This window comes from Paenibacillus motobuensis (genome assembly GCF_039521865.1).
GTDB lineage: Bacteria > Bacillota > Bacilli > Paenibacillales > Paenibacillaceae > Fontibacillus > Fontibacillus motobuensis.
Genome location: NZ_BAAACX010000004.1, coordinates 173,014 through 288,356, shown reverse-complemented (window position 1 = coordinate 288,356; position 115,343 = coordinate 173,014). Strand labels below are relative to the sequence as shown.

The following is a 115,343-nucleotide window of genomic DNA, read 5'->3' as shown; positions in this document are numbered from 1 at the left end:
GGTGACTTTTCAGAGGATGGCGGATATGAGGCGTTCAAGAGACTGCGGAGTCAGCGAGAGGATTTCACCGCAGTATTTGCTGCCAATGATGAGATGGCGCTTGGCGTATATAAGGCCTGTGCCGAGATGGGTATATCGATCCCTGAGCAATTGGCAGTCGTAGGCGTAGACAATATTCGTCTGACGAACTATGTTGTGCCGAGAATCAGCTCGATGGAGCAGCCTCTATACATGATGGGGTCGGTGCTGGCTGAGAAATTAATTGATCAGATTAATGACAACAGGTTGGCCGATCAGAGACTTTTTGTGTTGAATGCAGAGTTGGTTGTTAAGGAATCATCACTTAGGAAAATATCGAATTAATTTTTGGACGCTATCCTTCATAAAAGGTACATAAAGATGAAGCTATCTCAACTCGGGGATGGCTTCATTTTTTTACATATTCAAATTAAAAATGGGGCTTGCCTATATTTTTATATATGACATACTATTTATTGATTATTCGGTTAATGTTGTGTATTATATATTTATCTCTTGGGAATACATATCCGAATAACTGCTATTGGGATATATATACTACGATAAGAGTGTCATATTAGGTAATGTTAGCATTCGGAAATGGAGGGAACCTGTGATTGAACTGACATCTCGTCAATTAGAAATAATCGATATCGTGAAGAAGAGGGCTCCGATCACCGGTGAACAAATAGCGGAGAGCCTGAATCTGAGCAGGCCGACGATTCGAAGCGACCTCTCCATTCTAGTCATGCTTGAATATATCGATGCGAAACCGAAGGTAGGGTATTTCCCCGGTAAGAAGGCTGTGGCCCGGCTATCAGGAGGGTATTTACTGAAGGAGACCAAGGTCAAGGATATCCAGAGTAATCCGATTATTATCCGTGAGGCTACGACAATTCAAGATGCTGTTGTGACCCTGTTCCTGCAGGATGTGGGCACTCTTATGATCTGTGATGCTGACGGCAAGTTAGCCGGAGTTGCGTCACGCAAGGATTTTCTTAAGGTTACGTTAGGAAATCCTGCTGCGGCATCGATGCCTGTAAGCATGGTAATGACCAGACAGTCCAAGGTAGTCACAGTGTCTCCTGAGGACTCGGTGCTCGATGCGGCGCATAAGATGATTTTCTATGAAGTGGATAGCTTACCTGTTGTCGTTCAGAGTGAGAAGGGGCAGGAAGGTACAGGACCTGACTTAGTGGGTAGATTGACCAAAGCCTCAATCATTAAATGTATATTAGAAGTAGAAGCCAATGGATAATGGGTGAGACCGGGGGGAAGAAGGAGAATGGAGCAAGCTTCGCATTATGTTACGATTGTCTCTGATTCAATCGGGGATACGGCGGATGCCGTCGTTCAGGCTGTAATACATCAGTTCCAGAATCAGCGCGTTACCATTCGCCGTTACGGCAATGTAAGAAGCGAGGATGAACTGCGGAAGCTGATGGAGGAGACGGCCCCGCTTAACGGATTCGTCGCTTATACTCTTGTTCAACCCGAGCTGAGGGAGATGATTCGGGAAGAAGCTGTCCGCCTGGACCTGAGGATCGTCGATATTATGGGGCCGATGATGCAGGCATTTATCGATACCTTTGATGATTCGCCGCAGGAGCGGCCAGGTCTGTTGCATCAGCTTGATGATAAGTATTTTCGCAGAATGGAGGCGATCGAATTTACGGTCGCCTGTGATGATGGACGTGATCTTGGAGCGATGCTGAAGGCGGATATCGTGCTGCTTGGGATGTCACGGACTTCGAAGACGCCACTCAGTATTTTTCTGGCTCATCGGGGCAAGAAAGTGGTTAATTATGCGGTTGTTCCGGAAGTTGGACCACCGCAGGAACTGCTTAGTCTTCCTTCTAATCGGGTGATCGGATTGACGATGAAGCCGGAGTATATGCTGAAGATCCGTTCCGAGCGGCTCAAGATGCTGGGGCTGCCTGAGGGCTCCCAATACGCTAGTCTTGAGCGGATTCGCGAAGAGACAGAATATGCGATGGCACTGTACGCCAAGCTAGGCTGCCCGGTCATTGACATGACGAACAAGGCAATTGAAGAGACCGCTGGAATTATTATGGGTCACATTCCGGATTCACCGGAAGATTAATAGGGAATTAACAGAAGGAATCATATTAAATCGTTATTAACTGGGGGGAAATCAAATGGAACGGGAATTAGCTTTGGAGATCGTACGTGTAACTGAAATGGGGGCTCTATCCTCCGCGTGCTTCATCGGTAGAGGCGATAAGAATGCTGCTGATCAGGCTGCTACCACAGCTATTCGTTCCATGTTCGATTCCGTATCGATTGACGGGACGGTGGTCATCGGTGAAGGTGAGATGGATGATGCACCTATGCTCTATATCGGCGAGAAGGTAGGGAACAAGCAAGGACCTTCCGTAGATGTGGCGGTTGATCCGCTGGAGGGGACCGAGGTTGTCGCCCGCGGTCTGGAGAATGCACAATCTGTTATCGCGATCGCGGATAGAGGGAGCCTTCTGCACGCTCCTGACATTTATATGGAGAAGCTGGCTTGTGGTCCGCAGTTGGCCGGCAAGCTAAGTCTTGAAGATCCAGTAGATGTTACCTTGCAGAAAGCCAGCCAGATTACGGGCAAGGCAATATCCGAGCTTAAGATTATGGTGCTCGACCGTGAACGTCATCAAGGATTGATCAACAGTCTGCGTCAAGCGGGCGTACGCGTGAAGCTGCTCGATCATGGCGATATAGCCGGAGCGATAGCTACTGCGCTGCCTGACAATGAAGTGGATCTGTACATGGGCTCCGGCGGTGCGCCCGAAGGGGTGCTGGCCGCTGCAGCTCTCAAATGTCTTGGTGGGGAGATGCAGGGCCGACTCCTGCCGCAGGGGCCGTTTGAGCTGCAGCGTTGTCATATGATGGGGCTTGACGATCCGCTGCGGGTCCTGCACATGGAGGATATGGTCGGTACTGGCGATGTGATCTTCGCGGCAACCGGCGTAAGTACCGGTGAATTTCTGACTGGGGTACGATTTATCGGCAATGATCGGGCCGAGACTCATTCGGTTATTATGCGGGCGCAGAGTCGTACGATCCGGTATATCCGTAGCATTCATTACCTGCCAAGCAAGGGCATTGATTTGGGTGTGGGCTTCAGACATGCTGAAGCCATGTAGCAACAAGCGGCCGATTCCGGCCGAAGTATCTTTTCCAATGTAATTGTTATTTTGTTTTAAACTCCGTTTATTTGCGGAGGAGCTTGACTGCTTCTAGTCAGGTTCCTCCGATTTTTTTTGTATAGCACGAAATTTATCTAAAAGTTGAAGTATGTGATTTAGTTTATTTGTACAATAAGATGGAACATATTATAATTAGAATGGTTTTCAGTATGCAGATGGACCGTGTTAGATCTATCAACGTTGTGGAGGCAGGCCATTGATTGAACTTGAGCAGGACCGTAACCAGTTCCCGCGCGAGCCGTTAAGGCTAATGAGCCGGGTGTATAAGTTTATACTTCCGGATGTTCGTAAGGAATTGGAAGGTTGGAGGAAGGTCGCAGGGGAGATTCCTGATCCAGAGCTGAGAAAGCAGGCGCTGGCCAGCATTCAGACAAAGGAATTTCATTGTCAGGGTGGGGCAGTATATGCAGCGGCGAATTTGCCGAAACGACATATTTTAATTCCATTGATTGTTGCTTTTCAAACGATCAGCGATTATTTAGATAATTTATGTGATCGAAGTACTTCAATGAATGCTGACGATTTTCGTTTATTGCATCAAAGCATGCTGGACGCAGTGAATCCGGAGACTGAGCTTGAAGATTATTATGCTTTGCGTGAAGAGAAGGATGATCGGGGGTATTTGCACCAGCTTGTCCAGACTTGCCGGGACAATATCGCTTTACTGCCGGGATATTATGCGGCTAAGCCCTATATTCAGGATCTCGTCGGACTGTATACCGATCTTCAGGTTTACAAGCATATTAAGCCGAGTCTTCGTGAAGATGCCCTTATCCAGTGGTGGGATCAACACAAGGAACGTACCCCTCATTTACAGTGGAACGAATTCGCTGCAGCCACTGGCTCGACATTAGGGGTATTTATGCTTTTTCTGGCAGCGAGTAACGAGGAGTTAGATCGAGGCAGCGCCGAGACAATTCGCGATGCTTACTTCCCGCATGTTTGTGGTCTACATATTATGCTTGATTATTTGATTGATCAGGAGGAAGATGAGATTGGCGGGGATCTGAATTTCTGCAGTTACTATGACAGCAAGGAAATAATGCTGGAGCGGATAGCTTACATTGTAGAGGGTGCTCGCCATGACATTAAGAAGCTTCCTGCATCGTCATTTCATCGAATGATTATCGAAGGATTGCTGGCGCTGTATTTATCAGATCCTAAGGTAAGCCAGCAGCAGGAAATCTATGATGTTTCTAAGCGTTTGATGAAAAGGAGCCCACTGATGAGGCTGTTCTTCTTCGCCAATAGTAAGTGGATCCGCAAACGCCTGTAATTTACGCATTAGAGAGGTTATTTAAAGTTTTATTAATTATTAGGAGGAAATCATCATGTCAGCAGTTAAAAAAATCGCAGTCCTAACCAGTGGTGGAGATTCCCAGGGCATGAACGCAGCAGTACGCGCCGTTGTACGCAGTGGATTGTATTATGGCTTGGAGGTATTCGGAGTTCAAAGAGGGTATCAAGGCCTCTTGAATAATGATATTTTCTCCATGGACATTCGCAGCGTCGGTGATATCATTCAACGCGGTGGCACCATTCTTCAATCGGCGCGCTGTCTGGAATTCAGAACGCCTGAAGGTCAACAGAAGGGTGCGCAAATTTTACGCGATCGCGGAATCGACGGCCTGGTCGTTATCGGCGGCGACGGCTCCTATCAAGGTGCTGAGAAGCTGAGCAAGCTGGGTATTAAGACGATGGGCTTGCCAGGTACGATTGATAATGATATTTCGTTCACCGACTATACCATCGGTTTTGATACTGCGGTAGGGATTGTCGTTGATGCTGTCAACAAACTGCGTGACACGATGTCTTCCCATGAACGTGCTTCGGTAGTTGAAGTTATGGGTCGTCATTCTGGCGACATCGCTCTCTATTCCGGTCTGGCTTCTGGCGCTGAGACGATTCTCGTTCCTGAAGTACCGTTCGACTTGAACGAAGTAGCTGACCGTATGAGACAGAACTTTGACAATGGCAAGAGACATAGCATCGTTATCGTTGCTGAAGGAGTGGGCAAAGGCGAAGAAGTGGTTGAAGCGATCAAGAAACGCCAGCCATCCTTGGAGCCACGAGCAACAGTGCTTGGACATATTCAACGTGGCGGATGCCCGACTCCATTCGACCGCAACCTGGCGAGCAGACTTGGTGATTTCGCTGTACGCAGCCTGATTGCTGGCGAATCGAACAAGGCCTGCGGCATGATCGGCGGCGAGATGGTATTGACTGACATTGAGAAAGTTGTAGCGACCAAGAAGCCGTTTGACATGAAAATGTACGAATTGGCTTCCCGCTTGTCTCAATAAGCTCCAAAATTTACTTCTATAATTGAGGCCTCTGAGGTATTCAACTATAAAAAAACACGAGGTTCCGTATAAGGAATCTCGTGTTTTTGATTATTTCCGCTTCTAGCGAAACTGACAATCGTTATTCGGGGCAAGGAGGACTATAAAAAAATCTAACGAAACAGGATATCGTTATTTAGCAAAATTTGCAGAGGTAGGCTGTTGTTTCGCCTAAATAACGATATGGAGTTTCGTTAGAGTTAAACGAGCCCCATTTTCGCGTAAATAGCGTGTCATAGTTTCGTTAGAGTTAGAAAATGGAAATCGACCGCCAGCTCGGATCATTTCATCTAGTTTTCCTAAGTTGCTAAAAAATCCGCTGCTACTTGCGCAGTAGAAGTAAACCTATTCAGGCTTTTTCCGTAGAAAGCTTATCGATTGCTGCCAGAATATCCTCGGTAGAGGGAAGGCCCTTCTCCGCGAAGGCGATTCTGCCTTCCAGGTTGATGACGAATACGGTTCGCTGCTGGGTCAGGAAGCCGAGCGACTTGCCTACTCCATAGAGACGGCGGATGGCCCCGCCTTCGTCCACAACCAGCGGGAAGCGGTAGCCTTGCCTGGCAGCAAATTTCTCGTGGCTGTCCTTGGAGGCGGGATTCACACCTAGTACAGCGGCTCCTCTCTCGGCATATTCTGACTCGGCATCACGTACAGCACAGAGCTGCTTCGTACATCCCGGTGTCTCGTCCATCGGATAGAAAATAAGTACAATTGGCTTCTGTCCAAGCAAATCTGTAAGATCGATGCTGCCTTGTGTACTGTCTGCCTGGAAGAGAGGGGCTTGTTCACCCGGTTTCAGCATAGAGAACACTCCTTCATGATCCATGTGATTGTTCAACCTGTATCATTCGTTGTGCAATTTTTCGCTGTACGACATAGAGACGGTGAAGCAGAAGCACAGCAGCGGCAGCAAGTCCAGAGATCAGTCCGATCCAGTAGCCGTATGGACCGAGAGTTGTATATTTGGCCAGAACGATTCCAAGCGGCAAACCGATGATCCAATAGGCTAGCAGACTAATCCAGAATGCCGGATTCACATCTTTATAACCGCGCAATGCGCCTTGAGTAGGTGTGGCAATGGCGTCGGAAATCTGGAAGAATATAGCGTAGACTAGAAAATGAGTAATCAATGTAATAACAGCCTTATCACTGGAGTACAGCCCTGCGACACCGTTGCGGAACAGCATCAGCAGCATAGCGGTGATGAGCGATAATCCAATCGCGGTGCTGATCCCGATGACAGCGTATTGTTTGGCATCCTTGAGCCGGGCCGCCCCCGTCTCGAATCCGACCAAGATGGTAAGCGCCAGACAAATACTCAACGGAAGCATATACAAGGTAGAAGCAAAGTTGTTGGCCGCTTGATGGGCGGCGATCGTCAACGTATCGAAGCGACTCATTAATAATGTAACCGCCGCAAATACCGCTGTCTCAAAAAACATCGAGAAGCCAATCGGTACGCCGAGCTTCATCAGTTCCTTCCACTTCTCCAGTGAAATACGGTGCAGCTTGCCGAATACTCGGTACGAAGCGAACGGCTGAGCCTTATGCGCGATCCAAAGAGCGATCAGGAAGATGCACCAATAAGTAAAGGCCGAGGCAATGCCTGAACCGATCCCGCCCAATCGCGGAAAACCGAGCCTTCCAAAGATGAGCAAGTATCCAGCTCCGATATTCAAGGGCAGGGAGATCAGGGATATAACCATGGACACACGGGTTTGTCCCAAAGCATCAATAAATGAACGAATGACAATGTATCCAAATAAGGGCAATATACCGGTTGATATCGAAACGAGATAATAGAATGCGACATGATGTACTTTGGGCTCTAATCCCATTTTATTCAAAATAGGAGAAATTAGAAATCCCCCAGCAATGAGCACAACGATTCCGACCGCAATTGCGAGCCACAAGGCTTGCATGACATTGTAGCCAACCTTGTCCGGTTTGCCTCCCCCGATGAGCTGAGATACGATCGGAGTGATCCCCATCAGCACGCCGCTTAAGCCGGTCTGGACTGGAACCCAGAGACTTGCGCCGATGGCGGTTCCCGCCAAGTCGGCGGGACTGGCATGGCCGGACATAATCGTGTCGAAGAAGGTCATTAATGACATCGTAATCTGCGTAACTAGAATCGGGATAAGAATATGCAGAAACTGCATGTATTTTTGCTTTAAAGTATAAGTTTCCTTCATTCTCAAGACCCCATTTCATGGCAGCAAGCAATAAGTAAGGTAGTAAATCTTATATGTGTTGAATGCGCAAAAAACCGTTTCCTCTGCTATCAAGCAAAAGAAACGGCTTGGTGATGCAGTTACATTTCATTCTAATGAAGAAATGCTGAATTTTGATGCTCACATATGCTGTACTGGATAATCTCCATCGCATCTTCCGGTTCCAAAATGGTCAGACCATCGCGGAGGATGATCATGGAGTTAAGCTCCTTTTGATCCAAGAAAGGCAGCATATCCGGAAACCATTTTCTAACAATTTGTGCCAGTTTTACCGTTTCCATTTCCACTTCAATCACCCTTTCCTCCTAGAATCATTCTAATTACGAATCATTCAAAATCGGAAAAGCACGAGCTTATGAAATCAGGTAAAGCGAAGGCAGAAAAATTTATGAGATTATCTAAGGAACCGTTTGTCATTATTATAGCACATTGCTGCAAAATTGGAACGGCGTGAGCAATAGACCTGTGTCTGTTCAGCGTCTGCGGAAGGAGCCCATTACGCCTGTCGTTTCTACAATATTGACGAAGGCGGCAGGATCGGTCTGTTTAATGATTTCTTTTAATTCAGTAAGCTCGTACATGGTCGTAACGGTCATAAGCATATCTTTCTCTTTATGGGAAAATGCTCCTTCGGTCTTAATCTTTGTTACCCCTCGCGGACGAGCCAGAAGCTGCTTCAATAGCTCCTCGGTCTTATCGGTTACGATGAACAGAGTAACTTTATTATGGCTAACATGAATCATATCTAGTACTTTGCCGGTTAGATAAATGGACACCATCGAGGCAAGGGCCAAATTCCAGTTGCCGTTCAGGTAACCCATCGCCAGAATCACGATACCGTTCAAGAAGACGAGGATCGTTCCGACTGGGAAATCACGGTAACGGGTAACGGCTGAGCCGATAATGTCGAAGCCGCCGGAGGAACCGCCAACACGGAAGGAAATACCGCTGCCGAAACCGACGAGCACGCCGCCAAAGACGGCCGAGAGCAGCGTATCGGAAGCCAGAGCTCTCTCTGGAATGAGCGCCATCATCAGCGTAACTCCGGCAACGGACAGGATGCTTAGACCGATAAACCGTCTGCCCAGCAGAAATAACCCGAGGATTAGCAGCGGGACATTGTAGGCCAGATACATTGTACTTATGCTAAATGGCGTGAAGTACCCTGTCAGCATAGCCAGTCCAGATACCCCTCCGCTCAGAAGATGTTGGGGAACGAGGAACAGATTGAAGCCTGAGGCAATGAATGCCGCCCCGATCAAGATGATGACACAGTTCCTAATTTCCTTTAACACTAAAAATCCTCCTCTAATAATAAGTAGTATACCAACCTGCATTCTACTGGTATTTATGAAATGATTTATGCTATAATGTTTGAGATATTCTTGAGTAGGGATCTCTTTCCACTTTGATGGTCCATATATTCGGTGAAATGGCCAGTAGAATTCAGGTTGATTTGTCGTCAGATGCTTATTTTGATCCAGAGCTTATGTAACTTTTTCGGGCTGACTGGACAGTCTATAAACAGATTAAACGCTACTTAAGAATACAGTTAAGAAGGTGGAATGTCCACTATATAGAAGGAGTTTGAGGACAATTTGAACACATTTTCAGAATTTGGCCTAGAGCCTAAAGTATTACAAGCTATAACGGAGCTTGGATTTGAGGAAGCGACCCCGATTCAAGCTAAATCGATCCCGATTGCGATGACCGGTAGAGACATGATCGGACAAGCTCAAACAGGGACAGGAAAGACCGCAGCCTTTGGTTTGCCGCTTATCAATAAAATCTCGAAAGATGAAGAGCATATCGTAGCTCTCATTATGACACCTACCCGTGAATTAGCCATCCAGGTTGCAGAGGAAATTGGCAAGCTCGCTCGCTTCAAGGGAACTCGTTCCTTGGCAATTTATGGCGGACAGGATATTGTTCGTCAGATCCGTGCGCTGAAGAAGAAGCCGCAGATCATTATCGGTACCCCAGGACGTTTGTTGGACCATATCAATCGTAAGACGATTAAGCTCGACGATGTACAGACTGTTGTACTGGATGAAGCCGATGAAATGCTCGATATGGGCTTCATGGAAGATATCCAATCGATTCTGAAGCTTGTCCCCGAAGAACGTCAGACGATGTTATTTTCCGCGACTATGCCAACAAATATCCAGAAACTGGCACAGCAATTTTTGAAAAATCCTGAGCATGTATCTGTTATCCCTAAACAGGTAAGCGCCCCGCTTATTGATCAAGCCTATATTGAGGTTAATGAACGTCAGAAATTTGATGCTCTTTCCCGTTTACTCGATATGGAATCCCCTGAGCTTGCGATTGTATTCGGACGTACTAAGCGTCGTGTTGACGAGTTGTCTGAAGCTTTGCAAAAACGGGGTTACTCTGCAGACGGCCTACATGGCGACTTGTCTCAGAATCAACGCGACAATGTCATGCGTAAATTCCGTGACGGAAGCATCGACGTGCTCGTTGCTACCGACGTGGCTGCTCGTGGCCTGGACGTATCCGGCGTAACGCATGTTGTCAATTTTGACTTGCCGCAGGATCCGGAGAGCTATGTACACCGTATTGGCCGGACCGGCCGTGCGGGTAAAGAAGGGACAGCTTGGTCCTTCGTAACTCCACGGGAGATTGACCATCTCCACTTCATCGAGCGGATTACTCGTCATAAGATTACCCGCAAGCCATTGCCTACTCTTGCAGAAGCAATTGAAGGTAAGCAACGGATTGCAGCTGAGCGAATCCTTGAGATTGTAGAAGAAGGAGAACTTAGAGAATATAAAGGCATTGCGATTCAATTGCTGGAGCAATACGACTCTGTCAATTTGCTTGCTGCAGCATTCAAGCTGATTACCGGTGAGAAGAATGATAAGACGTCCATCGAATTGACTCCGGAAGAGCCGATTCGTGTGAAGCGTCGTAATCCTGACATCCGTTCCAGCGGACGTAAGCCTTCCGGTTACGGTAACCGTGGTGGTTACCGCCGCGACAACCGTGAGGGCGGCAATCGCGGTGGCTACAAGGGCGGTTACAACAAGGAAGGCGGACGCGATTCCTATCGCGGTAGTTCATCCGATCGCAAGCCGCGTTCTAATTACAATAACGGCGAACGCAGACCAAAGAATGGTGGCAGCTTCTCCGATAAGTAATTTTAGTTAACGAATCGTTTGGAATAGCAAAAGAAGACGAAGGAAATCTTCGTCTTCTTTTGCTGTTATAATTAATACAAAAAGGTCCGGCTTACAATCACGAGCAGAATGAACAATACTAAAATCGTACCTGTAGATGTCCATCCACCACCGCAACTACCGCAGCTTCCGCAACTACCGAATCCACCAACAACACCAGACATGGAATAACCTCCTTTTATGAATTAGAAGATGTTCAGGCCTAAGCTTTGAAAGTTACGGTATATCTTATGCTGGGTGGATGAACTAGTCTAGACTTCTACCTAGGTATGAACAAAATAGGCGCTGGATAGTCGGCCATGAATCATGTATAGTTATAACTATAGACAGATTCTGTTACTGATGGAGGGAGATTTTTTTTGGAAACCAAAGGTTTAATGGGTGGATTATACAAGATTACAGAGTGGATTATGCGAATTGCCGGCAGTAATTTATATTGGGTGGTATGTTCTTCGCCGATTCTATTGCTCCTAGTTCTGGGGCTTAACTACGTTGCTTCGACAAACATGCCTATACCCTTTGAAATTTACATGCCCATGGCGGTTTTGGCACCGTTTACACTATTTCCTGCAACTGCGGCTTTATTCTCGGTGACACGGAAATGGGTGATGGGCGAGACTGATCTTGGCATTACTAAACTGTTTTTTAGAAGTTACAAGGATAATTACAAGCAAAGTATGCTGGGGGGCATCTTCTACACGCTCCTGATCGTTATCATGTATGTTGACTACGAAGTGTACATGAAGCAATTTAAGAATATGCAGATTCTTGGCATCGTTATGCTTGTATTACTATTTTTCATCTTGTTGTCCTTATTTAATTTCTTCTCCTTAGTAGCTCATTTTCATATGAAAGTTAAAATGTTAATTAAGAATGCTATTTTGCTTACGGTTCTCAGACCTTTCCGCACACTGTCCACGTTCCTTACTGCAGTGGTGATTGGGTTCATTACCTTGAAGTTCACCTGGCTGATTCCTTTTGGCTTTGCCACATTGATTGCTTGGATGGCTTACTTCAACTTTAACATCGCCTACACGAAAGTGCAGGAGAAGGTAGAGAGACTTCGTCAGGTGGAGGAAGAAGGAACAGAACAGGCCGATGGTGAAGCGGGTGAGGATGCTGAATCGGTGGTTGCTGAGTTGACTGAAGGAGAGGACAAAGAGAAGAACTGATCCTTTTTTCCTCGGACAAGCTGATCTATCGATTTGCTAATAATGTCAAGTTTACAATTGAATTAAGAAGTTCTATAATGTTAATACGTCCTGCGATGTACGTTTCGGTTAATTGTTGTTTTGAACCAATGACAAAGTCTCGGGAGACTCATATTACGCCGCAGCTGAAAGGCCCTATCCAGCGGATTAGGGGACTTCAAAAGCGTCGTTGCGGTCACCCACCTGCTAAGGCAGGTTCGAGACACGATAATCGGACGGCATAGGCGGGTCTTGCATATTTGTATGCGGCACTTTGAAGGATTTTTTGTGAAAAAGAGTCCTCAAGGTGCCTTTTTTATTTGTCTTCTTCCCGGATTCGACTTTGTTTGTTCTTCAATCGATGTTACACTATAATATAAATTATACTTACTATTTCTTGCCGCTATTATGAAGGAGGAAGAGCAGGTTGTCGCTAAAAAGAACATTAGTCGGGATTTTTCGCAGCTACGAAGGTACAAGTGATCGTGCGAAGACACCTGAATTAAAGACGAGATATTATCAATTATCCAGGGAAAATGCCTGGGAAGAAATAAGCTCAACTTTGAAGAAAATTCCCGGATATAAAGTGCTGCATGAGGTCCCTAACGTAGGGGAGATTACGCTGGAGAAGCGCACCAAATTCGGACGGGTTATGGATATTACCGTATCTATTGTATCCACGGGGCCTGTCCGTACAGCTGTCGACGTCTATTCTGCAACCCGAGGTTCGATGGGGGATCTGGGGGCGAACTACCGCAATGTTCTTCATTTGTTCGCCGTACTGGACAAGAAGCTGGCTGCCTATAAAGTAACAGCGTAATTGACGGAACAGGGGGCAAAAAAAGCGAGCAGGGAGGTTTTCCTCCTTACTCGCTTTTCTTGTCATTACATGTATGCTCCCTGAGGGTTAAGCAAGGAGCTTCTTCACAGCCGCGATCGGCTCTTCATAGTTCGGATGCTCGCCCATTTCGTTAAGTACTTGAACATAGCGGATCGTGTTATCCTTGTCGAGAACGAAGACAGCACGATGGTCGAGTGCGAATTCCTTGATCAGCACGCCGTAAGCTTTACCGAAGGAATTGTCTTTGTAGTCAGACAGGGTTACTACACGATCTACTCCTGCAGCTCCGCACCAGCGGGCTTGCGCAAACGGAAGGTCAGCGCTGACGGTAAGAATGATTACATCTTCGCCAAGCTCAGCGGCTTCTTGGTTGAAGCGTCTTGTTTGGGCGTCGCATACGCCTGTATCCAGGGAGGGTACGACACTGATCAGCTTGATTTTGCCGTCGTAGTCGGCAAGGGTGGCTTCTTCAAGCAGGTTTTTATTTAACCGGAAATCGGGAGCCTTATCCCCGACCTTAAGTTCAGGTCCAATCAAAGTAATGGGGTTGCCTTTAAATGTAGCTACGTTAGTACGTTCTTGTGTCATTTGTCTTCTCCTCCTATTAATTAGATAATGTTTCTAATTTTAATTATAATCGTTTTAAAAAGAGATTGTCCAACTTATAAAAATAAAGGGTAGAGTACAAGGAGGAAACGATATGATCTTTATACGATACGAAGATTGGAGAAGTTATCTGCGCTATTATCCGGTTACGAGTTTGCTTCTAGCCGCTAATATCGTGATGTTTATCGTCGAGTTGCTTAATGGCGGATCGACGAATGGATACACTCTACTCAGTCTCGGTGCTGTAACCAATGTTCCGCCGTTCGATACCGAATGGTGGAGATTGTTCGCGTCCATGTTCCTGCATTTAGGTGTAATGCATTTGGTGTCAAACTGCTTCGCAATTCTCGTCTTCGCCCCACCACTGGAGCGATTGATGGGGCATTTTAAGTATTTAATGCTCTATATTTTCAGTGGAGTCATTGGCAATATCATCAGCTTAGCGGTGTATCACCGCTCATCAGGCTTACATCTGTCTGTCGGAGCTTCTGGGGCTGTTTATGGAGTCTATGGTGCGTTTTTATTCATTGCCTTGCTGCAGCGCAACCTGATGGATGAGAGCTCCCGCAAGACGTTGTACAGTTTGCTTATGGTCGGGGTCGTCTATTCACTAGTCGTTACGCAGATTAACTGGGTGGCTCACTTCGGCGGCTTGCTTGGCGGCTTCGTATTGTACGCTATTCTCAGCAGATTCATAAAGAATCATTGAACCAATAGAAAGTACATGGTAAATTAAAGAAGTACTGATCTATAGGTGACTTAGTTAACAGATTAAGCGTTAACATTTTGTTCTGACACCCCATAGAACTATAGTCCGGTACAACCAATGGTCCTGATTTCAAAGGATATCGAACAGATTGAAATGGAGCGATCAGATTCTGTGGAATTAAGACAACTGCAGTATTTTGTAAAAGTGGCGAAAAAGGAGCATGTCACGCAAGCGGCTGAGGAGCTACATGTGGCGCAGTCGGCGGTAAGCAGACAGATTCACCAGCTGGAGCAAGAGCTGGGCGTCAACTTGTTCATGCAGAAGGGCAGGAACCTGCATCTCACGGCGGTAGGCCAATTGTTCTGCAGTAGGGTAGAGACGATTCTGAAGGATTTAGAGCGGGCGGTCATGGAAGTTCATGAGCTTCTTGATCCGGAGTTGGGCGAGATCCGTCTTGGATTTCCGAACAGTCTCGGAATTCATTTCATACCTAGCATCGTCTCGGAATTTCGTAAATTGTATCCTAATGTTAAATTCCGCTTCAGACAAGGAACTTATCCTACATTAATCCGCGACGTGGTCTCCGGAGAGGTTGACCTGGCCTTCATCTCTCCATTTCCGGAGAATCATGATCAGGTGGTTGGAAATATTGTATTGACCGAGGAATTGGTGGCGATTCTACCACCCGGACATCTTTTAGCTGGGGAACAGAGCATAACATTGAACCAACTGAAGGATGATAATTTTATTCTATTTGGAAACGGTTACTCTCTGCGGCCTATCGTATGGCATGCTTGTCTGGAAGCAGGCTTCACACCGAAGGTAGCGTTCGAGGGAGAAGAGACAGATACGATCCGCGGTCTTGTTGCCGCAGGGATGGGAGTAAGCTTGCTGCCGGAAATGGCGTTATATCAGAGCTTCTTGTTGCAGCCGAGCCGCGTACGCATCTCTCATCCGAAGGTGACGAGGACAATTGGCTTGATTCATCGGACAGATGAGAAGCTCCCGTTGGTCGCGCAATCATTCAGAGCGTTCCTGCTTGAGTATTTTGGGCTTCAAATTGATACTCCGCCGAGTCAATGACTCGGAGGGTACTAGCTTAACGGTCAATGAAAAAATGCACCTCCTTATCAGGGGGTGCATTTTGGATTATATGGAGCTATTGCCGCTGGGTCCAACTCAGACAGCATTAGTCGCGATTGCTTGTAAAGATCAAAATATAGCGAAGCAATTCAAGCACAGAGATTAGGGCGGCTGCGACATAAGTCAGTGCAGCGGCGTTCAGGACGTTAGCGACTCCACGCTCTTCTTCGTTAGTGACGAAGCCTTGGGTCAGCATAATCTTGCGTGCTCGGTTGCTGGCATTGAATTCGACAGGCAATGTAACCAGCTGGAACAATACCGCTGCCGAGAAGAAGATAATACCAAGGCCGATCAGATTAAATGCTCCAAATAGGAATCCTGCCAAGAGCAGGAACGGTGCTACCCCGGATGCGAAGTTCACAAACGGGAACATGCGATGGCGCAGCACGAGCATAGGGTAAGCTTCTTTATGCTGAATGGCATGACCCACTTCGTGGCAGGCAACCGATACTGCTGAGATCGAATTCTCGTAGTATACCGGTTCGGATAGGCGTACGACCTTATGAATCGGATCATAGTGGTCAGTCAACGCTCCGCGCACCGGCTCAATCGGAATATCATACAGTCCGTTAGCATCCAGCATGCGTCTTGCCGCATCGTGCCCGGTTAATCCGTACATATTCGGCACCTGTGAGTATTTATTGAACGTACCTTTTACCCGGAATTGGGCCCATAAGGAGAGGCCGAAGGCGAGCAAAATAGGAATTAGCATGACGTTAGAATACATTAATCATTCCTCCAAAGTTTGTAGATATTAGATTGTGTCCGATTAAAGGAAAGGATTCTGCTAGTTCTAATTAAAAAGGGTTGTGATTCATCAGAATCTGGATCGCCTCAATGCAAGCGAGACTTTGCGGCATCAGGTTCGTGAATGCTCGCCGGGCTTGGTTCGGCTTGAGATTGGAAATCAATGGCTCAAGCTCTTTGACTTCCCGTTCAAGCTGCTGCATGCGTATTTCCAGGGAACTCAGCTTCTCGTTAACCTGTTCCTCGCCGCTAACCGTGCTCCATTGATTGAGCTTTTCGCGAATTTCCTCTAACGTATATTTTTCCTGCTTCATCTGATTAATACGTTCGAGTCTGTTCAAGGTTTCAGAACTGTACAAACGGTAATTCTTCTGTGTGCGTGTCTCCGGCCAGATCAGGCCAAGTTTGGTGTAATAATCTATTGTTCGCTCGCTAATATTCCCGGCTTTGGCCAGTTCTCCAATACGATACAACTTCATATCCCCAATAGATTCACCCTCTCTCCAAGTAATATCAGTATGTGATCTCTATATATAGGATTATGATACTCGATATGCAACTATACAGTCAAACGTTACGCTTTACAAATGATAGTAGCCATAGATAGTTATGTATATATAAATTAACGTGAAATGTTAAGTATTCTTGCAAGTATCCAAACACTTTCCAAATTGGCATTGTTTTATGCATATTTTAGATCATATAATCAGCTTAATCATTATATTTGTGTTAGAAAATATGACGCTAGGGAGCTGGTTGTTTATGAGAAGGAAATGGGTCTATGGTCTGTCGGGAATCATCGCCGCCTTGGCATTCCCGGTTTCTGCATATGCTGCAGAGGGAGAGGTTAGTGGTGAGGTTCTACAGGTCGGATTAAACTCGGTTTTCGTATTTTTGGCGGCAATGCTCGTCTTTTTCATGCAAGCAGGATTTGCACTGCTGGAAGCTGGATCGTTAAGAATGAAGAATGCGGGGCATGTGGCGGGCAAGACGGTGTTGACATTGGGAATCGCTGTTATTACCTGGTGGGTACTCGGATTTGGCTTTGCGTTTGGAGACGGCAACGGCTTCCTCGGAACGACCGGATTTCTGTTCAGCGGCGAGGGGGATATCGGATCATTTAGTGTTTTCTCTGAGATCGGTGTTCCGCTTAATTTAATGTTCCTGTTCCAAATGGCCTTTGCGGCAGTATCGTTGGCGATTGCCTGCGGAGGAATGGCGGAGAGAGCCAAGCTAAGTGTTTATATGGTATTCGGGACGATATTCATGGTCGTAATCTACCCGATTGTGGCCCATTGGGTATGGGGCGGCGGTTGGCTGGGACAACTGGGGATGCAGGATTATGCCGGTTCAACAGTCGTTCATCTTACGGGTGCCACAGCGGCTCTGGCTGCGATCATAATGCTGAAGCCGCGCCTCGGTAAGTACAATAACGATGGCAAGCCGAACAGCATTCCAGGGCATAACCAGGTGCTGACAGTGCTTGGCGTGATTATTCTGTGGATTGGCTGGTTTGGCTTCAACCCTGGCAGTGCGTTAACCCCGCTCGGGGACGGATTTTTTGGCTTCGTATTAATGACAACGAATCTGGCCGCGGCAGCAGGTGCTGTAGCTGCATTGTTCGCCTCCTGGGCCGTGCTCGGCAAGGCGGATATACCAAGCATGCTAAATGGTGTATTAGCTGCGCTGGTGGCGATTACCGGCTCTTGTGCTTTTGTGGAAGCTTGGGCTGCTCTCCTTATTGGGGCGGTTGCGGGAGTGATTACTTTCTTTACGGCCAGATGGTTCGAGCATATCGGCCTTGACGATCCGATCTGTGCCTTCTCTGTTCATGGAATTGCTGGGGTATGGGGTGCCATTTCCACCGGATTATTCGCGACACCTGAGCTGGCGGAGACAACTGGGGTCGGATCTGCTGGTCTGTTCTATGGCGGTGGCTTAGGTCAGTTGGGCGTGCAGTTGCTTGGTGTAATCGGCACATTTGTATTTGTGCTTGTACTGTCTTTTCTCGTACTTGGTGGGATGAAGCTGTTCATGGGACTCCGCGTAACGGAGGAAGAAGAGATGATCGGGCTGGATATGAGCGAGCATGGTGCATATGGCTATCCGGTAGGGATGGATTTTCTTAATCAGCAGTCTCTACAAGAAAAGACGAATACGCATCTACAACGTGATGATGAGCAAGATCGACTAAGTACCTACGGAATGAGCGATAAAGCTAAATCAGGCGACGGAGGTTATAAAGCACCTGTACTTGATTGAATGTTCATCCTGCATATTTTCGCTTTCGAGCTGTAACAATTCTCCGAATCAGGGTACAATAGCTAATAAGATTAGATTAAATTTTAGCTTTATGAACAACCTCTTAAAGGAATGGATTTCATGAGACGACATAGATGGATATTGGCAGGCTTGCTCATCTTATTAGCGGCAGTATTGTACGTCAATTTGGGTCAAGGCTCATTAGGATTATGGGGAAAGAGCGAAAAGGAAACAGCAGCTGAGTCCAGCCAATCGCTAACCGAGTTGCTCGCCGCGGGGGTACCTAAGCCTGGGACACCTTCACCTTCATTCTCTCTGGAAGATCTGGATGGTCAGGTATACACAGTAGGTGGAGAACGTGACAAGGCCCTGCTGTTGAACTTCTGGGCTTCCTGGTGTGATCCTTGCAAAGAAGAGGCGCCGGATTTGGTTACCATGGCGAAGAAATATAGCGATTCACTGGATGTGTACGCGGTGAACGTCACCTTATATGATCAGCTCGACAACGTCAAGAAGTTTGTCCTGGACTACGGCTACACCTTCCCGGTACTGCTAGATAAGAAGGAAGAGGTTTATCGCAAGTTTAACGGGGTGGCCTTTCCGACAAATGTGTTGATCGGGAAAGATGGTGTCATCCAGGAGGTTATCGTTGGCTCTCTTTCCGCCAAGGATTTGGAAGCCAAATTGAAGAAACTGACGAATTCGTAGCGGGTTAAGTAAATCTGCAGGCTTTGTATAAAAACTTGCGTTTAGCAAAGAAAAACCTGCAGAAATGCAGGTTTTTCAGCGTTATTTGTTCATAGTAAGTTCCCTTAGTGATTCACAAGGCCTCTCTCGACCGATTGGATCTCCTCGTAGCCTTCACGTTTGTCTTGGCCCAGCAGGGCATACAGGAAGCTGTCAACCAGCGCTTCCCAACTTGCTTCGATGACGTTGCCGGAGACGCCGACCGTGCTCCAGGAGTTCTCCACGTTGGAGGATTCAATCAAGACGCGAACCTTCGAAGCGGTTGCCTCTTTATCGTCGAGGACACGAACCTTATAGTCTGACAAATGTACGTCATTCAGGCCAGGATAGTAGCTGATCAGCGCCTTGCGCAGCGCGTTGTCCAGCGCATTGACCGGACCGTTGCCCTCAGCGGCAGTATAGATAGAGTTGCCGTCGATGTTCAGTTTAACGAACGCCTCAGATACGACTGGTTTTCCAGCCGATTTCTCAACGAGCATTTTAAAGGATTCGAACGTGAACAACTTCTTCAGCTCGCCGTTAGCCTCTCGTAGCATCAGCTCGAGCGAAGCGTCGGCACCCTCGAATTGATAGCCTTGATGCTCCAGATCCTTGATCCGCCCGATAACTTCCCGGGTGCTTTCTTTTTCCGGATCGATTTCGATTCCCATCTTCTGTGCCTTGGATAAGATGTTGCTCTGACCGGCCAGTTCGGAGACAAGCACCCGCTGGTGATTGCCCACTATCTCAGGCACGATATGCTCGTAAGTACGGGCATCACGCAGGATCGCCGATACATGGATGCCGCCTTTATGAGCAAAAGCTGCTGTGCCTACATAAGGCTGGTTAACTGGCATATGAACATTGGCAATCTCGCTTACGTAGCGGGCTGTGTTCGTCAGTTGCTCCAGCTGCTTCTCTTCAAGGACCTGATATCCAAGCTTCAACTGCAGGTTCGGGATAATGGAACAGAGGTTGGCGTTACCACAACGTTCGCCATAGCCGTTCATGGTGCCTTGAATCATCTCGGCACCGGAACGAACCGCGCTGAGTGTGTTAGCCACCGCTAGCTCACAGTCGTTATGCGTATGAATGCCCAGCCTTGCGGTTCCGGCAATCTGTCCGCCAAGCGCGGCAACGATGTCGGACACCTCGTGAGGCATGGTCCCGCCGTTCGTATCGCACATGACCAGCCAGTCTGCACCAGCTTCTTCGGCTTTGCGCATGACAGCTACGGCATATTCGGGATTGTTCTTATAGCCATCGAAGAAATGCTCGGCATCGAACATAACCTCAAGCCCGTGTTGCTTCAAGTAGGCAATAGAATCATAGATCATCGCCAGATTCTCTTCCAGAGTAGTCTGTAGTGCCGTATGCACGTGGAAGTCCCAAGACTTGCCGACAAGCGATGTCGCTTGCGCACCGGAGTCGATGAGACGCTGTAGATTGGCATCATGCTCAGCCAGGCTGTTCTTACGGCGAGTACTGCCGAAGGCGGTAATCTTCGCGTTCAGACGCAAATCCTTGACTCGGTCAAAAAATTCGATATCCTTACTATTGCTGCCGGGGATGCCGCCTTCAATGTAATGAACACCTAACTGATCCAGCTTCTTGGCAATCTTCAATTTGTCCTCTGCGGATAAGCTAATGCCTTCTCCTTGAGTGCCGTCGCGCAAAGTGGTGTCGAAGATAGTTAAAGCTTTTGACATAATGGAAGTATCCCCCTTTGGAAGTCCTCAAAAATGAAGCACCGATTTAGGTATATTTTCTAATTATATCATCCTGATATTTTAAATGTAATATAATTTTCGTTAAAAGTTCCATCGCTATATTGACCATTTTTTGCTGAAAAGGGTATGCTGAACTTATTAGTATATAAATGAGGGGAAACGCTTGAATAATGTCGATAAATACTATCCCGCCAAGGGGCGGGTTGTACTGCATGTCGATATGAACGCTTTCTATTGTTCGGTGCATGAGGCGGAGGAACCGGAGAAGTACCGGAATCGTCCGACCGCTGTGGCCGGCAGTGTGGAACTGCGCAAGGGAGTCATCGTTACTTGCTCCTATGCGGCCCGCCGGAGAGGCATATCTACGGGGATGACGGTCAGCCAGGGGTTGAAGAAGTGCCCGGAGCTCATCGTGATTCAGCCAAACTTTCATTTGTATCGCAAATACTCCAAAGCTTTTATGAATATCGCTTATAGCTACACTCCATTGTTGCAAGCCGTATCCATTGATGAGTGCTATCTGGATATTACCGGCTCGAAGCAGTTTGGCACACCGATGGAAATTGCGCAAGCGATTCAATCGCGTATTGCCAGTGAGCTTGGTCTTCCATGTTCAATCGGGATTGCACCTAACAAGCTCCTGGCCAAAATGGCCTCAGACATGAAGAAGCCGAATGGCATTACGGTACTGCGGATACGCGATGTGCCAGCATTGCTATGGGATAAGCCGTGTGATGAAATGTTCGGGATCGGCAGGCGGACGGCAGAAAAGCTGAAGAAGATGCGCATTTATACGATTGGACAGCTGGCTGCAGCGGATGAGAGGCTGTTATTAGAACGTTTCGGCGTTGTTGGACACTGGATGAAGCAGGCAGCGAATGGCCATGACGACTCACCGGTCATCGATGAGCGGGAGAAGAATAAATCGATCGGGCATACGACGACCCTGCCGCGTGATATTAGCGAGATGGAGGATGTCCAGCGGGTGCTGCTGAATTTGGCGGATCAAGTGACGCGGCGCTTACGCAGGCAGCAACTGATGGCTCAGACGGTGCAGATTACGATACGTACCCCCGACATGAAGACGATAACGAGATCTCATAGCCTAGATACCGTGACGGAGAGAGCGGAGGATGTATATACGGAAGCCTGTAAGCTGTACAAGCAGCACTGGAGCACAGAGAAGCCGGTTAGACTACTCGGTATAACTTTGCAGAATCTGTTGCCCAAGGAAGAAGCGGCGCTGCAGCTAGATCTGTTCGATTATGAACAGCAGCCGAAGAAGGAATCGCTGACGAAGACGATGGATATGCTGCGCGATAAGTTCGGTGAGAGCGCTGTGCTGACGGCGGGAATGCTGTCGGATGATCCTTCGGCGCTGATTCGTAATCACAAAGTTCGCGGTACTTCGCTACAGACCGATTTTCTTCTGGATAATGATCAAGCAAATGATGATAATTGATCCATGTATTCGAATGGAATAATGCGGAAAATGGATTGAAATTGATTGGTATTTATATTATATTGGTCATGGTGATAACAAAGCACCGGACTTGTACCGTTTATTCAGGAGGCAGAAAAAATGGCTAAATTTACTTGGGTTGAGAAGGATACTTGCATCGCTTGCGGCGCTTGTGGCGCGACGGCACCAGATATTTACGATTATGATGACGAAGGCTTGGCCGAAGTGATCTATGAAGGCGATGCCAACCGTGGTGTAACCGAAATTCCTGAAGACCTATTCGATGACCTTCAAGACGCTTGTGACGGATGTCCTACAGACTCCATCAAAGTAGCGGATGAACCATTTAACAAAGAAGGTTAAGTTAATTAACGGTAAGCACTGACTGTTAATAGCATCATAAGACAGGGAATATCAGCTCATTAATCGATAGGTTGCTTGAGTGATTCATCCCAATTCATAGTGAGGACCTCTCCTTCCGGATAGAAGGGGAGGTTCTTGTTTGCATTTTGGACATATTTTAATTTTAGATAATGTGCCTAGAAGTATGTCCGTAGATCTAGTTCTGGATTCTGTAAAAATAGGACGATAGACTATTTTCTTCCGGTACATAGAGAAAAATCTATACTTATGCCGATATATAATGTAGATCTAAATTGTATATATCGGAGGATAGCCATGAAGAATACGGCTTACCTGAAGAGCTATGTGAAGAATCACCCAGATAATAAAATGGCCTGGTATTTACTGGGCAAGGAATATGAAAGCGCCGGGCAAGAAGGGAAGGCCCAGTATTGCTATAATCAGGCGGGGAGTGTCTATGAAGCCTTTGAGGCAACCAAGGTCCCGGCGGATCTATGGCAGGAGTATCAGGACAAGCTGCATGAGGAATCGAGACGGAAAGAGAAACGCAAAGGGCTTGTGCGTAAGATTGGCATTGTACTTGTGTTCCTGCTGCTGCTTAATTTGTCATCCGCCAATGCGCCGGGACAATTTGCAATGGATATCCCTGTCGAGGATGATTCAGCCACTGTGGCAGAGGATCTGGGGCTTATTGTAAAGAATCCGAGTCCGGACAGCGAAACGTTGTGGCCGGAGAGCGAAAGAAATTGGGGCATCGGCAGCCCCGGTGAGGGCCAGGGGACAGAGTTCACGGCGAGCGCATACCAGAGCAATATTGATAATCCTTACAAGTCGCTGGAAGATTTGTATGGCGATAAGCTAAAGACGTCGGCTTCAAAGGTAGTTGTGCTCGGAATGAAACAGCAGGCAGAATGGCTTATCTGGACCAAGGACATGCCGGTCGTATACGAGTTGGACAAGAGTCCGCAAGATGGCGTGATGAGGGTGCAATCGTATGATCCGAAGGCTTGTCAGTGCACGCCGCCGGATGCGACCAAGCTACAGAAGGAAGGCAAGGCATGGATCGAGAGACAGGAGACGCTGGCGGTTCTCTCTACAGCGATACGTACATATAAGGAGCAAAAGGGCAACTGGCCGGCGAGTCTGGATCAATTGGTGCAACCGTTCCCGGATAATTGGCTGGCCGGAAGTAACCCACTAATGAGGCATGAATTCAAGCGTGTGTTGGCACTACAACAGCAAGCCGGCAGCAAGCCTCAGAAGGAGGACGAACAGCATCCGACTGCAAGCGAGGATCGTCTGGATGGCAATCCAGGAGGCGAACCGCTTTATTTCAAGGAGCCTTTACGCATTGTCATCGACAAGGATACACATCTATTGGCAGTCGCAAGCGGGAACATAATATTAAGAAGCTATAAGGTAGGACTTGGCGGTGATAAGACCCCGGAAGGAACCTTCAAGATTTCAGATAAGGTGATTAACCCGAACGGTAAGGACGACGGGGACTTTGGCAGCCGCGGGATGCAACTGTCGGATACGAATTATGCCATCCATGGGACGAATGAGCCGGATAGCATCGGCAAGGACGAATCGCTTGGTTGTATTCGAATGTTGAAGAAGGATGTCGAGGAGTTGTTTGATTTGATTCCGCGTGGAGCCAAGATCGAGATCGGCAAGGGGATTCTTCCGCAGCTGGAGAGCGTACCGAAGGAACGGTTTGTTCTCAAACGGAGTCAGGATCAGACGAATCCCCACCGTACTTATCATTGGCTGTTGTAATATCTCTTAAAGCTTGGTCAGTACTAGGACGATGATCACGAACAAGATGAGCACGCCGGTCACCGAACCGGCCCAGATGAGCGCCTTCTTGTTCACTTCGTCCTTTTTCTGCTGCAGTGTAGGCGGCTTGCGTTTGTTGGACATGGACAAATCCCCTCTCTTCCACATTTGCTTTAAGGAGTATACACTCTATATTTTATAGAGGTTGTTCAAAAAGTCTATATTTGGTCGCGTAATTATTGGGATTTTCTCTAAAACTCCATAGGCTTGTTTTCCTACTCGATAGGAACTCTTAACTTTTCTTTTGCCGCAGAAACGGCTAAACTGGATAAGGAGATAAAGTTAGCGCTAGGGCGAATGATCGGAGTGAAGCAGAAACGTGTTGTACCGTAATTTAGGAAAACCCATTTTTTTTAAGCTGGACCCAGAGGCAGCGCATCATCTGGTGATCGGTGGTTTACATAAAGTAGCGAAAGTACCAGGAATGATTCCTGTTGTTCGCGGGATGTATGGTGTACCGGAAGTGCCGGAGCTTGCTACAGAATTATTCGGTGTTCATTTCCCCTCACCTATAGGACTGGCCGCCGGACTTGATAAGAATGCCGAAGCGGTAGAAGGGTTTTCCTCGATTGGATTTGGCTTTATGGAAGTGGGAACGGTAACCCCAAAAGGCCAGCCTGGCAATGAACAGCCAAGACTGTTCAGGCTTCCTCCGGACGAAGCATTGATTAATCGTATGGGATTTAACAACCGTGGTGCGGAAGACATGGCGGGAAGACTGGCCGCGTTGAAATCACGGCGTATCCCAGTCGCGGTCAATATTGGTAAGAACAAGCTGACGCCGAATGAAGATGCCCATACGGATTACGAGAAATGTATCTCGATTCTGTATCCGCAGGCGGATTTCTTTGTCGTCAATATCAGTTCACCGAATACGCCGAACCTGCGTAATCTGCAGCATGGGAGTGAACTAGCTTCCTTATTGAAGGCCGTGATAGATGAGATGGACGTGCAAGCGAAGCGTTACGGAACTAGAAAATCGGTTCTGGTGAAGATCGCTCCTGATGTCAGCGATGAGGAACTGGAATTCATGATCGATACGATCCAGAATAGCGGTGTATCCGGATTGATTGCAACCAATACGACAATATCGCGAGATGGCCTGACGCATAACAATGCGAAGGAGACCGGAGGCTTGAGCGGTAAGCCGCTGCGGGCCAGATCGACGGAAGTGGTGTCCCGTGCTTACCTCCAGACTGGGGGGAGATTGCCGATTATTGGATCGGGCGGGATATTTACTGCTGAAGATGCTTATGAGAAGATTCGTGCAGGCGCCAGCCTGGTAGAAATTTATACGGCGCTGATTTATGAAGGCCCCGAGATCAACCGCAAGCTGCATCATGGCCTAAGGCAGCTGCTGCGGCGGGATGGGTTCTCCCATATTTCCGAAGCGGTAGGTGCTGATCACCGTTAAGGGGCTACTGAAGATAGGAGGCACAACAATGGATAGTAGAGATTGGGGAACATTTTTGCTTCCATATGAACAAGCTGTTGAAGAATTGAAGGTTAAGTTCAAGACGATGCGGTCCGAATTGAAGAAGATCGAAGAGTATGCTCCGATTGAATTCGTGACGGGTCGGGTCAAGAAGATTTCCAGTATTCTCGATAAAGCGAAGCGACTGAATGTGCCGATGGAAAATCTGGAGACGGGGATTGAGGATATCGCCGGCATCCGGATTATGTGCCAATTCGTAGAGGACATCCGCCGGGTGGCGGAATATATCAGGAAGCGGAAAGACCTGACGGTTCTGTACGAGAAGGACTATATTACGAACTATAAGGAGAGCGGCTACCGCAGCTTCCATATGATCGTGGAATACCCAGTACAGACTTCGCTTGGACAGAAGAATGTACTGGCTGAAATTCAGATCAGAACCTTGGCCATGAATTTCTGGGCTACGATCGAACATTCTTTGAATTACAAGTATCGTCAGATGCTGCCTGAAGAGATGCGTGTTCGATTGAAAAAGACGGCCGAGGCGGCGTTTATCCTTGATAATGAGATGTCCAGCATCCGCCAGGAAATTCTTGACGCCCAGAAGAGCTTCGAGGATGATTCCAATATCGTCTCCTCCCTGCTTGGGGCGATTCATCGCTTGTACTTCTTCCATATGGTATCGGAAGCGATAGCGGCCCAAGAGCGCTTTAATGAGCTATGGGAAGCGCGGGATATGGAAGGAATGAAGGTGTTGCTGGCTGAAGTTAAAGAGATGATTCATCGTTCCAAGACGAATACCGAGGAATCTGCGAATGAAGAATGAGCCGTTGTACTTGGCGTTCTTGGTCTATTTTAATCGTGATAGGGATTATTTCGAGTGTCATGAAGTGATGGAGGAGCTGTGGCTGGCTCAGGAGAGCGATCCGCTCTATAAAGGGCTTCTCCAGATTGCGGTGGGCTTATTCCATTTCCGCTACGGGAACGTGATAGGGGCAAGAAAAATGCTGTTATCCGCGGTGGAACGTCTTAAGCCTTATCCAATAGATAGCCTGGGTATTGACCTGGGTAAGCTGCGCAGTGAGGCTGCCCTGTATGCGGCCAAGCTGGAGGCTTATGAGCAGAGCCCGTTCGCCCATTATGATCTGACGATCGATATCATAAATCCTGAATTAAGGGAGGCAGTGGAGCAGGCTTCTGCTCATATTCCCCCCAATATTCCGCAGAGGCGGCGTCCAATGCGGGGACCGAAGCATGAACAACGGCATCAATAGCTGATCAAGTCCTGATTTGGATGAAGAGATCCGGTTTATGGTTTATAATGAGATGATTAGCCGCTTTTGCGATAGCGAGAGCGGTTTTTTACATAAATGAATGTATTTCATGCTTATAACTTCCTTTCGCGAAAAGCCAAGGGCTTGTGGTACAATAGTTTTGCTTTTTGATTTCACAAGTCTATATAGATGGAAGGTATAGCATGGGGTTACAATTACCGGTCGCTTTTACGACAAAAATGCAGCAACTACTTGGGGATGAATATGAAGAATTTCTCGCTTCTTATGAGAAGCCGCGTTATGCCGGTATTCGCATAAATACGCTAAAAATCGATGTAGAATCTTTCCGCGCAATATCTCCGTTCGAGCTTAAGCCCATTCCGTGGTGTAAGACAGGCTTCTATGTGGAAGAGAGCCTGAAGCCAGGCAAGCATCCGTATTATCATGCAGGATTATATTATATACAAGAACCAAGCGCGATGGCCCCGGTTGAGGTGCTGGATGTTCAACCGGGGGACCTGGTACTCGATCTATGTGCAGCTCCTGGAGGCAAATCGACGCAGATTGCTGCTAAGCTGAGCGGTCAAGGTCTTCTGGTAACGAATGATATTAGTGCAGAACGGACCAAGGCGTTGGCCAAAAATATTGAGTTAAACGGTGTCCGCAACGCAATCGTCTTGAACGAGACGCCTGAACGGATTGCGGATCGATTTCCACAGTTTTTCAACCGCATTCTGATTGATGCGCCTTGCTCTGGCGAAGGAATGTTCCGTAAGGACGAAGAAATGGCCAGACAGTGGGAGAAGCGTTCGCTTGAGCAATATACGAATATGCAGCATGATATTCTGCATACAGCTGCCAGAATGCTATCTCCTGGCGGGAGGATCGTATATTCAACTTGCACCTTCTCGCCGGAGGAGAATGAAGCGATTATCGCAGGATTCCTTCAGGAGTATGAAGATTATGAAGTTATACCGTTGCCCGGAGATGGGGGCTTTGCGCCTGGACGAGCCGATTGGCTCGTTCAGGCGGAAGGTTTGGCAGACTTGACTATGCGTCAAGGGCTCACAGCGGAGGCGGCTGCCAAGACAGACCATTGCGGACGATTATGGCCGCATCAGGTCGATGGGGAGGGCCATTTTCTAGCTATACTCCAGCATCAGGGGCCAGTGGATCCATCGCTGGACTTGACTCAGTATGTGCCCAATGTGCCTAACAGTAATGATGCACATTCTGCGGATCATGCTGTCCTTGTGAAAAAAGGGAAAATACGGCCACACGGTCGCGCCAAAGGGGCGCGTACACCAAGTAAGCCAGCGACGAATGAGAGCGAACTGCTGGCGGGTTGGGAGCATTTCAGAGATGAGCAGCTTCGGCTGCAGCCTGCCGGCGAGGTGATGATATACGGGACAAATCTATATATTTCTCCGCTGTCCAAAGAGAGGCTGAACGGTCTGAGGACGGTTCGTTCAGGTTGGTATATCGGTTCGGTCAAGAATGGGCGCTTCACGCCCGCACATCCGCTAGCTACCGCGCTCAAACCTGGTGAAGCTTCCCGGATACTGGAGCTTTCCGTCCAGGATGGGGAAGTCGTTAGATATCTGAAGGGCGAGACGCTGGAAATTCAGCAGTCCCGCATTAGTTATATAGAAGACTCGGGCCCGAAGGGGTTCGTATTAGTCACGGCAGAGGGCTACCCATTAGGCTGGGGCAAGTGGATCGACGGAATCCTTAAGAATGAGTACCCTGCTGGTTGGAGGTGGACTTAAGAGTTATGGGAACAGGCAAGAAGACACAGAGAATCGATAAGATTCTTGGTAATCTAGGATATGGATCACGCTCGGATCTGAAGAAGATGGTGAAGCAAGGGCGGATTTCATTGAACGGATCTGTTGTGAAGGATAGCGGTGCACAGGCTGATCCCGAACTGGATGCGATCGAGATTGACGGAGAACGTATCGTCTATCGGGAATTCATATATATCATGCTGCACAAGCCGCCGGGCGTTATTTCCGCGACTGAGGATTTAAGGGATCGGACTGTCATCGATCTGCTACCGGATGAGTTCAAGGTATTTGCACCTTTTCCTGTTGGAAGACTGGATAAAGATACAGAAGGGCTGCTGCTGCTGACCAATGACGGCGGACTCACTCATGATCTGCTGTCCCCGCGCAAGCATGTGCCTAAGACTTATTTGGCGGACTGTATCGGACGTATTGGTGAAGCGGAAATTTCCCGGTTCCAGACGGGAGTGCAGCTCGATGATGGGTATGTGACGATGCCTGCACAGCTGCAGATCCTGGAATATGGAGAATACGACGACGGGATGGTTAAATCACGAATATCCCTGACGATCTCTGAGGGGAAGTTCCATCAGGTTAAGCGGATGTTCGAAGCCGTCGGCTCCAAGGTAACCTATCTAAAAAGGGTATCTATGGGGCCGCTGGAGTTGGATGCTTCGCTACCGCTAGGCTCTTTCCGCGAATTGACTGCAGCCGAGCTGGAGGCGTTGAAGAATATAAAGAAATAGAAAATAAGAGGAGTGGTGAGAGATGAAGTATAAATTGATAGCTCTGGACGTAGATGGGACGCTTCTGACGGATGATCATGTCTTGACACCGGGAACTATTGAAGTGATTAAGCAGATTGCCGGTCAAGGGGCAGAGTTTGTGCTATGTACCGGTCGTGCTCCGTTCAGCTGTATTCCTTATATGGAGCAGATGGGATTGGAAGGATATGCGATCACGCATAATGGCGCGGCTACAGTTAGCGTTAAGGGTGAACGGGTCATCCACCACTTCGAGATGCGCAGCGAGGGATTGAAACCTTACATCCAATATTGCGAGCAGAACAATGTGCATTATGATCTAAATACGACTTTTGGATTATATGTAGAGGGAGCATCCGGGCTTAGCCAGGAAGCGCTCGATATGTACCATAAGTTTCTGATCGAGCCGAAGGATCTCACTGAGCGTCCTCTGGATGATCCATTTGTGAAGATGACCTTATCTGGGGACATTCCGGTGATGGATAAGATTATGGAGGAATGGAGTACCTGGACACATGAGTTCAACGTACTTCGCAGTGGCGATTATTTCATTGATCTGATGCATAAGGATTCCTCCAAAGGCTCAGCGCTGAAGCATTTAGCGGAAATGCGAGGAATACCTGTAGAGAATGTGCTGGCCATCGGTAATTATTATAATGACTTAACGATGTTGGAATATGCCGGTCTGGGTATTGCTATGGACAACTCGCCACAGGAAGTCAAGGATGTAGCCGATGTCATGACAGCTTCCAATAATGAGGAAGGCGTTAAGATCGCCTTGCAGAAGTATTGTCTGTAGAATTCGTACAGAATCATACAGAATAAGAAAGAGCGGAGGAACATAAAGTTCCCCCGCTCTTTGTCTTAGTCATTCACATTAGATGAAAAATGCACGGGTGATGATAACGAGCAGGATGAACAGTACAAGAATGACACCTGTCGAAGTCCACAAACCACCGCCATATACTTCGCCCATCGTGATTCCTCCCTTGGTCTTAACTTGTTCCCGTTCATCACGGGATACGGTATTTTATGTTATTCAGCGAATATGGTATGGACTTCTACCATGGTTCACATAAAACAGGGGCTTAGCCTCTGGGCGAACCACCCGTTTTATCTAATGCTTAGGATGTCTGATCATTAATGCATGAGACGAAGTCCTTTGGGAAGATGATTCTTCAACTGCCCCCCACTGGCTTTGCCCCATCCAAGCGGATAGCTGCCACTGCCGCATTTGACGGCCACGATTACCCATCCGCGAAGCTCTGTAGATACGCTGAAGGTCTCGCCGTGAAGATAAGCGGCAAGCTCGGGGGAAAAGCTCTCCAGGGCTACTACCCGGGTTTCATCCTCTGCCTCGGCAGCCATCGCCAGGGCGTGTGCGGGCACGAAGCGATTTTTGCGGTAATCGCCGAGGTGAAGACCTGCACGGGGAACCTTGATCCCGGATAGCAGTTCCATATCTACGGCCAGTTGATCACTGCGGGGCAGTAAATACAGAGCTTCGCCGAACAGGACGGGTATCCCTCCGTCTGCTTGGAAGCCTGGCAAATCGAGCTTGGCCCAGGTGGTGAAGGCTTCCCAAGCGCTCAGCAGTTCTTTGCTAGACCCACGTCCGGCACGAGACGATTTGCCACGCTTTTTATCGGCTCTTGCCTCGTTTATACTGCCTAAGGCAGCTCCTGCTTGTTGATCTCGCTCCAGCACGGCTACATAATGCCCTTCACCCTGCTGCAAATGGGGCCATACTCTTTTCTCGGCTTTAAGGTGCATTTCTGGATATTCAGTCAGCACCCGCGCGATCATTTCTTCATTTTCTGTCCGATTGAAGGTGCAAGTTGAATAGGCGAGCGTGCCGCCTGGCTTCAGCATGGCGATCGCATCCTGGAGGATGTCCCATTGTCGGTTCGCGCAGAGCGCAACCGCAGCTGGAGACCATTCCTCGATGGCGGAAGAATCTTTGCGGAACATGCCCTCTCCGGAGCAAGGGGCATCAAGCATGATCCGATCGAAGGTTAGCGGGAAGCGTGCCGACAATTCGGGTGGAGTAGCTTGGGTAACGATCGCTCCCCGGATGCCCATCCGTTCCACATTTTCGGCTAATATTTTGGCTCGCTGCGGGTGAATTTCATTACTGATCAGCAGGCCTTGTCCATTCATTTTCGCTGCGATTTGGGTTGTCTTGCCGCCTGGAGCAGCCGCGAGGTCGAGAATGGTCTCTCCTGGCTGCGGATCTAACAGTTCTACGGCTGACATAGCGGATGGCTCTTGGATATAGTAGAGTCCGGCCATATGGTAAGGGTGTTTGCCAGGGCGGGTATCTTCCTCATAATAGTAGCCTGTGCTGCACCAAGGTATGGGTCTTAGCTTGAAGGCTTGGATCAGTTCATCTATAGCAGCATCTGTTTTCAATTTAAGTTGATTGATACGAAGTCCATAGGTACGTGGTTGCTCATAACTGTTCAGAAAGGCGCTGCCTTCCACTTGTCCCAGCATCTGAATGATCTGTTCCTTGAAATTTGCAGGCAGGGATCGGTCTGACATATTTGTTGCTCCTTTTCGATCAAATAATATTCCTTTCGCAGTTTACCACACCGGATGCTTCTGTTCAAAAGCTTGTTTGTAGTGAGTATTGACGGAAATTGATGCTTTGGATAGAAAAAGGGGAATGGATGTTCCACTCTACCTATGGCATAATAAGAATTAGCGGTTCATCCGCGTAATAGTGAGTGTTCAACCTCATATAATCTGTGTTCAAAAAGTTCAGTTTTCAGCACCTAGAAGGTTGGATTGAGCTACCTCTATAGAAAGATAGAGAGCAAAGGAGAACCCTTATGAAACTGCTACAGGCATTATTTTTCCCTCCAGAGCAGCCTGGAGGCGTATCATCGATGATCCCTTCTTTACAAGAACGGTTTAATTCTCCCCATTGGGAGATGGAATTATTTTCGCTTCCCAAACGGATTAGAAATAAAGGACATGAGCCTGTCCATTTCCATACATTTGACTGGCATGAATATGAGGACAGCCCGATTGTGCAAAAATATATACAAACCTACAAGGACTATATATGGTGGACGAAGCTGCGTTTGAACAAGCCCTACGATTTGATTCATGCTCATCATCCGATTGCTGGGCTGGCGATGAAGGAAGTATTCCCGGAGACTCCGGTATTACAGAGCATCCATTCCAGCTATGAGCGTGAATTGCTATTGAACGGGCGGATTAAGCCGGATAGCCTGGAGCAGCGTTTCTTGACTTCACTGTATAGAGAGCTTGAAGCGCGTACGGATCGGTTGTTCACCGTATCCCATTCATTCAAGAGTTATTTAACAGATTATGTGGACCATCCGGAACAGATCGGCATTATACCGAACGGTTTCGATGAGCGGCGCTTCAAGCCTGTGCCTCATGAGAATGAAGTGACACAGCTTGTCACGGTATGCCGGCTTGTTCCGGCCAAGGGGTTGGATATCCTTCTCCGGGCCTGCAAGGAGCTCAAAGAGCGGGGATTGAATTATGTGCTGCATATTATCGGCGACGGCCCGATCCGCAAGGAGCTTGAGGATTTAGCTAAGGAACTGGGTATATATAATGAGACGATCTTCTATGGATATACCCTGCACCCCGAAGAATTTGTGCCTTTCTTTGACGTATTTGTATTGCCGTCGCGGGCGGAGGCATTCGGTTCGGTATTCGCTGAAGCAGCGCTATGCAGTCTAGCGTTGGTGGGAACAGATGTCGGTGGAATTTCCGAGCAGATTGAGAGCGGCTCGAATGGCCTGCTGGTACCGGTGGGGGACGTATCGGCGCTTGCCGATGCATTGGAGCAGGTGATCATCGACCCGGCCTTTCGCTATGAGTTGGCCCGTACTGGCTCGGATCATGCCAAGCAGCATTATTCGTTGAACCGGGTCGTGTATGAATTGAAGAAGCTATATTTGGAGTATCAATAACCGTATTTCGTGAAAATGTAATTTGGTCTTCCACCTTTGCCCTGTAAGGGCAAAGGTGGATTTTTCTATATTAAGGGAAGTCTGACATGTCAGCATATATGGTGTCTTCAAGGACTTCATTTATGGTTTGATCTGCTTAGAATTGTAGGTCGCTAGCATCGCCGCCCACAGCAGGCTGAATATGCCGAACATCGGGTACAGGATCGAGAGCAATGTACTGAAGCCGAATTGGCTGGTGACATAGCACAGACAGAGAGTCGTGACGGAGAGCAGCCGAGGAGACACATTTAATCGCTGTCTGAGCTGTAGGGTGACACCATATATATCGGATACGAAGGTGCTGAAGATCTCCATGAAGATCAGCAGGATATAGACGAGCTGGATTACACTTCCCAGTTGCTGGGCAATGCTGCCCATGGGTATTTCAAATTGGGAGATTCCCGGCATGTTCGCGGACAGGGCGAAATGGCCGGCCATAAGCATGAAGCCGACCCCGGCGCCACCGAGAACACCGCCCCATATGATGACTCGGCGATTACTCGTATGGCTGCCGATCGGAACGAGCACGGCCTGGGCCATCGATAGATTGAAGGCGGTGTACATGAGCGGAGAAGCCCAGGCCGAGAATAGGCCGGTGTCGGTATCCATAGTTAAGAAGCGGTTTGCGCCCGGGGACCCTGCCGTATTGATAATGATGGCCAGCGACAGAACGATCATCATGGGAACGACGATCGAATTGAGCTTCATAATGCCGTCAATTCCTCTACCTAGCAGTATATAGGTACTAATAAGCGTAATCCAAAGGCCTATCTGATAGTTGAGTCCAAGATGCTCGTTAAATACGGAGCCGGCTCCGGCCAACATAACGCTATTGACTCCGAGCAGAACGATGAGCGTGAACAGGCTGAGAGCCTGTCCTATTTTTTCGCCGAACAGCTTGCGATTGAGGTCTTCATAGGATACGGCCTGAATCTTGTTGGCCAGCAGCATCATTTTTGTACCTAGCCATATAAACAGAGCGGTAGCTAATAGAATCGTCAAGATCCCTAATTTGCCGTAGCGGGTAAAAAACTGGAGTATCTCTTGTCCGGTTGCAAAGCCGGCGCCTACGACAGTACCTATATAAGTGAATGCAATCTGCAAAATTTTAACGGCATTTTTCATGGCCTTCCTCCTGCTGGGTGTGCTATATATAGTACAAGGTATGTTGTGTTTCAAGAGGACATGACTCAAACTGAAAAATGAAATTATTTGCTATGAGAGATTGTTCAAAACTGGCCTTTTTGAACACACACTATGACTCGGGAGGAAGAATAGGATGGATAAATTAAAAAAAAGGATTATCGAGGAAGGCGTGGTCGTCTCGGAGGAAGTACTGAAGCTGGACAAGCTGCTGAACCATCAGGTTGACCCGGAGCTTATGATGGAGCTTGGCCGGGAATTCGCCGAGCGTTTTCGCGGTGAAGGGATAACCCGCGTCGTGACAGTAGAATCCTCAGGCATTTCGATCGCGTTCGCGACGGCATATGCGTTGGGGGTACCGCTCGTATTTGCCCGCCGCAAGAAGACGCTGCTGGAGGAAGCAGATATGCTTCAGGAACGGGTTCCCTCCTTTACGAAAGGTATCGTAACCGATATTCTGATATCCCGAGATCTGATCAACGCGCAGGACCGGGTTCTGTTCATTGATGATATTATTGCTAATGGCGATGCGGCCAAAGGCCTGATCAAAATTGTTGAACGCTCCGGCGCAAAGTTAGTTGGTGCAGGAATCGTGGTGGAGAAGTGCTTCCAATCTGGAGCACAGGCAATTCGTGATCAGGGAATCCGTCTGGAGACACTGGCCAAGATCAAGTCTCTGGAGAATGGGCAGGTCATTTTCGCTGAATAAATATAGCTATTCCAATTTCTTCATGACTCCTTTGCAGGTTAATGTTTTTTCGTTATAATGAGGATTACTAGGGAGAGGAGGCTTATAAGATGGGAAGAGATTCGGTAGTTCCTACAGAGTTTTTCATTTCAAAATTATCCGAAGCCAAGGTTGCTTTTGAACGGGCTCTCGATTGTAAGCATACAGAGTTTGATGACCTTTATCCCTATATGCTTGAGCATCCCCAATTCTTCTGGTATAAGCGCTATGTGGCGTGGTCGAAGCTGCTGACGATTGTTGAACTGTGCGAGGAGCTTGACATGCCATGGAAAGAGGAATTCAGCCTGCAGCAGGTCGGGTATTTGGAGCAAAGAGTAATGTCTTCGAAGGTGCTCGACTTCTGGTTCGACGGCAGCAAGGAGCATGCACAACGTTAAGAGGGATAGAGGACTCCGCAAGCTGATGCGGGGTCTTTTTTTGAAGAATTATATAGCTGGGCAGAACAGCTTCAGTCGGATGGCTTCTTCCGAATTTTGATCTGTTCAGCATATTTGGGGCATATTGGAGTGAAGAGGGGAGTGAAAAGTAAATACGATGATAACAGATGAGCAGCTGAATGAGTATCGGTTGTCCGGGCAGAAGGTACGCGTAGTAAGGGATGCGCTTCCTGAGAACGATGTTAGAGGGATTATCGTTGCCTGGGATGAGACCCATGTATTGGTCCGTAGGCCAAACCGGAATATGGTCAAGCTGGACCGCAATTATTTGATTCAATCCGCTAAGGATCCTCGGCCTTCGTTCGAGGAATAAAGAGCTGATCATAAGACAACTATCCTGGATGAGAGGCGAGCGTGGCCTACATCTGGGATAGTTGTATTTGTATGCGTGGGGTATCGGAATCAGGAATCCGATGCGGCGCGTCTATTTGGCTGCAGGCGGCTTCTCTTGGGAGTATCTCCCCCCAGATAGGCCCGCATGCGGGAGTTGATCTCATGGCGCAATCCGGACCATAATATCCTCATCTCACCGCGATATCCACGACAGGTATAATCGGCCCAGATTCCGTTCTCGTCCTGCCGAATCTGGTACAGTCTAATCTTACGCTTATTGAATTCAGTCTGTATCTCGGATAATACGAGGGCAGCTCGTTGTTCTCCGCCCTGGATCATCTCTACATAGATCTCAGGACTCTTCAATACACCGCTCTGTTCAATAATTCTTGCATCCCGCTGGAATACATGGCGCACGAACTTTAACAGCAAAGCGCTCTTGATCAAGGCAAGCTCCTCTTCAAGTATACCGGGTACGGCCATATGAACACCTTCTCCCTAAATGCGAACTAATGTTCTTATTATATCCAAAATAATTAGAAATAACAATGGGATTTCCAAGCAGTGGTAGCATCAAGAAGCCTTATAGAATAAAGGGGGAGCGATTATGAAATTTTATTTAAAATGGTTGACTCTATAATTTAGCCGTGATATTATATACCTTGTCGCTGCGAACACGAAGTGTTCTGCAATAGACCATAAAATATGCGGTCGTGGCGGAATTGGCAGACGCGCACGGTTCAGGTCCGTGTGGGCTAACCCCCGTGGAGGTTCGAGTCCTCTCGACCGCATCATCCCAACCATAACAGGTTTCTGATCTGTCCCTCGGACAGTTTGGGAACCTTTTTTATGTTCAATAAATTCAGGCAGTTGCTCATCACATGGGCCGATGGAATCTTGGAACTGTGCTGCCCCTAAAATTCTACATCAAATTCTACATCTAACACGAAGTCAATCAAGAAGCTATTCGGCATCGAATCTTGAATTCAGCCAGTTTAATGTTGCGGCTTCAACACCTAGCGTCTCTCCTTTAACACTCCTTTTATGCTCCAAATACAAAACCTGCTACTTTTACTGGCAATTAATAAATTTAAACCCTTTAGTTAATCCCGCGCAAATAGTCACTTTCTATACTTTAAGAGGGCCTGAAACAACGGGAATATATCATGAACCCACATTAATTCACAGGGAGTGCGAAAAACATGAAACTTTGGTTAAAGAAAGAATTAGCATTGGGTCTTGTTCTAAGCTTATTTGTTTTGATGCTGGCAGCTTGTGGAGGTTCAGACAGCAAAGAAGCAACTACAAGCGGAAATGCGAGCGCTACTCCTGCAACGGAAGAAATTTCAGCAACTGATCTGGAAGACAAGGCGAAGGAAGAAGGCTCTGTCATAAGCGTCGGCATGCCGGATTCTTGGGCGAACTGGAAGGATACATGGGAGGATCTCAAGAGCAAATATTCTCTTGCACACACAGATACAGACATGTCGAGTGCGGAGGAAATCGCCAAATTTGAGGCGGAGAAGGACAAGCCTACTGCCGATATCGGTGACGTAGGTATTGCCTTCGGACCGGTAGCGGTTGATAAGGGTGTTACGCAGCCCTATAAAACCTCCTATTGGGATGAAGTACCGGACTGGGCTAAGGATAGCGAAGGCCACTGGCTGGTCGGCTATCAGGGTTCTATTTCAATCTTCACGAATACACAGCTTGTTCAATCGGCACCGCAAAGCTGGGAGGATCTTAAGAACGGCGACTATAAAATCATTGTCGGCGATGTAACGAAGGCAGCGCAAGCACAAATGGCTGTATTAGCGGCAGCAATGGCTTATGGCGGCGATGAATCGAACATCGAGCCCGGAATAGCTTACTTTGAAGAGCTTGCGAAGAAGGGGCGTCTGTCCAATGCAGAAGCTTCACTAGCCAACATAGAGAAGGGCGAGGTTCAAGTTACGCTGTTATGGGATTTTAACGCTCTCAACTATAAGGATCAATTGGGTGCTGATAAATTCAGCGTAGCTATTCCTAAAGAGGGCAGCGTTGTAAGCGGCTATGCAACGATTATCAACAAATATGCTCCACATCCGAATGCCGCCAAGCTTGCCCGCGAATATATTTTAAGCGACGATGGCCAGATTAACCTGGCTAAAGGTTATGCGAGGCCGATCCGTGACACCGTACAGCTTCCTGAAGAGGTAGCCGCCAAGCTATTGCCTGCAGAAGCTTATGCCAACGTAAAGCCGGTTAACGATTACAAGGTATGGGAAGAAACCGCGAAGACTCTTCCGCAGCTTTGGCAGGAACGCGTACTTGTTCATATGAACTAATGAGCAATCCTGGGGTGGAGGTCTTCGTCATCAGATGAACGACGCCACCCTTTTTTACAAGAAGGAGAGTGAGGGCGTGAAGCGTAATAATCGATGGTTCCTACTAGGGTTAGTTCCTTTTGTAGTGATGATCATCCTGTTTCAGTTAGCTCCAATCCTGTCGATGGTGACGGGAAGCATTAGTCAAGGGAACGGTTCGGGTTTTACGCTTGATTATTATTCGCGGATTATCCATAGCGAATTTTATTTGAAAGCCATTAAGAACAGTTTGTTGATTTCCACTTTTTCCAGCGTGATTGGTATTGTAGTCGGACTGATTTGTGCTTATTCGATTACGCGATTCTCATCAAAAGTGCGGGATCGGTTGTTGATGCTGTCTAATATGACATCGAATTTTGCTGGTGTTCCGCTCGCGTTCGCTTATATTATTCTGCTTGGCAGCAATGGGGTGTTTACGTTGCTCTTTAAGCAGTGGGGCTGGAGCGTGTTCGCCGATTTCAATTTATATAGCTGGGCAGGACTTGTGCTGGTTTATGTGTATTTTCAGGTACCCCTTGCTTTATTGCTGTTGTACCCTTCCTTTTACGGGATTCGGGAGCAGTGGAAGGAGGCGGCTTCCCTGTTAGGCGCAAGCAAATGGCAGTTTTGGAGAACAATCGGACTGCCTATTCTGACGCCTGCTGTTTTCGGTACATTGGGAATTTTGTTCGCTAATGGGATGGGGGCATATGCAACAGCCTATGCCTTGGTTGGTGGGAATTACAATTTACTTGCAGTTCGGATAGGATCATTGGTCGCGGGAGATGTGGTCAATGAGCCACAGCTCGGCAATGCACTCGCAGTTATACTGGCTTTCTCGACGCTGCTAGCGGTGTATCTTAATCATAAAATGACACAGCGTTCAAAGATGCTTCAATCCGGATTTGCCTCAAAGAATACCAGGAGCTTACGGATATTTCCCAAGCTGAAGTCCTCGGCAATGAAGGAGGAACTGTAATGGACACCCATAGAAAGAAGGCAGGCTGGGGCCACCGATCACTAATGCTGCTCTTGATGGTTTATTTGCTTCTTCCTTTGCTTGCTACGTTTATTTATGCTTTCGCGAAGGAGTGGCAGGCAACGATCTTGCCGGAGAGTTGGACGTTGGCATGGTTCAAGGAGATGCTTCAGGACATCAGATTTATGGAGGCTCTATGGACCTCGCTATATCTCTGCATCATTAGTGTAGCGCTGAGCCTCGCCGTGATGCTGCCAGCCGTGTTTATTATTACGGTTTATCTGCCCAAGCTGGAGAAGTTCATGAAGGGAATCGTTGTCCTTCCTTATGCCGTGCCCGGCGTCGTTGCGGCGGTAGGGCTGATTCGGGCCTATTCCTCGGGGCCTATTCCTATTGCAGGTACAGCGTATATTTTGATCGGCGCGTATTTCATTATTATATTGCCTTACATGTACCAAGGGATTCGTAACAGTCTGTTAACGGTGTCTGCCGTTGAACTGGTTAATTCGGCTGAGATGTTAGGCGCCAGTCGATGGAAAGCTTTCGTAACCGTAATTGTGCCAAATATTTGGCCAGGGATCGTTACTTCTACATTATTATCGTTCTCTGTATTATTTGGTGAATTCGTTCTAACGAACATGTTAGTTGGCGGGCATATTCAGACCATCCAGGTTTATTTGTATCAAAGGGTCAACGAAAGCGGACATTTGGCTAGCGCTATTGCGATTTCGTACTTTTTGTTTATTCTAGTGCTGTCTATGGTCCTAATGAAGCTGGGCAAAAAAGTGAATAAGGGGATATCAGGATGAAACCATATTTGAGACTTGAAGGTATCCGCAAACAGTTCGGGAATACCACGGTGCTTCATAATGTCAATTTGGATATTCGTGAGGGAGAACTCGTTACGCTGCTGGGTCCATCCGGCTGCGGAAAAAGTACGCTGCTGCGCTGTATTGCCGGCCTGACGGACCTGGATGGCGGACATATTTTGCTCGATAGCAAGGACATTGTGAACCTTCCGCCCCGGAGCCGCGAGATCGGCATGGTATTCCAATCCTATGCCCTGTTTCCGAATTTGTCGGTCAGCGAAAATATAGAGTACGGCATGAAAATGAGAGGAGTTTCCAAGGAAGCAAGACGTAAAAGATCTGCTGAATTGCTGGAGCTTATTGATCTTGGAGAAAAACGGGATGCGTATCCTCAGCAGTTGTCGGGAGGTCAACAGCAGCGCGTCGCGCTCGCACGTTCACTTGCAGTTCAACCTAAGGTTCTTCTGTTGGATGAGCCACTTAGCGCTTTGGATGCAAGAATTCGAAAAAGCCTGCGGTCGGAAATCCGTGAGATTCAGAAGAAATTCAATATAACGACGATCTTTGTAACCCATGATCAGGAGGAGGCGTTAACTTTATCCGATCGGGTATGCCTGATGAATAAGGGAAGCATCGTTCAGCAGGGTACACCGGAAGAGCTGTATGCAATTCCACGCACAGAGTTTGTCGCGCAGTTTATGGGAAGCTATAACATGTTGACTCGTCCCGAGGCACTGCGATTATTTGGAAAGGTGAATGGCGATGCAGATAGCTTCGCCATTCGGCCTGAAGCGTTACTACTGGTGAGTTCGGACTTATCAAGCGAGGCATCGCGTGAAGGTAAACAAATCGTGGAGGGTACTGTCCATTCGGTATCCATTCTCGGCAATATTATCCGTTATGCCATCGATGCTGCAGGCGTAAGGTTAATAGTAGATGCGCTTAATGATGGCCGATCCCTGAGAATTCAAGAGCAGAGCCCCGTGAATCTTGCCCTGGATCATTCTCAACTGCTGCAGCTAGAGAAGGAAGGAGCATAAAATATTTGTCCATTTCATCCGAACAGCGTAAGAAAGTGATTATCGAGCAATTGAAGGAGCAGGGGCAGGTAAAGGTTCCTGATTTGTCGACCTATTTTACTGTCTCCGAGGAGACGATTCGACGTGACCTTGTACTGCTGGAAAAGGAGGGTCTTGCCAAGCGGGTATACGGGGGAGCGGTTCTGACGAAAATGACCAGCTTCGAGCCCCCCTATTTGCAGCGCCAGATGGTGAATGCGGAAGAGAAGGAGCGGATTGGGCGAATGGCTGCAGAACTTATTGAATCCGGTGATACCATTGCGGTCGATGTAGGGACGACGACGCTTGAGCTGGCTAAGGCTATACATGGGCGTGAGCGTCTGACGATTCTGACCAACTCGCTTGCCGTTGCTTATCATTTAATGGAATCCCTGAACAGCGGGAGGTTCTCAGGGAAGATTTATGTAGTCGGAGGCGAAATGAATCCGGAGCAGCAATCCATGTCCGGGACGCTCGGAGAGCAAGTCCTCTCCCAATTTCGTGTAGATAAAGCGTTTATCTCTATTGGAGGCATGTCCATGGAACGGGGCATCAGCGACTATGATCCGAACGAGACGGGGATGTCGCGCAGGATGATCGATGCAGCTTCCCAGACCATCGTATTGGCCGACGGCTCCAAGCTGGATAAAGAAGGATTCATTGAAATTGTGCCGATGCACAGGGTTCATACCATTGTTAGCGATATTGCTCCGCCTAAGGAATGGCTGCAAGGGCTTAGAAGCTGCCGTATCCGCTGGATTGAAGCCAAGAAAAGAGGGGATTAAGGATGCTGGAAGGAGAAGCCAAGCTTATCGTTGTTGTACTGGATGGATTAAGATACGATTCCGCCCGCAAGTATTTGGGATACATGGAGCATCTTGTTGAACAGGGCGAGATGAACTGTTATCGGGTGCAATCCCAGCTGCCGAGTCTCTCTCGCCCGTTGTACGAAGTACTGCTGACCGGCACGCCCGTGGCGAGAAACGGGATTACGGCGAACCATATTGCGAGGTTAAGTCATGAACAGAGCGTGTTCCATCTCGCACGCGAAGCCGGGTTAAGGACAGCTGCGGCAGCCTATCATTGGGTAAGCGAGCTTTATAACAGCGCTCCATTTAACCCTGCCCTAGACCGCCATCAGCATGATGACAGCAGGCCGATCCAGCACGGGATGTTCTATTTCGAGGATCACTATCCCGACAGCCATCTGTTTATAGATGCCGAACATTTAAGATCGACCTACAATCCGCATTTTTTATATATTCATTCTATGAATATCGATGACATGGGCCATAAGCACGGGGGGGAAAGCAAGGAATATGCTGGTTCTGTACGTGTTGCAGACGGAATACTAGCGACCTTGGTTCCTGTGTGGAGATCGCAGGGATATCAGGTGGTGGTCACGTCCGATCATGGGATGAATGCGATGGGTCATCATGGAGGAACCGAGCCTGAAGAACGGAATGTTCCGCTCTATGTGTTCGGCGAGTTGCCTTCGCCTTCCTTAATGCCGGATCAGACATGGGCAATATCACAGCTGCATTTGGCACCGTTAATGTGCCATTATTTGGGGATTAAAACTTCGGAGGCCATGCTGGCATGAGATTAGATCAAGGAGGCTACGACGAGTGAAGGTAGATATGCATTTTCATCTGGAGGAGGGCCCCTATTCGCTGCGCTGGTTATCCCGCACTTTGCAGGCGCTTGCCTCTACGGAGCCTGAACGGGATGCCTCATTAGGTCATCATACGCTGCAGTATGGGGAGGAAATGGCAAAGCTCCTGTCACACAGAATGCAGCAGGGCTGCTATAGTGAGGAATGGCTGGATCGCTTTCTGAATACGGGGCGTAAAAGAGGGATCGGGCAGTTCGGCGTGGTAGATCATTTATACCGTTTTCGCGAATGCCGGCCGTATTATGAGAGGCATATGCTGCTGGATGACAGCCCTGTCGGGAGAATGCAGCAAGCGTGGCTGGATCAAGTATGCGTGGCGTCGCTTTCCGATTTCGTTCGCTTCGTAACGAAGGCAAAGGCCTCAAGGCCGGATCTTGCTCTGGGAATCGAGGCCGATTTTTTTCCGGGCGGAGAACAGGAACTGAGGGAAATTCTCGCAGGGTCCCAGTGGGATTATGTCATTGGGTCCGTTCATTTTTTGGATGGATGGGGGTTTGACAATCCGGAGACGAGACACGAATTTGAGGGTAGAGACCCGGTTCAAACTTATAAGCACTATTACGAGCTGTTGAGGCAGGCTTGCGTGTCCGGGCTGTTTCACATTATCGCCCATCCCGACAACCTTAAGGTATTCGGATTCCGGCCAGTTGATGAGAAGGAGCTGCTTCCCTATTATCGAATGCTGGCGAAGGAAATGGTACAGAGTGGGGTTATTACCGAGATTAATACAGGACTTGCTTATCGTTACCCGATCGAGGAGAGCTGCCCGAGTCCGTTATTTCTCTCTGTGCTTGCTGAATATAAGGTTCCGCTTACTTTGTCCTCGGACGCGCATTTTCCGGATGATATCGGCATGCTGTTGGATCAAGCCAGAGCGGATGCTGAACATATGGGTTATAAAGAACTTGTGGCATTCAGAGACGGTAAACGGTTGTTGGTACCAATAAATTGAGTTTACGCTTCTTATTGATAAAAACCCCTCACGCAAAATAATGCATTTACGTGAGGGGTTTGAAGTCTCATTTAAGCTTTAGCTGCCCATATTTCAATTTCTATTTTAATTTCTGGTAATCCTAATTCAGAAATATAGCCGATCGTCATCGCTGGATAATCACTACCAAATAGCTGCTCCCATTTTTCATATAGATAATCCCAGTCTATTTTCTCGGTAGCCCATATATTTACTTTGATAATATGCTCTGATGTTAATTCTTCAGAGTGCAAGACGCTTTGGATGTTTTTAAAAGTATACTTGATTTGTTCATTCATGCTATCGGGTAAGTTTTCATTTTCGTCTACCCCAATTTGCCCAGAAGTAACATACAGCTCAGAATTTCTTGGGATTTTGGTAATGTGAGTGTAGTTGCCTACTGGACTATACATACCTTCAGGGTTTTTTCTAGTAATTTTGGAATTTTCCATTTTAAAATACCTCCGCAAAATAAGAATGTTCTGCCATCTTACTTAATAATTCATTTTTGGACACACTTCACCCCTGAAAATGAATTCTAGAAAAAAACAGCAGTAGAGTATCCATATCCAGAAGATATAAACGTTAAAGATCTTTTCTTCATAGATTGAACACTCCTTTCTTAATAAATGCGAAGAGATAAATATGACAAAGATTATATTGGAACTATAATTTGGTGTCAATGATTCCTTCAAAGGCGTTTGTTACTAATTGCTGTACATAGGTTTCGTCCAATGTGTCGCCTGTCACAAGCAAACGATAGAAAATGGGTCCGTAAATGAGATCAATGCAAATGTCAATGTCGAGACTTTTCTTTAATTCCCCACGCCCGATTCCTTTCTCAAAAAGACTCCTTGCCTCAAGTCTGCGGGGACGGAAAAATCGAGCTCGATAGGCCTCCGCCAACCCTGAATCAAACTGCCCCTCACCTAATAACTCCGTAATGATGGTGCCTTCCTGACTGATCAAAAACATGGCTAAATTCGTGGCGTGCAATAGAATGTCATTATAAGTTGAACCCGTATCAGGCACGGGTAATCTGGTTCCAGCGGCATAAAAAAAACCATCCATTACTACAGCAGCCTTGTTAGGCCACCATTTATAAATTGTTGCTTTGCTTACTTGGGCACGATCAGCGATTTTATCAACTGTGACGGCTTGAAAACCGTTCTCCAACAATAATTCGTAAGATGCTAAAAGAATAGACTTTTGCGCTTCTACATTACGCGGCCTGCCTCTTTTGCCATCCATTGTAACACTCACCTTTCGTTAATACATATCTTAACCGGGAAAATAAACTATACGTTCAGTATACCAATAATAAATGAAAAAGAAAGTTGAGATCGCCTATTTACAAAACTAGACGTTCAGTATATTATTTGATTACTAATTTATATACTATACGTACAGTACTGTAAAAGAGAAGGAGGATAAAATAAGATGTCGAGAATGGCATGAAAATAGGCTATTAACTGTTGATCATAATATTCTATATAAGGAGTTGCCTAAAATGACTACAATCAACAAAAGTATCCCAACATGGTTAACGGTACTTATAGCTACCGCATGCGGTATCATTGTAGCTAATCTTTACTATGCACAGCCCCTGATCGGGGTAATCAGTTCTTCAATCGGGCTGCCAGCCCATAGTTCTGGCTTAATCGTCACTTTAACGCAGATTGGTTATGTGGTTGGCTTGCTATTTGTCGTGCCTATGGGTGATATTCTTGAAAATCGAAGACTGATAGTAGTATCTTTACTTCTCACATCGGTTGCTCTTGCAATCACGGCAGTGTCGAAACAACCTGTGCTGTTCTTAGCCGCCTCCTTGGTAATTGGTTTAGGATCGGTCGCAACACAAGTACTCGTTCCTTTTGCGTCGTACCTTGCTTCCGAATTATCGCGCGGTCGTGTTGTCGGCAATATTATGAGCGGTTTGTTACTTGGAATCATGCTCTCCCGTCCTTTGTCGATCTTGGTAGCTGACCTTGTTAGCTGGCATGCCGTATTCGCTTTATCCGCCGCTGCAGTAATTATATTGATGATCGTACTATGGAGGGTATTACCAACAAGAAAGCCTCAGGCTGTCACAAGCTATACAGCTTTACTCGGTTCTATGTGGCACTTGCTGCGAACAAACCAAGTCTTACGCCGTCGGGCTGCATATCATGCAGGTTTGTTCGCGACTTTTAGCTTATTTTGGACAACAGTTCCATTACTGTTATCTGGCCCAGCTTTCCATTTTTCTCAGAAAGCCATTGCATTATTTGCGCTTCTTGGAGTTGCGGGAGCGATAGCTGCGCCTGTGGCTGGAAGGGTGGCCGACTGCGGTTGGACTAAACCTGCAACGGGGATAGCACTAGTTACTGTCGTCATTTCTGTTTTATTGCCACTTGTAATCCGGACTAGTTCGACCATCGGAGTAGCAGTTCTCGTCATTGCAGCTATATTATTGGATGCTGGAGTATCCGCGAATCTTGTGCTCGGACAACGCGCACTCTTCTCGTTGAGTCCCGAAATTCGTAGTCGCCTGAACGGGCTTTTTATGGCTATTTTCTTTTTTGGCGGTGCCATTGGATCCGCAATTGGGGGATGGGCATATGCCACTGGGGGATGGAGTACTGCGTTATGGTTTGGAATAGCTTTCCCGATTATTGCCTTACTTTATTTTGCTACAGAGAAGAAATAAAATGGCCTTATTAAGTTTAGAAGAAATCAAGCACGATGCAACCGCTTCTTCTTGTTTGGTATAATACAGGGTACAAAGAATGCAAGGAGATGTCATGATCAAAATACTTGTGGTGGACGATGAGAGTAGTATTCGGACGGCTATATCTTATGCGCTGCGTAGGGAAGGGTATGAGGTGGAAATGGCTGCGGATGGTCAGGAGGCACTGGACAAGGTGGAGACGTTCCGGCCTACGGTTATGGTTCTCGATGTCATGATGCCTCGTGTAAGTGGTTATGATGTATGCCGTAAGCTGCATGGACAGTCGCGTCCTTCAATTCTATTGCTGACAGTTAAAGATGATATTGTTGATAAAGTACTGGGACTAGAGCTGGGCGCTGACGATTACATGACCAAACCTTTTGATATGCGGGAGCTCCTGGCCAGAGTCAAGGCGTTATCGCGCCGGGGAGGCTATATACAACAAGTGCAGCAAGAGCAACAGCGGGATGTTCTTAGGCTGGGAGGACTGACCGCTGAGTTGTTCAGCCGTACGGTCTCTATTGAAGAGAAACCGCTTGATTTAACGCCTAAGGAGTTTGATCTGCTGGTCTTACTGATGCGCAATCCGGGCTGGGTCTATTCGCGGGAAGTGCTGCTGGAGAAGGTGTGGGATATGGATTTTGCTGGCGGCACTCGCACCGTCGACATCCATGTGCAGCGTCTGCGTAAAAAGCTGGGTAGTCACCACGGGCTCATTCAAACTGTGTACGGTATCGGCTATAAAAGCACGGGGTCACCCTAGATGAACGGCAAATTTCGGCTGGGCCTGAAGGGGAAAATCTCTTTGTTGCTCGCCCTATTGCTCGTTTTTGTCGTGACCTGCCTGAGCGTGCTGGTGCTGAGCGGCATCCGGGAGAACCAGCGAACCCTGCTGGAGCAGTCTTTTACTCGGCAAGCAGAAGCCGCCAATCTGCACGTGCGGGAGGAATATCTGACCGGAGGCAGGATGCAGCCGGACCAGTTTATGAAGCAGACGGGTCAACGTCTGGCCGTTGATTTGGGTGCACAAAGTGGCATGGCTGTGACGCTGTATACGGTCGACGGCACCTTTGCCGGCACCTCGCTGCCGTTTCAGCCCCGGGCCGATGTGCAGGATGCACTGCGTTTTACAGCCCAAGGGCAATCGGCGTACATTACCGAAGGAGATCAGCTGTTGTTTCTCGCTCCTCTGTACAATGCCGAGCAGCGTCTGGGCACGGTGCAGTTTCATGCTTCGCTGGCTGAGCAAAATGCCTTTTATGCCCGAATTCGCTGGTTGTTTCTTCTTGCTGGAGCCACCGTGCTCGGTGTTGGTTTCCTGATCGGTTACGTCTATGTCCGGCGCCAGGTCAATGTCATTAGTCGGCTGAACAGAGCGGCAACGCAAATTGGGCAAGGTAATTATCTATCGGCCCCTTCGGTAATCAGAAAGGATGAGCTGGGCGAGCTTGCCCAAGGGATCTATGAAATGAGCCGTAGTATCTCTACATCAGTTGGTGCTTTGCATGAAGAGAAGCGGAAGCTGCTTGATACGGTGGGACGACTGCGAGAACTGGAGCAGCAGCAGAAGCAGTTCATCGGCAATATTAGCCATGAGCTGAAGACACCGTTAACCTCGATCATCGCGTACGCCGACCTGTTGAATATGTACAGTGATGATCCTGCTCTGTTGGACGATGCCGGAAGGCGTATCCATGTGGAGGCACAGCGGCTGTATGGTCTTGTAGAGAAGGCGCTGCAGTTGTCGGCGATGGATGTTTACGAGTTTGAGACGCAAGCGGAGGCGGTTCCACTGCGACCTTTGCTGGAGGAAGCTGTGACCCGGCTGCAAGGAAAGGCGGACAGCTGCGGGGTCACGATCCATACTTCGCTTGCCGCAGGAGAGGTATGGGCCGATCCCGAGAACGTGATGCACATTATGCTTAATTTACTGGACAACGCGGTAAAATATAACCGACCAGGCGGGCAAGTCCACCTGCTTAACTACATTACAGCACTAGCAGATGGGACACCGCGGATGGTCATCGAAGTTTCTGATACAGGAATCGGTATTCCAGAGGAAGCCGTATTACGTATTTTCGATCCGTTCTATACAGTTAGCAAAGACCGATCGAGAGCCAGCGGTGGAACAGGACTCGGGTTAGCTCTGGTTCGTAACCTAGCTGAGAAGCAAGGAGGAACAGTGCAGCTTGTCGAGACGGGGCCGGACGGGTCGCGTTTCACGGTGGAGCTTCCACTGCATGCTTCTGGTTCGGAAGGAATAAAATATACACAAACTAACAAAGGCGAAGCTCGGAATGAATAAGATCATCCGGGCTTTTCGACATGATCGAGCCCAAATCCAGATTCACGGATTGTTTACAAGTTCGTTACAAGCCAGATATTTTTACGAAATATTGTCTCTCTATACTAAGGACCATGGGGGAGCTTGCAGCAGATGAAGCAGACCACAACCGGATTAAGCGGCCCGGGTCTGAACAACATTTTTGAGCAGGAGGACCTCGATGAAGATGAACAGAAGGAATTACATCGCCGGACTGCTTGTCGCGACCTTGCTGTCAGCCGGCATTATATCGGGTTGTAGTGCAGCTCAGGAGGGCAGAACATCGCCGGTTCGCAGTACGCCGGATGAAGGAAGCCGTACCAGCACCGAGACGGGAGGAGGAAAACGCGAACTGACAGTAGTCAAGGAGGGCAAACCGCCTGCTGAGCAGGGAATTGCCGTGCAACGGATACACCGGATTGAAGGTGCAAATATAGAGAAATGGCTGTCAGACCATGAACTGGAGATCCAAGTGACCACATTGGAGAAGCAGGCGACTGCTACAGAAGAAGCGCAGTTTAGCTACAGTCGGTTCCGTTTTGATCTGGAGACAGGACAGCGGCAGAGCACCCGGGAGCAACCAGGAGCAAGTCAAGGAGAGGTCATCAAATCATTCCTATCGCCGGATGGGAAATACAGCTTCATTCAGACCTGGAAGAACAAATATGAGGCTGTGAATGCGATCAAAAATTTGGACACAGGGGAGCGGAATGAGCTGCTAGCGATTGACAATTATATGGAGGTGGGCGGCTGGCTCAATAATGACTCCTATATTCTTGCCGCCGGCTCGATGGAGGACCTAGGTGCAATATGGAAGATTTCCGTGGACGGTACCCGGGAAAAGATCGAGTTACAGGATTCCGAAGTAGAGTTCTTCACCCAATTTGCTGTGGGTAATGGCCAGATTTATTACACAGATAACAATAGCCGCCTGAAAAGCTTTACCCCAACACAAGCTCGGCCAACCCTGTTAGCCACAGATGTCTCCACCTTGAGCCTGTCTCCTGACAGTCAACGGATTGCCGTCACCACCGCAAGAAGCAGTGGGCAGGAAGAAGAGAGCCTGCTCATCTACGATACGAGTGGTCATGTGCAAGGCTTACAGATCGGTAAAGGTGATTTGGTGTCCTATCAATCCTGGTCCCCCGATTCTTCCAAGCTGGCCTTCGCGGTCTATACCGAGGATAAGGGCGGCATGAATGGGATCTATATTTTTGATACTGTCTCCGGCAAGGTATCGCCGCTAGGGTTATCGTATTTCCCGGTATATCCGCTAAGCTGGAGCCCTTCTGGTGCAAGGCTCGGTATCACTGTGGAAGACAAAGAGAAGCTTGTCGTAACACATATTGTCGATTTCAAACAATGATTATGATTATGAATATGTTCGGAAAAAGGGAGAAGAAAAGGAGAGATCGTTATGAAAAAAACACTTTTGTCCCTCATCGTAGTGGGAATGACAGTATCGGGAGCCGCCGGTGTGTATGCCGGAAGCAAGCTGGAGAAGATCAGCGCTTATCTGAATCACGGCATTACCTTTAAAGTAAACGGAGCCGTTCAATCCTTAACAGACAGCAATGGCAAAAAGCTTGTGCCGATCACCTACCAAAATACGACGTATTTGCCGGTGCGGGTCATATCCAATATGGCTGGAATCAATGTACAGTTCGATGCCGCCAGCCAACAGATTCGCCTGGAAACGAAACAGGGCGATAACCAGCCTGCAGGTGAATTGACGACCGTCAATTACAATGAAACACAGATTAAGGCGATCCAGAAGGCTTACGCTAATTTCGAATCCTTTGAGACAGCCTATGCTCCAAAGCAAATGACTGCAAACGACAGTTACGTTAAAGCGGCAGCTACGGGCGATGGAGTCAATTTGATCTTTAAACATATGATTGTTAATGTGTCACCACGGGATTATTCCACCGACTATGAATCCAAGGAGGTCAAGTTATCTAATGGCGTCATCGCGAAGTGGTATACACCTTCTGATACACCGATGCTGGGATTCCAACTGGACGACCGGACAGTGACGATTAGCTCCCCTGACGGCTCCTTGAGTAACAGCCAAATCGAGCAAGTCGCAGTTAGTGTAGCTAAACTCAAGTAAGACTCTGAATTTACAAGTTAGGATTTGAACCCAACGTGGCACCGAACCTAAGAATGAATAAGCTCGTGAATTTCCATCTAAGGGGATTTGCGAGCTTTTTTACATAGCGAAAAAAAGGGGTTATAAGTACCGTAAGAAGGCATATATAGAACAGTGATGTCCGTATAATAGGAACATGGTGGACAAGGAGTCGAGTTTGCCAATGCTTACTCCCATGGGATTTTTAAGATTCCGCCATTATCAATTCCCATGAAGAACGGAGCGTGTTATTATATGAATGTCCACTGGTGAAATACAATCATAACGCTGGGTATAAGGTAGATGTTCTGGTAACTCGGGTCGTTGGCAATCCTGAGTCGATGAAGTAGGGGGGATAAATTGTAAGCGCTGTCAATTCGTAAGACAGGTCGGTCATTCATTCATGTTATCCGTTAGGTCAAGCAAGGAATAATAATAGCCGAACAGATCTATCAATTTATGCCGGGGGTTGGGACAATGAGCATAAAGGAAGAGGCATTACAGGCACATAGGGTGAGGCACGGTAAGCTCGAAATTGCGACTAAAATGCCGCTTAATAACAAACACGATCTGGAGCTGGCATATACGCCGGGGGTAGCGGAACCTTGCAAAGAAATTGCCAAAGATAAAGAAAAGGCCTATGAGTACACGATCAAAGGCAGCACCGTAGCCATTGTAACGAATGGGACAGCCGTTTTGGGGCTTGGCAATATCGGCCCCGAGGGGGGATTGCCCGTTATAGAAGGCAAGGCGCTGCTGCTTAAGAAGTTTGGCAATGTGAACGCATTTCCGATCTGTATCGACAGCCTTGATCCGGATGAAATTGTAAGAACCATTCAAGTGATCGCACCCGGCTTCGGAGGTATTCATCTGGAGGATATAAAGGCGCCTGAATGCTTCTACATCGAGGATAAGCTGAAGGAAACTCTAAATATTCCCGTATACCATGACGATCAGCACGGGACGGCCGTTGCGGTGCTTGCGGGTCTGCACAATGCTATGAAGATTGTTGATAAATCCTTGGACAGTATACGCATCGTGATTAATGGTGCGGGTGCATCGGGCATTGCTGTTGCCAAATTGCTGCTTGCGGCGGGGGCAAGGCATATGGTGCTATGCGATATTAACGGCGCAATTTCGGAGAACGCCGGCTCAATGAACGAGGCCCAGCAAAGAATCGCGAAAGTTACGAATAGGGATTTCGAGACAGGGACCCTTGAAGATCTTATTAAAGGTAAGGATGTATTCATCGGGGTGTCGGTTGAAGGAGTGTTGACGAAGAAAATGGTGCAGACCATGAATCCCGACTGTGTCATCTTCGCTCTTGCCAACCCAGTGCCGGAGATTATGCCGGAGGAGGCTATTATAGGTGGGGCAAGAATAGTAGCAACAGGAAGATCTGATTACCCCAACCAGATCAATAACCTACTGGTATTCCCAGGCATCTTCAGAGGTGCTTTGGATGCAAGAGTACGGAATATTACCGACGAGATGAAGCTTGCCGCAGCTCAAGGCATTGCAGAACTAGTGAAGGATGAAGAACGGAATGAAAATTACATCATACCGGACGCCTTCGACAAGAGAGTGAGTAGTGTAGTCAGTGAAGCGGTAATCCGAATCGCCCAGAAGACGGGGGGCGCAAGGCTATAATTTTCGGGAATTAATTATAGAATATTTTGGTTGACTCTCATATAGATACATGGTATATTATATTTCGTTGCTGCAAAACATTGCATCAGCGAAATACGCGGTCGTGGCGGAATTGGCAGACGCGCACGGTTCAGGTCCGTGTGGGCTAACCCCCGTGGAGGTTCGAGTCCTCTCGACCGCATCAGAAAAGACATAGCTCTCCGCCAAGGGAGAGTTATGTCTTTTTTTAGTGGGATACGGTATAATGACCTGGAATTTATCCTATCAGAAGGATGAAATGTTCGGAATTATCTTTGTAGGTACAAATAGGATTCGCTAATTCAGGCCCCGACGAATCCTCGATTCCGACACAACCCACTCATTAGCGAGACCTCCAAATATTGACTTATATTATCGGATATGGTATTCTTGTCTTTAATGCATTATTAGCGGACATCAAGTGCGGGATTCTAAAAATGCCTAATGGCCGCTAATCTTAATTAGTGGCCATTGAGATGGTTGTGTTAAATAATTTGATTTTTGGAGGAATCCTATGCAAACAGGTACAGTTAAATGGTTTAATGCTGAAAAAGGCTTCGGTTTTATCGAAATCGAAAACGGAAACGATGTGTTTGTTCATTTCAGCGCGATTGAGGGTGATGGTTACAAGTCGTTGGATGAAGGTCAACGCGTCCAGTTCAATGTGACCCAAGGCAATCGTGGACCGCAGGCTGAAAACGTCTCTAAACTTTATTAAATCTTTCGAGCTGCCCTAAATGTGGGGCAGTTTTTTATTTATTCCTGCTTTACATCTATGCACGAGGACTGTCATTTACGTAATTAAAATAATATAAGCGGAGGTATTGTAAATGAACAAAGAACAATTGATTGAAGAAGTGGCGAAATCTAGTGGATTTTCAAAAAAGAATGCTGAAAAGGCAGTAACACATGTGCTGGACTCGATTTTTGAAGCTCTAAAGCAAGGCAAAGAAGTTCAACTAGTTGGCTTCGGAAGATTTAATGTCCGTAGTCTTGAAGCACGCATGGGAAGAAGCCGCAAAACCGGTGAAAAGGTGGAACTTCCGGCGGGCAAAGTTCCTGTATTCACGGCAGGAGTGACTCTGAAAAAGGCTTTAAATTAAGCTTAACGCCAAATGCTAATATAAAAAAGATGTGACCACATCAGAAAGCGGTTTTTTATCAAAACAAGCACACATGATTCGAACGTTAGCGTCGTATTTTCTACCATTGATGATATTATTAATTTTTACTCCAAACAGAGTTTGGAGAGAAAAGCAGCCAATCTGAGCAATTTAAAGAATGACACAAGCAAGGAAAGGGGATCACTATGAAATCACTTCAAGAATACACCCGCTGGAAGAAGGACATGGCTCTTCACGGTAAATCGGATTTGCGGAAGAGCGTCTGGCAGTTGGTTAATAGCATCGTTCCCTTCCTCTTGCTGTGGGGTCTTGCCTATGAAACTCTGTCTATCTCAATATGGATCTCACTGATGCTTGCAATACCAGCAGCCGGATTCATGATCCGAATCTTCATTATATTCCATGATTGCTGCCATCAGTCGTTCTTCTCTGGGAGGAAGGCGAATACGATCATCGGAACGATGACGGGAATCCTCACTTTCTTCCCTTATGAGCAGTGGAAAAATGAGCACTCCATTCATCATGCGACTAGCGGCAATTTAGGCCGTAGAGGCACGGGTGACATTTGGACGCTGACTACGAAGGAATACACGGCACTCTCCCCATGGAAGCGTCTGGGATACCGCTTATACCGCAACCCATTTGTCATGTTCGGGCTTGGACCGGTATTTATCTTCTTGTATGTATACCGCTTGAACCGGAAGAGTGCCAGACGCAAAGAGCGCATGAACACGTACCTAACGAATGCAGCGTTAGCAGGTTTGATGGGACTGCTCTGTTGGTTGCTAGGCTGGAAGGAGGTCTTACTGGTGGAGGGGACGATTCTCTACTTGTCTGGCGTTGCGGGCATATGGCTCTTCTACGTGCAGCATCAATTTGAGGGTACCTATTATGAGCGTGCAGATGAGTGGGATTTCGTCAGCGCGGCTATGAACGGCAGCTCCTATTACAAGCTGCCCAAAATCCTGCAATGGATGACGGGGAATATCGGCTTCCACCATATTCATCATCTGGATCCTCAGGTGTCGAACTATAACTTGCAGCTCATACACGATAGCAACACCGCCATGCATGGCGTTCCCGCCATCGGAATTCGTTTGAGCTTGCGGGCGCTTCGATACCGACTGTGGGACGAGAGCAGCAAACGATTTGTGGGGTTTCGGGGTCTGAAAGAATAAACAATTGTCTTTCGATTCCAAGCTGAAGCTCGTCATTTAGCAGAAGAATGGTTTGGCATTGAAGAGATTTTGCCTGTTGATCATGTAGAGGTGCTTGAGCCCCAGCATTTACGGGAAATCATTGCCAGTCGTGCGAATAAAATAGCAGAAATCTATAAAAATAACTAAATAACTTGACAGTCAGTTGTCAGGTTTGTTGTTTTATACTGGTTTCATTAATAAGGCAGCGTACATGTACAGGAAGCATTACAGCTTCAAAACCTAGATATGATAAAAGCATTTACTGTTCCTGCTGCAAAATATGCTGTATTCTTCACAGAACGTGGACCCATTATAGAGATGGTGCAGCGTACTTGGGCTGATATTTGGTAATGGTCACAACAGCCAGGCAATAACCGGGCATTCACAGCTGATTTTGAATATTATAGCAAGGATATTAATCCAGAGGACGGACAAGCAGAAATTTATATTTCGATAAAATAGCTTCCATGTTGTATTTTTAAAAAAGGAATGATCCATATGAGTACAATTGAAAATACCAAGGTGGAGGAAGCATTCAAACAGTATCCTAAACATATTCAGTCGAGACTATTAATTCTTCGTCAGTTAATTTTGGATACGGCAATAGAGATAGAAGGCGATGATCATGTGGATGAAACGCTAAAATGGGGAGAGCCTAGTTACATCACAAAAAAAGGGAGTACAATTAGAATAGGCTGGAAACCGTCAAGCCCAGGTCAATACGCCATGTATTTTAACTGTAATACAACGCTAGTTGATACGTTTAAAGAGATTTATAGAGATTTATTCAACTATGAAGGTAATCGAGCGATTGTATTTGCTGCAAATGATGAAATACCAGTAGATGAATTAAAACAATGCATTGCATTGGCACTCACTTATCATACTCGAAAGCACCTACCAATGCTTGGGATATAATGGTGGAAAAAAGTAACGTCTATATATTTATTTAGCTAACAAAAAGGAGTGAGCTGTATCTTAGCTTACTCCTTTACTTGTCTAAGTGCTTGTTTTTATAGCAAATTTTCATTTGATACAAATCCTTATTGTTTCAGCAGCGACATTTACTTCTAAAGCGTCTTTTTCTCTAGCGATTCCTGTGATAAACCTCGTTTTTTTTCCTTAAAGTTTTTACTCTTGCCGCAATTAAGAATATCTTTATCGTTTATATTCTACACCTCACTAAAAATTTATTATATCCCCTACTTCGTCTTAATATTTTTTCTGTAAGTTGGAACTAGTTCATTTTAATTGTAGTGGGAGGAAGATAGGTATGAGGATTTTGGAAATAGGTCTGATTTTGATCAATTTTGGCCTGTTGTACTGGGCGGTTATTGCGAATAGGAAAGGTATCCGGGGATCCTTCATCCCTTTGGAGATCGCCTTCGGTTTGGTTATTGTGCAGATTGTCGTGGAAGGTGGACGATGGGAGATGATTCCGGCTTACATGACGCCACTCCTCTTGACGTCTTATTTCTTCTTACGCAAGCGGAAGGAGGGCGGCAGAAGCCGGGTTGGGGTCACGGTTCAAGTGGTGCTCTTGACCGTATATTTGTTGGTCTCGGTTGTCCCGCCTGTGCTGCTGCCGGTCTTCTCGTTTGAGAAACCGACGGGGCCTTATGCGGTCGGAACGACGGTTTATCACTGGGTAGATGAACAACGGCGAGAAGCTTATTCTGAGAATCCTGCCGACCGGCGTGAGCTAATGGTGCAAATTTGGTATCCGGCAGCCGAAGGAGGCGGGGAAGAGATGGGCCCATATCTCCAGAACGCGTCGAAGATGACGAAAGCCATATCATCAAAAATGATGGGCCTTCCAGCGTTTACGCTGAGCCATCTGGGGTTGATCAAAAGTCATTCTTTGTTGGAAGCCAAGCTTTCGGATTCGGAAAGCCGTTATCCGGTTTTGCTTTTTGCCCACGGGATGAACGGGTATCGCAATCAAAATATGTTCCAGACGGAGGAACTTGCAAGCCACGGCTACATTGTTATCGGCATCGATTTTGCCTATGAAGCTGCTGCCTCCGTGTATCCTGATGGAAGGACAGCCTTGAGCAAAATCAGCCGCACCCTGACTTCCAATACCCAGTACGAGGAGCATATACCGCTTTGGACCGACGATGCTACCTTTGTACTCAATCAAGTGGAGAAGCTTAATCGGAACGATTATACAGGTCGTTTTACCGGTAAAATGGATCTAGAACGAATCGGCATGCTAGGACATTCGTTCGGGGGAGCCGTAACGGTGCAGATGATGATGAAAGATTCGCGTGTGAAGGCTGCCCTAAGTATGGACGGCGGGTTTTATGGTTCACCGGTTTCCGATATAGGACTTGGCAAACCATTCTTTATGATGTATTCAGAGGAGACGTACAACAAGGTAATGACCTCTTACGATGATGTCGCTAAGCAGATAGGTGGGGTAAGTCGCGAAGCGTTTGAAGCCCCGAGGAAAGAATATATACAAAGATCGGGCAATGCTTTAGCAGGAGGAGGGTTATCGATCCTTATTCCCGGTTCAAAGCATGCAAGCTACTCCGATCTAGCGTTATTCTTTCCAATGCTAGGGCTGAGCGGCCCAGACTCGCGGCGGGATCACCGCATCGTGAACGAATTCAGTGTTGCCTTTTTTGAGCGGTATTTAAAAGGTAAGGACGATTCTGCGCTCCAAGTATTGGCCGCCAAATACCCGGAAGTGAATTTTAAGGTGAACAAATAAGAAATTATCCGGGATTTGATACGGGAAGTTCAATGATGAAGGTATAATGTCCTGATGAATGAACCAGGTTTAGTGTGCCGCCGTGCCGTTCGACGATATTTTTGGCAATGGATAACCCCAATCCTGAGCCGATCTGGATGGATTGGGCTGCTCGCGAGTGATCAGCTTTATAAAACCGCTCAAATAATAGCTCTTCCTGTTCCTTCGATATCGGATTTCCTTCATTCTCGATCTTGATGGTAACATAAGGGGAGCATTCGTCCAGGGACACGCGAACAACTCCCGGCTTAACCGAGAACTTCAAGGCATTTATCAAAAGGTTGTCGATGGCTCTTCTTATTTTTTCCGGATCCATTGGTATTAGCAAAGCATTGAACGTCAACAACGTCTCCACAGTGACGCCAAGTTCTTTGGCGAAGGGTTGAAATTCACCCAGAATTTGCCTGAGCAGATTTCGTACATCAACTTGTCTGAATTCAAGTTTGGCGTCACTGGTTGTGAGACGTGTATACTCAAATAAGTCATCAATGAGGTTTTTCAGTTGCATGGCTTTTTTGTAGGTGTTGTCAATGAAACGTTCGTGCTCCTGCTTATTTTGATAGACTCCCTTTTTCAGCAACTCCAGATATCCGATAATACTGGTGAGGGGAGTTCGCAGATCGTGGGATATGCCTGTAATCAAGTCCATTTTGGACTTTTCGATTTGCCGTTCCTTTTCGATTTGGCGTTCCATTTTTTCGGCCATTGCATTAATGTTCTCCGCAACCTTGCCTAGTTCGTCTTTCCTTGAGAGCGGAACGCGATAGTGCAAGTTTCCTCTTGCGATAAATTCAAGTCCTTCTGCGAGGTTAAGCAGATATAGTACGATGCGTCGGGTCATAAGGGAAAAACTGGAAATAAATAGGACGACAAATGAAACGATAGATAAAATGTTATATAAAATATTTGATAAATAGGGAAAGTGGCGAGTATGAAGGAGACTGCTTAACAAAGATTCGTTGACCAAGGACGATACGTTCATCGCAATGATTAAGCTAAGGATAAACGACCAGAACATACGCACACGAATACTGCTTTTTCCTGAAATCAGGGTAAAGAGTCTATTTTTCAATTTTGTATCCCACTCCCCAGACCGTCTTGACGTACTGAGGCTCCCGAGGGTTCTCCTCAATTTTCTCCCGGAGGTTTCGGATATGAACCACAACCGTATTGTCCGAGAAGCTGGCAGTTTCTTTCCATACTAGTTCGTAAATCTTATCCACGCTGAACACATATCCACGATGGCTTGCCATCAGATCAAGTATGGAAAATTCAAGAGGTGTCAGGGATACTTTCTTTCCCTTTACCGTTACCTGATGGCGGGCCTTGTCTATGATTAAGTCCCCGACAGAAATGACGTCTTCCTCTGGTTCCTTGACGGAATAGCTTTGCCGACGCAGCTGCGCCTTAACCCGGGTCACCAATTCCATGATACTGAACGGCTTGGTAACGTAATCATCCGCTCCGGTAGTTAGCCCGGTTATTTTATCAATGTCTTCTTCCTTGGCGGACAGCATGATAATGGGGATTTTTGAGGTTTCCCTGATTTTCAGGCATGCCCTGATCCCATCCATATGGGGCATCATCACATCCAAAATGATCAATTGCACGGGTGATGTTTGGAAAATCTCCAATGCCTGCATGCCATTTTCTGCTTCAAGCACATGATATCCTTCATTGCTCAAGAAGATCTGTATAACGTCCCTGATTTCGGGGTCGTCATCCACAACCAAAACGGTGATCTTATTCATTTACAACCTCCTGATTATTTTCCAAAGTGCAATGCTGATCTTAGAATAAGCATAATAACTTAAGATCTTGTGGGGGGAAATCTAAAGAATATATGAAGAGATGTTTCTTTATTAGTGAAAACATTCACAAATTCAACATACAAATCATTGTAATAAAGGGTAGGAATGTATATGATAAATATATACATTACAAAAGTACATTTATAAAAGTCGGAGGGTTATAATGGCCACACACCGCTTGAACAGCATGGAAGTAAAGAAAATGAACCGCAACGCCATTTATCGATATTTATATCACCGCGAATCTACTTCCATTCAGGAGATTGCGCAGGCTTTGAATCTGAGCCTTCCCACGGTTACACAGAACCTTAAAGATCTGCAGGAAAGGGAACTGGTCGTGGAGACCGGGTTGTTTCAATCCACTGGAGGCAGGAAAGCGAAGGCGATGGCTTGCAATAGTGTAGCGAGATATGCAATCGGTCTGGATGTTACCCGCAATCATGTCGGCATTGTCATCATCGACCTGAGTGGTAAAATCGTCAAGAATCTCAGAAACCATTTCCCCTTTGTCAATACCGAAGCCTACTTTAAAGGGGTGGGCAAGTTGGTGGAGGATTTTGTGAAAGAGTGCCAGATTGATAATAGCAAAATTCTGGGGGTTGGCATTGCGCTGCCCGCCATCCTGTCCGACGACCGCCAAACGGTGAGTTATGCCACCGTCATCGATTTCAAAGGGGGAAGCGTCCGGCGGTTCGCCGAGTTTATTCCCTATCCCTGTATCCTCAGCAATGATGCGAATGCGGCCGGATTTACGGAATTGTGGGGGGGAAAAGATATTCATAATGTCGTATATCTATCCCTCAATAACAGCGTGGGCGGTTCGATCATCGTCGGCAACCAGATTTATTCCGGTCAGAATCACCGGAGCGGGGAGTTCGGTCATATGACGATTATGCCCGAAGGCCGTACCTGCTACTGCGGGCAGAAGGGCTGCGTAGATGCCTATTGCTCGGCGAGAATTCTCTCGGACAGCACACAGGGCAGCATTTCCGAATTTTTTCGGCTGCTGCGGGAGGGCCATGAGCCGCAAAAAACCATTTGGCAGGAGTACATCGGCTATCTGGTGATTACGATAAACAACCTGCGGATGCTTTACGATTGCGATGTGATTCTCGGCGGATATGCCGGCGCTTATATGGAGGAATATATTGATACCCTCCAGGAACTGGTGGCCCGTAAGAACACCTTTGAACCGGACGGCAAATACGTCCGGGTCTGCAAATACAAGCTGGAGGCTACTGCCGTGGGAGCCGCACTGGAACTGGCGGCCGACTTTATTGACAGCATCTAGATTGCTGCTGGATAAGATTACCTTCAATAACCTTTGCGTGATTCCATCCGTGATGTTTGCGATAAATGCATACTATTGTTCTCTTGCTCCTTCGGTAGAGAGACGGCGCTGTGCCTGCGGCTCCGACCTCTTCCGGGGGAGCTTTTGCATGTCTGCGTTGAACGCGTTTCCATTTTTTTGTTGACTTCAATTCTAAACTGGCTATAATCTTATTTAGAATGTTTTATAAAAGTCTCTTAGTAAGAATTGAATCAGGGTGACAAACCGGAGCAGCAGATTGACACCGATATCGGCAACCCGCTGATTACCAAGGATAACGTAGATGAGTATATTGAACTGCTGAAAAAGGCAGAAGCCTTGAAGTAATTCAGGTAGACTGCCGCAAGGCCACGGCGTACATACTTCTAAACTTTCCGAAGATGCGTGAGCATATTTTGTTCACGCATTCTTTTTACAAACGTTATTGCCTATTAGGAGGAGTATCTAATGAAGAACAGAGCTTTCTATATGACGGATTTGAAGAAAATGGAAATGAAGGAAATCGACATGCCTGTGCCCCAAGAGGGTGAGGTTATTGTAAAACCGGAATACATTGGGATATGTGGCTCCGACGTACACTATCTGGAGTACGGCCGGATCGGCGACTTCGTTGTCGATGGCGATTTTATCCTGGGGCATGAATGTGCCGGAGAAGTGGTGGAGCTTGGCTCCGGTGTGAAAAATCTTAAGGTGGGGGATAGGGTCGCTCTTGAGCCTGGAATCACCTGTGGCCAGTGTGAATTCTGCAAGAGCGGAAAGTACAATCTCTGCCCGGACGTGAAGTTTCTGGCAACTCCGCCCTACCACGGCTGCCTGATGGACTATATCGCCTTTCCGGAGAACATGGCCTTCAAGCTGCCGGACAGCGTATCTTCGGAAGAGGGGGCGTTGGTGGAGCCGCTGGCCGTGGGACTGCATGCTGCGGCTCAGGGTGGTATCAAGCTGGGTGATCGTGTCGTTATTCTGGGAGCCGGTTGCATCGGGCTTGTGACGCTTCTGGCCTGCAAGGCCTTCGGGGCAACGGATATCGTCGTGGTGGACATCATTGAAAAGCGGCTGGAGACGGCGCAAAAGCTTGGGGCTTCCCGGGTAATCAATGCCAAGCGGGAGGATGTTCTGGAGATCATCGCCGGGCTGACGGACAATCAAGGCATGGACAAGGTGATTGAAACCGCCGGTAGCGAGCATACTGTCAAGCAGACGCCTTATCTGGTCAAAAGAGGAGGCACCATTGTGCTCGTGGGCCTGGCGGCCAAGGATATCATCGATTTCGACTTTATGCAGATCATGTTCAAGGAGGCCGACATCAAATCGGTTTTCCGTTACCGCAACCTGTATCCTGCGGCCATTGGAGCGATCGCAGACGGTAAAATTGACGTCAAGGGCATCGTGACCCATGAATTCGACTTTGAGGATACCCAGAAAGCCTTTGATTTTGTGATCGACAACAAAGAAGATGTTGTGAAGGCCGTAATCCGGATGGGCTAAAGCAACCTACTGAATACAGTAACTTTAAGCCACATTTACTAAAAACCAAGTCAAAGATAAAGAACTCAAGTTGATTAGTACTTGAGTTCTTTATCAACTTTATAATTGGTAATGGGGATAAAGAATTGCATAAAAAACCGCAGCTATCAGTCCGTAGAAGATACCGAGCAAGTGATGTCCGGCAGTCTCCGCTTCTATCCCGCTGCTGTACATAATTAAATACAATCCGAAAAGGGCTGCACCTACCTATACAAGAACGAGACGCCTCACGTGATCGTCAGAAGATGACTTACTCTGGCGTTCTTGGTCGTGGGCGTATAAGAACAACGAAATTGGATGAAGCTGGTGGTAGTCATTTATCAGACAAACGTGCTTTGCACCGACTCGTGGAGGGCATTCAGCTCTTATGCGAATGCGAAAGGCTTGACTCATTACCTTTTCAAGTCCTATGGGAAGCAGCGTGTCAGGGGCATTTACTATATCCAGAACGTGAATAGAACTGTTTTAAACGCATAAAAAGGAGCAAACACAGTGAAAATAACCGATTGTTTCCTGCGGTCGTTTTGGTCCACGGCTCTGGTCCAAGTAATATGGACGAAAAAATCGGAAATAATTATCCTTTTAAAGACCTTGCTGAGGGCTTGTCGGAAAAAGGAATTGCAGTGCTACGTTATGATAAAAGAACCTTCGTATATGGCAAAGAAATGAAAAATGATACTAGGATAACGGTTAAAGAAGAAACAATAGAAGATACCATTCTTGCGGCTGATTTCTTACGAAAAGATTCACGTATTGATTCTTATGGGTGGTTCTCCGCGTAAATTAGAAGAAATTCTAATGGACCAAAATAATGAATCTCAAGGTACTGCATAAACCAATATTGATTTTACAAGGAGATAAAGATTTTCATGTGTCAGTAGAAAGAGATTTTCATGGTTATAAAAACTTATTGGGCGATATGCCAAATGTAACATATAAACTGTATGCTAACTTAAATCATTTGCTAATGCCTTCTGTTTATGGAGAGATACTAAAAGCCAAAAAAGAGTATAAGGTTGCACAACATGTAGATAAACAAGTTATAAATGACATTTCAGACTGGCTCCTTTCAATTTAGAAAATATCAAAGTAAGGGATAGAAAGCCTACCATTTCGGGAGACCATAGTTGATGTATCGGCGGATAGTGGATATTTTACTTGCTGGTTGCTACATGTTAATGTAAGCGCTATACTACCCTTAATCTATTACAGGAAAGGATGATGATCTATGACCAACCCTTCACCTCATGTCGTAAATGGAACGGGAGGTCCGATAGCGCCGCGGGATCCGATAGCAAAGCGCAGTGAATTGTACATATTGCATGAATCTATGATTGAAGCGACGCTTCGTCCTGATGGTACATTCTCTCAAGAGATTTACCTGGACGGCAACCGGCTTGTTGATAAAGCACGTATTGTTGGTAATGTATCAGATGAAGCGATTCTTGAACTTTTGAAGAGCTCTAGCGGGTTTCGTCGACTCGTCCATAGTATTGGAATCTCCGTTCAAGCGCATGAAGAAGAGGTTACCCATGTTATTTTTGCGCTAGAGCATCGTGGGATGAAGAACTCTGGATCCCGAATGAGTATCTCATGCCCTGCTGATGGCTCAGAAACGATCCTGATCTTGGATGATTACGAAGCATCTCCAGATGATGAGGTTCTCGCCAAATTCGTATTTGAATTCGAGCGAGTGGGCGCGCTGGCAACGACTACCGTTGTTTTCTATCTAAATGATGGTTACCAGGTTCCAGAAGTTGTGAATGATTCACCGGTCGAGTTCGAGTCGCTGGCCTATCGGGAGATGATTAAGAAATCTCTCATGTCTACAGGCAATAACAAGAGATTGAAGGCAGCCATCGAGAAGGCGAAAAGGGGCGAGCCCGTCACGATCGCTTACATTGGCGGCTCGATCACTCAGGGCGCAGGGGCAGTTCCGATTCATAGCCATTGTTACGCTTATCGTTCTTATGATCTCTTTAAACAAATGTTTGCTCCGCAGGATGGCAGCTCGATTCAACTGATCAAGGCCGGGCTGGGAGGCACGCCGTCGGAGCTCGGCATCATCCGCTATGATCGGGATGTACTAAAGGAAGGGACCGCCCAGCCGGATATTGTCATTGTGGAGTTTGCGGTTAACGATGCGAATGACGAGACGGAAGGAAATTGTTACGAGAGCCTGGTGCTCAAAGCACTTAACGCTAATAACAAGCCTGCGGTAATTTTACTGTTCAGCGTGTTCATGAATGACTGGAACCTTCAAGATCGTCTTGCTCCTGTCGGACAGCATTATGATCTTCCAATGGTCAGTGTGAAGGATGCCGTAGCGGAGCAGTTCCGCTGGACTGCAGATCGGGGCAAGGTCATTTCTAAGAAGCAATTTTTCTACGATATTTATCATCCTGCCAATGCGGGACATAGGGTCATGGCCGATTGCTTAACCTGGCTCTTCGCTGTAACCGACCAGGCCATCCCTGATGAGGAGGATATCTCGACGGACAAGTCGCCGATCATCGGAAATGATTATATGGGGATTCAGCTGCTGGATCGCCTGAATGGCGAAGGCATCGCTCAGATTGATGCGGGGGGATTTCGGGAGACAGATACTGATCTGCACACAGCAAATATGGACGATCATACTTACGGAACGCCACAATTCCCTAATAACTGGATGCACACCGCCGAATCAGGAACTGACCGCTTCAAGCTGACACTTCGGAGTAAACGGCTTATTCTGGTGTTCAAAGACTCTGGAGATCCTAGCTTCGGCACCGCAAATATATGGGTAGACGGAAAGCTGGTGAGGCAGGGTGATCCACATATAGCGAATTGGACGCACTGCAATGCTGTGATCCTGTACGACGAACAGGACTTGAGTGAGCATACGGTGGAGATAGAGATGGCAGCCGGACATGAGGATAAGCGCTTCACGATTTTAGGGTTCGGTTATGTTCTGTAATCTTGTGATTGACTCACTTAGAAATCCATGCTATATTTTATTTCCCTGCTGCAGAATATTGCATCAGTGAAAATGCGGTCGTGGCGGAATTGGCAGACGCGCACGGTTCAGGTCCGTGTGGGCTAACCCCCGTGGAGGTTCGAGTCCTCTCGACCGCATCAACTTAACAAGAGGGTTCGTAGTTGCTTAGGCGATTACGAGCCTTTTTTTGTGTAAACAGAAAGTGAAACTAGTTTTGCATATTTTGTCAAAGCTGCGTAGAGCGTCTCATAAGGATTGTTGAAAAAAATTAGCATAGAGTTTACAAAAGTTCATTAAATTTACCTATCAAAAACTATTATCGTTCAAAAAATGCCTCCAGTTGCTTTATAAAGCTTAGAGGTATTTTTTTGTGTACTTATGATTAACAGGCCTCCTCCCTTAAACGATACGAACTTTTCCTAATTTACGAAAACGACAAGCTCATTTAATTTTCGACAAATATTTTATCTCTATCATGAAGGTGAAGGGAAAATATCATTTGAGCAAGAACGAAGGAAATCCTACAAAGGGGAGAAGTGGTGAGGTTATGATTCGGTACTTATGGTTTGACCTGGGCTACACCTTAGTTGCAACTAACCGGGAAGAGGTCTATCAGAAGACGCTGGAGCGATTTGCGGTGACGAAAACGATTGATGAAATTACTATGGCCTACCATCAGGCAGACAAACTGTTCATGCGAGAGTATCCGGGAGTTTTGGGTAAGGACAGTAAGACGTTTTTGCCGTGGTATGTAGGCACATTGAATTATTTCCTGGGACTGTCGCTGCCGATTGAGGACTTGATTCGGATTCATTTGGAACTGGCGAAAGAGCAGCCGATACAGTGGAAAGCATTCGAATTTACTAAACCGACCCTTCATTGTTTGAAAGAAGCGGGATATCAGCTCGGCTTGATCTCCAATTGGGATCAGAGCGCCCGTGAAGTGCTATCACGCAATGATTTAGAAGAGCTATTTGATGAAATCATCGTCTCCTCGGAGGTAGGAGTAGAGAAGCCGGATCCGGCCATATTTGAAATGGCTTTGGCCCGAGGTAAGGTGACGGCAGAACAATCCTTATATGTTGGAGACAATTACTATGATGACGTCAGAGGTTGTCAGCAGGTTGGCATTCATTGCCTACTAATCAATCCGTATAACAACCAAGGCATTGAAGAGTTGGATTATACACCTATCATCCCAAGTATCCAAGGTGTGGTTGATTATCTAGGACTCAAGCTTATTCCGCAAGAGATTATATAGTCTGGAGCAAGGATCATGACAACGATTAAGGACAAAATTCAAGAGCAATTCGAGACTTTAAGCTCGGGGCAAAAAAGAGCGGCCCACTACATTCAGCAGCATATGCAGGAGGTTGCGCTGCAACCTGCTCATAAGACTGCTACCAAAGCCGGTGTTAGCGAAGCAACGGTTCACCGGCTGGCCCAGGCACTATCCTATCCGAGCTTCTCGGCGATGCATCAGGATATCCAGCGATATATATTGCGCGACCAGCGCGCTGTCAAAAATCTTGAGCATTTGACCAGTCGGCAGGAAGAATCATGGCTGGAGAAGCACTTTACACAAGAAATGGATAATATTCGTGAGACGATGCTGCAAACGGACAAGATGCAGATTCAAGAGACGGTAAGGGCGCTTCTGCAGGCGGATCGGATTTGGGTAGCAGGCTGGCGAATGGGGTTATCGGTCACCTCTTTTCTCAGCTTTGTCCTTAAGTATATGCTGGGCAATTGCGAGCTAATTCCGCAGGGCAGTGTAGCGGAGTATTCAGCCTATATTCGGCCTAATGATGTCTTGTTCGTCTGCGGGTTTCCAAGATACTGCTCCAGAACGCTAAAGGTATCGAAGCTGGCCAAGGAGCAAGGAGCCACGGTTATTGCATTGACGGACTCCAATCTATCGCCTTTCGCCAAGCTGGCCGATCTGACTTTATTGGCGCAGAGCAAATCGAAGGGATTTCTTGACTCGTATACAGCTTCTTTATCCGTAGTGAATGCAATCATTAATGAAATCTCTTATTTGGAGAAGGACCGGGTCAAGGTCAATATTGAGCGAATGGAGCTTATGTTTGAAGAGTTCCAGGACAGTTTCGAGTGGATGAGCAGAACGAAGTGAACATGTTGGAAAGGAAATAGCAATGGATCTTACGGTGATAGGGTACTGGGGAGCATATCCCGACAAAAATGAAGCAACCTCAGGTTATTTACTTGAGCATAAGGGCAGCAAAATTTTATTGGACTGCGGCAGCGGGGTTCTGTCCAAGCTGCAAATTTACACGACGCTAGAGGAACTGGATGCCGTCGTTATAACTCATCTGCATGCGGATCATATGGCGGATGTGTACAGTCTAGAGTTCGCTACACTTATTTCCATGCAATTAGGTAGGCGCCTTAAACCGCTGGAAGTGTACGTTTATTACAAGGATTCCGCTAGGCTCGATTTCTGTTTCCCGCAATATGTAAATGTACACCAGATTACTCCACAAAGTGTGGTGGCGATCGGTGAGCTTACTTTGGAATTCTCGAAGAATATTCATGAGGTTCCTTGTTGCGCAGTCAAAGTGACCTCAGGGGAAGGAAAGAACCTCGTCTACTCTGGTGATACGGGTTACTGCCAGGAAATCATTGATTTCTCATGGGGTGTTGATGTCCTGGTGCTGGAGAGCAGCTTTTACAACTGGCAGAAGGGATTGAATCAAGGCCACCTGACAGCGGGAGAGGCAGGTCAAATCGCTGGCATAGCTCAGCCCGGAAGGTTAATCCTGACGCATCTTCCCCATTACGGTGATCACCAACAATTGGTGTTAGAAGCTTCCGTTCATTATAACGGTGAAATTCAATTAGCTTATTGCGGTATGAGACTGACAATTTAATTCAGGAAGGGGAAAATCAAAGTGGCAATTTTGAAGAAAAAGCTGGCTCTTGCTATTTCTACTCTCTCTCTATTGGCGGTTATTATCACAGGCTGTGGCAGCAATAGTACGACAAGCAACTCAATAGGCAATTCAGCAAACACAACAGCATCTAACGAAACGAACCAATCTGAAACTGTACAGAATTCAGGTGAAAAGGTCATGGCGGGTGGGACCGTTCGAGTAGCGATGTCTACGGAGCCGGATAATCTGGATCCTTATTTGTCGGCGGCAACGGATACCAACTCCATGATGGATAATGTGTTCGACGGATTATTTGAAGCGGGAGAGAACAGTGATTTGGTCCCGGCAATTGCTTCTTCCTACCAAGTGTCGGAGGATGGATTGACGTATACTTTCACTTTGAAACAGGGCATTAAATTCCACAACGGCGCTGATCTGACATCGAAAGATGTGTATTACTCCTATGCTAAGCTGTCCGGGCTTAACGGAAAAGAGCCGTTATCATCCAAGTTCTCGGGTATTGAAAGCATAGATACGCCGGACGACTATACGATTGTTATTAAATTGAAGGAGAAAAATGCCGCCTTCCTCGCTGCCAACATTATTGCTATTGTTCCTAAGGATTATGAGCAGCAAAGCGAGCAACCGGTTGGTGCAGGACCTTATAAGTTTGTTGAATACAAACCAGGTCAAGAGCTGGTTCTGGAGAAAAACGAAGATTACTACAACAAGGACCATGCCCCTGTAATAGATAAAGTCGAATTCAAAATTATGCCGGATTCCAACGCGTCTGTATTAGCCCTGCAATCGGGGGATATTGATATGATCCCAGGCATCAGCAGTCAAGGCGTGCTTCAATTGGGTGATGGTTATACCGTAGTCTCCGGTCCACAAAACATGGTCCAACTAATGGCTTTAAACAACTCTGTAAAGCCATTAAACGATGTAAAGGTTCGTCAGGCCATCAACTATGCGATTGACAAGGATGCAATTATTCAGACTGTTGCGGAAGGGAATGGCACGAAATTAGGTTCCAATATGAGCCCTGCCATGAAGATGTACTACCAGGAAGGTCTGGAAGATTACTATAAGACTAACGTTGATAAAGCCAAAGAACTGTTGAACGAGGCCGGTTTTCCTAATGGATTTGATCTAACCATCACAGTTCCATCCAACTATCAATTCCACGTAGATACTGCTCAGGTGATCGCAGATCAACTTAATAAGGCTGGCATCCATGCAACAATCAAGCAAATTGAATGGAGCAGTTGGCTGGAGGATGTCTATAATAACGCCAAATATGAAGCAACTATTGTTGGACTAACCGGCAAGCTGGATCCGCAAGAGGTATTGGGAAGATACGAAACGACTTATGCTAAAAATTTCTACAAATTCAGCAATGCTGATTTCGATAAGTTAATCAGTGAAGGCAAGATAGAAATCAATGAAGCAAAGCGGGCTGATTTATATAAGCAGGCACAAACCCTGTTAACAGAACAGGCAGTGGCTGTCTATATTATGGACCCTAACCGGACCGTTGCAATGAAGGGCAATTTGAAGGGCTTCAAAATGTACCCGGTGCAAAAATACGATTTTGCTGAGATGTACTACACAGAACAGTAAAGTAGGGGAATGTCTTGAGATTTTATATTCGTAAGCTGATCACCTTTATATCGACCCTGGTGCTTGTGTCCGTCATTACGTTTCTGGTATTTCAAGTTCTTCCCGGAGACCCGGCGCAGATTATTCTCGGTGTGGATGCAGACCCGCAGCAAATTGCTGCGTTGCACGAAGCAATGGGACTTGACCGACCGGTTGGAGAACGTTATTTGATGTGGATTAAAGATACCTTATCTGGTGACTTCGGCACCTCGGTACGATATCACAGACCGGTATCCGACCTGTTACTGGAGCGTCTGCCGGTTACCTTATCCTTGGCTTTATTCTCCCTGGGGCTGACCCTGGGTCTAGGGCTCCCCCTGGGGATTTATATTGCCAGAAGAGACGGCAAGTTATCATCCTTGCTCCTGTCGTTATTTACGCAGTTAGGCGTATCGGTGCCTTCATTTTGGCTGGCTTTTATTCTAATCTTATTATTCTCGGTCACGTTCAAATTGTTCCCGACCTATGGATATACTTCATGGAGCACAAATCCGCTTGGTGCCATCAGGTCGTTGTTCTTGCCCTCTCTCGCTCTCGCTATTCCCGGCTTCGCGGTGGTGATCCGTTATTTAAGAAATACGCTGCTGGATCAATCGCGTATGGATTATGTACGGACGGCTAGAAGCAAAGGTCTGCATGAGAAAGGAATCATGTACCACCATATTTTGCGAAACGGACTGATACCTGTCATCACCATTGTCGGTTTATTGATTGCCGATACGTTGGGAGGCAGTATTGTAGTTGAAAATGTATTTGCGCTCCCGGGTATTGGAAATTTGCTGGTCAGCTCCATCGGGGCGCGAGATCTGCCGCTGGTACAAACGATGGTGATGTATATTGCCGTGATTGTTGTCAGTATTAATTTTATCGTCGACATACTCTATAAAGTCATCGATCCCCGGATCCGGTTGAAAAGGTGAAAGCTATGAATTGGAAGCAGTTAACTAAAAGCAAGCCGCTCCTTATCGGTAGTTCGCTCATTGCCCTGTTATTGCTGATGATGCTGATCAGTTTGTTCTATACTCCTTATGGCCCGAACGATATGGATTCCGTCATACGGTTATCGCATCCCCAGTTGACCCATTTATTCGGGACCGATAATTTTGGGCGGGATATCTTTAGCCGAATTATGAAAGGCTCACAGACCGCTTTCCTTATAGGGCTAAGTTCTGTACTGATCGGATTATCCTTGGGTGTGCTGATCGGCGCAATCTCCGGCTATTTCGGAGGCTGGCTGGACGAAGTGATTATGCGTTTGATGGACGCGATGCTGGCTTTTCCGGGCATTTTGCTGGCCATCATGCTCGTTTCGGTATTTGGACCGGGACTTAACAATACAATCATTGCCTTGGGCATCATGAGTATTCCTTCCTTCTCGCGGATTGCCCGCAGCGGTTTTATTCAGTATAAGGAGTTTGATTTCGTCAAGGCGACAATAGCCAAAGGGGCAGGGCCGCTGCGAGTCATCTGGCATCATATTTTACCTAATATTGCTTCGTCCCTGATTGTTGCCACCTCACTGAGGTTCTCAGGCTCCATCCTGGCCGAGGCCGGGCTGAGCTATCTGGGATTAGGCGTACAGCCACCTGACCCAAGCTGGGGCAGAATGTTGAACGAAGCGCAGCCTTTTATGATCAATGCTCCTTGGTATGTTCTTATTACAGGTGTGATCATTACGATCATGGTTCTGGGTTTCAATTTATTGGGTGATGGGCTTCGTGATTTTTATGACAGGAAGAGCTAGGGGGTGGACATCATGAATCCAGCTATATTGGCCTTGGAGAATGTAGAGGTTGCTTTTTCCGTTAATGGGAAGAGCTATCCGGCATTGCAGGATATCTCCTTTCAGGTAGGAGAGAAGGAAGTGGTTGGCATTGTAGGTGAATCTGGCTGTGGCAAAAGCCTGACTTCATTATCCGTGATGGGCTTGCTGCCGGGTACGGCAAAGATGACAAAAGGCCAAATTGTTATGGATGGGCTGGAGGTAAGCGGCTTAACCCCGGAGGCCTGGTGCGAAATCAGGGGGAAACAAGTCTCCATGATCTTTCAAGACCCCATGACCGCATTAAATCCGCTAGTGCCGATCGGCAAGCAAATTGCCGAGACGCTATTCATACATTCCGCTGTTACAAAGAAGGAGGCCAAAGAACGGGCGCTCGAATTGATGACCAAGGTTGGTCTATCCCGAGTTAAGCAGTTGTATAATGACTACCCTCATCAGCTCTCCGGAGGAATGCGGCAGCGAGTGATGATTGCCATGGCGTTGATTTGCAATCCGCGGCTGTTGATCGCTGATGAACCCACGACGGCACTGGATGTTACGATACAGGCTCAGATTCTCCAGCTGCTACGTGATATTAATGAAACAATGGGTACAGCGATGATCTTTATCTCTCATGATTTGGGGGTGATTCGCGAGGTATGCGATCGGGTTCTGGTCATGTACGCCGGGTATATCGTTGAGGACGCACCGGTGCAGCGCATATTAGAGGAACCGAAGCACCCGTATACCCGCGGCTTGCTGCAATGTATTCCTGATATCGGCAAGCGGGGACAGCCACTGTACACGATACCTGGCAGGGTTCCGCCGATTACGGAACGGCCTGGCGGTTGTCCTTTTGCTGGGCGTTGTGCGCACGCGATGCCGGAATGCAGGGAGCATGTGCCGCAACTAGAGCAAGTAGCCGAGCAGCATCAAGTTCGCTGCCATCTTTATTCTGGGGCAGGTGAAGCCTTATGACACAGCCTCTACTCCGGGTCAAGGATTTATCGAAGCACTATGAGGTAGCGAGACAGGGACTGCTGGAAGAGAAGAGGTACGTAAGGGCGGTAAATGGTGTTTCTTTTGACATTAGAGAAGGTGAAACGTTTGGACTAGTTGGGGAGAGTGGCTGCGGGAAATCAACGACAGGGCAAATGCTCGTTCATTTAGTGCAGCACACGGGTGGGCAGATCCATTTTGCTGGCAGAGATATTACCAATCTGTCCAAGCATGAGATGAAGGCGCTGCGCAAGGAGCTGCAAATCGTCTTCCAAGACCCCTATTCTTCGCTTAATCCGAAGAAAAAAATCGGCTGGCTGCTGGAAGAGCCGCTCATCATCCATAAAATCGGCAGCAGGGCTGAACGGCAAAAAATCGTGGGAGAAGTGCTGGAACAGGTTGGATTGGATCATAGCCACCTTCAGCGATATCCTCATGAGCTTAGCGGTGGCCAAAGACAACGGGTCGGGATTGCTTCGGCTCTAGTTCTAAACCCTAAATTTATCGTTATAGATGAGGCGGTTTCGGCGCTCGATGTTTCCGTTCAGTCGCAAATCCTGAATCTGCTGAAGGAGCTGCAGCGGGTGCGTGGCCTGACTTATCTGTTCATCTCACATGACCTGAATGTGGTTCAATACATGAGTGATCGAGTAGGTGTGATGTATTTGGGAGAAATGGTAGAGATTTTCGATGTGGAGGCAGGCGGCGAGCCGCTGCATCCTTATACACGCGCATTATTTTCGTCGATCCCTCAAGTAGGAAGTCGCCAGAAGGAACGTATCGTATTGTCTGGAGATGTTCCTAATCCCATTTCTCCGCCGCCCGGTTGTGCTTTCCATCCCAGATGTCCTTTGGCTGTGGAGCAGTGCCGTCACTCTACCCCTGTACTACGCAGTCAGGAAGCCGGTCATCACGTTAGTTGTCATTTATATGAGGAGGAAGCAGTTCATGAGAATAGGAGTCATATCGGATCTGCATGTTGATCTAAACGAAGCATCCGGGCAGCCGTTGATTGAGGAGGTATTGCTCGAGGTCGTTGCTGCAAGTGAATTGCAGCATCTGATCATTGCCGGAGATATCTCTAATGATGTGAACCGAAGCATGGCTGTACTGAGAAGACTGAAGGCTGAATCAGGCATTCCAGTTCTGTTCGTACCGGGTAACCATGATTATTGGAGTAAGGATAACGGTATAACCGATACTTGGGAGATTTACAGACAATATCAGTCTTATGAAGGCTGTTTGAGTCAGAATCCAATCCAGCTTGATGACGATTGGGTCGTTATCGGCAATTCCGGCTGGTACGACTATACAATAGGCGAGCCCAAATACAGTTTCGCCGATTTCGAGAAAATGCATGCTATGGACCGCACCTGGCAGGACAGCATTTACGTAAAGTGGAACATGAGTAATCAGGAGATTCATCGCTACTTCTATCGCCATTTAGAGCAGGAATTGGAGCGCCATCAGGGCCAAAATATCATTCTGGTTACCCATATGCTCACCCACCCTTATTTTAAGGCGCCTGTCGATCACCCGCAGTGGCAGTATTTTAATGCTTTTCTTGGGAGTAATGAGTATGCTGAACTGTATCATAAATACAAGGTGCGCTACGGGATAATGGGGCATGTTCATTATCGCAAGCGAATGAAGGAACAGGAGACGGAGATGATCTGCGCTTGTCTCGGTTATCGCAAAGAATGGAGAACGACGGAAGCGCTGAAGGAAGTTCAGGATTGCTTGCAGATCATTTCGATCTAAGAGACACTACGGGTGATCCGCTGTACGATCCGAACCGGCATACAAGAGCTCAGACGTTTACCTGGAACGAGGACGGGACGGAATTTTGGCATTCCGGAGCCGGACTACACTACGAACGAAGAGGAATCAAAGCTTGATAATGAATGAAAAAACTGGCTGCTTCCGGGGACCAGAAAAGATGACCCATCGAAACTGGAAAGGGGTCATCTTTTTTCGGTTTCCATAAAAGTCATCACTCATTTTATATGCTAACAGGACTTGCGGATGAAAAAATAAGTTCATTGCAATCAAACCTTAATCGTTCGGAGTACGCCATAAACTCCGTTGATCGAACCTTGGGAAACGAATTTGATGCGAACGAAATCCTGATATGGCATACATTGGGATGGAAGATCGAATCTTTTTTCGTAAAAGTTTCGTGCTGGTTGCTGAGAAAAATGCTCGGTGGAGAGAAGCTGCCCATCCACCCAGATCTCCATGGCACCACCATGATAGAGCCGGGAAAAAGTAACGTGCAGCGCATTCTTCCGTCCTGGCAGCACGTTCATGTCATAGCTGAACCATCCGCCTGCTTCGGCCCTTCTTCCGTTTAACCCTTCCCAGGTTCCGGCATGCGTCAGCTCTCCTTGAATATGATGCTTAAGTTCATACTGGTCGTTTCCTACCTGCACGCTATCGATCGTCGCTTCTCTAATCTGCTGCAGATGCCGACTCTGCTCCAAATGTTCACGTAATTCCTCCGAATCCGCTTCAAGGATGCTCCAGTAGATCCCGTATCGTTCCCAATGCTGCATGTAATGGGGCGTAAAGACCAGTCGCTCGTCTTCATCCGTATTTTTAAGCTCGAAGACGAGTTCATCCTGCTTGCGGATCAAGTGTTCGTCCAATCGTTCAAACCAGTCCCTGGCACTCATGCTCTGCGGAATCAAATAATCCTTGACCGGCATCCGTTTGGTTGGGACGCTTACGATGACGCCGGTCCGCGATTCGGTCATATCCTCCTTGCCGAGAGCGGCGCTGAGCACGACGGGGCCGTATTGGAAAGCGGCGACATGAGGTGCATCAGGCAAGCAGGAGTAAGTAATTTTCATTGGAATCCGCACCTGAATCGTATCGTTGTTGTTCCACTTCCGCGTGATGATCGCATAACGCTCTTTGACAACGGGATCCAAGCTTTCGCCATTGATGAAGACTTCCATATCGCCGGCAGCCCAGTGAGGCACGCGCAGACAGATCGATATGTTTTGATCTTGCTGCCCATCGGTTTCAACCCGAAATTCAACCCACTCGCTCTCTGGTAGTCTGGCAGTTTGCGTCATTTGGATATGTTGTTCCAACCAATCCAGCCTGGAGCTGACATATTGATTGATATATAGCTGCTTGTCTTGATGAAAATAAATGCTGTCGTTCAATTTCGTAAAATTCTCCATGCCAGTCCCCGTACAGCACCAAAAATGCCCGAACGGAGAACTGTAAACCTTGAAATAGCCGGTTGCCATCGGCTGAAAATACATCGTCATTCCCGTCTCCGGATTTTGGGACGAAAGAATAGAGTTGATATGGTTCTTTTCATAAAAATCTGCATATTTTACGCTGCCGGTAAGCTTGAACAGCTCTCTCGTCAGTTTCAGCATGTTATAGCTGTTACAGGTTTCGCAGGTAATATCGGATCGTTTGCCGTTAAGAACATCCGGTTTTCCAAAATGTTCGGACTCGCTGTTTCCGCCTGTAATGTAGCTGTGGTGGTACACGACGGAGTCCCAGAACTTGACGGCGGCTTCCAGATACGCAGCTTCGCTCTCGCCAAGCGTCAAATACCGGTTTAACGCCCCGATAAATTTCGGAATTATCGTATTTGCATGTTTGCCCTGTAGAACTTCCCTGCCTTCGCGGATCGCTTCGAACAATCGAATCTCGTCAAAGCAGTGGGCTGCATCCAAATGCCTCCGGTTTCCCGTCAATTTATACAGATCATACAGACAATCGTTCATTCCGCCATATTCTACCTGGAGTACGGTGGCCTGGATTTCGGCCGTCCATTTGGAGGTGCGTTCCGCTGCCCAGTGGCCTAGTTTATCAACGATGTCATAGGCGGTTATCAGGCCTGTAGACTGATAAACGGCAATCAGACCTGCGATAATTTTATGCATCGTGTACCAGGGAACCCAGGCGGGTTTCTGGTTTTCGACGTTGTCGAACAGGACTTCCGGAAAAGCGGAGAGGTATCCGTCTTGATGTTGGCATTCCGCCAATTCCGAGACGATATATTCCAGATTGGCGAGCAGTTCTTGATCTTTGCTTTGGGCATAGGCTTGTGCACACGCGGTTAAATAATGGCCGAGCGTATGTCCGCGGATCTCCGTATCCTCCCAGCCAGGATATTTATCGGCTTTCGGTACAAGTCCGGCGGTTTCGCGAAATCCCGCTAGCAGGCGGTCAGCCTCGAATCTTTTTAAATAAATGATTTCTTTTTCAAATGCGTTCACATAATAATCGCTTCTCAAAGCCACTTTATCGAGGGGAAAGTCTTTTAGTACCTTGTTTCCGAGTGAGGTTCCCATCATTTCCATCACAGCCATCCTTTCTTGCAAGACTATGACTAGCTTAGTCCATACGTGATTTACGCGTAAATGGCGGAAAGTTAGAATTGGTGTCAAAAGGTTAGCTCTTAAGCGAATGAATGTAAGCGAAGCGGATTTTTTGATAAAAAATCATGGTTTTATAAGCTTTGATTCTGTTATTCTGGTTTCAATGAAGTGTTAAAAAGTTTGAAAGGTATAGGAGGGCTTGATGGAATTCTATCAATTTAAGGTAGAAAGGCCACTGACGATGAACATGGCTGGCAAATTCACCGCTCCGTCCCCGGAATGGATGCATATACAGCGGACGTTAATGGATTTCGAACTGTTTATTCCGACGCAAGGCAGCTTGTATATCGCAAACGACCGGGATCATTATGAACTCCGTGAAGGGGATTTCCTGCTAATGTCTCCGGGTATGTACCAATATGGATACCGGTCGTCCGATTGCAGCTTTTATTGGCTCCATTTTACGGTTCAAGACGATTTCGAAGTTTTGCGCGATCTGGCCGATTACGCCTATGAACCCTGTCTTGTCGTCATTCCCGAAACAGGTACGGTGCGCAGCTCAGATAAGCTGATCGTGCTGATGAAGCAACTGCAGGATTCGGTTCGCAGTTACAGGGAACAGACGCTGAGCAACTATATGGCCACGACGATTCTATGCGAGTTGTTCAACCAGCTATTTGTCGTCCGGAAGCAGACGGGTCAGAAGCTGAAGCAGCAGCAGCTATACAACGACATTGCCGATTACATTCAATGGCATAAATATGAGAACCTGAGAGTCGCCCGTCTTGCGGAGGATTTCGGATACAATGCGAAGTATTTGTCATCTTTATTTACCAAAATCGCGGGTATTTCCTTAAAACAGTATATTTTGCAGGAGAAAATGGAGGCGGCCAAGTCGCTGTTAACCGATACGAATCAAAGCGTGAACGAGATTGCAATGCAGCTTGGATATCCGGACAGTCATCAATTTATGAAAAGCTTCAAGAAAATAACGGGATTGACGCCTACGGATTATCGCAATGCGTATGCGAACCGTCTGCTTTATTACAAATAAGGGGTCTTTATCTCCACAGATCGGTACGTAACAGAGGAGTGTATCGCCAGTTGAAATCTGTTTTTTTGGCCTAAGCTGCAAAACCGGTTTGATGAACGATAATGGACGTCTGCTAAACTATTAATATAGGCAAGAAAAAAAACCCGCAAAATCCTTGGTTTTACAAGGCATTTTACGGGTTATAAATGTTAAGAGTACATTTCTGTAATTATATTCACAGCTTCCTTAGCGATAATTAATTTATCACAATTCAGAACATTGTATACATTAATGGAATCAGCTACGGTGGTTTCTACACCAGGAATGTTATTGGCGCTTTTTATAACAAAGTTATTGATCAAAGGTGAACAATTAACACCTTTTTATCTGCCCCAAGAGAATTAAGCATTGCTACTATAGACTTTGTCCTGTAATTTTCTAGCTTGATTTCGTCGATGATAATGAACTCTTTGTTCTGTACTTTGCTAGATAATGCAGATTTTATAGCGAGTCGCTTAACCTTTTTATTGAGTTTGTAGCTATAGTCGCGAGGTTTAGGAGCAAACACAACTCCTCCACCACGCCAATGAGGCATACGAATCGAACCTGCTCTAGATTTATCAATTTTTAATCTTCTTTGTATATTTACAATAGCATCCATTATTTTAACCTCCGTTTGTCCTGCTACATTTTGAAGAGCACCTAGTTATAAAAGTAACAGATAGAAATCACAGAAACTATATACAAAACGGTTCTGTAATGTTTGGTATAACCTCTAAGAACACATATATATTTCTTTTTCTTTTTGCGTCAGGAGACAAAAAAAGATGGTCCCTGTGAGAACAGGGATCATCTTCTAAGCGCAGCGTTTTTATTTGTTATAAATTATTTTTCTGATAGCATAAACAGAAAGGCAGTAAGATTCTGCAAGTTCCTGAATCGAATTACCAGAATTATATGCTTGTATTATTTCACTATTTCTCCTATCAATCTCTTTACGAAAACCGGATAATTCTCCCCAATTTTTATGTTGATCTTTGATCGCCGGAATGTAGATGTATTCACCTTGTATGAAATCTTGCAATTTTTCAACCAATTCTTTTGGGAGAATGTCATTAGCGTTGATATACCTCATGTAGACTCACTCCTTGAATAAATTTAATATCTCAAGTAGCAAAGCCAGCATGATTGGTGATGATGTTATTCCATGCAAATATCACCAAATATCTGTCTTTGCATGGAATTGAACATGGGGGATTGTAATGTGCTTACGAGACATACTTCATTCTCCTTTTTTAGTTTGATCGTGAACCGTCCCTATGGACAATGAACGGTTCACATGAACATGTACAACTTCAAACATTTATTTCAACCTCCCAATAAAATAAGCAGAATCCTATTTACCAAGCGGCAGACTCCGTTGTTGACAGCCAATTTCTCAATTCAACTCAAGCAAGCCTAGCTTCCAATAGTAGCATTCCCTTCTTTATGTTTAGGATAGGATGGTTCCTTTTCCTTTGAAGATTGATCTACTTCGGTCGCGAGGCCGATGTCCTTGTTGTTGAGGATATTATCTTCCAATACAGCAAATTTGTCACCGTACTCTTTAATAATATGAGTCTCTCCCCACATGCAGAGTGAGTCGAGAATCGGTTTCAAGCTCCAGCCGTACTCAGTCAGCTCATATTCCACTTTGGGCGGGACCTGATGATATACCAATCGGTTTACAATGCCATCCTCCTCCAGCTCTCTGAGTTGCTGTGTAAGCATCTTTTGGGTGATGGACGGCATCAGCCTCCGCAAATCACTTGTCCGCTTCTTGCCATGCGTTAAATGGCATAGGATCACGCACTTCCATTTACCTCCGATTACCTCTAGTGTAGCTTCAACCGATATGTTGTATTTCTTTTTTTCCATAATGATGCCTCCTCAAATCCATGGGCACTTTTTGGTACCTATAGTACTAAAAAGTACGTACTGTTCAAAATACTTCGATGGGTACATAATAGCACTTACCGGCCGGTATTACTATCCTGCAGCTTAATCTTTAGTTTAATAAATCTATAGAAAAATATAGGAGTGGAAATAAATCATGTCTCTAGATAAAAAACGCGCAACCTTTGCCTTGTTAGCTTTAGCGATCAGCGCGTTTGCGATCGGTACCACTGAATTTATCAGTGTAGGGCTGCTACCCCTGATCGCTAATGACCTGCACATTTCGGTAACCCTCGCAGGATTAACCGTTACGTTATATGCATTGGGTGTCACTTTTGGGGCACCGATCCTGACTTCTATCACGTCGGGTGTACCGCGAAAGATTCTGCTAATTGGCATCATGCTAGTGTTTATTATTGGCAACAGCCTGGCGGCCGTATCCACCGAAATCGGCATGCTGCTGACAGCACGCATTATATCTGCTTTGTCCCATGGCGTGTTTATGTCTATCGGGTCTACGATTGCAGCCGATTTGGTTGCTGAGGACCGCAGAGCAAGTGCCATATCCATCATGTTCTCCGGTCTCACGGTAGCGACCGTCACCGGTGTTCCACTAGGTACATTTATTGGCCAACAGCTGGGCTGGAGGGCTGCGTTTATAGCTATCGTGATCGTCGGTATTATCGCTTTGATTGCCAATTTGATTCTGGTCCCAAACAATCTTCGTAAAGGCGTCCGGACACCGATCCGAGACCAGATGAAAATTGTTACCAATGGCAGGTTGCTGCTTGCCTTTCTCATTACTGCGCTGGGGTATGGAGGGACTTTCGTGGTCTTTACCTACCTATCGCCGCTGTTACATGACGTTACCGGTTTTAAAGAATCTACCGTAGCCCTGATTCTGCTGCTCTATGGCATTGCCATTGCCATCGGCAATGTGATCGGAGGCAAAGCGGCCAACCGCAAACCATTAACTGCTTTGCTATATATGTTCTTGATTCAGGCGGTCATTTTGCTTCTTCTCACATTCACGGCACCATTTAAGGTGGCCGGACTAATCACGATCTTCTGCATGGGACTTCTAGCTTTCATGAACGTGCCAGGATTGCAGGTCTATGTCGTAATGTTAGCGGAACGTTTTGCCCCCAAAGCGGTTGACGTCGCTTCATCAGTTAACATCGCCGCCTTCAACGCCGGCATCGCACTTGGTGCTTATCTGGGCGGGATTGTTACTGAGCATCTTGGTCTGGTTCATACCGCCTGGATTGGATCGATCATGGTCGCGGCCGCCGTGCTGCTAACCTTGTGGAGCCGATCTTTGGAGCGAAAGGATATGGCGTCCGCTGCTCAAGAAAACTGATCTTTGGACAACCATCATGCCTTTCTAACTATCGGATCTAATTCAAATAAGTTCAATAACATTCGGTTATGATAACCGAATAGACAAGATGTGTTCGAATGAACTATGTGATTTTATTATCAAATTATATATAATTAGGGGGAATTTATAATGACTCAGAATGTACAAAGTAGAACACGATTAAATAATGGTATTGAGATGCCTTGGATGGGCCTTGGTGTCTTTAAAGTGGAGGAAGGAACTGAGCTCGTCGAAGCGGTGAAAGCTGCCGTTAAACAAGGCTACCGGAGTATTGACACCGCTGCGGTATACGCCAATGAGACGAGTGTTGGTCAGGGGATTCGTGAAGCGCTGGCAGAGACCGGACTGAAAAGGGAAGACCTCTTCGTTACTTCGAAAGTGTGGAACGCTGACCTCGGTTATGAGTCGACACTCGCTGCCTACGAGACAAGCCTTAAGAAGCTGGGCCTTGACTATCTGGATCTCTATCTAATCCACTGGCCAGTAGCAGGCAAGTATAAAGATGCTTGGAGAGCGATGGAGAAGCTGTATAAAGATGGCCGTGTCAAAGCTATCGGCGTCAGCAACTTCCAAATTCATCACCTTGAAGATTTAATGAAAGATGCAGAAATCATTCCTGTGGTCAACCAAGTTGAATTCCATCCGTTGCTGAACCAGAAAGAGCTGCGAGACTTCACGAAGAAGCACAACATTCAGTTGGAGGCATGGTCTCCATTGATGCAGGGAGAGTTGCTGGGTCATCCGCTGCTGAAAGAGATTGCGGACAAATATGGCAAATCCATCGCACAGGTCATTCTTCGTTGGGATCTACAGCATGGTGTTGTCACTATTCCTAAATCAACGAAAGAGCACCGAATCGTTGAGAATGCATCTCTGTTTGATTTTGAACTGTCCCCTGAAGATATGGATCGGATCGACAGCCTTAACGAAGACCGCCGTGTGGGTCCTGACCCGGACAACTTCGATTTCTAATGAACTAGCCCATGACTTTGTCTTTGAGACAATTCATGGGCTTTTTTACATAGTCGGAATTTTGAAACGTTAATAGCAGCGATACATTAATGACATCGGCCGCAAAATGGGAAACAAAAGCACCTAGGCATAACGCCGTCATCATCTTGTATAGAGCAATGAATTTCTAATAATTTGTAGTGTTTTTTTTAATATAAAAGCAAATAAATAAAAGTGTCAAAGTTTATTCAAATAATAAGGGAATGGATGTAAAAACATGTATTTACAAAATAATACACCTATGGTTTGATGAAATTGTCATAAAATACTATATTGATTATTTAATACATGATTAACGAGAATTGCTATAAAATTCCTACTGAGTTTTATAGTAATTATAAATTCATTTATTCATTTGGATAAATGAAAAAACAAGAAAGGAGGAACTTTCCATGAAAAAATTGGGTAAAAAGGTCGCCGGTGCAAAAGGTACATTAATGGCCTATGCCTGCTCTTGTGGTAGTTGTCCTTGCTCTTCATCACAATGTACTTGTAAAACTACGGCATCCGCTACACACAAAAATGCACTGACCACATCAAGCAGTACTTCGTATAATATGCAGTATACTGCACTTGGAATCGGCAGTTAAGAAATAAGATAGTTTAAGAGCTGCTAAGCCTCTTGGCAGCTCTTAAATATATGCTGAGAAATGGGGCGAACGGTATGTTAAAGCAAAAACCATTTATCAAATTATTTACAGTGGCGAATGGGTTTTATATATATGATGTTAATACAAACAAGATTTTAGAAACCAATCAAGATATTTATAACTATCTAAATGCTTTTTTGGATGATACATCTCCAGTGCCTTGGCTTCATCAAGAAAATGCAAATATATTAAAAGATATGCTGGATGCAAAGCTGTTGCAAGGACAACCAGATGTGGAAATCGAACATATGATGACCGATCAGCTCGAGAATATTTTGGAGCATGAACTCTCTCGTATCTGTTTACAGGTGACGCAAAACTGTAATCTAAGATGTAAATATTGTGTTTTTTCCGGCAGCTATGTTAATAGAGTACATAACAATAAGCGGATGGATTGGGATACTGCCAGAAAGGCACTGGATCTTCTATATGAACATAACGGCGAAAGTGATAAAGATGTACTAATAGGTTTCTATGGAGGAGAACCTTTACTAGAATTTGATTTAATTCAGAAGTGTGTAGACTATAGTTATAAATTATTTCCAACCAAGAACTTGCAATTTAACATCACAACCAATGCAACCCTTCTTCATTCAAAGATTGTGAAATATCTCCTGGATCATAACTTCACCATATCCCTTAGTATAGATGGGCCTCAAGCCATTCATGATTTAAATCGAGTACATGTTAACGGGCAGGGTAGCTTCGAAACTGTTATGAGAAACATTCAAGACATGTTGGAGTCTATTCCAGATATCCCCACTGATAAGTTTATCATCAGTACTGTTTTATCAAATGATGCTGATTTGGAGAGTGTCGTTCGTTTTTTTAAAGAAGACAAACGTGTCAATCTATTCACCTATCAACTGACGTCAGCAAATGACACCAATTTAAAAGATCAACCTCTGCCCCCATGTAAAAAGAATGATGTTGTTAACGAATACGAAAAGGTCAAAGTTTTTTTATACGGAATAGGCCGCATCCCGCTAGAAATGACTTCAAAATTGGCGGAGTCCTATGCTAATCAGCTAGCAAATAATTTCTGCCATCGCACCGCGGTGGATATGAATCAGAAAAAAATACATCCAGGCGGTCCTTGTGTACCTGGACAGCACAAACTGTTTGTAGATGTAGAGGGAAATTTGTATCCCTGCGAAAGAGTAAGTGAGACCTCCCCTATTATGCAAATGGGAAACCTAGAGAATGGATTCGATTTTATCTCAGCCAAAAGAATTCTGAATGTCGGACAGACGACCAAAGAAGAATGCTCCAAATGTTGGGCTTTTCATTTTTGTACCCAATGTGTTGCTTTTGCAGATGGTGTCACTGAGATATCCAAAGAAAAACGTCTTAGTGAGTGTAATCGAGTAAGAGCCAGTGTAGAGGAAATGATGAAAGATTATATTGTGTTACAGGGGTACGGGTGCGAGTTTGAGAAATATGAAAATGTAAAAATTTAATGAAAGGAGTAACGAGACATGAAAAAGGAAAAATTAATGATTTATCCAGTTGATGGAGAATATTTGCCCTTTCTGAAATATTCGGATTTATTAGAACAGAAATCTAGTGTAACATGCTATGCTCCTAAGGGCTGGTTTTATGTCAATAAAACCATAAATATACCAGGTAATAGAACAATAACCGTAAAGGATATCAGGGAATGTAATGATTTTTCAGAATTTGACGCCATATGGATTGTTAATTCGAATGGTGAAATTGATTTTTCACACTCGATTTTACCTATTATTGAGCAAGCGGCAAAAGAAAGGAAATCTATCCGAATCACTCGCTCCCTAACCCATGAGGAATATGTTTTATGCTCTCAACTATGTAAAACGTACGGCAACCTTCTGGATAGTCAAGAACAGGTCGTTTGTTCACACGATTTTACCCCAAATATTCTACGTATTCAAACTCCTATAGTTTTTGTTTTCGGTATGTTTGAGCATACCGAAAAACTGGATACCATTTTATATCTGCATAAAGGCATACAAAAAGCCGGATATAAGGTAAAAACGATTCTTACCCGGAAAAATGAAACAGATGCTGAAGAGTTCCTTTCCTTCCCAAGTTTCATGTATGAGAAGCAGTATTCCGATACGGACAAGGTTTTCTTTTTCAACCATTTCATAAGAAGAATAGAATTAGAAGAGAAACCAGACATCATTGTGATAGGCCTGCCAGGTGAAATGATGCCACTGGATGAAAAGCATAACGGGAATTTTGGAATATTTCCTTATCTCATTTCTAATGCTGTTCATTGTGATTATGCCGTTATGAAATTATTCCATAATTTTTATGATAATACCTTTGCGGATAAGATGCAGGAAATAGTAAGGAGCAAGTTTGAAATTGATATTAACGCTTTTGTAGTGTCCAACAGTATATTGGATGTTACCAGTGTTTCAACGGCTACTCTTAGGTTTTATGAATCCGAGAAAAGGCCTACTGATTTACCACAAAATTATTACTTTAATCATTTCGATGGTACTGGTGAGTCTTTGTGCAAGCATCTTATCAATACTTTACAGATGTTTGGAAATTACAGAACAGTCTAAAGAGGTGAAAATTTATGGATAATGATCAGAAATTAGATAATTTATTCCTTCAATTATTTTGCTATCCTTTTCCGAAAAATCTTAAAGACACTTTATTCTTTGAAGAACCGATTAATATGAAAGCGAGACATTTCGTGATGTTGTTATTAGAAGTAGAAAAATTATTCGATATATGCATCCCGAATGAATTGATCGATGAAATGAAACTGGTAACGTATAATGCCCTGCTTCGTGAAATTAACCGTTTAACTAGTTCATACGTTGTATGATCAATAAAAAAATGATATGGCGATGTTTATGAAGGATACTACAGGTTTTGTCCATGCCATTAAATATTCTTTACATATCTGCTGGATTGCCGCAAAGGGTTATACAATTTTCAATGTAATGATACAAATTGTCAATGCTTTACTTCCTTTCATTACAATCCTATTAACAAAAAAATTGATTGACACCCTCTCTCTTTCTTTCGAGAGCCAGAACTCGAATTTCTTACTAATTCTAATCCTTCTTGGGGGCGTTAATCTAACCACGGCTATTTTATCTAAAATCCATGAATATACACAGACCATGCAAGAAAACTTACTTCAGAATTATATAAATGTAGAATTAATGCACAAGAAGCTTGGGATGGATATGGAATATTTCGATAGTCCGAAATATCAAAATATCCTTCATGCAGTAGAACGAGATGTGTATGCCTTAAATAGTGTTGCTTGGAATGTGTTTCAGTTTATTGGGGCATGGGTAGCTTTGGTGAGCTCTTGGGTGCTATTTTCGAAAGAGAGCATCTTGTTTGCCATTGTCGTTACTGTAACCATTTTACCAACAGTCATTGCTAATCAAAAATACACTAGATTATTGTACATGTGGAGTTTGGAGCAGACGCCAAAGGAACGGCAAATGGATTATATTCGATGGATATCGGGTGAAAAAACATTCTCGAGTGACATCAGGCTATTTCATTTGAAGGATTTGCTGATGAATAAATACAAAACTATTTGGAGTTTGCATTTTAATGGGAAAAGAAAAGTACTAAAGGGTAAAACCGTAATAACCGTATTCTTGAATTTATTACCTGAGTTTGTTTCAGTTTTTATCCTGGTTTCCCTTTCAAGGGATATTTTATCGGGGCTACGGACCATTGGGGACTATACCTTATATACTGGGTTGTTAACTCAATTGACAGGTGGGCTGTATCTGGTCATTCAAACGGGGATGTCTATATATGGAGACAAACTCAAAATTGATACTTTACAGCGATTTAACCAGTATCACAATCGTATTCTAGATAAGGGAGATAAAGATCTCGTAGGGCCTGTATCAATAGAATTTCGAGATGTAAGTTTTAAATACCCAGATACAGATGTGTATATTTTACAGCATCTCAATTTTACAGTTCAAGCAGGAGAAAAGATTTGTCTAGTAGGAACTAATGGTGCTGGGAAAAGTACGATTATTAAGTTATTGCTCCGTTTTTACGACGTAACGGAAGGATATATCCTGCTAAATGGAGTAGATGTTCAGGAATATAAAATAGAAAGTTTGCGTAAACAGTTCAGTACCTTATTTCAACAGTATGTAAATTATTCATTTTCCTTACGAGAAAATGTAACAATCTCTGATTCTCAAAAAACAATTAGTGATCAAGAAGTAGTAAATATATTACATCAAGCAGGGGCGGATCATATTCTTCAGCATGCACCCGATGGGTTAGAATCCTATGTGACCAAATTTTTCAGTGAGAAAGGTTTGGAATTATCAGGAGGTCAGAGACAAAAAATAGCCCTTGCACGTGCCCTCTACCGTTCTTGTTCCGTAATTATATTCGATGAACCTTCCGCATCTCTTGATCCTGAAGCAGAACACACGATGTTTCAGAATATAAGTACTCTATGGTCAGATAAAACTGCCATTTATACTTCGCATCGTCTTTCTGCCGTACATTTAGCAGACCGGATAATTTTTTTAGAGGGAGGAAGGATTATAGAACAGGGAACACATAAGGAGTTAATGAATTTGAATGGCGAGTACTCAAGATTATATCATCTTCAGGCTGACAAATATGATATAAAAAGTGGAGTGATTTAGCCGATAAATATACTATAAAATTATCACCTAAAAATTTCATTAGGAGGTAAATGAATGGACGTACAGAATGTTTCGGCATTGCTGAATTATTCCAAAAACAATAATAACAGTTCGATGGCTGTTTTTGATTTTCAAAAAATATTGAGTAACGCAACACAGAAAACAGAAAAGCCAGAGAAAACAACTCCGTTTGTTAGCGCAGAGCAAAGTCTAAAAGAAATCTATCCGGATCTGAAATATCACGTACTGGATGCTTCTCAATTTAAATACTGGAATCGGCTGGATTTCCCAACTTCAAAGCTTTATGATGACAGGATTGATAAAAGTACTATCAATGAATTAAGAGCTTGGAAACCTCAGACACAAACGGCTACTGGATATGAACCTTGGGTACAACGTGATCTTGAAAAAATACAAAAGGGACTTCATGTTGTCATGATTCACCCTACTGTTCAAGAGAAAATGGACAAGGACCCGGAATATGCAAAACAGATTGTATCAAAGATTCAAAAGTATTTTGATGACGATATTAAACTGAATGCGGCCATTGATCCGGAATCTGTTAAAAGTATGTCCCAATTGGTCACTATTACAGAAGATGGTGAGATAGGATTTCATCATACCGTCTGTGATGGACCTTCCAAGCAAGAAAATGACTCCGAAGAAAAATTTGGAATGAAAAAGGATAAGAAGAAACAAAATCCATTAAGCGGATTGCAAACCATGGCATTAACTTCTTCATTTCCATTACCAGAACAAATAAAAACGACAACACTTGAATATGGTTATAGTTACGCATATGGGCTATATAACTTATATCAAAAGCGTGAATCAGGAAACAACGAGGCTTAAAAAGCCTCGTTGTTTTTTAGGTAATTTACTCACAAATGATATCACAAATGATTTGGAATATCTCTGTAGGGTCGCGATGATCAGTAAATATAATATGGGTGTTGTCCTTTGGTATTTTGAGCAGGCCGTTTTTGCAGGTCTTATCATAAAGGATAATATCCGGTTTTAGTATATGTAAGTTTTCTAAAGTTGTATGTACAAGAAGTAATTCGGCGTTTAACAGTTTCGCCATATTCATACAATGATATTGGTAAAATTCAGTATTGTCTATATATACAGCTCCAACAAGAATGTCAATCGGATATTCAGAAAAAAACAGAGCGTAATGATCCTTTTGGTTAAACATCTCTTGCAACACTGCACTAAGAGGAAAATCGGAAAGCATGGTATCCTGGAGAATTGCTACTACAGGTCGTTCATTATGGATTCGTTGATTCGTGGCGTAATCATCTATTAGAGTAGGAATGAATATTCGCGTAGCATACTGTTTCCAATCTTGAACATTTACTCTATTCAGAAACACCAGCGGACAAGTTTTTATGGGGGTGAATTTTTTGATATCTAAGAAATTACTAATACTAATGGCTAAAGGTAAATCTTCTAATGAGGAAAGAAGTATGTCCTTTAAAGCCAAATCAGATTCAAGAGATATTATTTCGTTGATATTCCAGTAGTGCATACTTGTAGGAGAAACTGGAGGATCCCCAAAAACCAGCAGTTTAACATGGTCCACCCAATCTATATGCTTATAAATCATGGGGTGGTAAGAGGGGATAACCAGTTTACTTGTTTTATTTAATTCTTTTTTTATTTGATCAAAAGTCATATAAGGATGTTCTGCCAAGATAGAATAGACTTTAGCAGTAATAACAGGTGCCGCATAACTATTACAAATAGGTGTTAGTCTCTCAAAGGGAGTTGAAATGAGTTCTTTTATTTCATGCACTGCACTGGCAGAGAAGTCAATACCATGATAATTTGGTTCCCGTGCATAGTAAGCATCGTTTTTAAGAGTAGAATCACATTGAACACCAATTACGTTGGAGAAAGCTGCCGGATAAGAGGTCGGGCTCCCATTTTTACAGGCAGAAATAATAATGATACCATGCTCGTAAGCATTATTGATCGCTTTTAAAAGAGATGGATAATCATAAACAGATACTGTACCTAAACTTAAATGGATGATTTTTATATCATGGTCAATACACCAATAGATCGCCCTTTCAAGATTAGTACAATCTCCTCTTTTGGTTTCACTATCCAGTATCTTTATGCTCCCTATCAAAGCATGTGGAGCATACTTTTGAATAATAGCCGCACAAATACTACCGTGACTTAGAGCATCAATATATCCAGTGAAACTATTAATCATACCCTGCTCATCGACTTGCAATGAGAATATTAAATTATTGGTCGTTTGCGTATTAACACCATCATCAATAATTACTACTATCATGATATCTCCATAGCAATTTTTGTATTTGTTGAGCATTATGTTGCAGTTGCTATTTTAGTTTTTTCCATATTATAACATAAGACAAGCTTCAAATTGCTAGACAAATTGTAGAAGATGAGCAGTTGCTGTTCCAAAAAGGTATTCTTTCAGCCCTTGATCCAAATACCCGATTTCATGGAAGAGCATTTAGCTATGACGGAGGAAGGGATTATTACAGCGGTTGAAGTCACGCCCGGCAGCAGCGATATGGAAAACAACTGCCCTCCCTATTGTCGAAAACTCAAGCAATGGAAATTATTCCAGATACCGCCTACTATGGCAAAAATAATCTTGCAGAGATGCCAGCGGGGGTTAATCCCAAGGGATGCACTATACGCATCCTAAGTTTCAAAAACGTGTAAAAGAGGTCGGGTTCCAACAATCGATGTGTTACGATAATGCATCCATGGAATCATTTTTTGGTCATATGAAAGATGAGTTGACATACAAAGACTGCCAGAGTATCGAAGAACTTCGCATACGCATTAACGAGTACATTTACTTTTACAATACAGAACGATATCAGTGGACATTAAATGTATTCTTGGGATTTGTAATGTGTTGCTCATGTCTTGAGCTGGAGCCCGTATTTCTTGAGAAAAATCGGAAATGCTTGGAATCCCAAATAATGCATCGAACAACGCGAAGTGTCCCCGAAAAGGATTCTTCGTGTTTTTTTCAGTTAGATATATTCCTTTTTCGTTGTTTACGTATGGAAGCAGGCATTTCGCAGCTCTTTGTCGAATTGATAAAACGGCATTCCTCGTTAGTAGAGGAGGTTCCATTTGCCTTGGTTTAGAAGGTAAAAAAGCGTTCTTGGCGAAGGATGAATCCTATGAATCTTGAACACAATCCTATTATTTTATCCAAATTGAATATTCCGGTGCCTGTCTCGCAAATCGTGCCACGTGAGCGCTTGATTGCCCAAATGAACGAGGGCTTGCAGCGGAGAGCGACATTTATCACGGCGCCCGCCGGCTATGGCAAAACAACGCTAGCCACCGCTTGGGCAAGGCTGCTAACCGTACCGGTAGCGTGGCTGTCGCTCGACGCGAAAGATAACGATGCGGTTCGATTTTGGCATTATGTAAGCAAGGCGATAGAACAAGCTCTTGGTGGCTTATCCGCTGCATGCCAGTCTGCAGCCTCGACCCTGAACCCCGGGCATTACGAGACATTTCTTACCGCTTTGATTAATGATTTGAATGGTCTAAAGAAGCAACTCGTACTGGTGTTTGACGATTGGCATGAGATTTTGGACAACCATATTCTCTCGTCCGTCTCTTTTTTTCTGGAGTATTTGCCGCCGCTTGTACATATTTGTTTTGTAAGCCGGACGTATCCCCAATGGGCCAAAGCGAGATGGAGCACCCGGGGCTGGACGAATGAATTCCAAATCGATCACTTGCGTTTCGATCTTGGTGAGACGATGGATTTTTTTCGAATATGCACGGAGCGCGAAATGCCCAGAGAACAGGTAGAACGAATTTGGGATCGAACGGAAGGGTGGGTAACGGGATTAAGGCTTGCTGCTTTGTCCATGCGGTATCGCGATAAGGTACCGGATTTCAGCGGCAAACTGTCAGGAGACAGCGGCAAGGTCGAGCAATATTTGCTGGAGGAAGTTTTTTCTGCTCTGGACGACGTCACCCGGAAATTTCTGATGAATGCCTCTATTCTTGAAAAAATGAATGGGCCGCTATGCGAAATGTTATCAGGGGAGACGGACAGCGCGAGGAAATTGGCGGAGCTGGCGAGCGCCAATCTTTTTCTTGTTCCCCTGGATGAACAGGGGGATTGGTATCGGTTCCACCCGTTGTTTGGAGATTTTTTGAAAAAGCAGCAGAAGCGTCACGATCCAAGCCGAACGCAGGATTTGTATCGTGCCGCAGCCTCATGGTACGAGACGCAAGGTTTTGCCGAAGATGCGATCGATTATTTCTTAGCTGGGCAGCATTATACGGAAGCATTGCGCTTGCTCGAACAGATGAGAGCCCTGATGATTCGCAGGGAATTTTCCACGCTGAGGGTATGGATGTCGGTGATTCCCGAATCGCTCCTTCAAGAACATCATTACCTATTCTTCTCTTACATCTACTCGTTGCTGTGGGACCATAAACCCGATCAGGCCGAAAAACTTTTGCAGCTTGCGGAACAATATTATGCATCGTCTTCGGCCGACTGGGAGCAGGAAGACAAGCAGCGTTATTTAGGTAACCTTTATTATGTGAGGAATTTCAAGGCTACCCAGTATGAAATGGATGTGGTGAAAGGGTTGGAATATATCCGTCTTTCGCTCCAGCACAATCCATCCGGCACGGATCTTATTTTTGCCTCTCCACAGATGCCGTTACTTCCGTCCATTTACCGATCCTACAACGGCAAACGCGGCAGGCATCTGCCCAGAGATCTGGCGGAATCCTTTTTCCTTAACATGATCGACTTAATGGCAACGATGGGTTTACAGGAGCCTGTTTCTGTATGCTACGGTGAATTGCTGTACGAACGCAACGAATTGGATATAGCGGTGCACTATTTACAGGTAGGACTCCCTGAACGGATTCGGATCACGTACCAGCCGGAGAAGGTTTACGTTCCGGCTTGCCTGTTCTTGTCGCGAATAAGTAAAGCCAGGCAAGATTACGCGCAGGCGGAGAAATGGCTGGAGAAGGCAAGACAATGCGCTTTGGAGAATCATGCGGAAGCTGCGCTCATTCTCCTCGACATCGAAAGTGCCGCTTTGCGACTGGATCTGGGAGAGTCGTCTGCGGCCAATGAATGGTTGGCTACATATCAGGTAGCGCCTGATGATCCCGTGTCCGTGCATCAACTGTTCATCTACGTTTTTCTTTTGAGAATACTAATCGAGAGCGGACAAAATAAGGAGGCATGGTCTCTGTCGGAGAAACTGATCGCTGTCGCGCTCAAAGATCATCGCCCGATGGACGCTTTGGATATTCAGGTGCTGCAAGCGCTCATTCTGCGGCACATGAACAAGCCAGAGCAAGCGGTACTGAGGCTGGAAGAGGCGCTTCAGTACGCGGAACCTGATGATTATATCCGCGTATTCGTCGACAAAGGAACGCCGGTTGCGGAGATGTTGACGGAGTACGTCCATTTGCGTCAGAAGGGAAATATCCGGGAAAAGCGCATGCCCTCGCTCGCTTACGTGCGTCGGATATTGTCCTGCTATGGCGGCGGGGCTGCTTCGCCTCTTCCGGCAGATGTCGCATTGGAGACGCTTCTGACCAAACGGGAGCTGGAGATATACCGCTGCATGGAAGAAGGACTGGATAATATCGCGATCACGGAAGCGCTTGGCATCGGGATTGGAACAGTGAAAACGCATATCAATCATATCTATAGCAAGCTTCAAGTGACCAACCGGGTAGAAGCGATCCTACGTGGAAAAGAAATGTAAAGCTCTTGACGTTTTATGCAAGTAAGACCCGCCGATGTGGCGGGTCTTTGTTGTGTATTTCTTTCTATAACCGATTCTATAACCGGGGTTAGATTTCATCGCTCACCGAATCCTATATACTCCAGTTATATCCGAACAATTCGAGAGAATGGAATGCTTTCAATGATGAATGAGCAGCCGGGTCGATCCCAATGACTTTAAGTAAAACCAAGCCAAGATGTTGGTTCGTTATTCGAATTGCAGTTTTCCATTCCTTCGGGGAAGAAAAAAATTAAGCCATGCACCAAAACTTTGATACGAGGGGGATTGCATTGAAGACTGGGCAACGAAAACTTGTCAAAACCATTATTTTAGCCATCGTGATGATATCCATACTGTTTTCTGATTTTCCCTTTTATCATCAACTTGCTTGGGCCTATGACAGTTCGAAAAATGATGTATCCGCCAACGCATACATCATTCCTGCAGGCGATTCGGTTACGCTCTTCGCGGTAAGCGATCGGATCGGGGAACCGGGGGTGGAAACCGGGGATAAAAAAGACATTCCGACACACTTTGATTGTTACACATGTGACCCTCAAATAGCTAACGAGGCATTTTCATATGATCCTAACAAAAACGTGTATACCTCCATATTCACGACGACGAAACCTGGGCCGTATGAATTGTATGTTTATTTTAAAGAGCACACGTGGGATGGAAGCGACTGGAAGTTAGCGCCATCTTACACGTATTCTTTTAAGACGATTACAATCATGGTGATGCCAGCGCTGCCGAAGCCGGCGAATCCCGTGAATAACAGCGTCAGCGCATCTCAAACCAGCGTTTCGGTCGGCTCGTCAATTACGATCACCGCTTCCGGAGACCGGCAATCTCAAGCTCCCGTGACAGTTGGAGACGAGCGGTACGTTCCGATAAGCTGGGAGGCGGATGGCGTTTCGGGTTTGTTTCACGATAACGGCGCCAGCTCCACCGCGACGTATACGCCAACAGCTATAGGCTTTCATTTTGTAATGGTGGAGTTCGGTAAACAACAATGGAATGCAGGGCAATGGACCGATGTGATTAACGGCCGGGATACCAAACCGATTCTTATCCTAGTGACCGAGGCACCGACGTATGCGATTGACCAGATTGCGGACCAGACGCTTACGCCGCTGACGGAAGGCTACGCACCTGGAACGCAGGAGACGAAGTCCATCGACATCAGGAGGGCGGGCACGGGCGATGTGGCGAACCTGGCTGTGAATTTAAGCGGCGTGGATGCCGATAAATTCGTGATTATGCCACCTACGGAGACAACGTTGACGGCCGCAACGCCTACGACAAATTTCACCGTGAAAACGATTGACGGTTTGGGAGCAGGAACGTATACGGCAATGGGTACGGTATCGGCGACGAACATGGCGGACGCGACGTTTACCGTAAGGCAGGTAGTGAATAAGTCCAATATACTCGATGCTCCACAGCAGCTTACTGCTGCAGGAGGAGATCGTCAGGTTACATTGAATTGGCATGCCGTGGCGGGAACCGTCACCTATGATGTATATCAATCCGAAGGCACGGCCGCCCCTGCTGATCCGACAAACTGGGGACTTGTTCAATCCCATGTGACGGCGAATACCTATGCGGTTACCGGATTGACGAACGGTACGAACTATTCGTTTGCAGTCAAGGCTGTCGATGACGCAGGAAACGCTAGCGACTTCTCTAATGCAGCCACAGCGACACCGATCGCATCCAGTGATGGAGGATTTGCCGGAGGCAACGGGACGCCGCAAGACCCGTGGTTGATCACGACGCCGGAACAGTTGAATGCGATCCGCGACAATCTGCCGGGCCATTACAAGCTGGGCAACGACATCGATTTGACCCTGGAGACCAAAGATCCGCTTGGACAATTTTATGATGGAGGCAGGGGCTGGGAGCCGATCGGTACGGAGAGTCAACGTTTTACCGGTACATTTGACGGCGGTGGGCATAAGATTATTGGGCTCTCGATCAATCGTCCTTCGGAAGCGGAAATCGGACTGTTCGGTTCTGTCGGCAGCGGCGGTGCTGTTCGCAATGTGGGACTGCAGAACGGTTCCGTCAAAGGCGGTGACTATACCGGGGGGCTGGTGGGATATAACGTTAACGGAACGGTAGAGAATACTTATTCGACGGTGAACGTGAACGGCAACGAAAAAGTTGGCGGCTTGATAGGACAAAATGATATCCGCAGCATGGTAAAGCAGTCATACGCCATCGGTAACGTCACCGGTCTATATTTCGTTGGCGGGTTGGTGGGACGGAATGACTACGAAAGCACGGTGAGCCAATCTTACGCCACCGGTTCCGTGACAGGCCAGAACGAGGTTGGTGGACTCGTGGGCAGGCATTATGGCACCATCAGTTATTCTTACGCCATTGGCCGCGTAACCGGCAGCGCGGATGTCGGAGGGCTGGTTGGAAGGTCTTTCGGACCCACGATAGCCTCCAGTTTTTATAATGGTGAAACGACCGGACAATCCGGCGGGGGAACGTCCAAGACGACCGCTGAGATGCAAACCAAAGCCACCTTTACAATGGCGGGTTGGGATTTCGATCATGTATGGGGCATGAATTCGTTGATTAACAACGGGTATCCGGTTTTGGTACCGCCTTACATCATTACCTACGACGAGAACGGGGCGACCGAGGGAAGCGTGCCAAAGGACGGCCGGACGTATAAACCGGCTGAATCCGTTACGGTGCAAGGCAATACAGGAAGATTGGCGAGAGAAGGCTACTCGTTCGTCGGGTGGAGTCTTACCTCCGACGGCATCGGAACAAGTTATGTTGAGGAGGACACCTTTACGATGGGGTCGTCCAACGTGACGCTGTTCGCGAAGTGGATACCAAACGGCATGATCGATCCGACGACGGGGAGCTTTGACAAGTATACGCCTGCCGATGTGATAACGACGTTGGCGGTACACGGGAACGCGCTGATCGGCATCCGCAATGACGAGAAGGTCTTGAACGAGAACGCGGATTATACCGTGTCGGGGAATACGGTAACGATCAAGAAAGAGTATTTGGTGACCCAGCCGGTAGGTGAGGCGGAACTGACGATCACCTTCAGCGCGGGGCCGGTAAAGACGCTGCAGATTACCGTCACGGATACGACACCGCCGCCAACGGCCCCGCCAGCACCCACCGGTTTACAGGCTGCCGCCGGGGAAGGAAAAGTCAATCTGACATGGAAAGCGGTTGAAGGGGCAGAATCCTACAAGGTGTACACGGTTGAAGGCGCGGATGCGCCAGCCGAGTCTGGTAAATGGACCCTTATCAACAATCATGAGCTGATAGAGCCTGCTCTTCTGGTTGATAAATTGACTGCCGGAAAGCAGTATTGGTTTGCGGTAACCGCCGTAAGAAGCGGGAAAGAAAGCGGGTTTTCGGAGCCTGCATCTGCAATGCCCTATACGATCGCAACGGAGGTTGTACCTCCCGGGGACATCACGGTTGGCAAAGGCATCGCTATGGAGCTGCTGAAGAATCGTTTTCCGGAGAAAGTCCAGGTTCATGCAAGGAACCTGCTCTCCTTGGATGTGAATGTGGATTGGGATATGGGGCATACCGGCTATGATCCCAATCAAGTAGGGACCTATAAGGTGACCGGCCAATTGCAGCTACCGGCGTATGTTCGTAACCCGCAGTCCTTGCACGTGGAGCTATCTGTCATCGTGCTCGCGAATACTAATGGAGGCGGCGGTTCCGGAGGCAGTGGCTCAGGAGGCACGGGTTCCGAAGGAGGGCGAGAGTTATCCAGTAACGCTGACCTGGAAGAATTACGGGTATGGGATCAGGATAAGAAGTTGGAACTCAGCCCATCGTTTGCTGCCGGTACGACGAGTTATACAGCCCGAACGGAAGCCAGGCAGGTCGAAATTGCAGTAAAACCGGCGAACTCAACGGCGAGAGTGATGTTAAAGGATACGTTCTTCACGGACAGAACCAAGGTACATCTGGAGGAAGGCGACAATAAGCTGGTATTGGTCGTACAGGCGGAGAATGGAAGCAAGAAGGAGTATACGCTGACCATTCGCCGCGAAACACCCAAGCCTTCTGAACCGGTTATCCATTTTACCGACATCGCTGGACACTGGGCGGAGAGCGACATCAAACGTGCTGCGGCGAAAGGCATCGTCAGTGGTTATCCGGATGGAGCATTCAAACCGAATGATCCCGTCACCCGCGCCGAGTTTACGGTCATGCTGGTAGGTGCTTTGAAACTGGAGGGACAAGGGGCCACGCTGACATTCGCCGATCAAAATCAAATCGGCGAATGGGCAAAGCAGGCCGTTGCACGGGCCGTCCATTCGGGTATGATAAATGGATATACAGACGGGAGCTTCCGTCCGAATGACCCCGTTACCCGTTCAGAGATGGCAGTCATGATCGCCCGGGCGCTCAAGCTTCAAAGTAATGCCCACACATCGACCGGCTTTGCTGATGACGAGGCAATTCCGCCATGGGCAAAAGGAGCGGTGGAAGCGATTCACACGCTTGGCATCGTGGATGGCCGTGGCCAGAACCGTTTCGTACCGCATGAAACGGCGACGCGAGCGGAAGCGACGATCATGCTGCTACGAAATGCTCGAACACAAGGAAGATTAATAATGGGATGAACGCCTGTGGAGTTTCCTCTATCCATGTTGCGTCCTAATCTTTTTCTACGGCTGGTCCCAATCATATTTTAACGACAAAAAACGCTAAGCCATTAATCAAGACTGGCTTAGCATTTTTTATACTCCCGATAAATTCGAACTGCGCTTTGCATCTATCCGCATTCATGGGATAAGGCATGAGCAAGATAGAAAGTGGAGATAGTTTTGCCCGTACCGCCTTTCTGATTGGTAATCTTAATCGTCATCGCTTAGGTTGTTGTCGTCATTAGAAACTTTCCCTGGAGTTAAAGCTCCGCTTTATTTTGTCAATGGCAGGGCGCGGGCTGGTTCTGGTGCCGTTCTCTCCGAGTTCTCATAAACGTCCCAATTCGGCTACTTTTTCGAGTTTCAACTAGCCAAAACACCTTTTTCAAAACTGTCCAGTATATGGGGACCAGTTTAGAAGTCATTTCAGCGGTCTACCCTTTGATTTTTTTCTCGTAGATTCACCAGCTGGTAGACCAACCATACAACCGAAATAACAAGCATCATATCGTAGCAGACGTTAAATAGGAACAGATGCTTGCCTATATCCGCCTGACCATCGCCAAGGATAGGAACCATGAACCCGATGATTCCCGCAAGGCCAATCACCATCATCAATTCCGTTCGAATCCGGCTGTTTCGGTCCCGGCGGCGAATGTACTCCCATATCGCTGCAGCATAGTAGGCTGCATAGAATAGGGCGATAGAGAGCAACGATCTCGGCATATGATTATTCTTGAATTGACTCCAGCCGCTGTAGCTAAAGGCGAGAGAGCCTAAAGGCAGGTTCTCCTGCTTCAAATAGGAGCCCAGATAATAAGGCCGGATGCTCATGCTGTTGTTTGCAGCATATTCCATTTTGTCTATGAGTCTGGCCGGGTGCTTGAAATAAAACAAGAAAATATCCGTATGTGAAACTCGGTCGTAAAAATCAGGCTTCATTTCTGGAGCATCCTGCTTGATCGACGTATCCGTCTGAAAATAGTTCGTACCGGCTAGCACGGATAAATGATCAGGCAGACCGAGCTCTTCCAGATCTCCCTTGACATCGGGAGAATCGTTCAGAATTCCGTAGAAGACGGTCTGATATAGATTGATATTCTTCAGCTCTTTAGGAGCGGCTGTATACATGACAATCGAAATGATGCAAATCGAAGCCGCCAGCCCGATCGTTAGGCGGCGCCAGCTCAGATTATTACGTAGCGACATAAAGCGTAGACCGAGCAGCGCGAACAAGATGCCGACCGGAGCATTTTGGATTTTGGAGCCGGTCAGGAAGAATACCGAAATAAAAAACAGCCAAAGCACAAGCTTCGAGGGTTTCTCCTGATTAAGGAGACATAGGCCGAATCCTGCCGCCAGCAGCATAAATACAAGCGAGACGGGTTCTCCATACAGAGAATTGAAATAAGCGATGTAGCCTACATCGTAGAACATAAACAGCAGACAAACAGCCAGCACGGCTCCCACCAGGGCAGATTTATATTTGTTATGCCGAATGATGATATAAGTTGCCGTCAGCAGAAGCAGGGAGTATAGGGCCCCAAGCACGCGTATATCGAAGGATGACGGATGAACGGCATACCCAATCAAGCGGGCCACGGCGACAATAATAATTTGCGTTGAAATATAAAACAGCCGAAAAAAATGATCATACGCAAAGTATTGGTGCGCATATCCGAAAAATCGGTCACCGTAGGACTCATCTGGGACTCCGTAATTCAGTCCGGCGGTCCCCATGACTCGCAGAAAGTCGCCATTGTCCGCCACTCCGATAAATGGCTTGGCGAACAGAATATATCCGATGATACATATACCTGCCAGCACGGCAAGCCATTCTACGGAAAGAAACTTTTTCATGGGTAACGATATCCTTCCTTAATGAGCTAGTAGGGCTTGAGCAAAAGCAGCTAGTTGTTCTTTGGTAGCTGCATGGCCGGAGAGGCTGTATTCCAGAAAGCCGTCCTCGCTCTTTTCTACCCAGTGCAAGGTATGATCGTAATAATAGGCTTCTGTGCCATTCACTTTTACAACCTCATCCTTGGACGGGCTGGTGACAAAGAACCTTGATTGTTCAACGCCCTTTAAGAAGTTTACGCTGTAGCTGAACTCTTGTCTATCGTTCTTATATTTCAATGCCGCCGACTGGATTCCGCCTCCCGGCTTTCTCGTAACGTAGGCATAATCCTTGCCGTCCTCTGTCCGGGCGAAGTTCAGACTGCTGTCAGACTGGCTTTGCGGCTCATAATCCATGTACAGATAGCCGGCAGCGAATTGGTAGCCGTCAAATACTTGACCGTTAAGACGGCTGTTCGCAAGCGGCCCCTGGATGGCATCCTGAAATTTACTGTAGTCGAGATACTCAATAGGTGACGTCGTCCATAAAATCTGGTCGGTCGTCTTATTTGCGATTTCTTCCTTACTTCCAAAGTAGACGATAGCAGACTCACCCGGCGTTATTTGCTTTCTGACATCATCCAGTACTTTGGATTGCCAAGCGGGAATTTGCATATCCGTTTTCTTAACTTCCATGACCGTGTTTCCCTCTTTATCCCGCAAATTCAACCATTCGCTCGCCGCATAAGAAAACCCGCTCAAAAGGCCGATGAGACAAATGGCTATGACTGCCTTTTTGAAGGTAATAACAGGGGCTTTGCGGGGAGTCTGAGAGAGGCCTCCTATTTGATCAATCCGCTGCATGATCTTATCCGAGAAATCCCGTTCCGGGATATATGTCGTGTTAATTAAAGCTTTTATTTTGCTAATCGTATCTGTTTCTGGAGAATAATCATTAGGTTTCATTAGCGTATCCCTCCATTTGCCAAGGCCGGGTGGTCTTTAGCTTTTTTTTGATTCGTTCGTACTTTTTACGTGCAGTGGCTGGCTTGCAACCTATGATTTGACCGATCTCCTCATAACTACGCTCATCTACAACCCTTAGCAGAAGCAGGCTCCGCTCCTCTGAAGAGAGTTGGACCAGCACGTCGGCGACAAGAGCGTTAGTGTTATAATCGGCTGCGCATTCGTCATGGAGCTGCTGCTGGCGATAGGAACTAAAAACCTTGTACCAGGCGTTTCGTTTTTTCAGCAAATTAATGCAGTGATTATAGGAGATTTTGTACAGCCATGCGGTGAAGGAGGCTTGCTTCCTGTAACGGCCGATATGCTGATAGCATTTGATAAAAATCTCCTGCACCGCATCCTCCGCTTCCTGCTGTTGACCCAGCATATGACAGCAATATACGTGAATTCGGCGCTGATATTGTTGAACCAGGAGCCGGAACGGCTCTTGCCGACCGTCTTGAATCTGAGTGACGATTCGCTCGATTTCCGCTTCGGTTAACGGCTCGTGGTTATGATCTGATTTCATAGTGTACTCCTTTCATTCGGGGCCCCTTTACCTCTTATAACAGCGCCGACATCTATTTTGTGACCGGACCTTGGATTTTTTATATGAATTCGGCTGTTTTCTCAGTTAAACCTTCAATAAAATTATTTATTTAAAAAAGCGATCTGACGAGGGACAGGATATAGGCGGAAATTAAGCGCTTATTCTCCTAATCTATAACTTTTTACAGTCGATTTGGGACGTTTGTACGGATTGACAATACTATATATAGGTGGTAAATTGATTTAGCACAACAAGATGTTGTTTATTCGAGAGTTTTCGCCCTACAAATATAAGAATGGGAAAGCTCTAGATTCATAGAAAGAAGCGAGGGTATATCAATGCTAATTGCGTATGATTCCAAGACAGGGAATGTAAAACGGTTCATTCAGAAGCTTGACTTGCCTGCCGTACAAATTGACGAGGGCATGACGCTGGAGGAGCCGTTTGTGCTGATTACATATACGACCGGGTTCGGTCAGATACCGCCAAGAGTCTCGGCATTTCTGGAACATAATCATGGGCGGATGCTCGGCGTGGCGGCCAGCGGTAACCGCAATTGGGGAGAGAGATTTGCGAAGAGTGCGGATTTGATCTCCGAGCGTTACCAAGTGCCCGTTGTGGCCAAATTTGAGCTTTCCGGGACGAAGAAGGATGCTGAAGACTTCAAGCAGGAGGTGAGCCGGGTTGCGGCATATTGAACTGAACAATCAATTGATGCAGCGTGATGAGAACGGGTTCTTTCAATTAGAGAAGGACCGGGAAGCTGTCGCTGAGTTTATGAAGGAAGTAGCGGGTAGAACGATGACCTTCCCGACTACGGCCGATAAAGTACGGTATATGATCGAACATGACTACTATGAAAATGTGTACGAATGGTATACAGCTGATGAAGTCGATCAAGTATTTGCCATTACCCATAGCTATCAATTTGAATTCCCGTCTTACATGGCGGCATCGAAATTTTATACGGACTATGCGTTGAAGATGAATGACAAGTCCAAATATTTGGAGCATTATCCCGACCGGGTGGCCATCGTAGCACTACATCTTGGACGAGGAAATGCAGATACGGCCAGCACGCTGGCGCGATCGATGATGGAGCAGCGGCTGCAGCCAGCCACTCCAACGTTTCTGAATGCGGGCAAGAGCCGGCGCGGCGAGATGGTTTCCTGCTTCCTGCTGGAAATGGACGATTCGCTGAATTCAATCAACTATGTGCTAAATACATGCATGCAGTTGTCCAAAATCGGCGGCGGTGTTGCGGTTAACTTGTCGAAGCTGCGCGGACGCGGCGAAGCGATCAAAGGAGTGGAAGGTGCGGCCAAAGGAATTATGCCGGTGCTGAAGCTGATGGAGGACGCCTTCTCCTATGCAGATCAGATGGGACAGCGTAAAGGCTCGGGCGCAGGGTATTACAACATTTTCGGCTGGGATGTCGCTGAGTTTCTGGATAGCAAGAAGATCAACGCCGATGAGCGGATCCGCTTGAAAACTTTGTCGATCGGTTTGATTGTGCCGAACCGCTTCTATGAACTGGCCAAGGCTAACGAACCGCTTCATGTGTTCGGTCCATATAGTGTATATAAAGCTTACGGAACACATCTGGATGATATGGATCTGGACGTGATGTATGACAAGCTGCTGGCTGACGACCGGGTGAAGAAGAAGAAATTGATGAGCGCACGGGACATGCTGACGAAGATCGCTATGGTTCAGCTGGAATCCGGCTATCCATATATCATGAACAAGAGCAACGCGAACAACCAGCATGCCTTGAAAAATATCGGGCAGGTCAAAATGTCCAACCTGTGTACGGAGATTTTCCAGCTGCAGGAGACATCGGAGATCAAGGATTACGGCCAGGAGGATATGATCCGCCGCGATATCAGCTGTAACCTTGCCTCATTGAACATCGTGAACGTGATGGAGCGGAAGAAGGTCCGTGAATCCGTACATGAAGGCATGGTAGCGTTGACGGCTGTTAGTGACATGACGAGCATAGCGAATGCTCCAGGCGTTGCCAAGGCGAACCGGGAGATGCATTCCGTCGGTCTTGGGGTCATGAATTTGCACGGATTCCTGGCCAAGAACAAAATTGCTTATGAGAGCGAAGAGGCGAGAGATTTTGCCCGTACTTTCTTTGCGATGATGAATTATTATTCCCTGGAAAAGAGTATGGAAATTGCTGTACAGACGGGCGAAGTTTTCGCCGGTTTCGTGCAGTCCGAATATGCGACAGGTGAGTATTTCAGTCGTTATGTGGATACGGATTACCGTCCACGCACGGATAAGGTGGCTGGACTATTTGAAGGCATGTACATCCCTTCTCCTGAGGATTGGGCTGAGCTGCAACAATCCGTGATGAAGAATGGGTTATATCACGCCTATAGGTTGGCCATCGCACCGACCGCAAGTATTTCCTATATTCAGAATGCGACATCCAGTGTGATGCCTGTCGTGGAACAAATTGAGACCCGTACTTATGCGAATTCGACGACTTATTACCCGATGCCATACTTGAGCGCGGAAAATATGTTCTTCTATAAATCTGCTTATCAAATGGACCAGTTCAAGGTTATCGATCTGATCGCGGAAATTGCACCGCATATTGACCAAGGTATCTCGACAGTTCTGCATGTGAACAGCAATGTGACGACCCGGCAGCTGGCGCGCTATTATTTGTACGCCGCACATAAAGGGCTGAAATCGTTGTATTATACGCGGACGAAGAAGCTGTCTGTAGAAGAATGCCTTACCTGCTCGGTGTAACAGAGAAGAAGAAAGGATGAGAAACAGCGATGTGCGCATTACAAGCAGTGAACTGGAACCGTCCGGATGATGACTTTACGATGATGTTCTGGAATCAGAATATTATGCAGTTCTGGACCGATGATGAAATCCCGTTGTCCGATGACAAAATGTCGTGGATGACGTTGAACGAAGATGAGAAAGATGCCTATATGAAGGTGCTTGGCGGGCTGACGCTGCTTGACACAGTGCAGGGCGGCGTTGGCATGCCGCAGATTATGGAACATGTGGAGGGTCTGCAGCGCAAAGCGGTGCTTGGCTTTATGGGCATGATGGAGCAGATCCACGCCAAGTCCTACAGCAGCATTTTCACTACGCTGGCTTCGAATGAAGAGATCGATGAAATTTTTCGCTGGGTAGAGCAGAACCCGATGCTGCAGAAGAAGGCGGCGACCATCCGCGAATACTATACGAGCATCCATTCTCCGCGTGAGCTGTACTTGGCTATGGCGTCGTCTGTTCTCCTGGAGAGCTACTTGTTCTATAGCGGATTTTTTTATCCGCTCTATCTGGCGGGCCAGGGCAAGATGACTTGCAGCGGCGAGATCATCGACTTGATTCTGCGCGACGAGAGCATCCATGGCGTCTATGTTGGCGTACTGGCGCAGGAAGTTTTTGCGGGGCTCGATGAACAAGAGCAGAGGGATGTATCTGATACGCTGCAGGGGCTGCTGAAGGATCTGCATGCCAATGAAGAGCAGTATACGGAGCTGATATATGCGAAGATCGGCCTAGTGGACGAGGTGAAGACGTTCTTGCGCTACAATGCCAACAAGGCGTTTATGAATCTGGGTCTTGAGCCGCCGTTCGAGGACGAGGAGATCAATCCAATTGTACTGAACGGAATCCGTACCGATACGAAGCAGCATGACTTTTTCTCCAAAAAAGGCAACGGCTACGTCCGTGCGCTGAATGTTGAGCCGCTCACGGACGAAGATTTCAATTTCTAAGTTGATTTGTATATAAACAGGGTGTTTCTCACTGGTTATAGTGAAGGAATACCCTGTTTTTGCTTACGTCAATGAAAAAAATAGACCGATTGACAAGTGGGGAAAGTGCCTGTAAAATAACTAATCGTAAATATTACGATTAAGGAGTTGTTGGAAATGAGAGTGGTTGTTACTTTGGCATGTACCGAGACGGGAGACCGCAATTACACAACTACGAAGAATAAGAAGACGCATCCAGAGCGCATGGAACTGCGCAAGTACTGTCCTCGCCTGAGAAAATACACGCTGCATAGAGAGACACGTTAATCTGTTGAAGGAGGCTATATATGTATACTGAACAAGAAGCAAGGAAGAAGATCCCGGTAACGGTGCTCAGCGGCTATCTGGGAGCCGGGAAGACAACGCTGCTGAACCACGTCCTGCACAATAGGGACGGATTAAAGGTGGCAGTAATTGTCAATGACATGAGCGAAGTCAACGTGGATGCCAATCTGGTGAAATCAGGGAACGTATTATCGAGAACAGAGGAGAAGCTTGTAGAGATGTCCAACGGCTGCATCTGCTGCACACTGCGCGACGATCTGCTGCGCGAAGTGCAGAAGCTGGCTGCTGAAGGTCGCTTCGACTATATTCTGATCGAATCTTCTGGAATTAGTGAACCCATCCCGGTAGCACAGACTTTTACTTATGCTAATCCGGATCTGGATATCGATTTAACCTCCCTGTCCCGCTTGGATACGATGGTAACTGTGGTGGATGCCAACCGTTTCTGGCATGATTTCGTGTCGGGAGAGAGTCTGCTGGATCGGGACCAGGCTGCTACGGAGGCTGACTATAGGGATATTGTGGATCTCCTGATCGATCAGATCGAGACCTGTGATGTGCTGTTGTTGAACAAATGCGATCTGGTAGAAGAGAAGGATCTGGTCACGCTGGAAGCGGTGTTGCGTAAGCTTCAGCCATCAGCCAAAATTATTCGTACTGTGAATGGAGTTGTCGACCCCAAGGAGATTTTAAACACCGGCTTGTTTGATTTTGAGAAGACGAGCATGTCCTCAGGCTGGATCTCTGAACTTACCAAGAAGGAGCATACCCCAGAAACCGAGGAATACGGGATCGGATCGTTTGTGTACCGCAGCAGGATACCATTCCATCCGCAGCGCCTCAGCTATTTCTTCAGCAATTGGCCTGAGGAGGTTGTACGGGCCAAAGGGCTGGTATGGATCGCAGCGCGCGGCGATATGGCTGCTTCGTTAAGTCAGGCGGGACCTTCCATACAGTTTGGCCCTGCCGGATACTGGCTTGCTTCATTGCCGGAGGATCAGCAGCGTGAAGTTCTGGAGAGCGAGCCTGAAGCACGGAAGCGCTGGGACCCTACATGGGGCGACCGCATGACCGAGCTAGTCTTCATCGGCATCGACATGGATCAGAAGGATATCGAGAAGAGGCTGGCTCGCTGTCTGCTGAGCAATGAAGAAATGCAGCAAGACTGGAAAAAATTCAATAATCCCCTGCCGTGGCTGGCTGAAGCTTGAGTGTTCCTTAATAAATAGGGTTTACAAATCGTAATTATTACGATATTATGCTCTTTATAAAACGTAAAAATTACGATTAAAGGAAGAGATGAATGTGATTTTATCATCCATGCGCGAGGTTGTGTTTGGGTATGGGAATGAACCGGTCATCGAAAACTTGTCACTGGACATCCATGCCGGGCAATTTGTCGGTGTTGCGAGGACTAACGGCGCAGCAAAGTCTACTTTGCTCAAGCTGATGCTGGGCTTGACCAAGCCATGGAGCGGTTCGGTCCGGTTTAATCGCTTCAAGGAGGACGGCTCGAAGGTGGCCGTGGCGTATGTACCGCAGCAAGTGTCTTCCTTCAATGCTGCCTTTCCCAGCAAAGTTAGCGAGCTGGTCCGTTCAGGTTGTTACTCTCGCTTGGGATTATTCGGCCGTTTCAAGAACGAGCAGCGGCAGATTGTCGAACGAAGCCTGAAACAGGTTGGCATGTAGGAATTGCGCGATCGGAAAGTCGGAGAATTGTCGGGAGGTCAGAAGCAGCGCGTCTGCATCGCCCCGGGCGCTGGCCCAGGAGCCGCAAGTGCTCGTATTGGATGAGCCCACGACGGGAATGGATGCTGTAAGCCGGATAGAGCTTTACGAGTTTTTAAGAGCTGGCGTCACGCGCATAAATTTGAAATTTTTGGTCTGTGCAACTCATGCACAGCAAGTAAAGGAGGGAGTAAAAATGGCTAAGAAATCAAAGGTCGTTAAGGAGCAGAAGCGGCAAGCATTGGTTCAAAAGTTCGAGGAAAAGCGCAGAGAGTTAAAAGAAAAAGGCGATTATGCGGCTTTGCAAAAGCTGCCCCGCGATTCATCGCCCACCCGTCTGCATAACCGCTGTTCAGTGACAGGACGGCCAAGAGGGTATATCGGCAAATTCAAGCTGTCTCGGATCGTATTTCGTGAGATGGCCCATAAAGGACAAATACCTGGTGTGAAAAAGTCCAGCTGGTAACCGAAAATTATATACCGTATGGAACGATGCAAAAAGCGCACCCCGCAAGTCGCGGGATGCGCTTTTTGCAAACGCTTCATCGATCATATGACAAACGCTCCCCTTTCTTGATAAAATACAAAGACAGTTTTTTTTACGGATTAATAATCAATAGGCTCGTCGCTTTGTATAAAAGGGAAGGGAAAGTGCGGAATTATGAAAGAAAGCCACTCAAAAGTAAAAGAGATGCTTGATACGATGGCACGGAACGGATGGAGGGTGACTGAACAACGCAGGACGCTGGCACAAATTTTTGCGGATTATGAAGGTTATCTATCACCGAAGGATGTATATAATCAAATGTCTGTCCGTTATCCAGGCATGAGTCTGGATACGGTATACCGCAATCTTCGGATTCTAAGCGAGATGGGGGTTTTGGAGCACTTCTATTTCATGGAGGGCGGCTTGAAGTTTAAGGGAACCTGTACAGCCCATCACCATCATCATTTGATTTGCGTAAATTGCGAAAAAACACTTCCTTTTGATTATTGCCCCATGGGTCAGGATCCCGATCTGCCGGGGAACTACAAGGTGCTGCGCCATCGCTTTGAGGTTTATGGGATTTGCGAGGAATGCCAGACTCAGGGGGATGCTGAATCCTCAGAACAGCGATTAGGAGATGCCAGCCGATCTATTCATAAAGCTCATTGACAAAGCGCCGATGGGCTTCTATGATGTATTTATTCGTAATATTTACGTTTAAACACAAAGGTATGGAAGGATAAGATGGATGCTGAAGCTCAAACGCGGCGATGTTCTGCTGATTGTTATTTTGTTAGTGCTGGGATCGGCATGGCTCCTTTTTCGCCAGGCTTTGGAGAGCCGGCAGTCGTATGATCCGGCTAAACTTGTGGCAGAAATCAATGTGAATGGGGAGCTATATAAAAGCGTGCCTTTAGATAGCGGAGAGCAAAACATCGATATACGGACAGAGTACGGTCACAATATCCTGAAGGTATATGACCACGGAATCCAGATGATATATGCGGATTGTCCGAAGAAAATTTCTATGCAGATGGGCTTTATTTCCCAGCCGAATGAAACGATCATTTGTGTGCCGAACCGGGTTTATGTAGAGATCGTCCCAAATGGCGCTCCTGACCCTGCGGAGGACGGAATCGACGCATATGTCCGTTAGCCGTCGCCGCTGTGCCAGGCAGTGATCTTCGTCATCGTTAGTTTCATGAGACAAACTTGACAATGCGCTTGAAAAAAGGCCATACGCTCAGCCGTATACATCTAATAGGAGCCACCTCCAACCTGAATGCGTAGAGTTGATTGGAAGGCTAATATGGAAGCGAGCTTGGGAAGGTATAAAATCGCCTGCTCCCGTATTCCATATGGACGTGGAGAAGCCATCTAGCCCCACCTAGATGACTTCTTTTCTTTTTCTTACCTATTGTTGTTTTGGATCAAACCTTATTTCAACGCCTGAACCAGGCTCTCTCCAAATTGTTGCGCGCCATCTGGACCATCGCTGGTAATAATATCATTGTAGGCCACAACATGCTGCTCAACGTATTCGACTTTGTTCAATTTCAGTTGGTCCTTTTGCACATCGACCGGATAGCATGCACCTTGGCGGCCGTTGAGCAAGCCTGCTTTAGCGACCGTTACAGAACCCGCGCAAATTCCGCTTACCAGAATGTTGTTCTCATGAGCTTGCTGCAGGTAGCTTCGCAATTCTTGATTTTCCCAGAGGAAGTCGCCGGTTCCGGATCCACCAATCACAGCGAGAAGATCATAGTCCGAGGCAGCTGCATCGGAGAAAATCACTTCAGCGGTTGCTTTTCCTTGATAGTCACCCGTGATCTCACCTGTAATTGTACTTGCAAGGGTTACTTTGACTCCTGCATTCTCCAAAGCCTCTTTTGGCTTAAACAATTCATCTTCATTGAATCTTTCTGGTGGTATAATAAACAGAGCTTTTTTATTCATTAGGTTTAGCCTCCCGATGATTAATCATTATTTGTCCCCGAAGGACTATCCTCATTCTAACGATGGTCTACTGGATTGTGAAGAATGCACTTTTCTGTGCGGAGGTTACCGAATAGTTACCTAGTATACTACTCAGATGAATTCACTGATATAGAGAAGGGGAGAGTACCGTGTCAGATCCATTACGACAAGAGATCAGAGAAAGAATACAGAACCAGGACTATCACTGTGAGAAGGAATATACGTTGTCCGTTATCAGCGGAAAATGGAAGATCGTCATTCTATGGCATTTGGGCGTGGATGGTCCGCATCGCTTCAGCGAGCTGCAGAAACTGTTCCCGAAGATATCCCATAAAATGTTGACCAATCAATTACGTGAACTAATTGAGGACGGAATCGTCCACCGAGAAGTGTATCCAGAGGTTCCACCTAAGGTGGAATACTCGATGACCAAGGTCGGGATGACCTTGCTGCCGATTGTTGAGATGATGTACGCATGGGGACTAAAACGTATTAATGAAATTAAACAGGAGCTTTAATCCAGTCAAGCAAGAACGAAACAGGCCTTTAAACTACGAGTTCGTAATTTAAGGGCCTCTTTTGTTTAGGTAAAGATCATAGGAACCGGCTATTGGTTAGTTTGCTGAAGATCAAGCCTATATTTTACGATGATTTGCATATGTTCCCAGAGATGTTGACGATCAATTTTTGTCATGCTACCATATACACAAAAGACCCAAGAACGAAATCTGTTAGTTGAATAACGCTCAAACCATCGAGGTGAACTTCATGCAGCTTACTAAACGCCGACTGCAATTTCTGGACAAATTAATTGAATTATATCAGCGCACAAGACTACCTATTCATTATGAGACATTAGCGACTTCCTTGGGCGTGAGCAAATGGACCGCTTATGACATGATGAAGGAAATGGAGAAGCAGGGGTTCGTAAGCCGCAGCTATGAGGTAAACTCCAAGGAAACCGGGAGGTCGCAGGTTGTATTCTCCCCTACCGAGCAGGCTACCGATCTATTTAAGCAAAGCCGGGAGGATAACTACGATTCGTCCGATTGGGAGCATACGACAGCGCATATCAGGAGACTGTTAGGCAGTGTCAAGGACAGCAATGTGAATGAGGTTATCCGCAAAGTTATGAACGAAATCTCATCCAAAGCGTCCAATCTAGAGTTCTGCGGCTACATTCTTGGACTATTATTGGTTTACATCAAGAAACTCGGTACCAAGACAGAGCATCTGGTCACTGTGCTGGTCAGCAAGAGAATTCATAGCGAGAGCGGAATTCTACTGTTTGTCGGTACCGTCCTGGGAACGATTATTCAGACGATTAACGAAGAAATGGGGAATGAACTGACGGAGCTTGTCTCCAAGTTCCTTGATACTTTGAACAGACTGTCCAACAACGAACAGCGAATGTTGTCCGATTTGTTGCATGAAGCTTTAGCTTAAAGGCTTTAGCTTTTCGACAGTTTTTTGGTCTTTTGTGTATTTACTGAAGAGTTATTTTATATAAGTGAAGGATCTGAAAGTGGAGTGTGATTATCATGAAAACCGGGTTGGTATTAGGTGGAGGAGCCGTGCGGGGTCTGGCACATATCGGTGTGCTAAAAGTATTCGAAAGGAACGGGATCAAGATCGATCGTATTGCAGGCACAAGCATGGGCGGCGCTATTGGAGGCTTGTATGCAGCTGGGGTGCCTGCCGGGGCAATTGAGGAAAAGATCCTGAACACTCCGAAGTATCGTCTGCTTGATATGGGAATTCGTCATCGCGGTCTGCTGGCGGGTAATGCAGTTCATCAGGTGATTAATGAATTGCTGCATCAACATAGCAAGCAAGGGGTACCTATCGAGCAGCTCCCCATTGAGTTCAAGGCGATCGCGGTTGATCTCATGTGTGGACAGCAGGTGGTTCTGGATCATGGGGATTTGGGAACCGCCCTAAGGGCGACCACCGCATTTCCCGGTGTGTTCGCTCCACTGATGGAAGATGGCAGGATGCTGGTTGATGGCGGTGTCCTTAACAATCTGCCCGTGGAGGAAGCACTAGAAGAAGGCGGAGAATGTTTTATTATTGCGGTGGACGTCGCCAGAGAGCATGAGAAGAAACCGCCGCGCAATATGGTCGAGGTGGTCTATCGTTCTTACGGTTTGATGGCTGCGGGGCGAAGGCATGTCAGTCTTAAAAAGGCCGACTATGTGATCCGTCCAGAGGTAGGTTATTACGCGTCGTTTGATTATACCAAAGCGGCAGAATGTATCAAGGCGGGGGAGGAGGCTGCAGAGCGATGTCTGGAGGAACTCCGGCAGCATATCGAACCTCAGCAGTCAAGGGTGGTTTAGGATCCTGGTACAGCGTTTTTTGGTCTTTTGTGTTTTTTTGTATTTCATATTTATCAAGGAGTGAAATTCATGAGCAGCGCATTAGCACAAAGAATGGTACTGTTTGCGATTTACGCCTTCGCCGGCTGGCTTCTGGAGACATCCTATGCTAGCATCCGAGAGCGGCGTTTTGTTAATAGGGGCTTTTTGGGTGGGCCCTTTTGCCCCATTTATGGCTTTGCAGCGTTATTGATCATTGCAGTTGCTGCACGGGCAGGGGCAAGGCTGGACGATCCTTTGGTACGCGGCCTGGTTATCGTCTTGGTCTCGGCTCTGTTGGTCACATGGCTGGAATATGCTACGGGCTGGGTACTGGACAGAGTTTTCCATCGAAAATGGTGGGATTACCAGGGCCGAAAAATGAACATCGGTGGTTACGTCTGTGTAGAATACTCCCTGCTCTGGGGAGCCTTGGCTTTTGTGCTGGCAGAGTTGATCCATCCAGCCATCTTACTGCTGCTCACCCATTTGCCGAGCTGGTTCGATATTATAGCAGCATGGATCATCCTGTTGTATTTTGCTATAGATACAGGCGTCTCAGTCAGCAGGGAATGGCAGCGCAAGCATTCATCCGGTCTACATAGACTTAAACTGCGTTAGTTAATAAAGGAGCCGGGAGTCGTAATGAGGTGAGAGTCCTCTTAGCGCAGCTCGGCTCCTATTTTCTCGCCTTCACTGCTAATATTCGTCAACGGGAGACGTAGACTGTCGGAGCGGATATGTCCGCGTTCAGCTAGCAGCCATTTCAATGGTGCTGGATTCGGCTCCGAGAACAGGAACTGGATGAGCGGGAGCAATTGATCGAAGACTCGCCCGGACTCCTCAATTTTTCCGACTTGGTAGGATTGATAGACTTGAACGAATTGGCTGGTATCCAGATTAGCACTGGCCAGAATTCCCCCTTTACCTCCACAGCAGAGCGAGGCGAAGAACAGCTCGTCTTCTCCGCATAGCACAGGCTTGGCTATCGATCTGGCCAGCTGAAAATAACGGGTTATATTGCCGGTGCTCTCCTTCAATCCGATCACATGCTTCATCTTCATAATTGCAGTAACGGTCTTAATATCCAGCGAGACCCCGGTCCGGTGGGGGATGTCATAGACGATGACCGGCAATCCGGCGGTGGAGATTTGCTGGAAATGTTCAATAATGCCGCGTTGTGAAGGCTTGTTGTAATAAGGGGTAACGACCAGCGCCGCATCAGCTCCAAGCGATTTAGCCCAGGCGGTTCTGTCTGCGGTAGCGGCAGTACTGTTGGAGCCTGTTCCCACAATCAGCGGCAGAGAGCCGATCTCCTTGCGTGCCGTTACAATCAGCATCTCCAATTCTTTGGTATGAATTGTCGGGGATTCTCCCGTTGTTCCGCCGACGACGAGTCCGCTAATGCCTTGACCGACTAGACGCTGAACTAGATCAATATAAGACCCCACATCCAATTTCCCTCTCCGATCAAACGGTGTTACAACCGGAACAAATACGCCACGCAGGTTTTGTTCTGTAAGCATTACCACTCAACTCCTATCTCTTCAATTCCTGTGTCTTCCTCTCAATTTATCAGGGTATCGATAGATATTGAACTAATACCTCGAAAATGTAGACATAACCATGTTTAGACCTGATAACTCAGACATTATTGACCGTTAGCGTTGATCCTTTGTTACTCTGCCCTTGTAACGGACAATAATGTCCATTACGAGGGGGAATATCGTGGGAAACCGCATTTTTTTGCTTCTAATGGTCAAAGGTGTCCGTTAGAAGAGCAAAGTTGCTTTTTTCTTGCTCTAACGGTCATTTATGACCGCTTGATATGTGCGATCACGCTAGCTTAAGGATTCCTGCGCCAAAACTTGCTGAAATTCACAATGGTCAGCGATCGGCTCAACCCTCATCCGGCTATGTCCTACGGCCAGCAGCACTGGGAAGAAAACTTCACCCGGCTGCTCTCATCCGCACTATCATTAGTTCAATATCTATGAATATATAGCGATGCTCGGCAAATGTAACCATCCATTTACTCGGTCATTTAAGCAAACCGATTCGCGTGGAGGTTCGGTCTGGGAAATCGGCTGGTACTGAAAAACGTCAAATGGATGGTTACGGATTCAGGTAGAACCGTTATAGTCGGATAGATCAAATTGAGGTGAAGGAGGAAATTCATCAATGTCTATCTTGGAAGTTCTGAACAGGGAGAAGATTATGGCCATGATCCGTGGCTTGCGGCCGGATACGGTGGATCGGACTGTCGAAGCGCTGGTACAGGGAGGAATTCGCTTCCTGGAGGTGACAACGAATACCGAGGGAGTCTATGAGTTAGTCGAGCGCTTAAGACAGAGATATGAGGGGCAACTGTTGATCGGCATCGGTACGGTGCTTGATGCCGACATGGCTGCAAAGTCGATTGACGCAGGGGCGCAATTTATCGTATCGCCGAATTTGGACGAGGAGGTTATCGCCTACGGATTACGGCATGAAATTGATGTGTTCCCCGGGGTAATGACACCTACGGAGATCGTCAGAGCTGTCAATGTCGGCGCCAAGGCAGTAAAGGTGTTCCCGACGGGTTCGCTAGGCGGAGCCGCTTACTTGAAGGA

The 115,343-nt window shown here is 46.6% G+C and carries 114 protein-coding genes, 3 tRNA genes, 1 other RNA gene and 3 pseudogenes (2 of these 121 only partly in view); 92 read left to right on the top strand and 29 right to left on the bottom strand.

The features are described from left to right. The 6 genes from ABD014_RS02660 to pfkA form a co-directional block, all read left to right on the top strand. Positions 1 to 363, top strand: the end of a protein-coding gene (locus tag ABD014_RS02660) for a LacI family DNA-binding transcriptional regulator (RefSeq protein WP_343857098.1). It extends 654 nt beyond the left edge of the window; only the last 363 of its 1,017 coding nucleotides appear in the window; its start codon lies off the left edge, out of view; it ends in the stop codon at positions 361 to 363. A gap of 268 nt (positions 364 to 631) precedes the next feature. Continuing rightward, the gene (locus ABD014_RS02655) at positions 632 to 1,276 is read left to right on the top strand and encodes a helix-turn-helix transcriptional regulator (RefSeq protein WP_343857096.1); all 645 of its coding nucleotides are present in this window, start codon (positions 632 to 634) and stop codon (positions 1,274 to 1,276) included. Positions 1,277 to 1,303: 27 nt separating this feature from the next. Further along, on the top strand, positions 1,304 to 2,122 hold the full coding sequence (locus ABD014_RS02650) for a pyruvate, water dikinase regulatory protein (protein WP_343857094.1): 819 nt from the start codon (positions 1,304 to 1,306) through the stop codon (positions 2,120 to 2,122). Between the two features lie 55 nt (positions 2,123 to 2,177). After that, the gene (gene glpX / locus ABD014_RS02645; protein ID WP_343857092.1) at positions 2,178 to 3,170 is read left to right on the top strand and encodes a class II fructose-bisphosphatase; all 993 of its coding nucleotides are present in this window, start codon (positions 2,178 to 2,180) and stop codon (positions 3,168 to 3,170) included. Positions 3,171 to 3,429: 259 nt separating this feature from the next. Beyond that, positions 3,430 to 4,509, top strand: a complete 1,080-nt coding sequence (locus ABD014_RS02640) for a tetraprenyl-beta-curcumene synthase family protein (protein WP_343857090.1) — start codon at positions 3,430 to 3,432, stop codon at positions 4,507 to 4,509. A gap of 55 nt (positions 4,510 to 4,564) precedes the next feature. Continuing rightward, positions 4,565 to 5,536 (top strand): 6-phosphofructokinase, encoded by a 972-nt coding sequence (gene pfkA / locus ABD014_RS02635; protein WP_068780401.1) that lies wholly within the window; start codon positions 4,565 to 4,567, stop codon positions 5,534 to 5,536. 388 nt (positions 5,537 to 5,924) lie between these two features. Here the strand turns inward: pfkA and ABD014_RS02630 are convergent, their stop codons facing one another. The 4 genes from ABD014_RS02630 to ABD014_RS02615 form a co-directional block, all read right to left on the bottom strand. Further along, on the bottom strand, positions 5,925 to 6,377 hold the full coding sequence (locus ABD014_RS02630; RefSeq protein ID WP_343857086.1) for a peroxiredoxin: 453 nt from the start codon (positions 6,375 to 6,377) through the stop codon (positions 5,925 to 5,927). 13 nt (positions 6,378 to 6,390) lie between these two features. Further along, positions 6,391 to 7,770, bottom strand: a complete 1,380-nt coding sequence (locus ABD014_RS02625) for an MATE family efflux transporter (RefSeq protein WP_343857083.1) — start codon at positions 7,768 to 7,770, stop codon at positions 6,391 to 6,393. Positions 7,771 to 7,901: 131 nt separating this feature from the next. Beyond that, positions 7,902 to 8,096 carry a hypothetical protein gene (locus tag ABD014_RS02620; RefSeq protein WP_068780509.1) on the bottom strand — a complete coding sequence of 65 codons (195 nt, stop codon included), beginning with the start codon at positions 8,094 to 8,096 and terminating at the stop codon, positions 7,902 to 7,904. A 186-nt stretch (positions 8,097 to 8,282) separates the two neighbouring features. After that, positions 8,283 to 9,104, bottom strand: a complete 822-nt coding sequence (locus ABD014_RS02615; protein WP_343857081.1) for a YitT family protein — start codon at positions 9,102 to 9,104, stop codon at positions 8,283 to 8,285. Between the two features lie 303 nt (positions 9,105 to 9,407). On the opposite strand from ABD014_RS02615, the gene cshA reads away from it, so the two are divergent. Beyond that, the gene (gene cshA, locus ABD014_RS02610; RefSeq protein ID WP_343857079.1) at positions 9,408 to 10,970 is read left to right on the top strand and encodes a degradosome RNA helicase CshA; all 1,563 of its coding nucleotides are present in this window, start codon (positions 9,408 to 9,410) and stop codon (positions 10,968 to 10,970) included. 71 nt (positions 10,971 to 11,041) lie between these two features. On the opposite strand, the gene ABD014_RS02605 is transcribed toward cshA, so the two are convergent. Next, positions 11,042 to 11,173, bottom strand: a complete 132-nt coding sequence (locus ABD014_RS02605) for a YjcZ family sporulation protein (protein ID WP_229521000.1) — start codon at positions 11,171 to 11,173, stop codon at positions 11,042 to 11,044. Between the two features lie 195 nt (positions 11,174 to 11,368). Between ABD014_RS02605 and ABD014_RS02600 the strand changes: the two genes are divergently transcribed. From ABD014_RS02600 to ABD014_RS02590, 3 genes are all read left to right on the top strand, one after another. Further along, positions 11,369 to 12,181, top strand: coding sequence for a YesL family protein (locus tag ABD014_RS02600; protein ID WP_343857076.1), 813 nt, complete (start codon positions 11,369 to 11,371; stop codon positions 12,179 to 12,181). 84 nt (positions 12,182 to 12,265) lie between these two features. Beyond that, positions 12,266 to 12,455, top strand: a non-coding RNA gene (ssrS, locus tag ABD014_RS02595) — 6S RNA. A gap of 171 nt (positions 12,456 to 12,626) precedes the next feature. Further along, positions 12,627 to 13,019: a DUF1499 domain-containing protein gene (locus ABD014_RS02590; protein WP_343857074.1), complete on the top strand. Its 393-nt coding sequence runs from the start codon at positions 12,627 to 12,629 to the stop codon at positions 13,017 to 13,019. 87 nt (positions 13,020 to 13,106) lie between these two features. Here ABD014_RS02590 and tpx read toward each other — a convergent pair whose 3' ends face one another. After that, entirely contained in the window at positions 13,107 to 13,628 is a 522-nt protein-coding gene (gene tpx / locus ABD014_RS02585) for a thiol peroxidase (protein WP_343857071.1), read from the bottom strand. Between the two features lie 112 nt (positions 13,629 to 13,740). Here tpx and ABD014_RS02580 point away from each other — a divergent pair, with 112 nt between their 5' ends. Together ABD014_RS02580 and gltC are read left to right on the top strand one after the other, a co-directional pair. Continuing rightward, positions 13,741 to 14,355: a rhomboid family intramembrane serine protease gene (locus ABD014_RS02580; protein ID WP_343857069.1), complete on the top strand. Its 615-nt coding sequence runs from the start codon at positions 13,741 to 13,743 to the stop codon at positions 14,353 to 14,355. A gap of 171 nt (positions 14,356 to 14,526) precedes the next feature. After that, a complete protein-coding gene (gene gltC / locus ABD014_RS02575) occupies positions 14,527 to 15,438 on the top strand; it encodes a glutamate biosynthesis transcriptional regulator GltC (protein WP_251407369.1) in 912 nt (303 codons plus the stop codon). Positions 15,439 to 15,544: 106 nt separating this feature from the next. Here gltC and ABD014_RS02570 read toward each other — a convergent pair whose 3' ends face one another. Next, the gene (locus tag ABD014_RS02570) at positions 15,545 to 16,225 is read right to left on the bottom strand and encodes a zinc metallopeptidase (protein ID WP_343857066.1); all 681 of its coding nucleotides are present in this window, start codon (positions 16,223 to 16,225) and stop codon (positions 15,545 to 15,547) included. A gap of 70 nt (positions 16,226 to 16,295) precedes the next feature. Next, positions 16,296 to 16,724 carry a MerR family transcriptional regulator gene (locus tag ABD014_RS02565; protein ID WP_343857064.1) on the bottom strand — a complete coding sequence of 143 codons (429 nt, stop codon included), beginning with the start codon at positions 16,722 to 16,724 and terminating at the stop codon, positions 16,296 to 16,298. Between the two features lie 283 nt (positions 16,725 to 17,007). On the opposite strand from ABD014_RS02565, the gene ABD014_RS02560 reads away from it, so the two are divergent. After that, positions 17,008 to 18,507, top strand: coding sequence for an ammonium transporter (locus ABD014_RS02560; protein WP_343857061.1), 1,500 nt, complete (start codon positions 17,008 to 17,010; stop codon positions 18,505 to 18,507). 120 nt (positions 18,508 to 18,627) lie between these two features. Next, the gene (locus ABD014_RS02555) at positions 18,628 to 19,215 is read left to right on the top strand and encodes a TlpA family protein disulfide reductase (RefSeq protein ID WP_343857059.1); all 588 of its coding nucleotides are present in this window, start codon (positions 18,628 to 18,630) and stop codon (positions 19,213 to 19,215) included. A gap of 104 nt (positions 19,216 to 19,319) precedes the next feature. Here ABD014_RS02555 and cimA read toward each other — a convergent pair whose 3' ends face one another. Further along, positions 19,320 to 20,942, bottom strand: coding sequence for a citramalate synthase (gene cimA, locus ABD014_RS02550; protein WP_343857057.1), 1,623 nt, complete (start codon positions 20,940 to 20,942; stop codon positions 19,320 to 19,322). Positions 20,943 to 21,126: 184 nt separating this feature from the next. Here cimA and ABD014_RS02545 point away from each other — a divergent pair, with 184 nt between their 5' ends. From ABD014_RS02545 to ABD014_RS02535, 3 genes are all read left to right on the top strand, one after another. After that, on the top strand, positions 21,127 to 22,425 hold the full coding sequence (locus ABD014_RS02545; protein ID WP_343857055.1) for a DNA polymerase IV: 1,299 nt from the start codon (positions 21,127 to 21,129) through the stop codon (positions 22,423 to 22,425). A gap of 120 nt (positions 22,426 to 22,545) precedes the next feature. Next, on the top strand, positions 22,546 to 22,788 hold the full coding sequence (locus ABD014_RS02540) for a ferredoxin (RefSeq protein ID WP_068780421.1): 243 nt from the start codon (positions 22,546 to 22,548) through the stop codon (positions 22,786 to 22,788). Positions 22,789 to 23,103: 315 nt separating this feature from the next. Continuing rightward, positions 23,104 to 24,567 carry a L,D-transpeptidase gene (locus tag ABD014_RS02535; RefSeq protein WP_343857050.1) on the top strand — a complete coding sequence of 488 codons (1,464 nt, stop codon included), beginning with the start codon at positions 23,104 to 23,106 and terminating at the stop codon, positions 24,565 to 24,567. Positions 24,568 to 24,573: 6 nt separating this feature from the next. Here the strand turns inward: ABD014_RS02535 and ABD014_RS02530 are convergent, their stop codons facing one another. After that, positions 24,574 to 24,711: a hypothetical protein gene (locus ABD014_RS02530; RefSeq protein ID WP_179015858.1), complete on the bottom strand. Its 138-nt coding sequence runs from the start codon at positions 24,709 to 24,711 to the stop codon at positions 24,574 to 24,576. Between the two features lie 235 nt (positions 24,712 to 24,946). Between ABD014_RS02530 and ABD014_RS02525 the strand changes: the two genes are divergently transcribed. From ABD014_RS02525 to ABD014_RS02500, 6 genes are all read left to right on the top strand, one after another. After that, positions 24,947 to 26,041: a quinone-dependent dihydroorotate dehydrogenase gene (locus ABD014_RS02525; RefSeq protein WP_343857046.1), complete on the top strand. Its 1,095-nt coding sequence runs from the start codon at positions 24,947 to 24,949 to the stop codon at positions 26,039 to 26,041. 28 nt (positions 26,042 to 26,069) lie between these two features. After that, entirely contained in the window at positions 26,070 to 26,888 is an 819-nt protein-coding gene (gene yjbM / locus ABD014_RS02520) for a GTP diphosphokinase (RefSeq protein WP_343857044.1), read from the top strand. After that, positions 26,878 to 27,336 carry a DUF309 domain-containing protein gene (locus ABD014_RS02515; protein ID WP_343857041.1) on the top strand — a complete coding sequence of 153 codons (459 nt, stop codon included), beginning with the start codon at positions 26,878 to 26,880 and terminating at the stop codon, positions 27,334 to 27,336. Before yjbM ends, ABD014_RS02515 begins: the two co-directional genes overlap by 11 nt. A 203-nt stretch (positions 27,337 to 27,539) precedes the next feature. After that, on the top strand, positions 27,540 to 29,105 hold the full coding sequence (locus ABD014_RS02510) for an RsmF rRNA methyltransferase first C-terminal domain-containing protein (RefSeq protein ID WP_343857038.1): 1,566 nt from the start codon (positions 27,540 to 27,542) through the stop codon (positions 29,103 to 29,105). A 5-nt stretch (positions 29,106 to 29,110) separates the two neighbouring features. Next, complete coding sequence (locus tag ABD014_RS02505) at positions 29,111 to 29,866, top strand: pseudouridine synthase (protein WP_343857035.1); 756 nt, start codon at positions 29,111 to 29,113, stop codon at positions 29,864 to 29,866. A 22-nt stretch (positions 29,867 to 29,888) separates the two neighbouring features. Next, positions 29,889 to 30,683 carry a Cof-type HAD-IIB family hydrolase gene (locus ABD014_RS02500; protein WP_343857032.1) on the top strand — a complete coding sequence of 265 codons (795 nt, stop codon included), beginning with the start codon at positions 29,889 to 29,891 and terminating at the stop codon, positions 30,681 to 30,683. Between the two features lie 78 nt (positions 30,684 to 30,761). Here ABD014_RS02500 and ABD014_RS02495 read toward each other — a convergent pair whose 3' ends face one another. Both ABD014_RS02495 and ABD014_RS02490 read right to left on the bottom strand, forming a co-directional pair. Continuing rightward, positions 30,762 to 30,860, bottom strand: coding sequence for a YjcZ family sporulation protein (locus tag ABD014_RS02495; protein ID WP_218653025.1), 99 nt, complete (start codon positions 30,858 to 30,860; stop codon positions 30,762 to 30,764). Between the two features lie 164 nt (positions 30,861 to 31,024). Next, on the bottom strand, positions 31,025 to 32,428 hold the full coding sequence (locus ABD014_RS02490; protein ID WP_343857024.1) for an RsmB/NOP family class I SAM-dependent RNA methyltransferase: 1,404 nt from the start codon (positions 32,426 to 32,428) through the stop codon (positions 31,025 to 31,027). A gap of 290 nt (positions 32,429 to 32,718) precedes the next feature. Between ABD014_RS02490 and ABD014_RS02485 the strand changes: the two genes are divergently transcribed. Then, the gene (locus tag ABD014_RS02485; RefSeq protein ID WP_343857021.1) at positions 32,719 to 33,840 is read left to right on the top strand and encodes a glycosyltransferase family 4 protein; all 1,122 of its coding nucleotides are present in this window, start codon (positions 32,719 to 32,721) and stop codon (positions 33,838 to 33,840) included. 120 nt (positions 33,841 to 33,960) lie between these two features. On the opposite strand, the gene ABD014_RS02480 is transcribed toward ABD014_RS02485, so the two are convergent. Next, on the bottom strand, positions 33,961 to 35,004 hold the full coding sequence (locus ABD014_RS02480) for a YkvI family membrane protein (RefSeq protein WP_343857019.1): 1,044 nt from the start codon (positions 35,002 to 35,004) through the stop codon (positions 33,961 to 33,963). Positions 35,005 to 35,158: 154 nt separating this feature from the next. Between ABD014_RS02480 and ABD014_RS02475 the strand changes: the two genes are divergently transcribed. The 3 genes from ABD014_RS02475 to ABD014_RS02465 all read left to right on the top strand — a co-directional run bounded on the left by ABD014_RS02475 (position 35,159) and on the right by ABD014_RS02465 (position 36,520). Then, entirely contained in the window at positions 35,159 to 35,731 is a 573-nt protein-coding gene (locus tag ABD014_RS02475) for a xanthine phosphoribosyltransferase (RefSeq protein ID WP_343857017.1), read from the top strand. Between the two features lie 89 nt (positions 35,732 to 35,820). Further along, the gene (locus ABD014_RS02470; protein WP_127000897.1) at positions 35,821 to 36,147 is read left to right on the top strand and encodes a hypothetical protein; all 327 of its coding nucleotides are present in this window, start codon (positions 35,821 to 35,823) and stop codon (positions 36,145 to 36,147) included. A gap of 157 nt (positions 36,148 to 36,304) precedes the next feature. After that, positions 36,305 to 36,520: a hypothetical protein gene (locus ABD014_RS02465; RefSeq protein ID WP_127000895.1), complete on the top strand. Its 216-nt coding sequence runs from the start codon at positions 36,305 to 36,307 to the stop codon at positions 36,518 to 36,520. A gap of 89 nt (positions 36,521 to 36,609) precedes the next feature. On the opposite strand, the gene ABD014_RS02460 is transcribed toward ABD014_RS02465, so the two are convergent. Further along, complete coding sequence (locus tag ABD014_RS02460; RefSeq protein WP_343857011.1) at positions 36,610 to 37,023, bottom strand: YhjD family protein; 414 nt, start codon at positions 37,021 to 37,023, stop codon at positions 36,610 to 36,612. Between the two features lie 224 nt (positions 37,024 to 37,247). On the opposite strand from ABD014_RS02460, the gene ABD014_RS02455 reads away from it, so the two are divergent. From ABD014_RS02455 to ABD014_RS02420, 8 genes are all read left to right on the top strand, one after another. Beyond that, positions 37,248 to 37,331: transfer RNA gene (locus ABD014_RS02455), tRNA-Leu, on the top strand. Positions 37,332 to 37,742: 411 nt separating this feature from the next. After that, on the top strand, positions 37,743 to 38,867 hold the full coding sequence (locus tag ABD014_RS02450) for an ABC transporter substrate-binding protein (protein ID WP_343857009.1): 1,125 nt from the start codon (positions 37,743 to 37,745) through the stop codon (positions 38,865 to 38,867). A 76-nt stretch (positions 38,868 to 38,943) separates the two neighbouring features. After that, the gene (locus ABD014_RS02445) at positions 38,944 to 39,864 is read left to right on the top strand and encodes an ABC transporter permease (protein WP_343857007.1); all 921 of its coding nucleotides are present in this window, start codon (positions 38,944 to 38,946) and stop codon (positions 39,862 to 39,864) included. Next, positions 39,864 to 40,673 (top strand): ABC transporter permease, encoded by an 810-nt coding sequence (locus tag ABD014_RS02440; RefSeq protein ID WP_343857005.1) that lies wholly within the window; start codon positions 39,864 to 39,866, stop codon positions 40,671 to 40,673. Before ABD014_RS02445 ends, ABD014_RS02440 begins: the two co-directional genes overlap by 1 nt. Continuing rightward, entirely contained in the window at positions 40,670 to 41,713 is a 1,044-nt protein-coding gene (locus ABD014_RS02435; RefSeq protein ID WP_343857003.1) for an ABC transporter ATP-binding protein, read from the top strand. The genes ABD014_RS02440 and ABD014_RS02435 overlap by 4 nt, the downstream gene beginning before the upstream one ends. A gap of 5 nt (positions 41,714 to 41,718) precedes the next feature. Continuing rightward, positions 41,719 to 42,516, top strand: coding sequence for a DeoR/GlpR family DNA-binding transcription regulator (locus ABD014_RS02430; RefSeq protein WP_343857000.1), 798 nt, complete (start codon positions 41,719 to 41,721; stop codon positions 42,514 to 42,516). Positions 42,517 to 42,518: 2 nt separating this feature from the next. Further along, positions 42,519 to 43,334 (top strand): alkaline phosphatase family protein, encoded by an 816-nt coding sequence (locus tag ABD014_RS02425; RefSeq protein ID WP_343856998.1) that lies wholly within the window; start codon positions 42,519 to 42,521, stop codon positions 43,332 to 43,334. A 25-nt stretch (positions 43,335 to 43,359) separates the two neighbouring features. Next, complete coding sequence (locus ABD014_RS02420; RefSeq protein ID WP_343856995.1) at positions 43,360 to 44,358, top strand: PHP domain-containing protein; 999 nt, start codon at positions 43,360 to 43,362, stop codon at positions 44,356 to 44,358. 71 nt (positions 44,359 to 44,429) lie between these two features. Here the strand turns inward: ABD014_RS02420 and ABD014_RS02415 are convergent, their stop codons facing one another. Next, positions 44,430 to 44,828 carry a RidA family protein gene (locus tag ABD014_RS02415; protein WP_343856993.1) on the bottom strand — a complete coding sequence of 133 codons (399 nt, stop codon included), beginning with the start codon at positions 44,826 to 44,828 and terminating at the stop codon, positions 44,430 to 44,432. A gap of 214 nt (positions 44,829 to 45,042) precedes the next feature. Further along, the gene (locus tag ABD014_RS02410; RefSeq protein WP_343856991.1) at positions 45,043 to 45,627 is read right to left on the bottom strand and encodes a TetR/AcrR family transcriptional regulator; all 585 of its coding nucleotides are present in this window, start codon (positions 45,625 to 45,627) and stop codon (positions 45,043 to 45,045) included. A 259-nt stretch (positions 45,628 to 45,886) separates the two neighbouring features. Here ABD014_RS02410 and ABD014_RS02405 point away from each other — a divergent pair, with 259 nt between their 5' ends. The 13 genes from ABD014_RS02405 to ABD014_RS02345 all read left to right on the top strand — a co-directional run bounded on the left by ABD014_RS02405 (position 45,887) and on the right by ABD014_RS02345 (position 58,250). Then, positions 45,887 to 47,065, top strand: a complete 1,179-nt coding sequence (locus tag ABD014_RS02405; protein WP_343856987.1) for an MFS transporter — start codon at positions 45,887 to 45,889, stop codon at positions 47,063 to 47,065. Between the two features lie 94 nt (positions 47,066 to 47,159). Next, positions 47,160 to 47,849, top strand: a complete 690-nt coding sequence (locus tag ABD014_RS02400) for a response regulator transcription factor (protein WP_343856985.1) — start codon at positions 47,160 to 47,162, stop codon at positions 47,847 to 47,849. Continuing rightward, complete coding sequence (locus tag ABD014_RS02395) at positions 47,850 to 49,391, top strand: sensor histidine kinase (RefSeq protein ID WP_343856982.1); 1,542 nt, start codon at positions 47,850 to 47,852, stop codon at positions 49,389 to 49,391. It abuts the gene before it with no gap. A 132-nt stretch (positions 49,392 to 49,523) separates the two neighbouring features. After that, complete coding sequence (locus ABD014_RS02390; RefSeq protein ID WP_343856980.1) at positions 49,524 to 49,670, top strand: hypothetical protein; 147 nt, start codon at positions 49,524 to 49,526, stop codon at positions 49,668 to 49,670. Next, positions 49,639 to 50,775, top strand: a complete 1,137-nt coding sequence (locus ABD014_RS02385) for a TolB family protein (RefSeq protein WP_343857333.1) — start codon at positions 49,639 to 49,641, stop codon at positions 50,773 to 50,775. Before ABD014_RS02390 ends, ABD014_RS02385 begins: the two co-directional genes overlap by 32 nt. A 51-nt stretch (positions 50,776 to 50,826) precedes the next feature. After that, on the top strand, positions 50,827 to 51,522 hold the full coding sequence (locus ABD014_RS02380) for a stalk domain-containing protein (protein WP_343856978.1): 696 nt from the start codon (positions 50,827 to 50,829) through the stop codon (positions 51,520 to 51,522). Positions 51,523 to 52,017: 495 nt separating this feature from the next. Continuing rightward, positions 52,018 to 53,190: an NAD(P)-dependent malic enzyme gene (locus ABD014_RS02375; RefSeq protein WP_343856976.1), complete on the top strand. Its 1,173-nt coding sequence runs from the start codon at positions 52,018 to 52,020 to the stop codon at positions 53,188 to 53,190. Between the two features lie 97 nt (positions 53,191 to 53,287). Further along, positions 53,288 to 53,371 (top strand) — tRNA-Leu (locus ABD014_RS02370). 351 nt (positions 53,372 to 53,722) lie between these two features. After that, positions 53,723 to 53,926, top strand: coding sequence for a cold-shock protein (locus tag ABD014_RS02365; RefSeq protein WP_343856972.1), 204 nt, complete (start codon positions 53,723 to 53,725; stop codon positions 53,924 to 53,926). A 112-nt stretch (positions 53,927 to 54,038) separates the two neighbouring features. Next, positions 54,039 to 54,311 (top strand): HU family DNA-binding protein, encoded by a 273-nt coding sequence (locus ABD014_RS02360; protein ID WP_343856970.1) that lies wholly within the window; start codon positions 54,039 to 54,041, stop codon positions 54,309 to 54,311. Positions 54,312 to 54,517: 206 nt separating this feature from the next. Then, positions 54,518 to 55,510 (top strand): Delta(5) desaturase DesA, encoded by a 993-nt coding sequence (gene desA / locus ABD014_RS02355; RefSeq protein ID WP_343856967.1) that lies wholly within the window; start codon positions 54,518 to 54,520, stop codon positions 55,508 to 55,510. 519 nt (positions 55,511 to 56,029) lie between these two features. Further along, on the top strand, positions 56,030 to 56,449 hold the full coding sequence (locus tag ABD014_RS02350; RefSeq protein WP_343856964.1) for a DUF1801 domain-containing protein: 420 nt from the start codon (positions 56,030 to 56,032) through the stop codon (positions 56,447 to 56,449). A gap of 355 nt (positions 56,450 to 56,804) precedes the next feature. Beyond that, on the top strand, positions 56,805 to 58,250 hold the full coding sequence (locus tag ABD014_RS02345; protein ID WP_343856961.1) for an alpha/beta hydrolase family protein: 1,446 nt from the start codon (positions 56,805 to 56,807) through the stop codon (positions 58,248 to 58,250). Between the two features lie 4 nt (positions 58,251 to 58,254). Here the strand turns inward: ABD014_RS02345 and ABD014_RS02340 are convergent, their stop codons facing one another. Continuing rightward, the gene (locus ABD014_RS02340; protein WP_343856959.1) at positions 58,255 to 59,361 is read right to left on the bottom strand and encodes a sensor histidine kinase; all 1,107 of its coding nucleotides are present in this window, start codon (positions 59,359 to 59,361) and stop codon (positions 58,255 to 58,257) included. Continuing rightward, a complete protein-coding gene (locus tag ABD014_RS02335) occupies positions 59,351 to 60,040 on the bottom strand; it encodes a response regulator (protein WP_343856957.1) in 690 nt (229 codons plus the stop codon). The genes ABD014_RS02340 and ABD014_RS02335 overlap by 11 nt, the downstream gene beginning before the upstream one ends. Before the next feature lie 223 nt (positions 60,041 to 60,263). Between ABD014_RS02335 and ABD014_RS02330 the strand changes: the two genes are divergently transcribed. The 17 genes and pseudogenes from ABD014_RS02330 (at position 60,264) to ABD014_RS02250 (ending at position 75,152) form a co-directional block, all read left to right on the top strand. Continuing rightward, the gene (locus ABD014_RS02330; RefSeq protein ID WP_343856955.1) at positions 60,264 to 61,391 is read left to right on the top strand and encodes an ROK family transcriptional regulator; all 1,128 of its coding nucleotides are present in this window, start codon (positions 60,264 to 60,266) and stop codon (positions 61,389 to 61,391) included. A 486-nt stretch (positions 61,392 to 61,877) separates the two neighbouring features. Further along, positions 61,878 to 62,918: an NAD(P)-dependent alcohol dehydrogenase gene (locus ABD014_RS02325; protein ID WP_343856953.1), complete on the top strand. Its 1,041-nt coding sequence runs from the start codon at positions 61,878 to 61,880 to the stop codon at positions 62,916 to 62,918. A gap of 266 nt (positions 62,919 to 63,184) precedes the next feature. Then, a pseudogene (locus ABD014_RS02320) lies at positions 63,185 to 63,413 on the top strand (IS1595 family transposase); the annotation flags it as partial. Positions 63,414 to 63,508: 95 nt separating this feature from the next. Further along, positions 63,509 to 63,739: an alpha/beta hydrolase gene (locus ABD014_RS02315; RefSeq protein WP_343856951.1), complete on the top strand. Its 231-nt coding sequence runs from the start codon at positions 63,509 to 63,511 to the stop codon at positions 63,737 to 63,739. Between the two features lie 89 nt (positions 63,740 to 63,828). Beyond that, complete coding sequence (locus tag ABD014_RS02310; RefSeq protein ID WP_343856949.1) at positions 63,829 to 64,035, top strand: hypothetical protein; 207 nt, start codon at positions 63,829 to 63,831, stop codon at positions 64,033 to 64,035. Positions 64,036 to 64,185: 150 nt separating this feature from the next. After that, positions 64,186 to 65,916, top strand: coding sequence for an SGNH/GDSL hydrolase family protein (locus tag ABD014_RS02305; protein ID WP_343856947.1), 1,731 nt, complete (start codon positions 64,186 to 64,188; stop codon positions 65,914 to 65,916). A 74-nt stretch (positions 65,917 to 65,990) separates the two neighbouring features. Then, a tRNA-Leu gene (locus tag ABD014_RS02300) sits at positions 65,991 to 66,074 on the top strand. A 410-nt stretch (positions 66,075 to 66,484) separates the two neighbouring features. Next, on the top strand, positions 66,485 to 67,198 hold the full coding sequence (locus tag ABD014_RS02295) for an HAD family hydrolase (RefSeq protein ID WP_343856944.1): 714 nt from the start codon (positions 66,485 to 66,487) through the stop codon (positions 67,196 to 67,198). Between the two features lie 15 nt (positions 67,199 to 67,213). Then, the gene (locus ABD014_RS02290; RefSeq protein ID WP_343856941.1) at positions 67,214 to 68,071 is read left to right on the top strand and encodes a MurR/RpiR family transcriptional regulator; all 858 of its coding nucleotides are present in this window, start codon (positions 67,214 to 67,216) and stop codon (positions 68,069 to 68,071) included. Positions 68,072 to 68,093: 22 nt separating this feature from the next. After that, a complete protein-coding gene (locus ABD014_RS02285) occupies positions 68,094 to 68,828 on the top strand; it encodes an MBL fold metallo-hydrolase (protein ID WP_343856938.1) in 735 nt (244 codons plus the stop codon). A 21-nt stretch (positions 68,829 to 68,849) separates the two neighbouring features. Continuing rightward, positions 68,850 to 70,454 carry an ABC transporter substrate-binding protein gene (locus tag ABD014_RS02280; protein WP_343856936.1) on the top strand — a complete coding sequence of 535 codons (1,605 nt, stop codon included), beginning with the start codon at positions 68,850 to 68,852 and terminating at the stop codon, positions 70,452 to 70,454. Positions 70,455 to 70,468: 14 nt separating this feature from the next. After that, positions 70,469 to 71,413, top strand: a complete 945-nt coding sequence (locus tag ABD014_RS02275) for an ABC transporter permease (RefSeq protein WP_343856934.1) — start codon at positions 70,469 to 70,471, stop codon at positions 71,411 to 71,413. Positions 71,414 to 71,418: 5 nt separating this feature from the next. Then, entirely contained in the window at positions 71,419 to 72,237 is an 819-nt protein-coding gene (locus ABD014_RS02270) for an ABC transporter permease (RefSeq protein ID WP_343856931.1), read from the top strand. A 12-nt stretch (positions 72,238 to 72,249) separates the two neighbouring features. Continuing rightward, the gene (locus ABD014_RS02265) at positions 72,250 to 73,233 is read left to right on the top strand and encodes an ABC transporter ATP-binding protein (RefSeq protein WP_343856927.1); all 984 of its coding nucleotides are present in this window, start codon (positions 72,250 to 72,252) and stop codon (positions 73,231 to 73,233) included. Beyond that, the gene (locus ABD014_RS02260) at positions 73,230 to 74,237 is read left to right on the top strand and encodes an ABC transporter ATP-binding protein (protein ID WP_343856925.1); all 1,008 of its coding nucleotides are present in this window, start codon (positions 73,230 to 73,232) and stop codon (positions 74,235 to 74,237) included. Before ABD014_RS02265 ends, ABD014_RS02260 begins: the two co-directional genes overlap by 4 nt. Beyond that, positions 74,203 to 75,015, top strand: a complete 813-nt coding sequence (locus ABD014_RS02255; RefSeq protein WP_343856923.1) for a metallophosphoesterase — start codon at positions 74,203 to 74,205, stop codon at positions 75,013 to 75,015. Before ABD014_RS02260 ends, ABD014_RS02255 begins: the two co-directional genes overlap by 35 nt. Next, positions 74,991 to 75,152, top strand: coding sequence for a hypothetical protein (locus tag ABD014_RS02250; protein ID WP_343857363.1), 162 nt, complete (start codon positions 74,991 to 74,993; stop codon positions 75,150 to 75,152). Before ABD014_RS02255 ends, ABD014_RS02250 begins: the two co-directional genes overlap by 25 nt. Before the next feature lie 150 nt (positions 75,153 to 75,302). On the opposite strand, the gene ABD014_RS02245 is transcribed toward ABD014_RS02250, so the two are convergent. Next, a complete protein-coding gene (locus ABD014_RS02245) occupies positions 75,303 to 77,585 on the bottom strand; it encodes a glycoside hydrolase family 127 protein (protein WP_343856921.1) in 2,283 nt (760 codons plus the stop codon). A gap of 220 nt (positions 77,586 to 77,805) precedes the next feature. On the opposite strand from ABD014_RS02245, the gene ABD014_RS02240 reads away from it, so the two are divergent. Continuing rightward, positions 77,806 to 78,657 carry a helix-turn-helix transcriptional regulator gene (locus tag ABD014_RS02240; protein ID WP_343856919.1) on the top strand — a complete coding sequence of 284 codons (852 nt, stop codon included), beginning with the start codon at positions 77,806 to 77,808 and terminating at the stop codon, positions 78,655 to 78,657. 188 nt (positions 78,658 to 78,845) lie between these two features. Here the strand turns inward: ABD014_RS02240 and rplD (ABD014_RS02235) are convergent, their stop codons facing one another. The 4 genes from rplD (ABD014_RS02235) to ABD014_RS02220 all read right to left on the bottom strand — a co-directional run bounded on the left by rplD (ABD014_RS02235) (position 78,846) and on the right by ABD014_RS02220 (position 80,553). After that, on the bottom strand, positions 78,846 to 78,998 hold the full coding sequence (gene rplD, locus ABD014_RS02235) for a 50S ribosomal protein L4 (protein WP_343856916.1): 153 nt from the start codon (positions 78,996 to 78,998) through the stop codon (positions 78,846 to 78,848). After that, complete coding sequence (gene rplD / locus ABD014_RS02230) at positions 78,995 to 79,297, bottom strand: 50S ribosomal protein L4 (RefSeq protein ID WP_343856914.1); 303 nt, start codon at positions 79,295 to 79,297, stop codon at positions 78,995 to 78,997. The genes rplD (ABD014_RS02235) and rplD (ABD014_RS02230) overlap by 4 nt, the downstream gene beginning before the upstream one ends. A gap of 210 nt (positions 79,298 to 79,507) precedes the next feature. Further along, entirely contained in the window at positions 79,508 to 79,771 is a 264-nt protein-coding gene (locus ABD014_RS02225) for a CD3324 family protein (RefSeq protein WP_120460980.1), read from the bottom strand. Positions 79,772 to 80,094: 323 nt separating this feature from the next. Beyond that, positions 80,095 to 80,553, bottom strand: coding sequence for a winged helix-turn-helix transcriptional regulator (locus tag ABD014_RS02220; protein ID WP_343856909.1), 459 nt, complete (start codon positions 80,551 to 80,553; stop codon positions 80,095 to 80,097). A gap of 175 nt (positions 80,554 to 80,728) precedes the next feature. Here ABD014_RS02220 and ABD014_RS02215 point away from each other — a divergent pair, with 175 nt between their 5' ends. The 8 genes from ABD014_RS02215 (at position 80,729) to ABD014_RS02180 (ending at position 89,114) form a co-directional block, all read left to right on the top strand. Then, positions 80,729 to 81,931 carry an MFS transporter gene (locus tag ABD014_RS02215; RefSeq protein WP_343856907.1) on the top strand — a complete coding sequence of 401 codons (1,203 nt, stop codon included), beginning with the start codon at positions 80,729 to 80,731 and terminating at the stop codon, positions 81,929 to 81,931. A 150-nt stretch (positions 81,932 to 82,081) separates the two neighbouring features. Next, a complete protein-coding gene (locus ABD014_RS02210; RefSeq protein ID WP_343856905.1) occupies positions 82,082 to 82,924 on the top strand; it encodes an aldo/keto reductase in 843 nt (280 codons plus the stop codon). 431 nt (positions 82,925 to 83,355) lie between these two features. Continuing rightward, positions 83,356 to 83,553 carry a CLI_3235 family bacteriocin precursor gene (locus tag ABD014_RS02205; RefSeq protein WP_343856903.1) on the top strand — a complete coding sequence of 66 codons (198 nt, stop codon included), beginning with the start codon at positions 83,356 to 83,358 and terminating at the stop codon, positions 83,551 to 83,553. Positions 83,554 to 83,627: 74 nt separating this feature from the next. Continuing rightward, positions 83,628 to 85,073, top strand: a complete 1,446-nt coding sequence (locus ABD014_RS02200) for a radical SAM/SPASM domain-containing protein (RefSeq protein ID WP_343856901.1) — start codon at positions 83,628 to 83,630, stop codon at positions 85,071 to 85,073. A gap of 18 nt (positions 85,074 to 85,091) precedes the next feature. After that, positions 85,092 to 86,171, top strand: coding sequence for a TIGR04066 family peptide maturation system protein (locus ABD014_RS02195; RefSeq protein ID WP_343856899.1), 1,080 nt, complete (start codon positions 85,092 to 85,094; stop codon positions 86,169 to 86,171). Positions 86,172 to 86,185: 14 nt separating this feature from the next. Continuing rightward, a complete protein-coding gene (locus ABD014_RS02190) occupies positions 86,186 to 86,440 on the top strand; it encodes a hypothetical protein (RefSeq protein ID WP_343856897.1) in 255 nt (84 codons plus the stop codon). Between the two features lie 28 nt (positions 86,441 to 86,468). After that, complete coding sequence (locus tag ABD014_RS02185) at positions 86,469 to 88,262, top strand: ABC transporter ATP-binding protein (RefSeq protein ID WP_343856894.1); 1,794 nt, start codon at positions 86,469 to 86,471, stop codon at positions 88,260 to 88,262. A 54-nt stretch (positions 88,263 to 88,316) separates the two neighbouring features. Next, complete coding sequence (locus tag ABD014_RS02180) at positions 88,317 to 89,114, top strand: hypothetical protein (RefSeq protein ID WP_343856892.1); 798 nt, start codon at positions 88,317 to 88,319, stop codon at positions 89,112 to 89,114. 25 nt (positions 89,115 to 89,139) lie between these two features. Here the strand turns inward: ABD014_RS02180 and ABD014_RS02175 are convergent, their stop codons facing one another. Further along, a complete protein-coding gene (locus ABD014_RS02175) occupies positions 89,140 to 90,570 on the bottom strand; it encodes a S8 family serine peptidase (RefSeq protein ID WP_343856890.1) in 1,431 nt (476 codons plus the stop codon). Between the two features lie 80 nt (positions 90,571 to 90,650). On the opposite strand from ABD014_RS02175, the pseudogene ABD014_RS02170 reads away from it, so the two are divergent. From ABD014_RS02170 to ABD014_RS02155, 4 genes and pseudogenes are all read left to right on the top strand, one after another. Beyond that, positions 90,651 to 90,911 (top strand): annotated as a pseudogene (locus ABD014_RS02170) (hypothetical protein); the annotation flags it as partial. 23 nt (positions 90,912 to 90,934) lie between these two features. Then, the gene (locus ABD014_RS24800; RefSeq protein ID WP_379339156.1) at positions 90,935 to 91,408 is read left to right on the top strand and encodes an IS3 family transposase; all 474 of its coding nucleotides are present in this window, start codon (positions 90,935 to 90,937) and stop codon (positions 91,406 to 91,408) included. Positions 91,409 to 91,444: 36 nt separating this feature from the next. Then, positions 91,445 to 94,030 (top strand): winged helix-turn-helix domain-containing protein, encoded by a 2,586-nt coding sequence (locus tag ABD014_RS02160; protein WP_343856888.1) that lies wholly within the window; start codon positions 91,445 to 91,447, stop codon positions 94,028 to 94,030. A gap of 311 nt (positions 94,031 to 94,341) precedes the next feature. Further along, complete coding sequence (locus ABD014_RS02155) at positions 94,342 to 98,685, top strand: S-layer homology domain-containing protein (protein ID WP_343856886.1); 4,344 nt, start codon at positions 94,342 to 94,344, stop codon at positions 98,683 to 98,685. A gap of 450 nt (positions 98,686 to 99,135) precedes the next feature. Here the strand turns inward: ABD014_RS02155 and wsfD are convergent, their stop codons facing one another. Genes wsfD through ABD014_RS02140 form a run of 3 tightly spaced genes read right to left on the bottom strand, consistent with a single transcriptional unit; the run spans position 99,136 to position 102,079 of the window. Next, positions 99,136 to 100,569: a glycan biosynthesis hexose transferase WsfD gene (gene wsfD, locus ABD014_RS02150; protein WP_343856884.1), complete on the bottom strand. Its 1,434-nt coding sequence runs from the start codon at positions 100,567 to 100,569 to the stop codon at positions 99,136 to 99,138. Between the two features lie 18 nt (positions 100,570 to 100,587). Continuing rightward, the gene (locus tag ABD014_RS02145) at positions 100,588 to 101,511 is read right to left on the bottom strand and encodes a hypothetical protein (protein ID WP_343856882.1); all 924 of its coding nucleotides are present in this window, start codon (positions 101,509 to 101,511) and stop codon (positions 100,588 to 100,590) included. Next, positions 101,501 to 102,079: an RNA polymerase sigma factor gene (locus ABD014_RS02140; protein WP_343856880.1), complete on the bottom strand. Its 579-nt coding sequence runs from the start codon at positions 102,077 to 102,079 to the stop codon at positions 101,501 to 101,503. Before ABD014_RS02140 ends, ABD014_RS02145 begins: the two co-directional genes overlap by 11 nt. Before the next feature lie 359 nt (positions 102,080 to 102,438). Between ABD014_RS02140 and nrdI the strand changes: the two genes are divergently transcribed. The 9 genes and pseudogenes from nrdI to ABD014_RS02095 all read left to right on the top strand — a co-directional run bounded on the left by nrdI (position 102,439) and on the right by ABD014_RS02095 (position 109,553). Next, positions 102,439 to 102,798 (top strand): class Ib ribonucleoside-diphosphate reductase assembly flavoprotein NrdI, encoded by a 360-nt coding sequence (gene nrdI / locus ABD014_RS02135; RefSeq protein ID WP_343856878.1) that lies wholly within the window; start codon positions 102,439 to 102,441, stop codon positions 102,796 to 102,798. Next, entirely contained in the window at positions 102,785 to 104,869 is a 2,085-nt protein-coding gene (gene nrdE / locus ABD014_RS02130) for a class 1b ribonucleoside-diphosphate reductase subunit alpha (RefSeq protein WP_343856876.1), read from the top strand. Before nrdI ends, nrdE begins: the two co-directional genes overlap by 14 nt. Positions 104,870 to 104,898: 29 nt before the next feature. Beyond that, positions 104,899 to 105,858: a class 1b ribonucleoside-diphosphate reductase subunit beta gene (nrdF, locus tag ABD014_RS02125; protein ID WP_343856874.1), complete on the top strand. Its 960-nt coding sequence runs from the start codon at positions 104,899 to 104,901 to the stop codon at positions 105,856 to 105,858. A gap of 156 nt (positions 105,859 to 106,014) precedes the next feature. Continuing rightward, a complete protein-coding gene (rpmG, locus tag ABD014_RS02120; RefSeq protein WP_082790071.1) occupies positions 106,015 to 106,164 on the top strand; it encodes a 50S ribosomal protein L33 in 150 nt (49 codons plus the stop codon). 20 nt (positions 106,165 to 106,184) lie between these two features. Beyond that, positions 106,185 to 107,393, top strand: coding sequence for a GTP-binding protein (locus ABD014_RS02115; protein WP_343856869.1), 1,209 nt, complete (start codon positions 106,185 to 106,187; stop codon positions 107,391 to 107,393). Positions 107,394 to 107,487: 94 nt separating this feature from the next. Then, positions 107,488 to 108,028 (top strand): annotated as a pseudogene (locus ABD014_RS02110) (metal ABC transporter ATP-binding protein); the annotation flags it as partial. Between the two features lie 78 nt (positions 108,029 to 108,106). Next, positions 108,107 to 108,376, top strand: a complete 270-nt coding sequence (gene rpsN / locus ABD014_RS02105; protein WP_343856864.1) for a 30S ribosomal protein S14 — start codon at positions 108,107 to 108,109, stop codon at positions 108,374 to 108,376. 195 nt (positions 108,377 to 108,571) lie between these two features. Further along, positions 108,572 to 109,066: a Fur family transcriptional regulator gene (locus ABD014_RS02100; RefSeq protein WP_343856861.1), complete on the top strand. Its 495-nt coding sequence runs from the start codon at positions 108,572 to 108,574 to the stop codon at positions 109,064 to 109,066. A gap of 79 nt (positions 109,067 to 109,145) precedes the next feature. Next, on the top strand, positions 109,146 to 109,553 hold the full coding sequence (locus tag ABD014_RS02095) for a NusG domain II-containing protein (RefSeq protein WP_343856859.1): 408 nt from the start codon (positions 109,146 to 109,148) through the stop codon (positions 109,551 to 109,553). A gap of 281 nt (positions 109,554 to 109,834) precedes the next feature. Here the strand turns inward: ABD014_RS02095 and ABD014_RS02090 are convergent, their stop codons facing one another. Then, complete coding sequence (locus ABD014_RS02090) at positions 109,835 to 110,353, bottom strand: DJ-1/PfpI family protein (RefSeq protein WP_343856857.1); 519 nt, start codon at positions 110,351 to 110,353, stop codon at positions 109,835 to 109,837. 170 nt (positions 110,354 to 110,523) lie between these two features. Here ABD014_RS02090 and ABD014_RS02085 point away from each other — a divergent pair, with 170 nt between their 5' ends. The 4 genes from ABD014_RS02085 to ABD014_RS02070 all read left to right on the top strand — a co-directional run bounded on the left by ABD014_RS02085 (position 110,524) and on the right by ABD014_RS02070 (position 113,352). Continuing rightward, the gene (locus tag ABD014_RS02085) at positions 110,524 to 110,892 is read left to right on the top strand and encodes a winged helix-turn-helix transcriptional regulator (protein ID WP_343856855.1); all 369 of its coding nucleotides are present in this window, start codon (positions 110,524 to 110,526) and stop codon (positions 110,890 to 110,892) included. Between the two features lie 250 nt (positions 110,893 to 111,142). Next, entirely contained in the window at positions 111,143 to 111,820 is a 678-nt protein-coding gene (locus tag ABD014_RS02080; RefSeq protein ID WP_343856853.1) for an Lrp/AsnC family transcriptional regulator, read from the top strand. Between the two features lie 92 nt (positions 111,821 to 111,912). After that, positions 111,913 to 112,713: a patatin-like phospholipase family protein gene (locus ABD014_RS02075; protein WP_343857331.1), complete on the top strand. Its 801-nt coding sequence runs from the start codon at positions 111,913 to 111,915 to the stop codon at positions 112,711 to 112,713. A gap of 69 nt (positions 112,714 to 112,782) precedes the next feature. Further along, entirely contained in the window at positions 112,783 to 113,352 is a 570-nt protein-coding gene (locus ABD014_RS02070; protein ID WP_343856850.1) for a putative ABC transporter permease, read from the top strand. Positions 113,353 to 113,393: 41 nt separating this feature from the next. Here the strand turns inward: ABD014_RS02070 and dapA are convergent, their stop codons facing one another. Beyond that, a complete protein-coding gene (dapA, locus tag ABD014_RS02065) occupies positions 113,394 to 114,257 on the bottom strand; it encodes a 4-hydroxy-tetrahydrodipicolinate synthase (protein WP_343856847.1) in 864 nt (287 codons plus the stop codon). Positions 114,258 to 114,912: 655 nt separating this feature from the next. On the opposite strand from dapA, the gene ABD014_RS02060 reads away from it, so the two are divergent. After that, a protein-coding gene (locus tag ABD014_RS02060; RefSeq protein ID WP_343856845.1) for a bifunctional 4-hydroxy-2-oxoglutarate aldolase/2-dehydro-3-deoxy-phosphogluconate aldolase crosses the window boundary here: on the top strand, positions 114,913 to 115,343 show its 5' portion. The gene runs 271 nt beyond the window's last position; only the first 431 of its 702 coding nucleotides appear in the window; it begins with the start codon at positions 114,913 to 114,915; the stop codon falls past the right edge of the window.

What these genes read in the sequence shown, in the direction of transcription:
- ABD014_RS02475 (WP_343857017.1), top strand. Translation starts at nt 35,159, where the DNA reads ATGGATAAATTAAAAAAAAGGATTATCGAGGAAGGCGTGGTCGTCTCG.
- rpmG (WP_082790071.1), top strand. Translation starts at nt 106,015, where the DNA reads ATGAGAGTGGTTGTTACTTTGGCATGTACCGAGACGGGAGACCGCAAT.
- ABD014_RS02245 (WP_343856921.1), bottom strand. Translation starts at nt 77,585, where the DNA reads ATGGAAATGATGGGAACCTCACTCGGAAACAAGGTACTAAAAGACTTT.
- nrdF (WP_343856874.1), top strand. Translation starts at nt 104,899, where the DNA reads ATGTGCGCATTACAAGCAGTGAACTGGAACCGTCCGGATGATGACTTT.
- pfkA (WP_068780401.1), top strand. Translation starts at nt 4,565, where the DNA reads ATGTCAGCAGTTAAAAAAATCGCAGTCCTAACCAGTGGTGGAGATTCC.
- ABD014_RS02480 (WP_343857019.1), bottom strand. Translation starts at nt 35,004, where the DNA reads ATGAAAAATGCCGTTAAAATTTTGCAGATTGCATTCACTTATATAGGT.
- ABD014_RS02195 (WP_343856899.1), top strand. Translation starts at nt 85,092, where the DNA reads ATGAAAAAGGAAAAATTAATGATTTATCCAGTTGATGGAGAATATTTG.
- ABD014_RS02500 (WP_343857032.1), top strand. Translation starts at nt 29,889, where the DNA reads ATGAAGTATAAATTGATAGCTCTGGACGTAGATGGGACGCTTCTGACG.
- ABD014_RS02185 (WP_343856894.1), top strand. Translation starts at nt 86,469, where the DNA reads ATGAAGGATACTACAGGTTTTGTCCATGCCATTAAATATTCTTTACAT.
- dapA (WP_343856847.1), bottom strand. Translation starts at nt 114,257, where the DNA reads ATGCTTACAGAACAAAACCTGCGTGGCGTATTTGTTCCGGTTGTAACA.
- ABD014_RS02465 (WP_127000895.1), top strand. Translation starts at nt 36,305, where the DNA reads ATGATAACAGATGAGCAGCTGAATGAGTATCGGTTGTCCGGGCAGAAG.
- rplD (WP_343856914.1), bottom strand. Translation starts at nt 79,297, where the DNA reads ATGGATGCTATTGTAAATATACAAAGAAGATTAAAAATTGATAAATCT.
- nrdI (WP_343856878.1), top strand. Translation starts at nt 102,439, where the DNA reads ATGCTAATTGCGTATGATTCCAAGACAGGGAATGTAAAACGGTTCATT.
- ABD014_RS02190 (WP_343856897.1), top strand. Translation starts at nt 86,186, where the DNA reads ATGGATAATGATCAGAAATTAGATAATTTATTCCTTCAATTATTTTGC.
- cimA (WP_343857057.1), bottom strand. Translation starts at nt 20,942, where the DNA reads ATGTCAAAAGCTTTAACTATCTTCGACACCACTTTGCGCGACGGCACT.
- ABD014_RS02395 (WP_343856982.1), top strand. Translation starts at nt 47,850, where the DNA reads ATGAACGGCAAATTTCGGCTGGGCCTGAAGGGGAAAATCTCTTTGTTG.
- glpX (WP_343857092.1), top strand. Translation starts at nt 2,178, where the DNA reads ATGGAACGGGAATTAGCTTTGGAGATCGTACGTGTAACTGAAATGGGG.
- ABD014_RS02515 (WP_343857041.1), top strand. Translation starts at nt 26,878, where the DNA reads ATGAAGAATGAGCCGTTGTACTTGGCGTTCTTGGTCTATTTTAATCGT.
- ABD014_RS02440 (WP_343857005.1), top strand. Translation starts at nt 39,864, where the DNA reads ATGGACACCCATAGAAAGAAGGCAGGCTGGGGCCACCGATCACTAATG.
- ABD014_RS02305 (WP_343856947.1), top strand. Translation starts at nt 64,186, where the DNA reads ATGACCAACCCTTCACCTCATGTCGTAAATGGAACGGGAGGTCCGATA.
- ABD014_RS02630 (WP_343857086.1), bottom strand. Translation starts at nt 6,377, where the DNA reads ATGCTGAAACCGGGTGAACAAGCCCCTCTCTTCCAGGCAGACAGTACA.
- ABD014_RS02205 (WP_343856903.1), top strand. Translation starts at nt 83,356, where the DNA reads ATGAAAAAATTGGGTAAAAAGGTCGCCGGTGCAAAAGGTACATTAATG.
- ABD014_RS02365 (WP_343856972.1), top strand. Translation starts at nt 53,723, where the DNA reads ATGCAAACAGGTACAGTTAAATGGTTTAATGCTGAAAAAGGCTTCGGT.
- ABD014_RS02380 (WP_343856978.1), top strand. Translation starts at nt 50,827, where the DNA reads ATGAAAAAAACACTTTTGTCCCTCATCGTAGTGGGAATGACAGTATCG.
- ABD014_RS02100 (WP_343856861.1), top strand. Translation starts at nt 108,572, where the DNA reads ATGAAAGAAAGCCACTCAAAAGTAAAAGAGATGCTTGATACGATGGCA.
- ABD014_RS02255 (WP_343856923.1), top strand. Translation starts at nt 74,203, where the DNA reads ATGAGAATAGGAGTCATATCGGATCTGCATGTTGATCTAAACGAAGCA.
- ABD014_RS02540 (WP_068780421.1), top strand. Translation starts at nt 22,546, where the DNA reads ATGGCTAAATTTACTTGGGTTGAGAAGGATACTTGCATCGCTTGCGGC.
- ABD014_RS02115 (WP_343856869.1), top strand. Translation starts at nt 106,185, where the DNA reads ATGTATACTGAACAAGAAGCAAGGAAGAAGATCCCGGTAACGGTGCTC.
- ABD014_RS02220 (WP_343856909.1), bottom strand. Translation starts at nt 80,553, where the DNA reads ATGGAAAAAAAGAAATACAACATATCGGTTGAAGCTACACTAGAGGTA.
- ABD014_RS02345 (WP_343856961.1), top strand. Translation starts at nt 56,805, where the DNA reads ATGAGGATTTTGGAAATAGGTCTGATTTTGATCAATTTTGGCCTGTTG.
- ABD014_RS02505 (WP_343857035.1), top strand. Translation starts at nt 29,111, where the DNA reads ATGGGAACAGGCAAGAAGACACAGAGAATCGATAAGATTCTTGGTAAT.
- rpsN (WP_343856864.1), top strand. Translation starts at nt 108,107, where the DNA reads ATGGCTAAGAAATCAAAGGTCGTTAAGGAGCAGAAGCGGCAAGCATTG.
- ABD014_RS02140 (WP_343856880.1), bottom strand. Translation starts at nt 102,079, where the DNA reads ATGAAATCAGATCATAACCACGAGCCGTTAACCGAAGCGGAAATCGAG.
- ABD014_RS02325 (WP_343856953.1), top strand. Translation starts at nt 61,878, where the DNA reads ATGAAGAACAGAGCTTTCTATATGACGGATTTGAAGAAAATGGAAATG.
- ABD014_RS02175 (WP_343856890.1), bottom strand. Translation starts at nt 90,570, where the DNA reads ATGATAGTAGTAATTATTGATGATGGTGTTAATACGCAAACGACCAAT.
- ABD014_RS02570 (WP_343857066.1), bottom strand. Translation starts at nt 16,225, where the DNA reads ATGTATTCTAACGTCATGCTAATTCCTATTTTGCTCGCCTTCGGCCTC.
- ABD014_RS02410 (WP_343856991.1), bottom strand. Translation starts at nt 45,627, where the DNA reads ATGGATGGCAAAAGAGGCAGGCCGCGTAATGTAGAAGCGCAAAAGTCT.
- ABD014_RS24800 (WP_379339156.1), top strand. Translation starts at nt 90,935, where the DNA reads ATGCACTATACGCATCCTAAGTTTCAAAAACGTGTAAAAGAGGTCGGG.
- ABD014_RS02470 (WP_127000897.1), top strand. Translation starts at nt 35,821, where the DNA reads ATGGGAAGAGATTCGGTAGTTCCTACAGAGTTTTTCATTTCAAAATTA.
- ABD014_RS02535 (WP_343857050.1), top strand. Translation starts at nt 23,104, where the DNA reads ATGAAGAATACGGCTTACCTGAAGAGCTATGTGAAGAATCACCCAGAT.
- ABD014_RS02450 (WP_343857009.1), top strand. Translation starts at nt 37,743, where the DNA reads ATGAAACTTTGGTTAAAGAAAGAATTAGCATTGGGTCTTGTTCTAAGC.
- ABD014_RS02295 (WP_343856944.1), top strand. Translation starts at nt 66,485, where the DNA reads ATGATTCGGTACTTATGGTTTGACCTGGGCTACACCTTAGTTGCAACT.
- ABD014_RS02265 (WP_343856927.1), top strand. Translation starts at nt 72,250, where the DNA reads ATGAATCCAGCTATATTGGCCTTGGAGAATGTAGAGGTTGCTTTTTCC.
- ABD014_RS02240 (WP_343856919.1), top strand. Translation starts at nt 77,806, where the DNA reads ATGGAATTCTATCAATTTAAGGTAGAAAGGCCACTGACGATGAACATG.
- ABD014_RS02625 (WP_343857083.1), bottom strand. Translation starts at nt 7,770, where the DNA reads ATGAAGGAAACTTATACTTTAAAGCAAAAATACATGCAGTTTCTGCAT.
- ABD014_RS02270 (WP_343856931.1), top strand. Translation starts at nt 71,419, where the DNA reads ATGAATTGGAAGCAGTTAACTAAAAGCAAGCCGCTCCTTATCGGTAGT.
- ABD014_RS02180 (WP_343856892.1), top strand. Translation starts at nt 88,317, where the DNA reads ATGGACGTACAGAATGTTTCGGCATTGCTGAATTATTCCAAAAACAAT.
- ABD014_RS02335 (WP_343856957.1), bottom strand. Translation starts at nt 60,040, where the DNA reads ATGAATAAGATCACCGTTTTGGTTGTGGATGACGACCCCGAAATCAGG.
- ABD014_RS02555 (WP_343857059.1), top strand. Translation starts at nt 18,628, where the DNA reads ATGAGACGACATAGATGGATATTGGCAGGCTTGCTCATCTTATTAGCG.
- ABD014_RS02565 (WP_343857064.1), bottom strand. Translation starts at nt 16,724, where the DNA reads ATGAAGTTGTATCGTATTGGAGAACTGGCCAAAGCCGGGAATATTAGC.
- ABD014_RS02435 (WP_343857003.1), top strand. Translation starts at nt 40,670, where the DNA reads ATGAAACCATATTTGAGACTTGAAGGTATCCGCAAACAGTTCGGGAAT.
- ABD014_RS02090 (WP_343856857.1), bottom strand. Translation starts at nt 110,353, where the DNA reads ATGAATAAAAAAGCTCTGTTTATTATACCACCAGAAAGATTCAATGAA.
- ABD014_RS02225 (WP_120460980.1), bottom strand. Translation starts at nt 79,771, where the DNA reads ATGAGGTATATCAACGCTAATGACATTCTCCCAAAAGAATTGGTTGAA.
- ABD014_RS02405 (WP_343856987.1), top strand. Translation starts at nt 45,887, where the DNA reads ATGACTACAATCAACAAAAGTATCCCAACATGGTTAACGGTACTTATA.
- ABD014_RS02200 (WP_343856901.1), top strand. Translation starts at nt 83,628, where the DNA reads ATGTTAAAGCAAAAACCATTTATCAAATTATTTACAGTGGCGAATGGG.
- ABD014_RS02160 (WP_343856888.1), top strand. Translation starts at nt 91,445, where the DNA reads ATGAATCTTGAACACAATCCTATTATTTTATCCAAATTGAATATTCCG.
- ABD014_RS02560 (WP_343857061.1), top strand. Translation starts at nt 17,008, where the DNA reads ATGAGAAGGAAATGGGTCTATGGTCTGTCGGGAATCATCGCCGCCTTG.
- ABD014_RS02145 (WP_343856882.1), bottom strand. Translation starts at nt 101,511, where the DNA reads ATGAAACCTAATGATTATTCTCCAGAAACAGATACGATTAGCAAAATA.
- ABD014_RS02330 (WP_343856955.1), top strand. Translation starts at nt 60,264, where the DNA reads ATGGCCACACACCGCTTGAACAGCATGGAAGTAAAGAAAATGAACCGC.
- ABD014_RS02510 (WP_343857038.1), top strand. Translation starts at nt 27,540, where the DNA reads ATGGGGTTACAATTACCGGTCGCTTTTACGACAAAAATGCAGCAACTA.
- tpx (WP_343857071.1), bottom strand. Translation starts at nt 13,628, where the DNA reads ATGACACAAGAACGTACTAACGTAGCTACATTTAAAGGCAACCCCATT.
- ABD014_RS02605 (WP_229521000.1), bottom strand. Translation starts at nt 11,173, where the DNA reads ATGTCTGGTGTTGTTGGTGGATTCGGTAGTTGCGGAAGCTGCGGTAGT.
- ABD014_RS02095 (WP_343856859.1), top strand. Translation starts at nt 109,146, where the DNA reads ATGCTGAAGCTCAAACGCGGCGATGTTCTGCTGATTGTTATTTTGTTA.
- ABD014_RS02070 (WP_343856850.1), top strand. Translation starts at nt 112,783, where the DNA reads ATGAGCAGCGCATTAGCACAAAGAATGGTACTGTTTGCGATTTACGCC.
- ABD014_RS02210 (WP_343856905.1), top strand. Translation starts at nt 82,082, where the DNA reads ATGACTCAGAATGTACAAAGTAGAACACGATTAAATAATGGTATTGAG.
- wsfD (WP_343856884.1), bottom strand. Translation starts at nt 100,569, where the DNA reads ATGAAAAAGTTTCTTTCCGTAGAATGGCTTGCCGTGCTGGCAGGTATA.
- ABD014_RS02415 (WP_343856993.1), bottom strand. Translation starts at nt 44,828, where the DNA reads ATGGAAAATTCCAAAATTACTAGAAAAAACCCTGAAGGTATGTATAGT.
- ABD014_RS02285 (WP_343856938.1), top strand. Translation starts at nt 68,094, where the DNA reads ATGGATCTTACGGTGATAGGGTACTGGGGAGCATATCCCGACAAAAAT.
- ABD014_RS02400 (WP_343856985.1), top strand. Translation starts at nt 47,160, where the DNA reads ATGATCAAAATACTTGTGGTGGACGATGAGAGTAGTATTCGGACGGCT.
- ABD014_RS02215 (WP_343856907.1), top strand. Translation starts at nt 80,729, where the DNA reads ATGTCTCTAGATAAAAAACGCGCAACCTTTGCCTTGTTAGCTTTAGCG.
- ABD014_RS02375 (WP_343856976.1), top strand. Translation starts at nt 52,018, where the DNA reads ATGAGCATAAAGGAAGAGGCATTACAGGCACATAGGGTGAGGCACGGT.
- ABD014_RS02360 (WP_343856970.1), top strand. Translation starts at nt 54,039, where the DNA reads ATGAACAAAGAACAATTGATTGAAGAAGTGGCGAAATCTAGTGGATTT.
- ABD014_RS02530 (WP_179015858.1), bottom strand. Translation starts at nt 24,711, where the DNA reads ATGTCCAACAAACGCAAGCCGCCTACACTGCAGCAGAAAAAGGACGAA.
- desA (WP_343856967.1), top strand. Translation starts at nt 54,518, where the DNA reads ATGAAATCACTTCAAGAATACACCCGCTGGAAGAAGGACATGGCTCTT.
- ABD014_RS02490 (WP_343857024.1), bottom strand. Translation starts at nt 32,428, where the DNA reads ATGTCAGACCGATCCCTGCCTGCAAATTTCAAGGAACAGATCATTCAG.
- ABD014_RS02580 (WP_343857069.1), top strand. Translation starts at nt 13,741, where the DNA reads ATGATCTTTATACGATACGAAGATTGGAGAAGTTATCTGCGCTATTAT.
- ABD014_RS02485 (WP_343857021.1), top strand. Translation starts at nt 32,719, where the DNA reads ATGAAACTGCTACAGGCATTATTTTTCCCTCCAGAGCAGCCTGGAGGC.
- yjbM (WP_343857044.1), top strand. Translation starts at nt 26,070, where the DNA reads ATGGATAGTAGAGATTGGGGAACATTTTTGCTTCCATATGAACAAGCT.
- ABD014_RS02260 (WP_343856925.1), top strand. Translation starts at nt 73,230, where the DNA reads ATGACACAGCCTCTACTCCGGGTCAAGGATTTATCGAAGCACTATGAG.
- ABD014_RS02650 (WP_343857094.1), top strand. Translation starts at nt 1,304, where the DNA reads ATGGAGCAAGCTTCGCATTATGTTACGATTGTCTCTGATTCAATCGGG.
- ABD014_RS02390 (WP_343856980.1), top strand. Translation starts at nt 49,524, where the DNA reads ATGAAGCAGACCACAACCGGATTAAGCGGCCCGGGTCTGAACAACATT.
- ABD014_RS02080 (WP_343856853.1), top strand. Translation starts at nt 111,143, where the DNA reads ATGCAGCTTACTAAACGCCGACTGCAATTTCTGGACAAATTAATTGAA.
- ABD014_RS02495 (WP_218653025.1), bottom strand. Translation starts at nt 30,860, where the DNA reads ATGGGCGAAGTATATGGCGGTGGTTTGTGGACTTCGACAGGTGTCATT.
- ABD014_RS02460 (WP_343857011.1), bottom strand. Translation starts at nt 37,023, where the DNA reads ATGGCCGTACCCGGTATACTTGAAGAGGAGCTTGCCTTGATCAAGAGC.
- ABD014_RS02425 (WP_343856998.1), top strand. Translation starts at nt 42,519, where the DNA reads ATGCTGGAAGGAGAAGCCAAGCTTATCGTTGTTGTACTGGATGGATTA.
- ABD014_RS02350 (WP_343856964.1), top strand. Translation starts at nt 56,030, where the DNA reads ATGAGTACAATTGAAAATACCAAGGTGGAGGAAGCATTCAAACAGTAT.
- ABD014_RS02290 (WP_343856941.1), top strand. Translation starts at nt 67,214, where the DNA reads ATGACAACGATTAAGGACAAAATTCAAGAGCAATTCGAGACTTTAAGC.
- ABD014_RS02315 (WP_343856951.1), top strand. Translation starts at nt 63,509, where the DNA reads ATGGACGAAAAAATCGGAAATAATTATCCTTTTAAAGACCTTGCTGAG.